104 protein-coding genes, 6 pseudogenes and 1 riboswitch are annotated in these 115,092 nt (G+C 68.9%); of the genes and pseudogenes, 55 read left to right on the forward strand and 55 right to left on the reverse strand.

The genetic code is table 11. From position 1 onward, the window contains the following. Positions 1–1,041, reverse strand: a pseudogene (locus G412_RS35235) (IS1380 family transposase); the annotation flags it as partial. Positions 1,042–1,330: 289 nt separating this feature from the next. After that, complete coding sequence (gene dnaE, locus G412_RS0119705; RefSeq protein ID WP_028813577.1) at positions 1,331–4,864, reverse strand: DNA polymerase III subunit alpha; 3,534 nt, start codon at positions 4,862–4,864, stop codon at positions 1,331–1,333. A 331-nt stretch (positions 4,865–5,195) separates the two neighbouring features. Here dnaE and G412_RS35240 point away from each other — a divergent pair, with 331 nt between their 5' ends. From G412_RS35240 to G412_RS0119735, 6 genes are all read left to right on the forward strand, one after another. Beyond that, entirely contained in the window at positions 5,196–6,449 is a 1,254-nt protein-coding gene (locus tag G412_RS35240; RefSeq protein WP_051338484.1) for an aminotransferase class I/II-fold pyridoxal phosphate-dependent enzyme, read from the forward strand. Positions 6,450–6,816: 367 nt separating this feature from the next. Next, positions 6,817–7,284: a GFA family protein gene (locus G412_RS0119715; RefSeq protein ID WP_037649306.1), complete on the forward strand. Its 468-nt coding sequence runs from the start codon at positions 6,817–6,819 to the stop codon at positions 7,282–7,284. A 246-nt stretch (positions 7,285–7,530) separates the two neighbouring features. After that, positions 7,531–8,154, forward strand: coding sequence for a DUF1579 family protein (locus G412_RS39230; protein ID WP_157839135.1), 624 nt, complete (start codon positions 7,531–7,533; stop codon positions 8,152–8,154). 95 nt (positions 8,155–8,249) lie between these two features. Further along, positions 8,250–9,545, forward strand: coding sequence for a preATP grasp domain-containing protein (locus tag G412_RS0119725; RefSeq protein ID WP_028813580.1), 1,296 nt, complete (start codon positions 8,250–8,252; stop codon positions 9,543–9,545). A 4-nt stretch (positions 9,546–9,549) separates the two neighbouring features. Continuing rightward, a complete protein-coding gene (locus G412_RS0119730) occupies positions 9,550–10,728 on the forward strand; it encodes a MalY/PatB family protein (RefSeq protein ID WP_028813581.1) in 1,179 nt (392 codons plus the stop codon). A gap of 374 nt (positions 10,729–11,102) precedes the next feature. After that, positions 11,103–12,257, forward strand: a complete 1,155-nt coding sequence (locus tag G412_RS0119735) for an acyl-CoA dehydrogenase family protein (protein ID WP_028813582.1) — start codon at positions 11,103–11,105, stop codon at positions 12,255–12,257. 182 nt (positions 12,258–12,439) lie between these two features. Here G412_RS0119735 and G412_RS41045 read toward each other — a convergent pair. The 9 genes and pseudogenes from G412_RS41045 to G412_RS35255 all read right to left on the reverse strand — a co-directional run. After that, a pseudogene (locus G412_RS41045) lies at positions 12,440–13,135 on the reverse strand (IS3 family transposase); the annotation flags it as partial. 28 nt (positions 13,136–13,163) lie between these two features. Then, positions 13,164–14,741 (reverse strand): ISL3 family transposase, encoded by a 1,578-nt coding sequence (locus G412_RS38295; protein ID WP_208857908.1) that lies wholly within the window; start codon positions 14,739–14,741, stop codon positions 13,164–13,166. Between the two features lie 397 nt (positions 14,742–15,138). After that, a complete protein-coding gene (locus G412_RS0119755; protein WP_028813584.1) occupies positions 15,139–15,411 on the reverse strand; it encodes a transposase in 273 nt (90 codons plus the stop codon). A 9-nt stretch (positions 15,412–15,420) separates the two neighbouring features. Then, positions 15,421–16,170: an IS5/IS1182 family transposase gene (locus G412_RS0119760; protein ID WP_028813585.1), complete on the reverse strand. Its 750-nt coding sequence runs from the start codon at positions 16,168–16,170 to the stop codon at positions 15,421–15,423. 432 nt (positions 16,171–16,602) lie between these two features. Continuing rightward, the gene (locus G412_RS38300; protein ID WP_157839137.1) at positions 16,603–17,517 is read right to left on the reverse strand and encodes a 3-oxoacyl-[acyl-carrier-protein] synthase III C-terminal domain-containing protein; all 915 of its coding nucleotides are present in this window, start codon (positions 17,515–17,517) and stop codon (positions 16,603–16,605) included. 23 nt (positions 17,518–17,540) lie between these two features. Beyond that, complete coding sequence (locus G412_RS38305; protein ID WP_078607178.1) at positions 17,541–19,256, reverse strand: non-ribosomal peptide synthetase; 1,716 nt, start codon at positions 19,254–19,256, stop codon at positions 17,541–17,543. A gap of 119 nt (positions 19,257–19,375) precedes the next feature. Beyond that, a complete protein-coding gene (locus G412_RS39755) occupies positions 19,376–19,549 on the reverse strand; it encodes a hypothetical protein (protein WP_157839138.1) in 174 nt (57 codons plus the stop codon). A 27-nt stretch (positions 19,550–19,576) separates the two neighbouring features. After that, positions 19,577–19,732 carry a hypothetical protein gene (locus G412_RS41050; protein ID WP_244283140.1) on the reverse strand — a complete coding sequence of 52 codons (156 nt, stop codon included), beginning with the start codon at positions 19,730–19,732 and terminating at the stop codon, positions 19,577–19,579. A 28-nt stretch (positions 19,733–19,760) separates the two neighbouring features. Continuing rightward, a pseudogene (locus G412_RS35255) lies at positions 19,761–20,735 on the reverse strand (ISAs1 family transposase); the annotation flags it as partial. A 325-nt stretch (positions 20,736–21,060) separates the two neighbouring features. On the opposite strand from G412_RS35255, the gene G412_RS38310 reads away from it, so the two are divergent. The 4 genes from G412_RS38310 (at position 21,061) to G412_RS0119790 (ending at position 25,114) form a co-directional block, all read left to right on the forward strand. Then, the gene (locus tag G412_RS38310) at positions 21,061–21,972 is read left to right on the forward strand and encodes a 2OG-Fe dioxygenase family protein (RefSeq protein WP_208857909.1); all 912 of its coding nucleotides are present in this window, start codon (positions 21,061–21,063) and stop codon (positions 21,970–21,972) included. Between the two features lie 246 nt (positions 21,973–22,218). Next, entirely contained in the window at positions 22,219–22,488 is a 270-nt protein-coding gene (locus G412_RS0119780; protein ID WP_157839139.1) for an acyl carrier protein, read from the forward strand. Beyond that, the gene (locus G412_RS0119785; RefSeq protein ID WP_028813588.1) at positions 22,485–23,642 is read left to right on the forward strand and encodes an acyl-CoA dehydrogenase family protein; all 1,158 of its coding nucleotides are present in this window, start codon (positions 22,485–22,487) and stop codon (positions 23,640–23,642) included. The genes G412_RS0119780 and G412_RS0119785 overlap by 4 nt, the downstream gene beginning before the upstream one ends. Further along, positions 23,642–25,114: an AMP-binding protein gene (locus G412_RS0119790; protein WP_037649308.1), complete on the forward strand. Its 1,473-nt coding sequence runs from the start codon at positions 23,642–23,644 to the stop codon at positions 25,112–25,114. Before G412_RS0119785 ends, G412_RS0119790 begins: the two co-directional genes overlap by 1 nt. Positions 25,115–25,346: 232 nt before the next feature. Here the strand turns inward: G412_RS0119790 and G412_RS0119795 are convergent, their stop codons facing one another. Beyond that, entirely contained in the window at positions 25,347–26,426 is a 1,080-nt protein-coding gene (locus tag G412_RS0119795; protein WP_028813590.1) for a hypothetical protein, read from the reverse strand. Next, the gene (locus G412_RS40235; protein ID WP_028813591.1) at positions 26,414–26,674 is read right to left on the reverse strand and encodes a hypothetical protein; all 261 of its coding nucleotides are present in this window, start codon (positions 26,672–26,674) and stop codon (positions 26,414–26,416) included. The genes G412_RS0119795 and G412_RS40235 overlap by 13 nt, the downstream gene beginning before the upstream one ends. 292 nt (positions 26,675–26,966) lie before the next feature. Here G412_RS40235 and G412_RS37270 point away from each other — a divergent pair, with 292 nt between their 5' ends. Continuing rightward, a complete protein-coding gene (locus G412_RS37270; RefSeq protein WP_028813592.1) occupies positions 26,967–28,334 on the forward strand; it encodes an AlbA family DNA-binding domain-containing protein in 1,368 nt (455 codons plus the stop codon). 189 nt (positions 28,335–28,523) lie between these two features. Beyond that, positions 28,524–28,709, forward strand: coding sequence for a hypothetical protein (locus G412_RS0119810; RefSeq protein WP_028813593.1), 186 nt, complete (start codon positions 28,524–28,526; stop codon positions 28,707–28,709). A 533-nt stretch (positions 28,710–29,242) separates the two neighbouring features. On the opposite strand, the gene G412_RS0119815 is transcribed toward G412_RS0119810, so the two are convergent. Together G412_RS0119815 and G412_RS0119820 are read right to left on the reverse strand one after the other, a co-directional pair. After that, positions 29,243–30,130 (reverse strand): alpha/beta hydrolase, encoded by an 888-nt coding sequence (locus G412_RS0119815; RefSeq protein ID WP_028813594.1) that lies wholly within the window; start codon positions 30,128–30,130, stop codon positions 29,243–29,245. Then, a complete protein-coding gene (locus G412_RS0119820) occupies positions 30,127–30,684 on the reverse strand; it encodes a quercetin 2,3-dioxygenase (RefSeq protein ID WP_028813595.1) in 558 nt (185 codons plus the stop codon). Before G412_RS0119820 ends, G412_RS0119815 begins: the two co-directional genes overlap by 4 nt. 106 nt (positions 30,685–30,790) lie before the next feature. Here G412_RS0119820 and G412_RS0119825 point away from each other — a divergent pair, with 106 nt between their 5' ends. Further along, positions 30,791–31,234 carry a MarR family winged helix-turn-helix transcriptional regulator gene (locus G412_RS0119825; protein WP_028813596.1) on the forward strand — a complete coding sequence of 148 codons (444 nt, stop codon included), beginning with the start codon at positions 30,791–30,793 and terminating at the stop codon, positions 31,232–31,234. Positions 31,235–31,238: 4 nt separating this feature from the next. Here G412_RS0119825 and G412_RS0119830 read toward each other — a convergent pair whose 3' ends face one another. The 9 genes from G412_RS0119830 to G412_RS0119870 form a co-directional block, all read right to left on the reverse strand. After that, positions 31,239–32,198: an amidohydrolase family protein gene (locus tag G412_RS0119830; RefSeq protein WP_028813597.1), complete on the reverse strand. Its 960-nt coding sequence runs from the start codon at positions 32,196–32,198 to the stop codon at positions 31,239–31,241. Positions 32,199–32,299: 101 nt separating this feature from the next. After that, positions 32,300–33,586: an MFS transporter gene (locus G412_RS35265; RefSeq protein WP_244283124.1), complete on the reverse strand. Its 1,287-nt coding sequence runs from the start codon at positions 33,584–33,586 to the stop codon at positions 32,300–32,302. Between the two features lie 161 nt (positions 33,587–33,747). Then, a complete protein-coding gene (locus G412_RS0119840) occupies positions 33,748–34,548 on the reverse strand; it encodes an IclR family transcriptional regulator (RefSeq protein ID WP_028813598.1) in 801 nt (266 codons plus the stop codon). Positions 34,549–34,667: 119 nt separating this feature from the next. Next, positions 34,668–35,489 (reverse strand): beta-keto acid cleavage family enzyme, encoded by an 822-nt coding sequence (locus tag G412_RS0119845; RefSeq protein WP_028813599.1) that lies wholly within the window; start codon positions 35,487–35,489, stop codon positions 34,668–34,670. 1 nt (position 35,490) lies between these two features. After that, positions 35,491–35,847 (reverse strand): beta-D-galactosidase, encoded by a 357-nt coding sequence (locus tag G412_RS0119850; protein ID WP_208857910.1) that lies wholly within the window; start codon positions 35,845–35,847, stop codon positions 35,491–35,493. Further along, positions 35,844–36,704, reverse strand: a complete 861-nt coding sequence (locus G412_RS0119855) for a cyclase family protein (RefSeq protein ID WP_208857911.1) — start codon at positions 36,702–36,704, stop codon at positions 35,844–35,846. Before G412_RS0119855 ends, G412_RS0119850 begins: the two co-directional genes overlap by 4 nt. 13 nt (positions 36,705–36,717) lie before the next feature. After that, positions 36,718–38,187: a sulfatase family protein gene (locus G412_RS0119860; RefSeq protein WP_051338488.1), complete on the reverse strand. Its 1,470-nt coding sequence runs from the start codon at positions 38,185–38,187 to the stop codon at positions 36,718–36,720. A 32-nt stretch (positions 38,188–38,219) separates the two neighbouring features. After that, positions 38,220–39,146 (reverse strand): 3-hydroxyacyl-CoA dehydrogenase family protein, encoded by a 927-nt coding sequence (locus tag G412_RS35270; protein ID WP_078607184.1) that lies wholly within the window; start codon positions 39,144–39,146, stop codon positions 38,220–38,222. Further along, positions 39,140–39,940, reverse strand: a complete 801-nt coding sequence (locus G412_RS0119870) for an SDR family NAD(P)-dependent oxidoreductase (protein WP_028813603.1) — start codon at positions 39,938–39,940, stop codon at positions 39,140–39,142. The genes G412_RS35270 and G412_RS0119870 overlap by 7 nt, the downstream gene beginning before the upstream one ends. Positions 39,941–40,469: 529 nt before the next feature. Here G412_RS0119870 and G412_RS0119875 point away from each other — a divergent pair. From G412_RS0119875 to G412_RS0119895, 5 genes are all read left to right on the forward strand, one after another. Continuing rightward, positions 40,470–41,201: an IclR family transcriptional regulator gene (locus tag G412_RS0119875; protein WP_028813604.1), complete on the forward strand. Its 732-nt coding sequence runs from the start codon at positions 40,470–40,472 to the stop codon at positions 41,199–41,201. 305 nt (positions 41,202–41,506) lie between these two features. Beyond that, the gene (locus G412_RS0119880) at positions 41,507–42,862 is read left to right on the forward strand and encodes an MFS transporter (protein ID WP_037649311.1); all 1,356 of its coding nucleotides are present in this window, start codon (positions 41,507–41,509) and stop codon (positions 42,860–42,862) included. A gap of 25 nt (positions 42,863–42,887) precedes the next feature. Further along, on the forward strand, positions 42,888–43,952 hold the full coding sequence (locus tag G412_RS0119885; RefSeq protein WP_028813606.1) for an aromatic ring-hydroxylating oxygenase subunit alpha: 1,065 nt from the start codon (positions 42,888–42,890) through the stop codon (positions 43,950–43,952). Beyond that, positions 43,949–44,182: a DEAD/DEAH box helicase family protein gene (locus G412_RS0119890; protein WP_028813607.1), complete on the forward strand. Its 234-nt coding sequence runs from the start codon at positions 43,949–43,951 to the stop codon at positions 44,180–44,182. Before G412_RS0119885 ends, G412_RS0119890 begins: the two co-directional genes overlap by 4 nt. A gap of 37 nt (positions 44,183–44,219) precedes the next feature. Next, positions 44,220–45,191: a PDR/VanB family oxidoreductase gene (locus tag G412_RS0119895; protein WP_037649313.1), complete on the forward strand. Its 972-nt coding sequence runs from the start codon at positions 44,220–44,222 to the stop codon at positions 45,189–45,191. A gap of 15 nt (positions 45,192–45,206) precedes the next feature. On the opposite strand, the gene G412_RS35275 is transcribed toward G412_RS0119895, so the two are convergent. The 3 genes from G412_RS35275 to G412_RS0119910 form a co-directional block, all read right to left on the reverse strand. Beyond that, a complete protein-coding gene (locus G412_RS35275) occupies positions 45,207–45,494 on the reverse strand; it encodes a DUF1427 family protein (RefSeq protein WP_037649315.1) in 288 nt (95 codons plus the stop codon). After that, positions 45,491–45,637 carry a DUF1427 family protein gene (locus G412_RS38315; protein ID WP_078607186.1) on the reverse strand — a complete coding sequence of 49 codons (147 nt, stop codon included), beginning with the start codon at positions 45,635–45,637 and terminating at the stop codon, positions 45,491–45,493. Before G412_RS38315 ends, G412_RS35275 begins: the two co-directional genes overlap by 4 nt. 66 nt (positions 45,638–45,703) lie before the next feature. Then, on the reverse strand, positions 45,704–46,327 hold the full coding sequence (locus G412_RS0119910) for a TetR/AcrR family transcriptional regulator (RefSeq protein ID WP_028813609.1): 624 nt from the start codon (positions 46,325–46,327) through the stop codon (positions 45,704–45,706). A 249-nt stretch (positions 46,328–46,576) separates the two neighbouring features. Between G412_RS0119910 and G412_RS0119915 the strand changes: the two genes are divergently transcribed. The 4 genes and pseudogenes from G412_RS0119915 to G412_RS35285 all read left to right on the forward strand — a co-directional run bounded on the left by G412_RS0119915 (position 46,577) and on the right by G412_RS35285 (position 53,369). After that, a complete protein-coding gene (locus G412_RS0119915; protein WP_028813610.1) occupies positions 46,577–48,046 on the forward strand; it encodes an MFS transporter in 1,470 nt (489 codons plus the stop codon). A gap of 48 nt (positions 48,047–48,094) precedes the next feature. Continuing rightward, complete coding sequence (locus G412_RS35280; protein WP_051338489.1) at positions 48,095–50,407, forward strand: glycoside hydrolase family 78 protein; 2,313 nt, start codon at positions 48,095–48,097, stop codon at positions 50,405–50,407. Next, positions 50,404–52,158 carry a glycoside hydrolase family 3 protein gene (locus G412_RS0119925; RefSeq protein WP_028813611.1) on the forward strand — a complete coding sequence of 585 codons (1,755 nt, stop codon included), beginning with the start codon at positions 50,404–50,406 and terminating at the stop codon, positions 52,156–52,158. The genes G412_RS35280 and G412_RS0119925 overlap by 4 nt, the downstream gene beginning before the upstream one ends. Positions 52,159–52,183: 25 nt before the next feature. Further along, a pseudogene (locus G412_RS35285) lies at positions 52,184–53,369 on the forward strand (glycoside hydrolase family 1 protein). A 366-nt stretch (positions 53,370–53,735) separates the two neighbouring features. Here G412_RS35285 and G412_RS41055 read toward each other — a convergent pair. The 4 genes and pseudogenes from G412_RS41055 to G412_RS0119950 all read right to left on the reverse strand — a co-directional run. Next, a pseudogene (locus G412_RS41055) lies at positions 53,736–53,989 on the reverse strand (IS1380 family transposase); the annotation flags it as partial. A 1,394-nt stretch (positions 53,990–55,383) separates the two neighbouring features. Then, complete coding sequence (locus G412_RS0119940; protein ID WP_028813612.1) at positions 55,384–55,800, reverse strand: CBS domain-containing protein; 417 nt, start codon at positions 55,798–55,800, stop codon at positions 55,384–55,386. A gap of 254 nt (positions 55,801–56,054) precedes the next feature. Then, complete coding sequence (locus G412_RS0119945) at positions 56,055–56,315, reverse strand: DUF5133 domain-containing protein (protein ID WP_341860595.1); 261 nt, start codon at positions 56,313–56,315, stop codon at positions 56,055–56,057. A gap of 53 nt (positions 56,316–56,368) precedes the next feature. Continuing rightward, positions 56,369–56,815: a hypothetical protein gene (locus G412_RS0119950; protein WP_028813614.1), complete on the reverse strand. Its 447-nt coding sequence runs from the start codon at positions 56,813–56,815 to the stop codon at positions 56,369–56,371. A 647-nt stretch (positions 56,816–57,462) separates the two neighbouring features. Between G412_RS0119950 and G412_RS41060 the strand changes: the two are divergent. Further along, a pseudogene (locus G412_RS41060) lies at positions 57,463–57,803 on the forward strand (isochorismatase family protein); the annotation flags it as partial. On the opposite strand, the gene G412_RS37275 reads toward G412_RS41060, so the two are convergent. The 3 genes from G412_RS37275 to G412_RS40245 form a co-directional block, all read right to left on the reverse strand. Beyond that, complete coding sequence (locus G412_RS37275; RefSeq protein WP_244283137.1) at positions 57,781–58,377, reverse strand: glycoside hydrolase family 3 protein; 597 nt, start codon at positions 58,375–58,377, stop codon at positions 57,781–57,783. The pseudogene G412_RS41060 and the gene G412_RS37275 sit on opposite strands and share 23 nt — an antisense overlap. 83 nt (positions 58,378–58,460) lie before the next feature. Continuing rightward, a complete protein-coding gene (locus tag G412_RS40240) occupies positions 58,461–58,919 on the reverse strand; it encodes a glycoside hydrolase family 3 protein (protein WP_028813616.1) in 459 nt (152 codons plus the stop codon). A gap of 20 nt (positions 58,920–58,939) precedes the next feature. Next, positions 58,940–59,602 (reverse strand): glycoside hydrolase family 3 protein, encoded by a 663-nt coding sequence (locus tag G412_RS40245; RefSeq protein ID WP_028813617.1) that lies wholly within the window; start codon positions 59,600–59,602, stop codon positions 58,940–58,942. A 76-nt stretch (positions 59,603–59,678) separates the two neighbouring features. Here G412_RS40245 and G412_RS0119970 point away from each other — a divergent pair, with 76 nt between their 5' ends. From G412_RS0119970 to G412_RS0119980, 3 genes are all read left to right on the forward strand, one after another. Further along, positions 59,679–60,305 (forward strand): TetR/AcrR family transcriptional regulator, encoded by a 627-nt coding sequence (locus G412_RS0119970; RefSeq protein ID WP_028813618.1) that lies wholly within the window; start codon positions 59,679–59,681, stop codon positions 60,303–60,305. A gap of 61 nt (positions 60,306–60,366) precedes the next feature. Next, complete coding sequence (locus G412_RS0119975; protein ID WP_028813619.1) at positions 60,367–60,840, forward strand: MarR family winged helix-turn-helix transcriptional regulator; 474 nt, start codon at positions 60,367–60,369, stop codon at positions 60,838–60,840. 70 nt (positions 60,841–60,910) lie between these two features. Then, complete coding sequence (locus G412_RS0119980) at positions 60,911–62,500, forward strand: MFS transporter (RefSeq protein WP_028813620.1); 1,590 nt, start codon at positions 60,911–60,913, stop codon at positions 62,498–62,500. 7 nt (positions 62,501–62,507) lie between these two features. On the opposite strand, the gene G412_RS37290 is transcribed toward G412_RS0119980, so the two are convergent. The 4 genes from G412_RS37290 to G412_RS0119995 form a co-directional block, all read right to left on the reverse strand. Further along, positions 62,508–62,978 carry an MBL fold metallo-hydrolase gene (locus tag G412_RS37290; protein WP_051338490.1) on the reverse strand — a complete coding sequence of 157 codons (471 nt, stop codon included), beginning with the start codon at positions 62,976–62,978 and terminating at the stop codon, positions 62,508–62,510. Beyond that, positions 62,975–63,370: an MBL fold metallo-hydrolase gene (locus G412_RS37295; RefSeq protein ID WP_051338491.1), complete on the reverse strand. Its 396-nt coding sequence runs from the start codon at positions 63,368–63,370 to the stop codon at positions 62,975–62,977. Before G412_RS37295 ends, G412_RS37290 begins: the two co-directional genes overlap by 4 nt. A gap of 159 nt (positions 63,371–63,529) precedes the next feature. Continuing rightward, positions 63,530–64,825: an MFS transporter gene (locus G412_RS0119990; RefSeq protein ID WP_028813621.1), complete on the reverse strand. Its 1,296-nt coding sequence runs from the start codon at positions 64,823–64,825 to the stop codon at positions 63,530–63,532. A gap of 240 nt (positions 64,826–65,065) precedes the next feature. Next, positions 65,066–65,995 carry a LysR family transcriptional regulator gene (locus G412_RS0119995; protein ID WP_028813622.1) on the reverse strand — a complete coding sequence of 310 codons (930 nt, stop codon included), beginning with the start codon at positions 65,993–65,995 and terminating at the stop codon, positions 65,066–65,068. 134 nt (positions 65,996–66,129) lie between these two features. Here G412_RS0119995 and G412_RS0120000 point away from each other — a divergent pair, with 134 nt between their 5' ends. From G412_RS0120000 to G412_RS0120025, 6 genes are all read left to right on the forward strand, one after another. Continuing rightward, complete coding sequence (locus G412_RS0120000) at positions 66,130–67,128, forward strand: fumarylacetoacetate hydrolase family protein (RefSeq protein WP_028813623.1); 999 nt, start codon at positions 66,130–66,132, stop codon at positions 67,126–67,128. Further along, complete coding sequence (locus G412_RS0120005) at positions 67,125–68,087, forward strand: cyclase family protein (RefSeq protein WP_028813624.1); 963 nt, start codon at positions 67,125–67,127, stop codon at positions 68,085–68,087. Before G412_RS0120000 ends, G412_RS0120005 begins: the two co-directional genes overlap by 4 nt. 126 nt (positions 68,088–68,213) lie before the next feature. Then, entirely contained in the window at positions 68,214–69,344 is a 1,131-nt protein-coding gene (locus G412_RS0120010; protein WP_028813625.1) for an FAD-dependent oxidoreductase, read from the forward strand. Further along, a complete protein-coding gene (locus tag G412_RS0120015; protein ID WP_028813626.1) occupies positions 69,341–70,354 on the forward strand; it encodes an amidohydrolase family protein in 1,014 nt (337 codons plus the stop codon). The genes G412_RS0120010 and G412_RS0120015 overlap by 4 nt, the downstream gene beginning before the upstream one ends. Before the next feature lies 1 nt (position 70,355). Next, positions 70,356–71,288, forward strand: a complete 933-nt coding sequence (locus tag G412_RS0120020; RefSeq protein ID WP_028813627.1) for a VOC family protein — start codon at positions 70,356–70,358, stop codon at positions 71,286–71,288. A 93-nt stretch (positions 71,289–71,381) separates the two neighbouring features. After that, complete coding sequence (locus G412_RS0120025; RefSeq protein WP_028813628.1) at positions 71,382–72,341, forward strand: fumarylacetoacetate hydrolase family protein; 960 nt, start codon at positions 71,382–71,384, stop codon at positions 72,339–72,341. Positions 72,342–72,349: 8 nt separating this feature from the next. Here G412_RS0120025 and G412_RS0120030 read toward each other — a convergent pair whose 3' ends face one another. The 5 genes from G412_RS0120030 to G412_RS0120045 form a co-directional block, all read right to left on the reverse strand. Continuing rightward, complete coding sequence (locus G412_RS0120030) at positions 72,350–74,284, reverse strand: ABC transporter permease (RefSeq protein ID WP_028813629.1); 1,935 nt, start codon at positions 74,282–74,284, stop codon at positions 72,350–72,352. Positions 74,285–74,369: 85 nt separating this feature from the next. Then, positions 74,370–75,182: a molybdate ABC transporter substrate-binding protein gene (gene modA / locus G412_RS0120035; protein ID WP_028813630.1), complete on the reverse strand. Its 813-nt coding sequence runs from the start codon at positions 75,180–75,182 to the stop codon at positions 74,370–74,372. A gap of 131 nt (positions 75,183–75,313) precedes the next feature. Further along, the gene (locus G412_RS0120040) at positions 75,314–75,709 is read right to left on the reverse strand and encodes a TOBE domain-containing protein (protein WP_028813631.1); all 396 of its coding nucleotides are present in this window, start codon (positions 75,707–75,709) and stop codon (positions 75,314–75,316) included. A 37-nt stretch (positions 75,710–75,746) separates the two neighbouring features. Continuing rightward, a complete protein-coding gene (locus G412_RS41065; protein WP_244283125.1) occupies positions 75,747–76,145 on the reverse strand; it encodes a MerR family transcriptional regulator in 399 nt (132 codons plus the stop codon). Between the two features lie 49 nt (positions 76,146–76,194). Then, positions 76,195–76,614, reverse strand: a complete 420-nt coding sequence (locus G412_RS0120045) for a TOBE domain-containing protein (protein ID WP_028813632.1) — start codon at positions 76,612–76,614, stop codon at positions 76,195–76,197. 308 nt (positions 76,615–76,922) lie between these two features. Then, positions 76,923–77,045: riboswitch (cobalamin riboswitch) on the forward strand. 140 nt (positions 77,046–77,185) lie between these two features. On the opposite strand from G412_RS0120045, the gene G412_RS0120050 reads away from it, so the two are divergent. The 16 genes from G412_RS0120050 to G412_RS0120125 all read left to right on the forward strand — a co-directional run bounded on the left by G412_RS0120050 (position 77,186) and on the right by G412_RS0120125 (position 97,053). After that, positions 77,186–78,259, forward strand: a complete 1,074-nt coding sequence (locus G412_RS0120050) for a FecCD family ABC transporter permease (RefSeq protein WP_425274495.1) — start codon at positions 77,186–77,188, stop codon at positions 78,257–78,259. After that, entirely contained in the window at positions 78,259–79,044 is a 786-nt protein-coding gene (locus tag G412_RS0120055; RefSeq protein ID WP_028813634.1) for an ABC transporter ATP-binding protein, read from the forward strand. The genes G412_RS0120050 and G412_RS0120055 overlap by 1 nt, the downstream gene beginning before the upstream one ends. Positions 79,045–79,059: 15 nt before the next feature. After that, entirely contained in the window at positions 79,060–80,082 is a 1,023-nt protein-coding gene (locus G412_RS0120060) for an ABC transporter substrate-binding protein (RefSeq protein WP_028813635.1), read from the forward strand. Positions 80,083–80,353: 271 nt separating this feature from the next. Continuing rightward, positions 80,354–82,093, forward strand: a complete 1,740-nt coding sequence (locus G412_RS0120065) for an alpha-glucosidase (protein WP_028813636.1) — start codon at positions 80,354–80,356, stop codon at positions 82,091–82,093. A gap of 235 nt (positions 82,094–82,328) precedes the next feature. Next, complete coding sequence (locus tag G412_RS0120070) at positions 82,329–82,721, forward strand: cell division protein SepF (RefSeq protein ID WP_028813637.1); 393 nt, start codon at positions 82,329–82,331, stop codon at positions 82,719–82,721. 55 nt (positions 82,722–82,776) lie between these two features. Beyond that, positions 82,777–83,943 (forward strand): AAA family ATPase, encoded by a 1,167-nt coding sequence (locus G412_RS0120075; protein ID WP_028813638.1) that lies wholly within the window; start codon positions 82,777–82,779, stop codon positions 83,941–83,943. Continuing rightward, the gene (locus tag G412_RS0120080; RefSeq protein ID WP_028813639.1) at positions 83,940–84,290 is read left to right on the forward strand and encodes a nucleotide pyrophosphohydrolase; all 351 of its coding nucleotides are present in this window, start codon (positions 83,940–83,942) and stop codon (positions 84,288–84,290) included. The genes G412_RS0120075 and G412_RS0120080 overlap by 4 nt, the downstream gene beginning before the upstream one ends. A 140-nt stretch (positions 84,291–84,430) precedes the next feature. Further along, positions 84,431–84,958, forward strand: coding sequence for a DUF6099 family protein (locus tag G412_RS35300; RefSeq protein WP_037649319.1), 528 nt, complete (start codon positions 84,431–84,433; stop codon positions 84,956–84,958). Positions 84,959–85,091: 133 nt separating this feature from the next. Further along, positions 85,092–86,015 carry an LLM class F420-dependent oxidoreductase gene (locus G412_RS0120090; protein ID WP_028813640.1) on the forward strand — a complete coding sequence of 308 codons (924 nt, stop codon included), beginning with the start codon at positions 85,092–85,094 and terminating at the stop codon, positions 86,013–86,015. A 31-nt stretch (positions 86,016–86,046) separates the two neighbouring features. After that, entirely contained in the window at positions 86,047–86,964 is a 918-nt protein-coding gene (gene mmuM / locus G412_RS0120095; protein ID WP_028813641.1) for a homocysteine S-methyltransferase, read from the forward strand. Between the two features lie 42 nt (positions 86,965–87,006). Beyond that, on the forward strand, positions 87,007–88,521 hold the full coding sequence (locus G412_RS0120100; RefSeq protein WP_028813642.1) for a 3' terminal RNA ribose 2'-O-methyltransferase Hen1: 1,515 nt from the start codon (positions 87,007–87,009) through the stop codon (positions 88,519–88,521). Beyond that, complete coding sequence (locus G412_RS0120105) at positions 88,518–91,052, forward strand: polynucleotide kinase-phosphatase (protein ID WP_028813643.1); 2,535 nt, start codon at positions 88,518–88,520, stop codon at positions 91,050–91,052. Before G412_RS0120100 ends, G412_RS0120105 begins: the two co-directional genes overlap by 4 nt. Before the next feature lie 100 nt (positions 91,053–91,152). Further along, complete coding sequence (locus tag G412_RS0120110) at positions 91,153–92,385, forward strand: arginine deiminase (protein ID WP_028813644.1); 1,233 nt, start codon at positions 91,153–91,155, stop codon at positions 92,383–92,385. Between the two features lie 78 nt (positions 92,386–92,463). Then, positions 92,464–93,480 carry an ornithine carbamoyltransferase gene (argF, locus tag G412_RS0120115; RefSeq protein ID WP_028813645.1) on the forward strand — a complete coding sequence of 339 codons (1,017 nt, stop codon included), beginning with the start codon at positions 92,464–92,466 and terminating at the stop codon, positions 93,478–93,480. Positions 93,481–93,694: 214 nt separating this feature from the next. Next, entirely contained in the window at positions 93,695–94,522 is an 828-nt protein-coding gene (locus G412_RS0120120; protein WP_028813646.1) for an enoyl-CoA hydratase family protein, read from the forward strand. 2 nt (positions 94,523–94,524) lie between these two features. Then, on the forward strand, positions 94,525–97,053 hold the full coding sequence (locus G412_RS0120125; protein WP_244283127.1) for a bifunctional salicylyl-CoA 5-hydroxylase/oxidoreductase: 2,529 nt from the start codon (positions 94,525–94,527) through the stop codon (positions 97,051–97,053). A gap of 99 nt (positions 97,054–97,152) precedes the next feature. Here G412_RS0120125 and G412_RS0120130 read toward each other — a convergent pair whose 3' ends face one another. Genes G412_RS0120130 through G412_RS0120140 form a run of 3 tightly spaced genes read right to left on the reverse strand, consistent with a single transcriptional unit; the run spans position 97,153 to position 100,522 of the window. Further along, complete coding sequence (locus G412_RS0120130) at positions 97,153–97,992, reverse strand: GNAT family N-acetyltransferase (RefSeq protein WP_028813648.1); 840 nt, start codon at positions 97,990–97,992, stop codon at positions 97,153–97,155. Positions 97,993–98,023: 31 nt separating this feature from the next. Continuing rightward, positions 98,024–98,887 carry a PaaX family transcriptional regulator gene (locus G412_RS0120135; RefSeq protein WP_028813649.1) on the reverse strand — a complete coding sequence of 288 codons (864 nt, stop codon included), beginning with the start codon at positions 98,885–98,887 and terminating at the stop codon, positions 98,024–98,026. A gap of 18 nt (positions 98,888–98,905) precedes the next feature. Continuing rightward, positions 98,906–100,522, reverse strand: coding sequence for an AMP-binding protein (locus G412_RS0120140; protein WP_028813650.1), 1,617 nt, complete (start codon positions 100,520–100,522; stop codon positions 98,906–98,908). 86 nt (positions 100,523–100,608) lie between these two features. Between G412_RS0120140 and G412_RS0120145 the strand changes: the two genes are divergently transcribed. Both G412_RS0120145 and G412_RS0120150 read left to right on the forward strand, forming a co-directional pair. After that, positions 100,609–101,718: an acyl-CoA dehydrogenase family protein gene (locus G412_RS0120145; protein WP_028813651.1), complete on the forward strand. Its 1,110-nt coding sequence runs from the start codon at positions 100,609–100,611 to the stop codon at positions 101,716–101,718. After that, positions 101,715–102,131: a RidA family protein gene (locus G412_RS0120150; protein WP_028813652.1), complete on the forward strand. Its 417-nt coding sequence runs from the start codon at positions 101,715–101,717 to the stop codon at positions 102,129–102,131. The genes G412_RS0120145 and G412_RS0120150 overlap by 4 nt, the downstream gene beginning before the upstream one ends. Before the next feature lie 170 nt (positions 102,132–102,301). On the opposite strand, the gene G412_RS0120155 is transcribed toward G412_RS0120150, so the two are convergent. Together G412_RS0120155 and G412_RS0120160 are read right to left on the reverse strand one after the other, a co-directional pair. Continuing rightward, a complete protein-coding gene (locus tag G412_RS0120155) occupies positions 102,302–103,201 on the reverse strand; it encodes a hypothetical protein (protein ID WP_028813653.1) in 900 nt (299 codons plus the stop codon). A gap of 17 nt (positions 103,202–103,218) precedes the next feature. After that, positions 103,219–103,746 carry a SigE family RNA polymerase sigma factor gene (locus G412_RS0120160; protein WP_028813654.1) on the reverse strand — a complete coding sequence of 176 codons (528 nt, stop codon included), beginning with the start codon at positions 103,744–103,746 and terminating at the stop codon, positions 103,219–103,221. 462 nt (positions 103,747–104,208) lie between these two features. Between G412_RS0120160 and G412_RS0120165 the strand changes: the two genes are divergently transcribed. Further along, positions 104,209–105,687, forward strand: coding sequence for an MFS transporter (locus G412_RS0120165; RefSeq protein WP_028813655.1), 1,479 nt, complete (start codon positions 104,209–104,211; stop codon positions 105,685–105,687). A gap of 31 nt (positions 105,688–105,718) precedes the next feature. Here G412_RS0120165 and G412_RS0120170 read toward each other — a convergent pair whose 3' ends face one another. The 3 genes from G412_RS0120170 to G412_RS0120180 all read right to left on the reverse strand — a co-directional run bounded on the left by G412_RS0120170 (position 105,719) and on the right by G412_RS0120180 (position 107,881). Then, positions 105,719–106,672: an NmrA/HSCARG family protein gene (locus tag G412_RS0120170; RefSeq protein WP_028813656.1), complete on the reverse strand. Its 954-nt coding sequence runs from the start codon at positions 106,670–106,672 to the stop codon at positions 105,719–105,721. A 116-nt stretch (positions 106,673–106,788) separates the two neighbouring features. Continuing rightward, the gene (locus G412_RS0120175) at positions 106,789–107,013 is read right to left on the reverse strand and encodes a hypothetical protein (RefSeq protein WP_028813657.1); all 225 of its coding nucleotides are present in this window, start codon (positions 107,011–107,013) and stop codon (positions 106,789–106,791) included. Positions 107,014–107,092: 79 nt separating this feature from the next. Further along, positions 107,093–107,881 (reverse strand): VOC family protein, encoded by a 789-nt coding sequence (locus G412_RS0120180; RefSeq protein WP_028813658.1) that lies wholly within the window; start codon positions 107,879–107,881, stop codon positions 107,093–107,095. A 191-nt stretch (positions 107,882–108,072) separates the two neighbouring features. Here G412_RS0120180 and G412_RS35305 point away from each other — a divergent pair, with 191 nt between their 5' ends. The 3 genes from G412_RS35305 to G412_RS0120195 all read left to right on the forward strand — a co-directional run bounded on the left by G412_RS35305 (position 108,073) and on the right by G412_RS0120195 (position 109,334). Beyond that, positions 108,073–108,357 carry a DUF3040 domain-containing protein gene (locus G412_RS35305; RefSeq protein WP_157839141.1) on the forward strand — a complete coding sequence of 95 codons (285 nt, stop codon included), beginning with the start codon at positions 108,073–108,075 and terminating at the stop codon, positions 108,355–108,357. 50 nt (positions 108,358–108,407) lie between these two features. Then, positions 108,408–108,800 (forward strand): DUF2267 domain-containing protein, encoded by a 393-nt coding sequence (locus G412_RS0120190; RefSeq protein WP_028813659.1) that lies wholly within the window; start codon positions 108,408–108,410, stop codon positions 108,798–108,800. 165 nt (positions 108,801–108,965) lie between these two features. Continuing rightward, positions 108,966–109,334 carry a hypothetical protein gene (locus G412_RS0120195; RefSeq protein WP_028813660.1) on the forward strand — a complete coding sequence of 123 codons (369 nt, stop codon included), beginning with the start codon at positions 108,966–108,968 and terminating at the stop codon, positions 109,332–109,334. Between the two features lie 58 nt (positions 109,335–109,392). On the opposite strand, the gene G412_RS0120200 is transcribed toward G412_RS0120195, so the two are convergent. From G412_RS0120200 to G412_RS0120215, 4 genes are all read right to left on the reverse strand, one after another. Next, positions 109,393–110,832 (reverse strand): lipase maturation factor family protein, encoded by a 1,440-nt coding sequence (locus G412_RS0120200; RefSeq protein WP_028813661.1) that lies wholly within the window; start codon positions 110,830–110,832, stop codon positions 109,393–109,395. 45 nt (positions 110,833–110,877) lie between these two features. Further along, complete coding sequence (locus tag G412_RS0120205) at positions 110,878–111,288, reverse strand: alpha/beta fold hydrolase (protein ID WP_028813662.1); 411 nt, start codon at positions 111,286–111,288, stop codon at positions 110,878–110,880. 53 nt (positions 111,289–111,341) lie between these two features. Beyond that, a complete protein-coding gene (locus tag G412_RS0120210; RefSeq protein WP_028813663.1) occupies positions 111,342–112,484 on the reverse strand; it encodes a site-2 protease family protein in 1,143 nt (380 codons plus the stop codon). A 243-nt stretch (positions 112,485–112,727) separates the two neighbouring features. After that, positions 112,728–114,257, reverse strand: coding sequence for a helix-turn-helix domain-containing protein (locus tag G412_RS0120215; protein ID WP_028813664.1), 1,530 nt, complete (start codon positions 114,255–114,257; stop codon positions 112,728–112,730). A 304-nt stretch (positions 114,258–114,561) separates the two neighbouring features. Between G412_RS0120215 and G412_RS0120220 the strand changes: the two genes are divergently transcribed. Next, positions 114,562–114,969 carry a RidA family protein gene (locus G412_RS0120220; RefSeq protein ID WP_028813665.1) on the forward strand — a complete coding sequence of 136 codons (408 nt, stop codon included), beginning with the start codon at positions 114,562–114,564 and terminating at the stop codon, positions 114,967–114,969. The last annotated feature ends 123 nt before the right edge of the window (positions 114,970–115,092 follow it).

A 115,092-nucleotide genomic window follows, 5' to 3' on the forward strand; every position in this document is an offset into this window, starting at 1 on the left:
GAGCTCGAGCTCGGCGATCGGCCGGCCGGGCGTGTTGGTGGCGAAGCAGGTGAGCCTCATGCCGTCCGCGTCCGTGAGCCTCAACTGGGCCCCAGGATGCGGACGCTCTTTCCTCACGATCAGCCGCACGTCCTCGGGCTGGCCGTCCAGGACGTCGCCGGTGAGCTCGGTGACCCAGGCCCCGTCACGGACCTCGCCGTCCGCCCCAACGGCCGGCGTCCAGGCCGACGCGGGAACCTCCAGGACGTGGCTGTGGATGACGTCGGTGATCACCATGCCGACCGAGTAGGACAGCCACCGTCCTCGCTGGGCGAGCCAGGCGACGAAGTCGTGGGTGCCGCCCGCGGAGTCCGTGCGGGCCAGGGTCCGGCGCCCACGCCGGTACTTCTTTGGCAGCTGGGCCAGGGCCAGTTGGGCGGCGATGATGTGGTCGGACGCGGTGTTCGAGCCCGCGTTCCCCGGCCTCAGCAGAGCCGCCACGGGTTCCCCGGTGCCTCCCGGTCCGTGGTCGACGAAACCCATGAGCGGGTGGTGACCATAGGTCCGCTTCTAGGTCGGGGCTGCGTCCTCCTTGTCGGAGTGCGCGATCACCAGTACCCCGTCGAGATCGACGGTCACCATCCCGCCGGTGTCGGGCGCGGCCCGGCCGGCCGTTCGCCAGACGCGCTCGCGTGCTTCGGCCCGCGCGGAACGGATTGCCCGCAGGGCTTTCTTCCCGGAGGCCGCGAGGGAGTCGAGCAGGTGGGAGACCGTTGGGTCGGAGGCGACCGGCCCGAACACCGCTGGCTCGGCCCGCAGCATGCCGACATCCGCGAGACAGTCGCCGCCCAACGCGACCGCCAGGGCGACGTCCAGGAGGACCTTCCCGGGATCGTGAACGGCCCGTGGCTTCCGCCACAGCCCGAGTGCCTCGGATATCGCGGTGTCCAGACCGGCCTTGCGGACCGTCTCCACCAGCAGGACCGAGCCAGCCTGCGAGACCACCTGACGGCCGTCGCCCTGGAAGCGGACAGACGGGTATGACCCGGTAGGCTCTCTCACCTGGAAAGTGCTCTTTTCCTCGCAGCCAACAGGACCCTCAGCAAGTCCTATCGTTGCAGGTCAAGGAGGCGTGCCCGAGGCCGACGGCCTTCGTGTAGCCGAGCCCTCGAGCAGCGCATTGCGGAGCCTGGCAGCTGACGAGACGGGACGCCGCAGCCCGTTCCCGCAGGGGGCCGCTGCCATCACTGGCGCCTCCCCAAGCCAGCGGCCTCATCCGCGGGCCACCGTACAGGAGTTCGTGAAGACAGCGCCTCTGCGGGACACCGCGCAGGGACATGCGTACCGGGTTTCAAACCAAGCAGGAGGATCCCAGCAGTGCTTTGAGGTCGCCGAAAAGCGCCGGGCTCGGTGTGACGCGGTGTCGGTCGAGACGCAGCACCGTTGTCTTCTGTCGGCCTTGGACCTTGATGCGTACTTCGCTGTTGCCGCGATGGTGGCTGAGGATCTCCCCGAGTCGGGTGACCAAAGGCGGGGTCACCCGGTTCTCGAGAATGCTGAGGATCACTGGGGCATCGATGCCTGCGTTCGACAGGTCGGGGACCTGGAGCTCCATGGCGACGAGGCGGGGGACGTCCTCGCGCTTGTCGAGCCGGCCCTTGACGAAGACCACCGTGTCCTCGACGAGCTGGGTGGAGACCAGCTGGTAGGTGGCGGGGAAGAACATGCACTCGATGGAGCCGGCGAGGTCCTCGACGGTGGCGATGGCCCAGGCGTTGCCCTGTTTGGTCATCTTGCGCTGGAGGCCGGAGATGATGCCGCCGACCGTGACGACCGCGCCGTCGCCGTGCTCACCGCCGGTGAGCTGGGCGATGCCGGCGTCGCTCTTGTCGGACAGGACGTGCTCCAGGCCGAAGAGGGGGTGGTCGGAGACGTACAGACCGAGCATCTCGCGCTCCTGGGCGAGCAGGTACGACTTCTCCCACTCGATGTCGGAGAACTCCACGTCGAGACCGAAGCCGGGCTCGCTGCTGTCCTCCTCACCGCCGCCGAACAGGTCGAACTGCCCCTCGGCCTCCTTCCTCTTCACCTGCACCACGTTGTCGATCATCGGCTCGTGGTGGGCGACCAGGCCCTTGCGGGTGTGCCCCATCTCGTCGAAGGCACCGGCCTTGATGAGGGATTCCACGGTGCGCTTGTTGCAGACGACGGCCTCGACCTTGTCGAGGAAGTCGGGGAACGAGCTGTACTTCCCCTTCGCCTTGCGGCACCGGATGATCGAGTCCACGACGTTCTGGCCGACGTTGCGGACGGCGGTGAGGCCGAAGAGGATCACGTCGTCGCCCTGGGCGGCGAAGTTGGACTCCGACTCGTTCACGTTCGGCGGGAGCACCTTGATGCCCATGCGGCGGCACTCGTTGAGGTAGACGGCCGACTTGTCCTTGTCGTCCTTCACCGAGGTCAGCAGGGCCGCCATGTACTCGGCGGGGTAGTTCGCCTTGAGGTAGGCGGTCCAGTACGTGACCAGGCCGTACGCGGAGGAGTGCGCCTTGTTGAACGCGTAACCGGCGAACGGCACCAGCACGTCCCACAGCGCCTGGATGGCCTGGTCGCTGTAGCCGTTCTTCTTCGCGCCCTCCTGGAAGAGGACGAAGTTCTTCGCCAGTTCCTCGGGCTTCTTCTTGCCCATCACGCGGCGCAGGATGTCGGCCTCGCCGAGCGAGTACCCGGCGATGATCTGGGCGGCCTTCTGCACCTGCTCCTGATACACGATGAGGCCGTAGGTCAGGCCGAGCGTCTCCTTCAGGGGCTCTTCGAGCTCCGGGTGGATCGGCGCGATCTCCTGGCGGCCGTTCTTGCGTTCCGCGTAGTTGGTGTGCGAGTTCATGCCCATCGGGCCCGGCCGGTACAGGGCCGAGACGGCGGAAATGTCCTCGAAGTTGTCGGGCTGCATCTGCCGCAGCAGCGAGCGCATGGGACCGCCGTCGAACTGGAAGACGCCGAGCGTGTCGCCCCGGCAGAGCAGTTCGAAGGTCTTCGGGTCGTCCAGCGGCAGGGAGAGCATCTCCAGGTCGATGCCCTTGTTGGCCCGGACCATCTTGACGGCGTCGTCCATGATGGTCAGGTTGCGCAGGCCCAGGAAGTCCATCTTGAGCAGGCCGAGCGACTCGCACTGCGGGTAGTCCCACTGCGTGATGGTGACGCCGTCGGTGTGCCGGGTCCACAACGGGGCGTGCTCGACGATCGGCTCGCTGGACATGATGACGCCGGCCGCGTGCACACCCATCTGACGGACCAGGCCCTCCACACCCTTCGCGGTGTCGATGACCTTCTTGACGTCCGGCTCGTTCTCGTACATCCCCCGGATCTCGCCCGCCTCGCTGTAGCGCGGGTGCTTGGGGTCGGTGATGCCGGAGAGGTCGATGCCCTTGCCGAGGACGTCGGCGGGCATGGCCTTGGTGAGGCGGTCGCCCATCGCGTACGGGTAGCCCAGCACGCGGGCCGAGTCCTTGATGGCGTTCTTCGCCTTGATCTTGCCGTAGGTGCCGATCATGGCGACCTTGTCGGAGCCGTACTTCTCCGTCACGTACCGGATCACCTCGACGCGCCTGCGCTCGTCGAAGTCGATGTCGACGTCGGGCATGGAGATGCGCTCGGGGTTGAGGAAGCGCTCGAAGATCAGGCCGTGGGTGATCGGGTCGAGGTCGGTGATGCCCATGGCGTACGCGACGATCGAACCGGCGGCCGAACCACGGCCGGGCCCCACCGCGATGCCCTGGTTCTTCGCCCACATGATGAAATCGGCGACGACGAGGAAGTAGCCGGGGAAGCCCATCGAGATGATGGTGTCCATCTCGTACTCGGCCTGCTTCTGGCGGTCCTCGGGGACGCCGCCCGGGTAGCGGCGCTCCATGCCGCGCCGCACCTCCTCCTGGAACCAGGTGACCTCGGTGAAGCCCTCGGGGATGTCGAACTTCGGCATGAGGTCACGCTTCTCGAACATGCCGGTGGTGTCGACCATCTCGGCCACCAGCCGGGTGTTGTCGCAGCCTTCACGCCAGACGTCTGAGTTGACCAGGGCGTACATCTCGTCGGTCGACTTCAGGTAATAGCCCCCTCCCGCCAGTCTGAAGCGGTCGGGGTCCGAGAGGTTCTTGCCGGTCTGGATGCACAGCAGGGCGTCGTGGGCGGTCGCCTCGTGGGCGTATGTGTAGTGCGAGTCGTTCGTCACCAGCGGCGGGAGGCCGAGTTTCTTGCCGACCCGGAGCAGGTCGTCGCGGATTCGGTGTTCGAGGTCGAGGTCGTGCTCCATCAGCTCCAGGAAGAAGCGGTCCTTGCCGAAGATGTCCTGGTAGTCAGCGGCTGCCTGGAGCGCCTCGTCGAACTGCCCCAGGCGCAGCCGGGTCTGGACCTCTCCGGAGGGGCACCCGGTGGAGGCCACGATGCCCTCCGACCACTGGGCGAGGACCTCCTTGTCCATCCGGGGCCACTTGGTGAGCCAGCCCTCCGCGTACGCGTCCGAGGAGAGCTTGAACAGGTTGTGCAGACCGGTCTTGTTCGTCGCCCACATGGTCAGGTGGGTGTAGGAGCCACCACCGGACACGTCGTCCCGCTTCTGGTGCGGCTGGCCCCACTTGATCTTCCGCTTGTTGCGGCGGGACTCCGGCGCCACATACGCCTCCATCCCGATGATCGGCGTGACGCCCGCCTTCTGAGCGGAGTGGAAGAAGTCGTACGCCCCGTGGAGGTTGCCGTGGTCGGTCATCGCGATGTGCGTCATGCCCATCTCGTTGCTGACCTTGAACATGTCGTTCAGCCGCGCGGCGCCGTCCAGCATCGAGTACTGGGTGTGGACGTGTAGATGTGTGAATGGCGGCTTTGCCACGGCTTTGGCCTCCAGGCGCGAGGGGGACTATTGAGGGGAGTCCCGATAGGCTAGCTGCAACCGGTGGGCGGGCGCATTGCTGTTGGAGGTGGCGTCCGGGTCACGTCGGGGCCAAGCGCTGGTGCTGACGGCGCAACAGGGAGGCCAGCACGTCGGGCTCTTGGTTGATTTTGTGTCAAACGTCACGCACGGGAACGGCGTTTGAGGCTTTTGTCGCCCTTGGTCTTGGAAGCGGCGACCTGAAGGCGTCATTGCCGCAGGCCTCGGCGCGGTGCACCATGCGGTCACTACTACGAACGATGCAGCTAACAATGAAAGGCACGGGGGCAGGATGCAGACGTTTCACCAGTACGGAAACGTGAAGAAGATGCAGGCGCTCAGCAATCACAACTGGGACTACGCCCTGGAGGAAGGCGTCCACGGATGCGTGCTGGAGCCGAGCAGCGGAGGGCTGCTGCGCACGCCCGACGACAGAAGTATCGTCAATATGTCGTCCTACTCATATCTGGGACTTGACGAACACCCCAAAATCATTGCGGCGGCCGCTGCTGCCGTTCAGCGCACCGGGGTCCTCAACAGCTCGCTGTCGCGCGTGAGGATGACCATGCCGCTCCTCGAGGAGGCCGAAGCCGAGCTGAGCGACCTGTTCGATGCGGATACCGGGACCATCAACTCGTGTGCGGCGGCGGCCTGGGCAACCTTGCCCGTTCTGGCTTCGGGTCTGCTGACAGGGGGGAAGCCTCCCGTTGTCGTCTTCGACAAGAGGGCGCACTTTTGCATGCTGGCGCTGAAGGCGGCCTGTGCTGACGAGACGCAGGTTATGACCGTGCCGCACAACGACATGGAAGCCCTCGAGGAGATATGCCGCGAGCATGAGGCCGTTGCATACATATGTGATTCTGTTTACAGCACCGGTGGGACCGTCGCGCCCATCCGCGAACTCATGCGTCTTCAGGCGGAGTACGGATTGTTCCTGTACTTCGACGAAGCCCACAGCACGTCGGTAGTGGGGGCAAACGGGCGCGGCCACGCCCTGGACGTGATGGGGTCGATCAACGAGCGCACAATGATCATTACCTCGCTGAACAAGGGATTCGGAGCCTCGGGGGGAGCCATTCTGTTCGGGCCACGGGGTGACAAGTCCGTGCGCCATACCGTGCAGCGGACCAGCGGGCCGATGATGTGGTCGCAGCGGATTAACACCGCCGGGCTCGGGGCCATTATCGAGTCGGCACGGTTTCACCGCAGTGTGGAACTGGTCAGCCTGCAGCAGCGGCTGCAGGAGAATCTGCGTCACTTCGACGAACTGGTGGAATCCGACGGACGGGCCAACGCAGTGCCGATCCGTTATATCGTCCTCGGCCTCGAGCGGGACGCCATCGATGCCTCACGGAAGTTGGCGGAAGCCGGCTACTACGTCGAACCGGACTTCTTCCCCATCGTGAAGAGGGGGGCCGCGGGCCTGCGGGTGCGGATCCGGGCCTCTATGAGCCGGGACGACATCTCCGGCTTCGCAGCGGCTCTGAACGCCATCCCGAAGTACCAGCCCGCGAACCGGGCAGATGAGGTTAACAACCTGGGGTAGTCGTCGGCCTGGGCTGCTTGGGGGGCAGAGAAGAGAATTGCGACGCCCTGCCCCCATGCGCCACCGCCATGGATCGCTACTTCCAGGCGGACGCGTCTGCCCGCCGAGGCGATCACCGTGGGAGCCCAACGGGCGTCTCGACAATCCGGCCGACGTTCGACAGCGCGATCATCACGAGCAGCAACAGGGCCTCTCTTCCGAACAGTTGCTGGCGGTTGGCGCGAGACCAAGGGCGATCCGGCGACCGTCGTCACCGCCCCACCGCCCCACCGCCCCACCGCATCCCCGTGTCCCCGTGTCCTTCTACGCGCTTCTGCCGGCCCGCCGAAGCACGTAGGGAATTCATTTAGCAGATTGGAGCGAGACGATGTCAGATCCGGAAGGCGAGAGCTCTACGCCTGAGCTGACATGGATAGATGGGCAGTGCCACTGCGCGAGAGTCAGGTTCCGGGTGGCGCTGGCACCCACGACCACCATCACGCAGTGCAACTGTGGCATCTGTTATATGTCCGGCCACGAAGAGATCATGGTGCCGGAGGAGCGGTTCAGGCTCCTGGAGGGCCGACAATGCCTCAAGGAGTACCGGTTCGGCGTTGCCATCGCAGACCACACCTTCTGCTCTGTGTGCGGGATTATGCCGTTCTACCGGCCGAGATCGCACCCCACCGGATTCTTCAGTGTCAACGCCCGATGTCTGCTGGGCGGAAAAGCCGTTGTCCACCGTGTCGGCGACCGTTTGGACCTGGGGTTCGGCGAGACGATCGAGTACGTCGAGTTCGACGGGCAGAACTGGGAAGCAAGCATCGCAGCCGGCCAACACGTAGTCACGGATTAGGACGTTCTCCAAGTTTTCGTCCTGCTGCCGCCCTCCCGCCGGAGGGCACGCCCGGGTGCTGCGCTCATTGCCCGGGCTTCGGGTTCCGGCCGGCACGCTCCACGGAACATGCACGGCACACCGCTCTCGAGTGCCCATGTCCGCGGCAGCGGGCCGGTCGGCCCGTGTTGGCAGCAGCCGCATCTGCGCCGTGACGACAACACCTTAGAACCACTCTTTCCCACACGAAAGGATGTGCTCCGTAGCATGCAGACAGACCCTCTCCTTGGTAACGCACTCCCGCGCGCGGCATCGGCGCTGGGTGCGCAGGCTTCTAGCACCAGCGCGGAGTCGGACCACCTGAGCCACGCTCAGGGCGGCGAGTTCGTCCCGCGTGAAGAGATGAAACCGCTGGAGGCTTTCCTGGGCAACTGGCACTGTGTCTCGACCGTGTACCCCCGCGGCAGGGAAGACCGCCCCGTTGAAGGTGTCTTCCGCGGTGAGTTGAAGCCGATTCTCAACGGAACCTGGTACGAGTGGGATTACTCGCAGGGCCCGACCGAGTTGCATCCCAAGGGCCAGCAGTGCCGCTACTCCTTCGGCTACAGCCCGCCGATGGAGTGTTTTGTCGCCATCTACTTCGACGACCGGGGAAACCACCTCGTCGAGTACACACCGAGCGCCGACTGGGAAGACGGACACCTGCGCTTCACCGGAACCACTGCCCTCAAGGGGGAGGGCCACGGCGAGGGTGAAGTCGAGTTTCTCGACGATTTCACCTCCGAGGGCCCCGGCCATCTCCACAACCGTGTCTCGATCACAGCGCACGGGGAGACCTGGCTGCACGCAACCCTGGACTTCCGCCGCGTCGACGGCGATGCCGGGCTCTAGCCGATTCAGAGGACTGGACGACGATGCCTAAAATTGTGTTGGCCAATTTTCGCGCCGACTACGCCGAGAACGTTCGATCCGCTTCGGGGTTTCCCGTGGGAACCAAGACGGGAGGGGACACCAGCTGCCGCTTCCTGTGGCACGCGTCCGAGGGCGACGTACTGGTCGTTCCGGACTCCGTGGGCCCTGAACACGTCAAGCACTACAGTGCGCTGGCCGGGGTGGACGGGAGCCGCATCAACGTGGTGCCCGTGGACCATCTGCTGTCGGACAGCGCCCTGACCGACGAGGCATTCGTGTCCCGCCTGCGCCCGTTTGTCGGTACAGACCCGGCACAGTGGTCGCTGTTCCCCTGCGTATTCACGAAGGGCGTGGCCGAACTCGCTGACGCTCTGGGCCTCGCACCGGCCGCCGGGAGCGGATTCGCCGACCAGAACGGCGTGGATATGCTCAACCTGAAGTCCACGTTCCGCAGGCTTGCTGCCGGAGCAGGCGTTCCCCTTCCTCCGGGAAACGTTGTCCGGTCTTCCGGCGAACTCGCCAGGGCGATCACCGCAAACGTGGCCGAGACCGGCATGGCGATCGTGAAGCAGGACCGCAGTGGCGGTGGCCACGGCAACGTCGGTCTTACCACCCTCCAGGGCGCCTCGCTGCCGGGAACCCGGTACTCCCGGTTCATCGGCTCCGCAGACGTCGAAGCTCTCGCCCTCGAGCTGTGGGACGAACTCTCCGACGAATTCAACTCCCTGCTCGTGGTCGAGAGCTACCAGGAAGCACGTAAGCGCTTCTACCTGGAGTTCTTCATATCCGACGAGGACGTCACGTTCCTCAACGGCGGGATGATCCGCTACTCGCCCGAGAGTAGTGGCACGGAGGCGAACGAATCCGCGTCCGAGAGCCCGCGGTGGGTCGGCCTCGACCTGCAGCTGCACCTCGGCAACCGGGCCCACACCGAAGTGGTGGGCCACGCCCGGACCTTCCTCGACCTGGTCCGGCAAATCGGCTATCGGGGACACGTCAACATTGACGGCCTGGTCACCGTGGCCGGTCACATCTACTTCCACGAGATCAACGCCCGCTGGGGCGGAAGCCTCGTCTACCACGAGGTTGGGGACAGGCTGCTCGGCCACGGCTACGCCGACCACAGCCTGGTCTCCTCGGCCCTCGGCACGGATCCTGTCCCCTTCGAACAGCTGGTTTCGCTGATCGACGAGTCGCGCCTGGCGTTCGACCCGGACACCCGGACGGGCGTCGTGCCGCTGGCGGGCAGTTCCGACCTGGGAGGCGGCACTGAGTCCGTGGTCCTCGGGCGCGACGCCGCTGAGGTCCGTGACCTCAAGGGCCGGCTGAGCGCATGTATCGCTGGCCGTGCCCGGACCGAGGGAGCCTGAGCTCATGCCGGTCGAGTTCGACGCGGATTCGTTCAAGCCTGCGGAACTCAAGTGGACTGAACAGGGCCCCGCGAACATTGGCCTCGGGGTCGCCGAGATGGACTTCGGCACCGCGCCTGTCGTCGTCGACGCTGTCCACGACGCGCTGCGGTCCGGTGTGCACGGTTATCTGTCGCCGGCCCGGTCACTGGCTACACGTGTCGCGAGCGCCCAGTGGCAGAAGTCCCGCTACGGGTGGTCGGTGGACCCCGAAATGGTCCGGCTGGTGCCAGACGTCGTCACCGCGTTGTTCCGGATCATGACGGAGTACATCAACCCCGAGTGGCCGGTAATGGTCATGACGCCGGCGTATCCGAAGTTCTTCAAAATCGCCGATGCCCTGGGCCGCCGGAGCATTGGCGTGGAGCTGCTCCGGGACCCCTCTGCCTTCACACTCGACCTGGAGCGTGTAGAGGGCCATCTGAAGACCGAGGGCCCGTGTCTCGTCGTCCTGTGCAACCCGCACAATCCGACAGGGTCCGTTCTGAAGGAGGGCGAGCTAGTACAGCTGGCGGAGCTGGTGCGCAGGCACGGCGGCATGGTGATCAGTGACGAGGTCCATGCCCCGTTGGCCTACCCTTCCGCCACGCACCTACCCTTCGCCTCGCTGCCTGGTGAATCAGCGTCGAGCATCACTTTCACGATCACCTCGGCGTCCAAGGCATGGAACATCTCCGGCATCAAGTGTGCAGAAGTGATCCTGCCGCACCGGAACGCCGTGGCAGCATGGGATGCCTCCGAGATGCTGCGCTCGACGTCGAACTCAACCTCCACCCTGGGGGCTGTCGCGGCGATGGCCGCGTATCTCGACGGCGCAGAGTGGCTGGATTCGGTGATCGACTATCTAGCCGGAAACCGCGACGTCGTCAGCCTCTTCGCCCGCACCGAGCTGCCCGTCATCGGCTACGTCGAGCCAGAGGCTTCGTACCTGTCGTGGCTGGAAATGCCTGAGTGGCTCGGCCAGGGCAACGCAGGCCCCGCGGAGTTCATCTCGCGGGCAGCCAGAGTGTCGGCCATGGAGGGTGCCGACTTCGGGCCGGTCAGCAAGGACTTCGTCCGGCTGGGCTTCGCAACCTCACGGCCCGTTCTCCTCCAGGCGCTCGACCGGATAGCCGACGCGATAAAGGGAGGCCCGGTGAAGTAACCCGACGCCGCGAGCTTCAGGCGCAGCGGCACCCCCGCTACGCACAGGGAACGACCGTCCCTCTCCCGCGTCCACGCCTGCCGCGCCGCGGGCCCGGCGAGGACGCAGCCGGGCGCTCGTGACGGGGGCGGGTCAAAAGAGACCGCTGGGCATCCCGCTAAACGCCCTCAGCCAGGCCGGAACCCCCGCAGTCGCCGAAGACGGCTCTCGTCCGCCGCGATCGCTTCGTGTTCGCGCGACCGGGACCACTCCTCACGACCCTGGTCAGCCAGCTAGACCCCATGATGTCGAGCTGCTGCAGCGGGCCGGCCGACTCCCTCGCATACAGCACTTATGTAGTGACCAAACCTTGCAAGTCGCAAATGAGGAGAAGAATGGACCACCATCTGTCCCCCGAGCACGAGGAACTCCGCAGCACGATCGAGGCGTTCGCGCACGACGTCGTCGCCCCCAAGATCGGCGACTACTACGAGCGCCGCGAGTTCCCATACGAGATCGTCCGCGAGATGGGCCGCATGGGCCTGTTCGGCCTGCCCTTCCCCGAGGAGTACGGCGGCATGGGCGGTGACTATCTCGCGCTCGGCATCGCGCTCGAAGAGCTGGCGCGGGTCGACTCCTCCGTGGCGATCACACTGGAAGCGGGTGTCTCGCTGGGCGCCATGCCGATCCACCTCTTCGGCACGGACGAGCAGAAGCAGGAGTGGCTGCCCCGGCTCTGTTCCGGTGAACTGCTCGGTGCCTTCGGTCTGACCGAGCCGGACGGTGGCTCGGACGCGGGCGGCACCCGCACGACCGCGGTGCGGGACGGCGACGAGTGGGTGATCAACGGCTCCAAGTGCTTCATCACCAACTCCGGTACGGACATCACGGGCCTGGTCACGGTCACCGCCGTCACCGGCCGCAAGCCGGACGGCCGTCCGCTGATCTCCTCGATCATCGTGCCGTCGGGGACGCCCGGGTTCACGGTCGCGGCGCCGTACTCGAAGGTCGGCTGGAACGCCTCGGACACGCGCGAGCTCTCCTTCTCGGACGTGCGGGTCCCGGCGGCGAACCTCCTCGGTGAAGAGGGTCGAGGATATGCCCAGTTCCTCCGGATTCTCGACGAGGGCCGGGTCGCCATCTCCGCGCTAGCAACGGGTCTCGCGCAGGGTTGCGTGGACGAGTCCGTGAAGTACGCCAAGGAGCGGCACGCCTTCGGGAAGCCGATCGGGGCGAACCAAGCGATTCAGTTCAAGATCGCCGACATGGAGATGCGGGCGCACATGGCGCGGGTCGGCTGGCGGGACGCGGCGTCGCGCCTCATCGGCGGGGAGCCCTTCAAGAAGGAAGCGGCGATCGCGAAGCTCTACTCCTCCACGGTCGCCGTCGACAACGCCCGCGAGGCCACGCAGATCCACGGCGGCTACGGCTTCATGAACGAGTATCCGGTGGCCCGGATGTGGCGGGACTCCAAGATCCTGGAGATCGGCGAGGGCACCAGCGAAGTGCAGCGCATGCTGATCGCCAGGGAGCTGGGCTTCGTCGGGTGACGCCGACCCCCGGGGTTCCATTCACGTCGCCTTCGCCAACGGGAGCGGCAACGATCAGTAGTTAGATGGGGGCTTCGGTCCGGGGTTGAGCAGGAGTACTGGAAAGTGCTCCTGTTTCGCCCCTTCCTCGGCAGGCGGACGCCGTCTGCGGACTGTCAATCCCCTCGGACTGTGGAGATCTTCTAAGCGGCCAGCTCCAAGGCGGAGTTGGTCCGGTGGTCGTGCTCGTAGTCGATCGGACTCTGGTAGCCGCACACGCTGTGTAGTCGCCGGGTGTTGTAGAAGCCGGTGATCCAGGTCGCGATCCTCAGCCGGGCCTCGGTGCGGGTGGCGAACGTGTGGCGGTGGACGTACTCGACCTTGAGCACGCTGTTGAACGCCTCGCTGACGGCGTTGTCGAAACACGACCCGACGCGGCCCGTGGACTGGGTCACGCCCAGGCGTCGACAGGCCAACCGGAAGCGCCGGGAGCCGTACTCGCTGCCGCGGTCGCTGTGGAAGATCACGCCCTTCACGTCACCGCCGCGGGTGGCCGCGGCCATGTTCAAGGATGCCACGACCAGCTCGGCGTTATGGCGTGCGCCCATCGCGTAGCCGAGGAGCCGGCGCGAGAACAGGTCGATGACGGTGGCCAGGTAGAGCTTGCCCTCACCGGTGGTGATCTCGGTCATGTCGCCGCACCACACCTGGTCCGGAGCGTCCGCGGTGAAGTCCCGCCGTACGAAGTCCGGGGCAGCCGGCCGCTTGCCGGGCCGGGTCAGCCCGCACCGGCGGCGGACCTTCCTTCCGGCCAGTCCGAGGTCGGCCATCAGACGGGCGACGGTGTTTGTCGGCGTACAAGTGAACGTGGCCCTGGCAAGATTTTCGTGAAGCGGGGGTGTGCCTCCGTGCGCCGGTGACGCTCCGTCACGGGTAGCGGCGTCGGAGGTGGGCCATGAGGATGACGCGCTGGCGGAGGAGGGGAACTCCTGCGCGCCCGGCCATGATTCTTTTCTGGAGCTTCAGGTCTGTGATCCGGCCTTCGTTGACACCGGAGTTGAACGGTGTGGTGATGCCCTGAAGGACTGCGGCCTGGTCCTCGCGGAGGGCCTTGGCCAGGCCGGCCAAGGCCGGGAGATTCGAGTCCGTGAGGTCATCGAGCCAATCGGACAGCCCGGATGCGTCGCAGCCCGCGAGCATGTCCGCGAACTGCCGCACCAGATCGTAGGTGCGCTGCAGCTCCGAGCAGTGCTCGAACAGCCGACCGAGGCCCTCCGTTGCATGCAGGCCGAGCCGGGATGGTGTGGTGGTGATCCAGCGGGCGACCTGGCGAGGTGAGGGTGGCCGCTCGCGCGGAGTGTCGATCGGCAGACCGCGACGCAGCGGCGCGATGGCCATCTTGACCCGTTGGTAGTGGCCCAGGTAGCCCTTGGCGACGATCTCTTGGTGCAGCACCGTCGCGGTGTGCTCACCCTCGTCCCAGCGTTGACGCAGATACTCCAGATACGGGTCAAGTCTCGTGGACCGACGCGGCGGAATGCGTCGTACACAGTCTTGCCAGGAGGCAGCGCGGGCGTACTTGGCAACGGTGCGGCGGTTCAGGCCGAGCTCGCGGGCGATGGCGCTGAGCGAGCGTCCGGAGCCGGAGAAGGCGTGCACCGCCTCGAACAGACGCCTGGCATGACGGTGCGCGGGAGTGTCGGCCGCCGCAAAAGGTTCCAACTCCGGTGATGGTGCGGCCGGTTCAGGCTCGGGTACCGTCTCAGGCAGGCAACCCCGGTGAGCGGCGGCAATGTCAGAGACCCGTTTCGACAGCCCCTGCCAGAGGTGAAAACGGTCGCTGACCTGCACAGCGTCCGGAGCGCCATCGGTGATGCCCTGCCGGTAGACCAGCGAGCCGTCCCGGCACACCACCTCGACGCCGGGGTGCGCGCGAAGCCAGGCGGCCAGCTGTTCGGCATCGCGCCCGGCCCACAACTCGATCGGCAGCCGCGTGCCAGCGTCCACCAGCAGCGTGCCGTAGACGTCCGCGTACAGCGCGAAGTCGTCCACGCCGAGCACCCGCGGTGTCGTGATCGACGGCAGCCGCATGCGCATCAGCTGGAACAGCACACTCGTCCGCGACAGCGGCACCTTCAAGATGTTCAGAAGCCGGGCCCCACCACGGCCGGCGAGCAGTACCCCGGCCACCTCCACCAGATGCTGCAGCAGCGGACTACGGCGCTGATAGCGCACCGTCAGCCCGTCCACTTGCTCGGCAAACGTGCGCCGGCCACAGCCCACACCATCGCAGAACAAGCGCCGTACCTCCAGGGTGATCAGCACCGGGCGTCCACCAGCAGCGACGTCGGACAGTGTGCGGAGATACCGACTGTGCACCCGAGCCGACTCGTGCCCGCAGTCCGGACACTCCACCCTCAACTCTCGTGTCCGAGCGGCGATTCGGACCACTCCGCCCGCCGACCACACTCGCTCCACCCGCACCACGTCCAGGTGCGGAGACATGATCCTTGCAAGGTCATCACACACGTACAGACGGTCCCGCTACCCGTGACGGAGCGTCACCGGCGCACGGAGGCACACCCCGGCTTCACGAAAATCTTGCCAGGGCCACTCACAGGAGTACGCCGACAGTGTTCACCGAGACCCGCCAGCCCGGCGGACCAGGAGGCACCAGACCTTCGGGGAGCCGTAGGTCTGGTGCCGGAGTCCTCGAAGATCTGCCGGATCGTGTCGGTCAGCTGCCCGCGCCGGATCTCACGCCCGGTGGTGGGCTTGTCGCGCCACTTGTAGAACCAGGACTCCGACACCCCAAGGACCTGGCAGGCCAGCCGGTGCGGGATGTGGTGCTCGGTCCTCTGGCTACCGATGAACACGGCCAGGGCGGCCGGATCTGTCCCGGTCACTTCACCCAGAGGACCATGCATCGCTTGAGGACATCACGCTCCATCTCCAGCTCGCGTATCCGCTTGTTCTTTTCCGACAACTCCCGCCGGAGCCGCTCCAGCTCGGCGCGCTCGGCCTCGCGCATCCGCCCGCCCGGCACGGGCTCGGACGGCCGGTCGGACGACGCCGACCCGTTGCGCCGCCACCGCGACACCCAGCTGTGCAGCGTGCCGGAGTGCACGCCGAGCTCCTCGGCGACCTCCGGGATCGGTCTGCCCGTCTCGATCACTGAGCTTCTTCAGCGTTGCAACTCCAGCGTGAGGACGGCCTTGGCGATTGACGTCATGCGGTTGGGGCTGCAGCGGGATCTGCGGAAGATCCGCCAGGACTTCAGGCGGGCGACGCCGCGTTCGACGGGTGCCCTTGCCGCGGCAAGGACACGGTTGCGGGTCTTCTCGGTGGGAGTGAGTTCCTGCAGGGGCCTGCGTTTGATGCCTGTGGTCAGCCACGGACCGGCGCCCTGGTAGGCGAGATCGGCCACGATGGGAACGCCCTGGCGCTCACAGATCCGGATGATCCGGTGGGTGCGGGCGGAGGTCAGGTCGTGGGTGCGGCCCGGCAGGGCGGGCGAGAGCCACAGCAGCCGGCCGCCGGGATCTGTGACGACCTGCACGTTCACGCCATGGCGCCGGTGCTTGTGGGAGTAGTCGGCCCGGCCGTCGCCGACCCGGTCGCACTCGGCGAGCGTCCCGCCGAGCAGGACGAAGTCGGGATCACGCTCGCGCAGCGTCTTCAGCAGGCCCGGTGCGCGGGCGGCGAGAAGGTCGACGACCGTGCTGGTGTAGGCGTGGGCGGCGGACTCGCTGATCCCGAACCCGGCAGCGATCTTCGCCAGGGTGGTGTGTTCGCGCAGGTACACCAGTGCCACCATCGCTCGCTGGGACGGACGGAGCTTGCAGCGCCGGTCGCCCTCACGGGTGACGATCAGCATGGTGACCCACTCCACGAGTGCATGCGGCAGGTCGAGTGCGGCAGGATGGATGACCAACGAGGCCCCCGAGCAACGTGATTGAGACGTCAGACATCTCGATCAACAGCCCGGGGGCCTCGCTCGTTGCGCGTCACCGCCTATCACCCGAACGGTGGCCAACTCGAAGAAGCTCACTATGCGTACAGCACCCTCACGAAACCGTGGCGTGTACGTCCGTTGCTTGGACCCCATGAACCCCAACTTCCCCTGCAATCACGGGCTCCACGCTACGGGGGGGGGGGGGGGGGGGGGGGGGGGGGGGGGGGGGGAGAGAGAGAGAGAGAGAGAGGGACAGCGGCCAGTGCTTCCTCGAACGCACCGGCCGGGCCAGGCAGACCCGACGCCTGGTGAGCCAGCTCAACCAACTCGGCTACCAAGTGACCCTCCAAGCAGAAGGAGCTGCCTGACCAGCGGCTACGGACAAGAGGCGGTGGATTTTCGAATCAGACCTTAGATGATTGAGAATGCCATGCAGGCCCACGAATTGTAGCCCGCCACAATCGCAAGAACCCGATCACCTGGCTCCAAGATGCGTTCCGAAGACATGGTGGCGAAATTAATGAGAGCGTCCGCCGCGAAGCAATGGCCGTAGCCGGCGACGGTGCCCCGATAAGTTCGGTCGAACGACAGCCCAGCCGTGTTCGCGAAAACCTTCAGTGAGGACTCAATGTAATTGTTTGTAACTAGGTAGGAAAAATCCTCCGGCCTGAGCCCTGTTTTCTCATAGAGCGCGGTGACTGCCCGATGCACTCCTCGGGCCGTCGCCATCGCCATCGCCATCGGATCGGAAGCCAGCGTCAGAGCATGCAATCCCGCCTCGACAGCCATAGTTATGCCAAGGAGCTGCAGACCCTGCTCGGGGCGACGGGTAGTTGCAACACACGTGGCAGACCCATCGCTGAGTACCCCGATGCCACCACCAAGAAGGCGTTGCCCCGGTGGGCAAACATCAGTGGTGGCGATCAGCGCCGTCGTAGCATCGCCACCGCGGAGGCATGCCTCCGCAGTGCGCATGGCAACGGCAAAATTCGCACAGCCGGCCAGGCCGACACCGATCAGCGGAGTGCGTTCCAGCCCAGCAGCCTGCAGAAAACGCGCTGCGTCCAGTTCGTGCTCGTCGTTGCCCCAAAAGGTATCGGTTGCATAGACGACCAGATCGACCGCTGCGGTCGCGGACGAATCGAGCGTTAGCCGCGCGCTGTCTGCTGCTAGTTGCCACGCCGGTAGGTCGGATTGCCGAAAGTTCGCCAGTCCGCCTCGCGTCAGCCGGTCCAGTACTTCCGTCGGCTGCGCGATCTCAGGCAATGACGCGATTGGGGCCGCCTCTCCGACCGTGAAACCGATTTGAGTCAGAAATATGCCCACTGAAGATCGACTTCCCCCCATGATTATCGCTCAGTGAAGTAGGGGCGGCATGCAGAGGCGAGCTCCTCGATTGTCTCCGCTCCTATAAATATCTCGAACGGCAGCTCGGTCGCCAATAGACTTTCCAGCCTTCTCGACATGCTGAGCGCGCGCAGCGAATCACCACCGAGGTCCTTGGTGAAGGAGTCCTGGATGCTAATGTCGTCGATATCCAGCACCTCCTGCCAGATCTGACATATCGCCGCTTCCAAGTCGTCTCGCGGTGCGACGATCGGGCGTACCCGCTCAACGGGCGAGTTGCGCGGCTCGGGAAGCGCTTTCCGGTCGACTTTTCCGTTTGCCAACAGCGGGATTTCAGGAAGGTTGATGAACCGAGCAGGAATCATGTACTCGGGGAGCCGGCTTGCGAGGTGCTCGCGCAATTTCAGGCGGTCAACCTGCCCCACGATGTAGGCAACCAGTTGGTGTTGACCATCGGATTCGTGGACCATTGCAATAGCTTGGGGAACACCCGGGTATGAACTGAGAGTGGCCTCCACTTCGCCGAGTTCAATACGGAATCCCCGAACCTTGGCGAGCTGATCGGCCCGTCCGGCAAATGTGAGGAGACCATCTGCGTTCTGACGGACAAGATCTCCAGTACGGAATCCCATCGCGGAAAACCGGTCACCGTTGAGTTCAGGCTGGTCGAGATAGCCCCGCATGACACCGGGTCCGCTAACGTGCAACTCGCCAATTTCGCCGGGGGGCGTAGGAGTGTGGTCAGCGTTTAGCACACGTACGTCGACGACGCCCTTGACCGGGTACCCCAATGGCACGGGACGTTCTTCGCCTGGCTCGCAACGCCAATGCGAGACAAGCGGCACCTCACTGCCCCCGAAAACATTGTGTAGTGCAGTATCTGGGAAAATCTTGAAGAACCGCTGCTGCAAGGCCGGCGACAAGGCTTCGCCGCCACAGAGATTATGGCGCACTGCAGTGCAACTGGCGGCCTCAGGCTGCTCGAGGAAAATTCGCATAGCTGACGGTATGAAGGTCGTGATGGTAACCTGCTTCCGGGCGATCAATCTCGCTAGGTAGCCGAGGTCGGTCTCCCGGCCCGGAGGAACAAGCACTGTGCTACCACCGGTCAGCACCGGCCAAAGTAGGCCATGCAGGAGAGCTACGAAGTTGACCGGCATCTTCATTAGGTGACGATCGCTGGGGCCGGCGCCGAATACATCGCGGATCCACGGAATCTGAGCCGCGCAGGTCTCGTGCGAAAGAATCACCTGTTTCGGCCGGCCGGTCGAGCCCGAGGTGCTGAATATGAAGGCTGCGTCCCCCGGAGCTGTAACAACTTGCGGGGCAGTCATTGATACTCGATCGGGCACCTCAAAGTGCGAGTGCGCGAAGGCGAGCCGCTTGGCTACGGCATCGGGCGCGATAAGCGCTGCGGCGGCCCCGTTCTGCAAGATTGCCTGGATGCGCTCTGGCGGATCCTCTGGACTTAGCGGCAGGCAGACGGCGCCCGCCCTAAGGATGCCCAATATCGCCGCCGCGTACTCGACCGAGCGGTTAAGGCAGACACCTACCACGTCGCCGCGCTCGATGCCGCGCTCGATCAGCGCTTCGGCGACCGCATTGACGCGAGCGTCGAGTTCCGCGTACGTGACGGAAGTCTCGTCAATATGAATTGCGTCGAGGTTTGCATACCTCCTCGCCGCGGCCGTAAAAAGGTCTGCAATCGTTGAAGCCACTAGCTATCCTCTCAGAGCTTCGGACCGAATATGAGTACTTCGACGGCCTGCTGGTCAATCGCGGAGGCTACCATAAGCTTTTCGAGCCCAAATGCACCAGGGTCCCGGAAAAGTCGCGATTATGAGGTCAGGACCAGGTTGATGGGGCGGCCGGTGTCGCGGGCGTGATGGGCCAGGGCGGCTGCGATGTTGCGGTGTCCGTCCTGGCGGAGCAGGGTGCCCAGGTTGAACCCGCGATGTCCGGGCTGTCGTGACGGATCGTGATCCCTGTGGTGCGGCCAGGGCTGATTCATTCTCCGGGTAGGGTGCGTTGTTGCTGGTCAGCTGAGGTCGAGTAGGTCCAGGGGTCGGGTGAAGGGGTAATAGGAGACGTCGCGGAGGCCGTCGGGGATGTAGCGGTAGCCGGCTTCGCGGAGGACGTTGATCGCCAGATCGCGGAGGGTGGCCATGTTCGCCGGCCCGTATCCGCTGCGCACTCGCGACGCATCCTCCCCCGAACGTCATATCCCTCACACAGTGCCCACGGTTCTCAATACCCCAGTGATTGCGAACGAGTTCCCCGAGCCGCTCCGGCGACGCCTGACCCGAGGGCATGTCGGTGATCACGTACACGGTCTCACGGGAGACTTTTCCCGTCGCCTCTGTTCGCCACCACCGGTGGACACGCGCGGCTTGGACCAGGTGGGGAAACCCGAGGCCGAGGTCGGTGACGGTCAACACCCGCACGGTGCGTGTCTCACGGCGGCCGTGCCCGCTGCCACGGGAGACGTGCTCGGCGGTGGCGTCCTGCCACGGCAACCTTCTCAGCGCGTCGAACAGCGTCTTCTGGTTGCGCTTCACGGTCATGACGTAGTGGGCCTTCTTGTCCTCGACCAGAAAGCGGGCCTGGTCGGCGGTGGTGTGCAGGGCGTCACCGGTGACGGTGACGCCGGTGATGTCGAACGGGGCCAGCAGCGCGGGCAGGGCGGTGACCCCTGTGGTCTTCTCCGGCACCCTCGCCTGGCTGACCGTACCTCCAGCCGTGGTAAGCGCGGAGATCAGGCGGGCGGCCGGGCCGGTGGCGGTGCGGGAGCCGCGGGCGGCCTTGCCGTCCACCGCCACTTGGTCGGCGCCTTCCGGGTCGCATCCCAGCAGGTAAACCAGACCACCGGGGCACACACGACACAACAGCCGCTGCACCGTGGACGTGGACGTGGACGTGGACGGCGCCCGGCGGAGGCCGAACGGCCCCTCGGCTCGGGCACCGAGCCGGGCCAGGGCGTCTTGGGACTCGTTTCGGGCCCACTGGCCGATCGCACGGATCGAACGCGCCCCGGTCAACACCGCGCAGCAGCAGGTCAGCAGCACCGTGGCCAGTGGCGGCGTCCCCGACGATCCCGCGGATCCGGCAACCCAGCCAACCGCTCGGCGATGCTCTTCGCGGTCCGCTCCGCAGCGGTAGGCGACTTGACCAGGCAGACGGTGGCAGACTGGCGGCACATCGAGACTCCGGTGGTCCAGGGCGACTTGGGAAGGTCACCCCGACTACCGGAGTCTCGTTGCCTCCAGGCGGCCTTCAGACAGACTGTCACACCCCCGCGGCCTGCAACGACTTGAGGCCACCCGGAGAATGAATCAGGCCTGAAGTCACGCTTGACGTGGGCATCCCGCCCTGCATAGGTTCCTTATGTTGCACGGTGTTGAGTGCCGAGTAGCGGGGAGTCCAAGCGCCCGTCAAGCCAGTAAATGACAAGTGCGGTTGGCTACGCTTTCGATAGCACCATCGAAAGCAATTAATTGAGCAAAGAACGGGGGCCGCAAGATTATGGATCTGCTGGTTGACATACGAAACAAATACCGCACAGATCGGTCAGTATTCGTCGACGGAGCGGATATGGTGGATGCGCTAACCATTCTCGGTGCTTGCGAATCTGACTTTGACGCGATAAAGACCGTAAGTAGTCGACTGTCTCCGGATCCAACGTTGCCGTTTCGTGAATCGAAGAACGGCCGCTTCCACATCGACACCGTCAACTCAAAGGTCCGTCGCCTCGAATCCCAGCCGTTCGTGCTTTCCGCGGAAGAGGACTTTGTGCGGCACGATTCGGGCAAAAAGCGAACATTTGCCGAGATAGGTAATGACCTGCAGCATAACAGCGTCCTGAAGGCTCTTCTGCTATTTAAGGTCTTCGTTGTGCATGGGGCGGTTGTTAACGAACGTCCGGGTCTGGACTATAACAAGCCTGGGTGGATCTGTACTCTTTTCAATTTGAGGACAATTACCCATCCAGGAGCGGTCGGCGAGCCCGCACTGGAAGGCGTTCATAGCGACGGTGTCGATCACACAATGGCTACCTTTCTCGGGAGTCAGAATATGGCACCTACGGGGGCAAAGACTTTTATCCATGATATGCGCGAACAGAACTCAATAAGGTGGCACGAGGCAGATCCGGAGCTTGTGCGTGGCGAGGCGCAACACCGAAATTTCTTGGACACATTGATGGTCGTCGATCATGAGCGGAAGCATAGTGTCTCGCCGCTGGAGCCGCTCGATCCGCAAAAGACGGCTACGCGCGACATGCTCATTTTCTTTACGCGAAAGCCGACAGTCAGTGGGCATATTTCACATAAGCATGACTCAACTGTAGCTCACAGTACAATGCCGATGGTCGTCGACATTCCAGAGTGCTTGGATATGCCGGGCGCCGGGCGTTCGCTCGCGAGTGAACGGGTGTGAGGGCTTAGATGAACTAGACCGGCATCGGAAATAGCTGAGCTGTGTCTGCCAAAGTGCGCTACGCCTGCTTTTCGAACTGAGACACCGGAAGTGGAGCGCAGGTGCACGTGTGGCGGGAACGCCCTGGTCTGCAAACCGAAGGCTGGGGGGAATTCCCCAAGCAGCCACTGGAAAATGTTCAACTTGCCGCCTACGGCGAAGTCTTAGCATCGACGTTACTCGACTACAAGAGAAGGAATGTTGGCGTTGTCTAATGAATCTGCCGCATCGGCCATAGACAGGCACCTCCGTGCGGTCCTGCCGGACATCGGCGACGATGTGGTTATCGACCAGCACGAACCTCTTTCGCAGTTCGGATTGGACTCATTGGGTATGGTCCGGCTGGCAATGCAAATAGAGCAGCAATTCGAGGTGGTATTTCCGGACGGGTTCCTAACTCCTGAGTCCTTCGCTACTCTTGCTACCATCGCCGCGGCTCTCGCAACCTTGCGTCCGGATCTGGAGACCGCGTCATGACCTCCGTTACGGCTCGTGAGCTCTCTGAGGTCGTTGCAGCGGTCGCTGACGTCGCCGCCGCACACGCGGAGCAGGTGGACCGTGAGGCGCAGTTCCCGTTTGCGGCAATGAACGCGCTGCAAAGCGGACGGCTACTGTCCGCTGGCATCCCAGCCGAGTTCGGCGGCGGCGACCAGGACATCGACTTCCTAGCGCGGACGACCACCGCCCTCGCCCGGAAATGCGGATCCACCGGCCTGATCTTTGCGATGCACCAAAGCCAGGTCGTCTCGCTGGTCCGACACTCCGAGGGCGAGGCAGCCCAACGTGCGCTGCGGCGTATCGCCGCAGGTGAACTGTTGGTCGCATCGGCCACTACAGAGGCGAGTAGTGGGGGCGACATTCGTACGAGTTCTTGCTTCGTCGAACGCGACGGCTCCCGTTTCCGGTTGTTGAAGCAGGCCCCCGTCATCTCGTACGGTCGACAAGCCGACATCATTCTGGTGACCGCCCGGCGCGACGCGGCCAGCGCTCCGCAGGAGCAAGTCCTGGTCCTCTGCGATCGCGACGGTGTCACCTTGGAGCAGAATGTCGACTGGGACGTGCTCGGCCTGCGCGGAACGTGCAGCCACGGCTATTTGCTGCAAGCAGAAGGCGACGCCACCGACGCCGTCATGACTACCCCATATGCTGTCATCAGCGCCCAGACAATGCTGCCGGTGTCTCACATCCTCTGGGCGGCAGCGTGGCTGGGTATGGCCGAGGAGGCCATCGATAGAGCACGGCTATTTGTCCAGGCGTCTGCCCGAAGGAACCCGGCGGCGACGCCGCCGGGTGCACTACGACTCGCAGAGGCGACAGCTCAGCTGCATCAGATGCGGGCACTCGTAAGCGCCAGCATCGTTCGCTTTAAGGAACTCGTCGACTTCCCTCAGGGGCTGTCACGCTTTGCGACGGTAGTCGAATTCAACAGCCTTAAGGTTTCCGCATCGGCACTGGTGGTGGATATTGCGGCAGCGGCCATGTCGATCTGTGGAATCGCCGGCTACCGCAGTAATGGCAAATACAGCGTGGCTCGGATTTTGCGCGATGCGTACGGTGCTGCCCTGATGGTCAATAATGATCGAATTCTCGGAAATAATGCGCAACTCGTGCTCGCCGGGAAGACGTTCTGATGCGGCTGGAGGAGCGATTTTTGGCCGCGCTGGCTGACCACCCGGACGAACCGGCTATCGTGGAGCCGGATCGCTCATGGACATTCGCAGAGGTCGACGTGCTCGCGCGACACTGGGCTGGACGATTGCGCTCGAAGGACGGGAGCCGCCCAGCCGCGGTCGCAGTACTCGCGGGACGCAACGCAACAGCCTATATTGGCACCCTCGCGGCGCTGTATGCCGACGCTACGCTTGTACCAATCAGCCCGACATTTCCCGCTGCGCGGAATGCCAGCATGATGGCCGCAACCGGAGTGGGGATGCTTATCGCGGATGTGGAGGTCAGTCGGGATCTGGTTGCTGCGATTCTCGCAGAGTATCAGGTTCCGGTACTATGGGTGGACCGTAGCGCATCTGTACCGGCTAGCGACGCTAAGCTCGATAGACGGCGTTCTGAAGTCGCGTACGTGCTCTTCACGTCCGGCTCGTCGGGGAGCCCGAAGGGCGTGCCGATCTCGCATGCTAACGTGGACGCGTTTCTCAACGCCGCGCTCGTTCGCTATCCAATGGCCCCCCCCGATCGGTCAGTTCAGACCTGCGATCTAACTTTCGACCTTTCTATGGCGTCGTTGTTTCTGGCTTGGGCGCAAGGATGCGCCATCGTACCGGCTTCTGTGTTCGCCATGGGTGATCCTGCAAGGTTCGTGGCCCGCTACGGGATCACCACGTGGATTTCGGTGCCGTCGGCGATCGGCCTTGCGGCGGATGCCGGGAGGCTAGTTCCTGGTTGTCTGCCCGGCTTGCGGATCAGCATGTTCTGCGGCGAAGCCTTGACGGTTGACGCAGCCGATACCTGGTCGCGGGCCGCACCCAATTCTGCCGTCATCAACAATTACGGTCCAACCGAGATGACGATGTTCTGCACGGAGTTCACATTTCACTCTGGCCATTCGGTGGAGGGGCCCACCGTTCCCATCGGACATTCGTTCGAGGAGGTTGAGGTCGCTGTCGTCGATACCGCTGGCCGCCCAGCCGGTACCGGTGAGCTTTTGCTACGGGGCGCGCAGATGTTTAGCGGCTACCTAGACCCTAGCCATAACGAGATGGCATTCACGGAGGTGGACGCCCCGGGCGGTCGCTGGTATAGAACCGGCGATCTAGTCAGGTCGGGCGTTGATGGTCTCACCTACATTGGCAGACTCGACGATCAACTCCAGGTTGGCGGCTATAGGGTAGAGCCAGCCGAGGTGGAGCAGATGATCCGTACTTCGCTCGGTGTGACCACCGCAGTTGCTGTGCAGCGGAGAAATGAGGTTGTCGCGTTCGTGTCGCCGGCGCCGACGACAAGCGAACCGCTCCTCCTGCTCAAGGAGGTGCTACCAGCCTACATGTGTCCAAAGCGTCTGGTCGTCGTCGAGGAGCCACAGCTCAACGCCAATGGCAAGATCGATCGTGGCTACTACAAGAAGCGTGCCACCGAGCTCAGGGCTTGACGAGCTCTGCGTGGTCACGTGGTAGACGTGCTGATCAACGGGATTGTCGGTTTCTTCGCCCTGTCCGTCACGGACAGGGCGAAGTCGTTTTGTGCGGTGCAGTCCCCGTAGGGTCTTCCCCGGCCCGCGCCGGAATGGAGCGCGCGGTACAGGCCCGGTCACCGTGAGGGGGACGCAGTACGGCCGGGGCCGGCCCCATCCGTGGTCCTGAGGGGCAAGTTCGGCTCGTCGACTACTTGAGCTCCTTGTCAGTCAGAAGCAGGAAGTCGACAGCGCAGCTGATGCGGCTGTGGAGGTCGTTGAGGGTGTACCAGGAACTCGGGCTCAGCGCTGAGAGGTCAGGCTGGTCCATCAAGCCGTACTGGACGCGGCGGTGATGGGCGCCGAGTCCCTGGAAGATCAACGGCACCAGCTTGACCATGCGGACGTCCGTCGCCCCTGCGGTGATGAACCACCCATCCTGGATGGGGAAGAAGTGGTCGAAGGCTTCGAGCGCCGTTGGGATCTCGTCGACCGGGATACCGGAGTACTTCGACATCCACTCGAAGTCCTGCTCCTCTCGGTCTTCGAGGTAGAACCCTCCCCATCCCCACAGAAACTGCTGCCAGAAGGTCGCGTAGCGCCGGAAGTTGGGTTGCTTCCGCAGCCACTCCATGCCCGAGTGGAAGCTCGAAGGGAGGGCGTGGTACGTCAGCCCTTGGAAGATGAAGACCCTTCGGTCCTCCGACATGCTGAACTCCGACGCGCCGTCAGGGTGTGCGAGCGCGTAGTCGACGGCGGCCTTCAGGATGGCCAGGCGGGCGCGATGCTCGAGGTAGGTGCATGCCTGGAGTTCCGGATACTTCCCCTTGAGCATTGCCTTGTAGCTCGGGCTGTCAGCGGGCGCCGACTGCGGTTCGAACGTGCCCCCATCGAGTTCGTGCGCGTAGCCGCGAGTCAGCTGAGGATGCCCCTGGTACGCCTCGTACAGCATCGCCACAGACTCTTCGGGAGCCCGCGAGAGGAAGGTGCCGTTGTTGATCTGGCGATGGTAGGTCTTCGCCGCCTTGGCGCCCTCCTCGCCCTTCTTCGCCCGCCCATGGATGAGATTGACGAACCTACGCTCGACACCGTACGAGAACCGCCAGAGGCCGATGAGTTGCGGCTCTATGAAGGCGCCGAAGCCCTTTTCGGAGAAGTGCTCTGGAGCGGCTTGGAAGTCGTCGAAGCAGACGACCTCCAGGCCCAGCGGGCTCATCCGGGTGGGAGCAGTCGTACGGTCGTCCCAACGGGTGTGGAAGAAAGCACCGTGCTGGATCTTCAGGTACTGCATCCAGCCGACGACTTTGAAGAGATCGATCTACCCCCCTTGCCACCTTTGACCTCGATGAGCCGCCGTGAGGCTTGCTCGCCTGCGTAGTCAGTGGTGACGATGTCGAGCTCGAGGAGGTCCGCAGGGTCGGACTCCACGATCTGCTTCTCCACGAAGTGGCCCGATGCTTGAAACAACGCGGCGATGTAGTCCTCAAGCTCCTCGCCGGCCCCGGGGATGTCCGGCAACTTCACGACCCTCTTGCTCATCAACCACCCTCTCTGTGCCGCGCGAATATACCGGCGCGACAACAGGGCGGCTACGCGTTTCCGGAACGCTGCCTATCACTGCGCTAGAGCCCCGGTGCAGTCACCACGCCGAACCTGACGGCGGCCGCCAGCGTGCGAGCGGACAGGTCGTGGACGGCGAAACCCCGAGACCGCCGGGTGAGCGGACCTCTACGATCTTCAGACGATCCATGCGACTGGTCTACCCGGCTGGCGAGCTGGCTTGTCGGTGTGGTCCCGGATGCTTGGAGTTCACCTGGCACGAGGGACAACCATGACTCTGGACTTCAACGCGGACCAACCGGTAGTCGGGCTGGCGCGGCAGCGAGAGCTGATAGGCGCCGTCCTGAACGCCAGCAGCGCGGACGAGACGCGCTGGCTGGAGTGGAAGTCCCAGCACGACGTTTCGAAGGCGGCGGGAGCTTTCGCAGTCTCGAAAGCGATCCTCGGCTTCGCCAACCGGACGCCTGATGTGGCGGAGCAGTGGGTTGGAGGCCACGCCTACCTCTTGGTAGGGGTTGATGAAGACGCGATCCACGGGGTTCCGACGCATGATGTTGAGAAGGTCGACGGCTGGCTGAGGCGCTACCTGGGCGAGTTCAGCCGCTACCAGTTCACGTACGTCCCCATGGACACCGACGAGGGCAAGCGCCACGTCATGCTCGTCGACGTCGCTCCTCCCCGGTGGGGCGACCTTATTCACCCCCTGCACAAGGAATATGAGAGCTACCGCCCGGGCACCGTCTTCCACCGGTACGCCGGCAAGACCGAACCTGCTCGCCCAGCGGAGATCTACGCCCTCACAGAGCGCGCCCGCCGAGCAACGAAGCGCGTGAACGTCGACGTCACCATGACCGACGGCACCGTCGCCCTGCTGGCCCCGACCGAGGACGTCCGTCGAACGATCACCGACTCCCTCGGCGAGGTGATGATGCGACAGGTGGACGCCGCAGAGGAGAAGAAGAAGGCTCCAGCTTCGGACCCGTTCAGGACCTTCCGGTCACTGCAAGTCCTGTGGCCTGACTCCCGCTCCCCGGAGGAATTCCGACAGGAGGTGGACGAGTACCTGAGCGACTTCGATCTCGCGATGCAGCATGTTCTGGCACAGGCGGTGAGCGCCACAGGCACGCCAGTGACCCTCACGTTGACCAACCCCGGCGAAGACAACCTCACCAAGGTCCAGGTGGTGCTGAGCCTCCCCGACACCGTCACGGCCCACGTCACGGCCGACGCTGAGGAAGAGATCGGCTGGCCTCACCAGCCGGCCAAGTACGGAGAGGGCATCATCCCCGGACTCGGCATCCACCAAGGGGTGCTCGGGGTGCAGCCCGCGGCCTACCATCTGCCGTCCCTGCATTCCCCGGACATCGAGCAGCAGGATGGCCGCACGCTCATCCGCTTTGCCCCGGTAGACCTACGCCCCCACGAGACCGTGACCCTCGACGCGATCACGGTTTACAGCAGTCAGGAAGCCGACTCTTTCCCTGCGGAGTGGCGAGCGACTGCGACCAACGTCAGCAGCAACGTGCAGCGGTCTCTGTCGATCCCCGCTCAGCGCCTGGAACTCGACCTGCGGGGCGTACTTCGTCCCATGTTCGGAATCAGCGACGACGCAGAGCAAGAAGAGGGCGGGGGCGGCTAAGGGCTGTCCCGCCGTTCGAGCGGCAAGGCTTATCCGGGGCCTTGCTCCAGTGTGGCCCGGTGCCGCGAGGGCAACGAGTCCGCCCAGCGCCGGTTCCGCCACCAGGTGCCGAAAACCCAGGCGGCCGGCGAAGGCCCCGTGCGAGCCTGGCGCACATGACGACGGAACAGCGCGACATCCCATCACGGCGTGTGGCTGACCAAGGCGAACGGCGAGCCCTTCGTCATGCTCAGCCAGAAGGATTGGCAGGTGAAGCCCCGGCCCATGGCGCCGGAGGAGATCGGCAAGCTCTCCGACGCCTTGCTCGCCCTGTCCAACGACATCTTCGACTGGACTGTGCGGGTGCTCGGCGAGGAGGGGGAGACCGGCTCGTAGGTCGGATGCTTCGGACGCGTCGATCCGTCCGGCGTACCTTCGCCCAGCTCAGTTCGTTGGTCCCTCCCGGGCTCAGAATCCCCGGTTCCCTCAGAGCCCTGTCGGGCTTGTGGAGAGGCTAGACGGGTTGAGCGGACGGCCAAGACGAAGGCCCAGGCTTGGGAGCCGTAGTCTGGCTTTGTGTCCCGCCGAGCGTGGCAGCTGGTGCACAGCCTCCCAGCAGCCCGCCGTGCGGCCTCACCGCTCAGCGGCTCTGACGCTCATTTGACGCTCCGGGCGTCCGGCAGCCTCCTGGCGGGCCCCCTAAACCCGTCCTGACCTGCATGTTCTCTCGTGTTGGCGCAACGTGACATGTTTCCGATGACGCATCATGTGGAGTGCGTGGCGATCCTGGAGCCGGTCGCAAAGGGCGTCTGACCGGCTGGTTCTTCTTTTTCCCAGGTCCTGGACGGGTCCCCCCCGGGGCGGCCGCGGTCACTGATCTGCTGAAGCCGCAGGCCCGGGTGCGGGGCACCCGGGATCGTAGGTTCCGGTTAGGAGACGATGCGACGGGTGAAGGCCAGGGTGAGGGTGAAGATCTCCTCCACCTGGGCTTCGGGAAGCCCGTGCCAGCCGTGGTCGGCGTCGGGCACCGTCCGCAGCTCGACCGGTGCCTGGGCGTCGTCCAGTGCCGCGGCGAGGGATTGGCTGTGTGAGCAGTGCACCATGGTGTCCTCCTCGCCGTGGACGAGGAGGAACGGTGGCGCGCCGGAGTGGACGTGGGCGAGAGGGCTGGCTGCGCGGGCGCGCTCCGGGGCGGCTGACGGGGCCGCGCCGAGCATGAGTGCCTCGGGGGTGGCGGCGTCTTCGGGGGCGAAGCAGCCTCGTGTGGCGATCAGGTCGCTCGGTGCGTACCAGATCGCGGCGCCCGCCAGTGGCGGATCGGCGTGGGTCAGGGCGAGGAGCGAGGCGAGGTGTCCGCCGGCGGACTCTCCCCACGCCACCGTGCGCGCGGTGTCGATACCGAGTTCCGAGGAGCGCAGGGTGAGCCAGCGCAGTGCGGCGCGTAGATCGTCCAGCGGGGCGGGGAAGGCGGCCTCACCGCTGAGTCGGTAGTCGACGCAGGCAACCGCGATACCGGCGGCCGCGATGCGCGCGAAGGGTTTGGGACTCCAGTGGCGCGTGCGCATCCCCATGTCGTCGCGCCGGCCGCGTCGCCAGGCGCCGCCGTGCACGAACAGCACCAGCGGAAGAGGCTCCTCCTGGACTGCCTCCGGCAGCCACAGGTCGAGTTCCAGCGGACGGCTGCCCTCGACATTGGCGTAGGGGACGCCGCGCAGTTCTCGTACACCGGGCTCGCTCGGTGTACCGGGCGGTAGAGGAGCGTGGTCCGGGTGGGGCGCGGCGATCAGTTCCCGCAGCGAGGGACCAGTTGCCGTCATCGGGTCCGCCACTGGTGGTCGGGCAGGAAGCGTACGTCGTACTGCTCGGGGACAGTGGCGAACTTGTGGGGTGCGGGGACGACCGGCTGGTGCGGCAGGCCGAGTTGCTCGGCAGGGGCGCCGAGGTTCTCGAAGAACCGCTCGAAGGTGCCTCCAGGGCCGGCGGCGACGCCGACGACCTGGCTGTGATGGCGCTCCATGCGGTAGGCGTGGCGGCAGTTCTTGGGTACGAAGCCGAAGTCGCCGGGCGTGAGCAGCTTTTCCTGCTGGTTGCCCTCGGTGTCCTCGACGAACAGCCGGACCGCGCCTTGGGTGATGTAGAAGACCTCGTGGGTGTCGGTGTGCAGGTGGGCCGGGATGAGGTCGCCCTTGGGGCCTTCGACGGTGAAGAAGTTGAAGGTGTTCTCGGTCTGCTCGCCGCCGGCGTAGATGGTGATCAGGTCGCCGAACAGATGGGCGCGGTCTCCCTCTCCCTTCTCGATGAAGTAGGGCTTGCCCGGTTCCGCGGGTATCCGTGATGCCTGCCGGTAGCGGGTGGCGTACTCGATGGTCATGTGTTTCTCCAGTGATCGGACTCTTATCGAGGATGTCAGGTAGCCTGACATGAGAGAGTGTCGGTAATCAAGCGCTGATACGAGCCGGCACCCATGTGAGGAACAGATGCAGTCCACCCGCCGCAACCTTCCCCAGTTGCTCGGAGAGGCTCGGCGCTGGTTCGAAGAAGGACTGCTGGCGGGCCTGGAAGCAGCCGGAGCCACGCCGGTGTCCCCGACGCAGGCCCAGCTCTTCGCCGTGCTGGACGACCAGGGCACCACGGTCTCCGAGCTGGCCCGGCGCATGGGCGTCACACGGCAGACCGCGCACCAGGCCGTGCACGGCCTCGTCGCCACCGGGCTGCTCGAACAAGTCCCGGACCCCGCCTCCACCCGACAGCGTTTGATTCGCCGCACCCGTGAAGGAGAACGCGCACACCGTCAGGCCGGCATCATCCTTGACCGGCTGGAAGTGCAGCTCGCCGAGCGGATCGGCCAGGAGGCGGTCGATGCCCTGCGGGCGACGCTGGAAACTCCATGGGGCCGGCCGCCCTCCCCGAGATCGGAGTGAGGCTTCAGAGGCGGAGCAGGCGCTCGGCGTTGAGGTGGCAGATCTTGGCGCGGTCGGGTTCGCTGATCGGGGCGGTCTCGATGAAGTGGACGGCTTCGTGGTTGCTTTCCAGGGGGTAGTCGGTGGAGAACATGATGCGGTCGGCGCCGAGCGCGAGCAGGCTGCCGAGTAGCGGGGCGTGTGCGCAGACCCCGCTGGTGGTGATCATGATGTTGTCGCGGATGTAGTCCGAGGGGCGTGGCCTGGCCAGGCGGATGCCGCGCTTGTTGAGGAAGTCCCATCGGCTGTCGAGGCGCCACAGGTGGCCGGGGAGTCCTTCGCCCATGTGGCCGAGGATGAGGGTGGCGTCGGGGAAGCGGTCGAAGACGCCGCCGAAGATGATGCGCAGGGCGTGGGTCGCGGTCTCCATGCCCCAGCTCCACATCGGCCCGATCAGTTCCTCGTGGCCGCGCAGGTTGTGCCAGACGTCGTAGGAGCTGGCCGGGTGCAGGTAGATCGGTACGCCGAGGGCCTCGGCACGCTCCCACACCGGCCGGAATCTGTCCGCGTCCAGGTACTCGCCCCGCGTGTGGCCGTTGATCAGGGCACCCCGCAGGCCGAGTTGGGTGACGGCGCGCTCCAGCTCGGCCGCGGCGCCTTCCGGGTCCTGCAGGGCCAGCGCGGCGAAGCCGGAGAAGCGGGTGGGGTGCTTACGGGCGATCTCGGCCAGGAAGTCGTTGGCCTCAGCGGCCCGTCTGACCGCCACGGAGGTGTCGGTCTCCGCCTGGATGCCCGGCGCGGTCAGGGACAGCACCTCCATGTCGATGCCGAGCTCGTCCATCTGCGGCAGGCGTACATCGGTGAAGTCCAGCAAGTGCCTCCGAGCGGTGTCCCATTGGGGTGGGTCGAACAGGGCGGCGGCGGGCAGGCTGTAGTGGGCCAGGGCGGCGGTGGTGAAGTGCTCTTCGATCGCGATCTTCTTCATGGCGAGGGTCCTCCGGAGTGAGGGGTGCGGCTGCGAGCGGAGGCGAGACCGGTCGGAATGGGGCCAGAGGGGGAGGTGGAGACGGCGGTGGAGCCAGTAAGTCAGCCGGCTGCGGCGCTGTCGGCCGTGCCGATGGCGGTGGTCGTCCGGCGCGGGGCGGTGTGACCGAGCGGACCCGTGGGCACGGCGATCGCTGCCGTGGCGCCGACGGCGGCGGTGGCGGCGAAGAAGTAAAAGTTCCATTCCAGGCCCAGCCCGGAGTCGAGGATGCGCCCACCGAGCGAGGGACCGACGATCGCGCCGAGCCGTCCGACGGACAACGACCACCCGACGGCCGGGACGCGCAGGTCCGCCGGCACGCAGCCGATCAGGTAAGCGTTGACGAACGCCTGGCAGGCCAGCAGCCCGAAGCCGCACATGAGCAGACACAGGTACAGGACCCAGCCGGCCGGGCCCCGGCTGATCACGAGCAGACCGGCGGCACCGACCAGGAAGGCGCCGGTCACCACGCGCTTGGGGCCGAGCCGGTCGGCGAGCACCCCGCCGGGCACCATGCCGGCGCCCGCGCCGATCCACGACAGGCACGTCATGGTCAGGGCCGAGCCGATGGAGAAGCCGCCGGTCTGCATGAGCGTCGGCAGCCACGTACTGAAGCCGAAGATCAGCAGCAGCCCGCAGAAGGTCATCAGCCAGAACAGCAGCGTGGTGACGACCAGCGGGCTGTGGAGCAGCGGGCCGAGCCCCAGGAACCGGTGCTTGGGTGCCGATGGGGCGGACGGTTGCGGGGCCGGCAGGCCGAATCGGGCGGCGGTCCGGGCGGCTTCGTCGGCCCGGCCGGTGCGCACCAGGTACAGCGGGCTCTCGGGCAGGCGGAGGAAGGCCCACGGCACCACGGTGAGCAAAGCGGCGGCGCCGACGAGATACAGCACCCGGAAGGAGACGTCCGGCAGCAGCCACGAGCCGAGAAGCGGTGCTCCGAGTGAGCCGACGCAGGAGCCGGCCATGGTGATGGCGATGTTGCGGGCGCGTACGTGCGGTGCGGACATGTCACCCACGGCGGCGGTGAGCGTGGGCAGTACCACGCCCAGACCGATCCCGGCGAAGAGGCGGGACGCGGCGAACACGCCGGGCCCGTCGGCCAGGGCGGAGCCGAGCATGCACAGGGAGAAGAACGACAGGCCACTCAGGAGCAGTCGGCGGGTGCCCAGGCGCCGTCCTGCGGCCCCGGCGATGCCTGCGCCGATCAGCATGCCGACGGCGACGAGCGATCCGATGTCGCCTGCTTCCTCCTTGGACAGGTTCCAGCCGGGCTCGTGCAGCAGGGCCGGCACAGTGGCTCCGTACACGGACAGGTCGTAGCCCTCGAACATCGCGATCAGGGCGGCCATGAGGATGAACAGGCGTACGTCCGTAGGGTGTTGTGGGTCAGGGCATCTTGGAGACGGTTTCGCTTTCATGACGGCGATCCCTTTGGGTCTCGGGGCAGGTGCGGGTGCAGGTGCAGGCGGCGGACGCGGGAAGCACGTGCCCGGAGACTGGCGACGCGTCGTCACGGTGTCGGCTTCATGGCGCCGAAGTCCGTTTCGATGCGCTCCTTGGCCTGCAACAGGGCGTCGGTGATCGCCTGTTCGCGCCCCGCGAAGCGTTGCGTCGGGGTGGGCACACTGATGGCCGCGGTGCCCCAGGCCGCGGTGCGGATGGCGACGCCGGCCGCGGATATGCCGAGGGTGTGCTCCTCGCGGTCGAAGGCGACGCCGGCGCGGCGGATGTCGTCGAGCTCGCGGTGCAACGCCGGGCGGGTGGTGAGGGTATGGGGGGTTTCGGCGGTGAGCCGGTTCGGTACGGCGTGCTCCAGGGCGGCCGCCGGGAGAGCGGCGAGCAGTGCCTTGCCGGGGGCGCAGCAGTGCAGAGGGAAACCGGCGCCGACCGCGCTGACCGCGCGCAGCCGGCGGTCGGCGACGACCTGGTCGACGAAGACGACCTGGTGGTCCTCCATGACCGACAGGTCGATGGTTTCCTTGAGTTCGCGGGACAGGTCCTCCAGGTAGGGGCGCAGGTCGACGATCATCGCTGACCGCACGGAGGCGGCCATGCGGGGGATCTCCGGGCCCAGCCGGTACCGCCCGCGGGTGCCGGCCACGGTCACCAGCCCCTCCGCCTCCAGGGCGCCGAGGATGCGGTGGACCGTGGACTTGGCGAGACCGATCCGTTCGACCACCTCGGCCTGGGTAAGGCCGGACGGGGCTGCCTGGAGCAGGCGCAGCACCTCAGCCGCGCGTGCGATGACCTGGATGCCGCTCGCACCGCCGCGCCCCGGCCTGGCTCCAGATTGCTCGTCAACCGCCGTCATGGCATGTGTTCCCTTCTCACGTCGTGTCCCCCGGACAGCCTGCCGTACGGGTGCCGTAACGGTGCGGTCCGGGTGGCACGGCGTCCGTTCGTCTCCTTCCCTCCGGTCTGGCCGGTTTCTTAGGTCTTGCGGTCCGGCAGGGCGAGGAGCTGTGCGGTCTCCTCGATCCCGGCGAGGGGCAGGTCCAGGTCGTGGGCCAGGGCGATCGCCCGGTCGACGAGGGGCCGATTACCGGGGGCGAGCTCGTCCTTGCGCAGGTGCAGGGTGTCCTCCAGGCCCGCGCGGGCGTTGCCGCCGAGCGCCAGGCCCATGGCGGTGAGCGGCAGGTTGTGCCGTCCGATCGCGATGACCTGCCAGATCGCGCCCGGCGGCAGTCGGCGGACCATGGTGAGGAGGTTGTCCGCGGTGGCGGCCATGCCGCCGCGGACGCCGAGGACGAGGGAGAACTGCAGCGGCTCGGCGAGCAGCCCCTCCTTCCACATCCGCAGGCACGCGTCCAGGTGCCCCGTGTCGTAGATCTCCAGCTCCGGTTTGACGCCGAGCTCGCGCATGCGGGCCGCGAGACGGCGTACCTTGTCCGGCGGATTGCGGAACTCGCCGTCGCCGAAGCTCATCGAGCAGGGATTGAGGGTGGCCATGCGGGGCCGCAGCTCCACCAGCCGCGCCCGCTCCTCGAAGGGCACGCTGAGTCCCACTCCGGTGGAGAGCTGGATCAGGATCGGGCAGCGTGCCGTGATCAGGTCCATGGTCCGGCGCGCGATGTCCAGGTCGGCGGTCGGCCGCTGGTGCTCGTCGCGCAGATGGATGTGGGCGACCGACGCGCCGGCCCGGTAGGCGTCGGTGACGGCTTCGGCGATCTCCTCCGGGGAGGTCGGCAGGTGGGGGTTGTCGGCCTTGGTGGCGATCGGTCCGGTGGGCGCGACGGTGATGACGACGCCCACGTCAGGTCTCCTCGTGTGGCAGGGCGACGGTGACGAGCAGAGTGGCGGGTCGCCTGGACCGGTTCTCCACCGAGCGGATCTGGTCCTTGGCCAGATGTACGGAGTCGTAAGGCCGCAGGGTTTCCGCATCGCCGTCGGCGGTGACCACAACCTCGCCGTCCAGGACGACGTACACCGTCTCCTCCACCGTGGGCGCCGCGTCCGCCGCTCCGCCGGGCAGGTAGTACGACAGTCCGGTCCAGAAGCGTGCGGTCGGACCGGCTTCGTGGCCCTGCAGCCGCAGTGCGCCGACGCCGTGGTGCGACGGCGGCTGGTACGGCGGGGCCTGCTGGAGCCGGGTGACGCGCATCGGACTCATCCGCGCTCACCCTTCTCGATCCGGTACGCGCCGGTGGGGTCGACGATGGCGACCAGACGCACGATGCATCCGTCACCTCCGGTCCAGCGCCACGGGAACGCGGCGAAGGTGACGCGCTTGCCGGTGACCTTGTCCAGGTCACCGCCGACGTTCTCGAAGCCGATGATGCCCTTGGAGAGGATGGCGCGGTGGCACGGCTCCCACTCGGGAAAGTCGTCGAGGACCTTGCGGCCGGTCTCGGCCTCGTACTCCTCGCAGGCCCACGGCAGCAGGCCGTTCGGGCTGCCGGGACCGTGCGGGCCGATGGCGGTGGCCAGCGGGTGGTCCAGCGCCTGGGTGTCGGTTCCGACGGCCTTGACGCCCTTGGCGGCGAACCATTCACCGGCCTCCTTGTAGAAGCCGGGGGAGTAGGCGTAGTAGTCGCTGTTGTCGCCGTAGGTGTGGTGCCAGCCGGTGTTGACGATGACGATGTCACCGGGGCGGATCTCGGGGGTGGCCGCCTCCAGGTCGGCGGCGGTGACGACCTCCCACTTCTTCTTGGGGATCGACACGACGACGCCCGTGCCGAAGAAGGAGCTGAGCGGTATCTCGTCGAGCAGCGGGGTGTTCTCCACGACGTGGCCGGGGGCGTCGATGTGGGTGCCCGAGTGCATGACCGTGGTGACCTTCTGGGTGAGCACGCGGGACTTGGACATGCTGTGCAGGCGCTCGATCTTCACGTCCTCGAAGTAGGGCCAGCACGGCGTTCCGTGCCCCCACGGGTGGGAGAGGTCGTAGAACTCCAAGCCCTGCTCGTTGGGGCCGAGGGGCCAGGTGAAGGGGGTGTTGGACATGGTGTTCTGCCTTTCGTTCTTCATCGGTGTCCGGACGTCAGTCGGGGTAGGGCAGCAGGGTCGCCGCGGTCTTCTCCCAGGCCGCCTTGAGCTCCTTGAGCAGCCGGGGCTTGTCACCGGCGCGATCGGCCTGCTCCCTGGCGTCCTCAGCCAGGTCGTACAGATGGTCGGCGCCGGAGGAGTCCTGGTGGTACTTCCAGTCGCCGCGCCGCAGCGCGCGGTTGGCCCGGACCCGCCAGAACAGGTCGCGCTCCGGCAGGTTCTCGCCGCGCAGGAGGTAGCCCGCCAGGCTCGTACCGTCGAGCGGATAGTCGCGATCCGGCCGGGCGCCGGCCACCTCCAGGAGCGTGGCGGTCCAGTCGATGGTGTGGTTCGGCTCGTGGCTCACCTGGCGGGCGCCGATCCGCGCGGGCCAGCGGAGGATCGTGGGGACCCGGATGCCGCCTTCCCGCAGGTCTCCCTTGCCCCCGGTGAGCGGCCAGCTGTAGGAGAAGCGCTCCCCGCCGTTGTCGCTGGCGAACAGCACCAGGGTGTCCTCCTCCTGGCCGGATCTGCGGAGCGCGTCCAGCACCTCGCCGACGGCGTTGTCCAGGCTCTCCACCATCGCGGCGTACTTCTCCACCGAGCCGCCGTCGAAGTGCATCAGGGCCCGGAGCGCTTCGGCACCGCCCCCTGCCTCCTCGATCTTGGCGGCGATCTCCGCCCCGGTCTCCGCGTCGTCCTCGGTCAGCCACGGCCAGTGCGGGGTGGTGAAGTTGAGGTTGAGCAGCCACGGTGCGTCGTGGCCGCGGCCTACGTACTCCATGGCCCGCTCGGTGAGGACGGTGGTGTAGTAGCGCAGGTCCTGGTAGGTCGCGTCGCCCTCGTACAGGTCGTACTCACCCAGCGGTCCGAGCTTGGAGAAGTACTCCAGTCCGCCACTCAGATTGCCGAAGAACTCGTCCCAGCCGGACTTGGTGGGGCTGTAGTCGGGCAGAAAGCCGCAATGCCACTTGCCGATGAGCGCGGTGGAATAGCCGGCGGCCTTCAGCAGGGAGGCCAGTGTGGGGTGGGTGGGGTCCAGCCCGTCGGAATGGTCGGCGATCGGCTCGGCCAGCCCGCCGTGGGTACGGCCCGGGTAGCGCCCGGTGTAGAGGCCGAACCGGGTCGGGGAGCAGGAAGAGGAGGCGGAGTAGCCGTGGGTGAAGCGCACGCCCTGGCGGGCGAGCCGGTCCAGGTTCGGGGTCTTGATGTGCGGTGCGCCGTAGCAGGACAGGTCGGCCCAGCCCAGATCGTCGGCGAGGATCACCAGCAGGTTGGGGCGCCGCGTGTTCTTACCATTGGTCCGGGCGCGGAACGGCTGTTTCGTCCGCGGGGCACTGCCGCTACCGGATGCGGCAGAGGCGGAGGCCGGGGTGGCCAGTTCGGTGACGGCGGCAAGTGCGCTTCCGCCGAACAGCCCGCCCAGGGTACGGCGGGATATGCCGGCGGCGGCGGTGGTGTTGGGCGGGTGGGAGCTGTCGGTCATGGGGCTTCCGCATCTCGATGGGGGGTGGGGATTCACGCCGCGGGCAGGTCGTTGTCCGCCGTGGCCGTGGCCGTGGCCGTGGTCGTGGCCGTCGCCGTCGCCGCGAGCTGCCGGGCGATGTGCCGGGCCAGGCGTGCGCCTGCCTGTTCGCGGCTGCCCTCGGGCCAGGTGAGGAAGCCGCGGCCGCTCTTCGCACCCAGGTCGCCCGCCGCCACCAGCTCACTCAGCAGCGGAGAGGGGCTCGGGGAGCGGTTCAGGTCGGGCAGGACGGCTTCGTGGATGGCCAGGGTGAGGTCGAGCCCGACGTAGTCGGCGTTCTCCAAGGGGCCCATGGCGGCCAGACGCAGGCCGATGGTGTTGCGTACCACCGTCTCGACCGTCTCCGCGGTGCACACTCCGTCCGCGACCAGCGCGATCGCCTCGCGCCACAGGGCGTGCTGGAGACGGTTTCCGACGAATCCCGGTACGTCGCGCTCGACGCGCACCGGCAGTTTGCCGAGGGACGTCAGAAGAGCGGTGGTGCGCTCCATCGCCTCCTCGCTGGTGTGCTTCCCGCGGACGACCTCGACCACAGGGATCAGGCCGGGCGGGTTCCACCAGTGGGTGCCGACCACTCGCTCGGGGCGGGTGGTGCGTTCGGCGATGCTGCTCACCGGCAGTACGGAGGTGTTGCTGGCCAGCAGCGCGTCGGGCAACAGGCGGCCCAGGCGGGCGAACAGATCCCGTTTGGCCTCCAGGCTCTCGGCGACGGCCTCGACGACGAGGCTGGCTCCCGTGACGGTTTCGGCCAGGTCGGTGCTGCCGTCGACGGCCCCGTCGACGTCCCGCAGGCTGTCCACCGCGCCGCGCAGGGCGTCGGCATCGACGTCATGCAGACGTACCGGATGACCCGCGCCCGCGAACACCTCCGCTATACCGCGGCCCATCAGACCCGCGCCGACGACGGCGACGGTCAGCATGCGGTGTACCCCCCGTCGAGGTACAGGACCTGGCCGGTGACGAACGAGGAGGCGTCGCTCAGCAGGTAGATCAACGCCCCGGCGAAGTCCTCCGGTTCGGCCAGCCGGCCAAGCGGGATGCGGGCGAGCATGGCCTCGCGGGTCGCGGTGGCCTTCTCGTCCTCCTCGTACATCCAGGCAGTCAACTCCGAGCGGAACACGGTGGGAGCCAGCACGTTCACCCGGACTCCGGCGCTGCCCCACTCGGCGGCGAGGCTGCGGCCGAGCAGGTCGACCGCGGCCTTGGACGGGCAGTACGCGGAGTACCCGGCGGGGTGACCCAACCGGCCGCGGGTGGAGGACACGAGTACGACGCTGCCCCCGCCGCCCTGGCCGAGCATGTGCCGCCCGGCGGCCTGGCACATCAGCCAGGAGCCGCGGACGTTTGCCGACTGCACGGCGTCGAAGTCCTCGACCTTCATCTCGGTGATCGGCGCGACGTGGTTCATGCCGGAGGCGACGAGCAGACCGTGCACGTCACCGTACGTCTTCACGGCGGCGGAGAGGATCGCCTCGGCGTCGTCCGGGGTGTCCGGCCGGTGCCGGACGGTCTCGACCGGTCCGGGTCCGTCCAGTTCCGCGGCCAGCGCGTCGAGCTTGCCGGCGTTGCCACCGGCAAGGGTGAGTCGAGCGCCCAGGGCGTTCAGGGCGCGCGCCGCCGCACTGCCGAGGGCGCCGGTGGCGCCGGTGATGACAATCGAACGCCCGTCAAGGGTGAAGCGGGAGAGGGGAGAAACAGCAGGAGCGAGTGCCACGAGAACCCCCTAGGTTCCGTGATGCGAATCAATCGTGCCGGAATGCGGTTCAACGTAGAGGCGGCTCGGCGCATGGTCAATGGGTCGTGCGCAATCCGCTGTTCACCTGGTCCGAAACTCTTGGCCCCGTACGGACATGCGGATGCCGAGGGGCGGGGCCGTCCCTGGGAACGACAGGTGCGTTTGAAGGCCACTGGTTTTGACGCTCCGTCACCCTCCAGGCCGGGCTCCGCGCTGCCCGCGTTCTGTGGCGAGGCCGCGACAGAGGCGTTTCGACGTCTCGACGTGGCCGCGACCTTCTTGCACACTGACCGCCACGGCGTTGGACGAGTCGCCCCCGGGTCGTCAGGCCGCCGCGGGCGGCCGCGCGACGGCCGACCGGAACGCACAGTCGGGAATCGGTGAGGGCGCCTTGGAAGACTCGCTCGTACATGAGCCGCAGCATGCCGATGAGGAGCCTTCACCAGCGGCGGACGAAAGAGGCGCCCCGACGACCCGCCGCCGCAGCTCCGAGTCGGCCACCGGGCCCGTGCTGGGCCGGGCGCTCCAGATCCTCGGGGCGTTCAGCGCGAACTGCCCGGAGATGACGTTGAGCGAGCTGTCCCGGCGGTCCGGGCTGCCGGTGTCGACCGTGCACCGGATGCTCGGTGAGCTCATCGCCTGGGGAGCGCTGGAGCGTGGTGACAAGGGGTGCTACCGCGTCGGCCTGCGGCTGTGGGAAGTCGCCTCCCTCGCGCCGCGCGGACAGGGCCTGCGCGAGCGGGCGCTGCCGTTCCTGGAGGATCTCTCCCAGATCACCCGCGAGAACGTTCAGCTCGCGGTGCGCGAGGGTACAGAGGTGGTCTTCGTCGAGCGCATCGCGGGGTCCGGTGCGGTGCCCGTGCTGACGCGCGTGGGCGGGCGTTTCGCCCTCACGGCCACCGGCGTCGGGCTGGTACTGCTCGCGCACGCCCCTACCGAGGTACAGGAGCAGGCGCTCGCCGGTCCCCTCGAACGCTTCACGCCATGCACGGTCACCGATCCGCGCGAGCTGCGGCGCATGCTCGCCGAGACGCGGACCCATAGCTACGCGGTGAGCGACCGTCAGGTCACGATGGACGCCCTGTCGGTCGCCGCCCCGGTGCACGGCAGCGACGGTACGGTGATCGCTGCGGTCTCGCTGGTGGTACGCCACGGCAGCACCTCCGCGCACGCGCTGGCCCGGCTCGTCTGTACCAGCGCCCGGGCGATCTCCCGCGCCATGATCACGCCGCAGGTCTGAACCGCGCCGTCCTGCGCCCGAACTTCAGCACCCGCCCATGCCGCGTCGCGAGCCAAGCCTCCGCGGCCAGGTCCTGATGTACCTGATGTCCGTCTGCCCACGGCAGCGCGGCCAGCATTTCGCAGACGTTTCCCGGTATCCGGAAAGACCCCTGGTGACCCGAGGGCGCCGACCCCACGATGGTCCGCACCGGTCGACGCCCGGGACCCGGTCCGCCGCGGAGGGTGTCGACGACCATCACGCAGTCGACAACGGAGTGCTGCCATGGTTCTGCCACCCTCTTCCCCCCGTCCCGGATCCGTCCGGTGACCGGCCCCTCCCTGCGCGCCGCCCTCGACGAGGGGCCGATGAGCCGCTTCCAATGGGGCGCGATCGCGGTGTGCGTCCTGCTCAACATGCTCGACGGCTTCGACGTACTCGTCATGGCCTTCACCGGCAAAGCCGTGTCGGCGGAGTGGGAACTCAGTTCTTCCGAGCTCGGGCTGCTGCTCAGCGCGGGCCTCGTCGGCATGGCACTGGGCGCGATGTTCGTCGCCCCGTGGGCCGACCGGATCGGCCGCCGACCGGTCATCCTCGGCTGCCTGGCGGTGGCCGCCGTCGGGATGCTGCTCTCCTCGGTCAGCCAGTCGCCCGTCCAGCTGGGCGCGTTGCGCGTGCTCACCGGAGTCGGCATCGGAGGTGTCCTGGCGTGCAGCAACGTCATCGCCGGCGAGTACGCCTCCCGCCGCTGGCGCGGGCTCGCTGTCAGCCTCAATTCCACCGGCTACGCGGTCGGCGCCACCGTGGGCGGGCTGCTCGCGGTCGGCATGATCGGGCAGTTCGGCTGGCGCTCCGTCTTCCTGACCGGCGGCCTGGCCACCGCTGTCGCCGTCCCGTTGGCCTACTTCTGCCTGCCCGAGTCCGTGGACTTCCTGGCCTCCCGCAGGCCGAAGGGCGCTCTGGAGCGGATGAACGCCCTGGCGCGGCGCATGGGCCAACCGCCGCTGGAGAGCCTGCCCGAGCCCACCGCCCGACCGTCCGGAGTCGGGGCCGGATTCCGCGAGCTGCTCTCACCCGCGCTGCGCCGCTCGACGCTGCTGCTGTGGTCCGCCTTCTTCCTCGTCATGGCCGGCTTCTACTTCGTGACGAGCTGGACGCCGACCTTGCTGGTCGAGGCCGGCCTGTCCGGCACCCAGGGCCTCACCGGCGGGACACTGCTCAACCTCGGCGGCATCTTCGGCGCGGCCGCGCTCGGGGTCCTCGCCGCCCGCTTCGTGCTCCGCTCCGTACTCATCGCCTACCTGATCACCACGGCCGTGATGCTGTCGGCCTTCATCGCCTCGACCTCCTCGCTGGGGGCGGCCTTCGCCCTCGGCGCCGTGATCGGCCTGTTCGCGAACGGCTGCGTGGCCGGCCTGTACGCCCTCACCCCGGCCACGTACGGCCCGGGGATCCGGGCCACCGGACTCGGCACCGCCCTCGCGGTTGGCCGCATCGGCGCGATCCTCGCCCCTACCGTCGCGGGCGGCATGCTCGACGCCGGCTGGAGCCCGCAGAACCTCTACCTGGCCGTCAGCCTGATCTTCATCGCCACCGCGGCCCTCCTCCTGCTGCTGCGCCCCGCCACGGCAGGAGGCACGGAGCCCGCCGCCGCGGCCCCGGTCGCCGGCACCACGCACTGAACGCCCCACTCCGAAGGGAACGATCATGACTGCTTTCGTACGCGATCAGTGGTACGTCGCCGCCTACGGCCGTGAGGTCGGCCGCGAGCTGCTCGGACGCACCGTACTGGGCGAGCCGATCCTGCTGTACCGCACGGAGGACGGCCGTGCGGTGGCGATGTCGGAGCGCTGTGTGCACCGGCGCTTCCCGCTGTCGCAGGCGCCGAGCCGGCTGGACGGCGACCGGGTGGTGTGCGGGTACCACGGCTTCACCTACGGCACCGACGGCGGCTGCGTCTCCGTGCCCGGCCAGCAGCGCATCCCGCGCACCGCACGGCTGAAGACCTACCCGGTCGTCGAGCAGGACTCCTTCGTGTGGGTCTGGATCGGTAACCGTGAGCCGGGGGACACCCTGCCGCCCCGCGCCACGTGGATGGACTCGCCCGACTACACCGTCGTGTCGGGCATGGAGCCGATCGACGGCGACTACGGTCTGCTCGTCGACAACCTCATGGACCTCTCCCACGAGACATACCTGCACGGCGGTTACATCGGCACTCCCGAGGTGGCCGAGACGCCCATCACCACTGAGGTCGACGACACGGCTGGCATCGTCCACGTCAGCCGCCACATGGACGACGCCGAATGCCCGCCGTTCTACGCGAAGTCCACGGGCATCGAGGGCCGGATCACCCGCTGGCAGGACATCGAGTACCACGCGCCCTGTCTCTACCTGCTCCACTCGCGCATCGCGCCCGTCGGCGCACCCGGCCCGAATCCGGACGGCAGCGACCCGCACGCCTTCCACGTCGAAGTCGTCTACGGCATCACCCCGTCGACGGAGAAGACGACGTACGACTTCTGGGCCGTGGCCCGCGACTTCGCCCTCGACGACCAGGACGTCACCGAATTCCTGCGCGGCAACAACCACACGGTGGTCATGCAGGACGTCGTTGCCCTCAACGTGCTGCAGAAGTCCCTGGACACCGAGCCGGCCGGCTACCAGGAGCTGAGCATCAACATCGACACCGGCGGACTCGCCGCCCGCCGCATCCTCGCCCGCCTGGCACAGGAGGGGGCCGCGAAGCAGGCCCGGACGGTGGCCCGATGACCCCGCTCCACCCACCCGCCCTCTCCGGTGAGGATGTCCACCGCATCCACTGGGTGCTCGGTACCGACCGGCTGCTGGCCGTCTGCCACTGCGGTGCGCAGCGGGAGTTCGAGGACCCGGTGGAGCTGTGGGACTGGCTCCTGGGCCACCCCGAGGACCACCGCCCCGGCCCTGCCTCGGAGTCCGCTCCCGCATCCACCCCCCAGCCTCGGCACGCGGCCTTCGCCTGAAGCCGCCCCCCGGTCCCGGCCCCGAAAGAGAACCACCATGACCATCACAAGCCCTCAAAGCACCGAGGTCGAACTCGACCTGACCCTGGTGTGCAAGGAGACCCTCGCCGAGGGCGTCGTCCGGCTCAGCCTGGCCCACCCCTTCGGCGAGCGTCTGCCCGCGTGGAGCCCGGGCGCCCACATCGACCTGGTGCTGGGCCCGGACCTCGTACGGCAGTACTCGCTGTGCGGCGACCCGTGGGACACCTCCCTCCTCCAGGTGGCCGTGCTGCGCGAGCCGCAGAGCCGGGGCGGCTCCCGCTACGTGCACGACACGCTGGCCGAGGGCGACACGGTGCGGGTGCGCGGCCCCCGCAACCACTTCCAACTGGTCGACTCCCCCCGCTACCTGTTCATCGCCGGCGGCATCGGCATCACCCCGGTCCTGCCGATGATCGCCGCCGCCGAGCGGCGGGGCGCCGACTGGCGGTTGGTGTACGGCGGCCGCAGCCGCGCCACCATGGCCTTCGCCGGGCAGCTTGTCAAGGACCACCCCCACCGGGTGGCACTGCGCCCCCAGGACGAGACCGGCCTTCTCGATCTGGAGGGGCTGCTCGGCAGCCCTGCCCCCGGCACCCTCATCTACTGCTGCGGTCCCGAGCCCCTGCTCAACGCGGTGGAACGGCGGTGTGCCTCCTGGCCGGAAGGCACGCTGCACATCGAGCGGTTCACGCCGAAGTCGCGGGAGGACGACGCCCCTTCGACCTCCTTCGAGGTGGAACTCTCCCGGAGCGGCATCACAGTCACCGTCCCACCGGACAAGACCGTCCTCCAGACGGTCGAGGAGGCCGGCGTGCAGATCCTGTCCTCGTGCCAGGAGGGCACCTGTGGCACCTGCGAGACCGCGGTGCTCGACGGGGTGGTGGACCACCGCGACTCCCTCCTCACCCCCGTCGAGCAGGCCCGCAACGACACGATGTTCATCTGCGTCTCGCGCGCCGCGTGCCCGCGCCTCGTCCTGGATCTGTGACCCACCGGCTGCCCGCTACCAGGTAGTCACGTGTGGCGCGCTCTCGGGACGGGTGCCTCCGGAGGGTGTGGGGATCACCGGGGCGGCGGGTCGGCGGCGCCGTGATGACCACCGCGCGCGGAGGGCCGTGGCGACCCGCTCGCCGAGGAGGATGCCCGCCAGTCCGCACAGGCTCAGCAGCGGCGGCGCGGGTGCGGCGACGTCCAGGGCCCAGAAGACCGCGCCCATCACGGTTCCGGCGAGGAGGGAGACCCCCGCCCGCCGCGCGAATGCCGCCGCACGGGCCTTGCGTGGGGCGGTCACAGGGCCTCCAGGGCGGCCTGGCTCAGCAGCATGCCGAGCAGGCCGCACAGCGCGACGGGCGGGGGGGCGGGGGCTTTCACTCGCAGTGCCACGTACAGAGCGCCGACCACCATCCCGGCCAGCAGCACCTTCACGTATGCCATCAGGACCCAGCTCCCTACGAGAAAGCGACTTACGTCAGGCTACCTGACATCACGTGCGGCGCGGCGCTACAGCCCCTCGCCGTCCGCCGAGATCGTCGTCATCAGGCGGTCCAGGTGTGAGCGCATCACGGCGATCAGGTCGAATGAGCGCCCGCCGGCCAGCCACTGGAGCCGTAGTCCGGCGTCGAGCGCCGCGCACTGCCGGGCGATGTTCTCGTGGTCCAGGCCAGCTTTGAGTTCACCGGACTCGGCGCCGGCGCGCAGGCGGTCCGCGAGTTCGCGTACGCCCTTTTCCTGCCAGTGGGAGAAGAAGTCGTGCGCGGGGTGGTCCGGTGCGGTGGCCTCGGCGCCGATCACGACGGCGAGTTCGAGGACCCCCGGCATGTTCAGCGATTCGGCGGTGTCTTCCAGGTGGCAGCGGAAGGCCTCCCGTACGGAGTCGGGCACGCGTACCCATTGCTCGTCGAGCCGCTCGTGCCAGTACTGCACCACGGCCAGTAGCAGTTGCTGCTTGTCGCGGAAGTGGTGGAGCAGCCCGGCGTCGGTGATGTCGGCGTCGCGGGCGACGCGAGCCAGTGAGGTCTTGCGGTAACCGTCCTGGCCGAAGCGCAGAAGCGCGGCCTCCAGGATCTGGTTGCGCCTGGCCAGCCCTGTTGTGTAGCCGCCGCGCGGCCCGCGTGGTGTCCCCATGCGTACCACCGTACCGATCGCCGTCGTCGGCTCCCACGAGAGTGTCGCTGCCGCATGGCAGGGGACGCCTCACCTCCAGCCATGTGACGTGCGTCACTCTCTCAATGCCTAGCGTGCACTAAGTATTGGTCTCATCATCATCCGAAAGCGAGCGAGCATTTCGCGCCTGTGGCCAGATATGAGCCCTGCTGACGGCCTGCCGTTCCACGCACGAACCCCACCCTCCCTGTTCGCGAAAGGAGCGGCTTCATGACACCGACGTCTGCCAGCCCCTCGCTCGACACAGCTTCGTCCGACGACACCGCGAGATGGACCCCGCGACTGGTCGCCGTACTCATCGCGCTCATCTGGCCGACCCAGCTCCTGGCCGCCGCCGGCATCCTGGGCGCCAACGCCACCGCCAGCGTGGCGCAGAGCTTCCACACCACGCACGTGGCCTGGTTCGGGTTGACCGTCGTCCTCGTCTCGACGCTGCTGACGCCGTTCGTGATGAAACTGGGTGACCGCTACGGCAGGAAGCGGCTCATGCTCGTGATGGCCGGCCTGGGGGTCGTCGGAGACGTCATCGCCGCGATGGCGGGCAGTTTCTGGCTTCTGCTGGCCGGGCGGGCGATCGCCGGCTGTTACGGCCCGTTCGGCGCCCTGTCCTTCCCGGCCGTACGGGACATCTTCCCCGCCCGGCTGGTGAAGCCGGCCAGCGCCATCCTGGGCAGCAGCGTCGGACTGGTCGCCCTGGCCGCGCCGTTCCTCGCCGGCTGGCTGGTCGACGGCTGGGGCTACCAGGGCGTGATGTGGTTCCTCGCCGCGGCCTCCGCCGCCGGCTTCGCGCTGATCGCCTTCCTGGTGCCCCAGACCCCACGGCACGACTTCCGGCCCGGCTTCGACTGGCTCGGCGGCCTGGTCCTCGGCGGGGGCCTGACCGCGGTCGTCTACGCAGTCGGCCAGGGACAGAGCTGGGGCTGGGCCGACGCCAAAACCCTCGGCTGGCTCGCCGCTGGCCTGGTCGCACTGGTCGTCTTCTTCTTCGTGGAGCGCTCCAGCGCCCACCCGATCCTGGACTTGAAGGTACTCAGCCGACGCCCGGTCGCCCTGGTCCTCCTCAGCGGCGGGCTCGCTCAGGCCGTCGCGTACACCATGCCGGGTATGGCGATCCTGCTCGCCCTCTACCCGCACATCCCAGGCGTCTCCGCCGGTCTCGGGTGGACCGCACAGCACAACGCCGCCGTCAGCGTGACCTGGCACGTGGTGATGTTCGGTACCGGAATCGTCGCCAGCCGCCTCTTGCGCACGATCGACGCCCGCCTGCTCTGGTGGACGGGGCTGGCTCTGATGGCGGTCGGCTACGGCCTGGTGGGCTTCTTCCACGCCAATGAGACCGAACTCATCCTCACTTCGTGCCTGGCCAACCTCGGCTCCGGCCTCGTCGTCGCGGGAGCTCCGGCGCTGGTCGTCGGCGTGGTGTCCAAGGACGAGCAGGGGCTGGGCAGCGGCATGCTCAACATGGGCATCAACTTCTTCGGCGCCATCGTCACCGCCCTCTCGTTCGCCGCCCTCGCGACCCACAGCACCGTCGTGGACGGCACCGCCTTCTACCAGGACGGCGGCTACGCCTGGCTCTTCTGGACCGGAGCGCTGCTCACGGCGCTGACCCTGGCGATATCGCTGTTCATCCCGCCACTGCGGGACCCGGCGGAAACCGACGCCGTCCCCGCCGTCTGAACGGCCCCCCGGAGGGACCACTAACCGCCAACACCGAGAAAGGCTGACATGTCACACGCCTGGACCGCTCAGGTCATCACCCCCGCCTGGCCGGAAGAGCCACTGGGTACGGCGGGCCGCCCGGCCACGCTGCTGCGTGAGGTGTTCACCGTGAGCGGCCAGTTGAGACGGGCGGAGCTGAGGGTCACCGCCCTGGGGGTGTACGAGACGTATCTCAACGGCGCCGTGGTCGGGGACCACGTCCTGGCGCCCGGCTGGACCAGCTACCACCACCGCCACCGCTACCAGTCCTTCGACGTGACCCGGATGCTGTGCCCCGGTCCCAACGCCTGGGGCGCGCACCTGGCTGACGGCTGGTACCGGGGCCTGCTCGGCTTCAACGGCGGCAACCGCGACATCTACGGACCGCATACCGGACTGCTCGCTGAGCTGAGCATCGAGTACGTCGACGGCAGCGTCCAGACGATCACGACCGGTCCGGGCTGGCGCGCGGCGGCCGGTCCGGTCACCGCCGCCGGCCTGTACGAGGGAGAGGTCTACGACGCCCGCCGGGAGCTGCCCGGCTGGAGCGAACCGGGCTTCGACGACACGCACTGGCATCCGGTGCGCGTGGTGGACTTCGACACCTCGGTGCTGTTCCCGGCCGACAGCCCTCCCGTACGGCGCATCGAGCGCCTCGCCCCGGTGGCCGTGACCACCTCCCCCAGCGGGCGCGCCCTGGTCGACTTCGGCCAGAACCTGGTCGGCAGGCTGCGCATCCGCGTCCGCGGTGAGGCGGGTCGCACCGTGACGCTGCGGCATGCGGAGGTGTTGGAGGACGGCGAGTTGTGCGTACGTCCGCTGCGCGGCGCCATGGCCACCGACCGCTACACGGTGCGCGGCGACGCCGACGGCGAGCAGTGGGAGCCCCGCTTCACCTTCCACGGCTTCCGCTACGCCGACATCGACAACTGGCCCGGCGAACTGGCCCCCGGTGACGTCACCGCTGTGGTCCTGCACAGCGACCTCCGCCGGACCGGTTGGTTCGAGTCCTCCGATCCGTCGCTGAACCGGCTGCACGAGAACGTGGTGTGGGGGATGCGGGGCAACTTCCTGGATGTTCCCACCGACTGCCCCCAGCGCGACGAACGCCTCGGCTGGAGCGGCGACATCCAGGTCTTCGCCCCCACCGCCACGTTCCTCTACGACACCCAGGACTTCCTGCGCTCCTGGCTGCGCGACCTCGCCGCCGACCAGAGCGAGGACCCCGACGGCATCCCACCGGTGATCAGCCCTGCCATCCCCTTGAACATCCCCGTACCGATGCCTCCCGGCAACCCCCCGATGGCCGGCTGGTGCGACGCCGCCGTCATCGTCCCGTGGGTCCTGCACGAGCGCTACGGCGACACCGAGGTGCTGCGCACCCAGTACCCGTCCACGCGCGCCTGGGTCGACGCCGTCGACCGGATCGCCGGGCCCACGCACGTGTGGGGCGAGGGCTTCCAGTTCGGCGACTGGCTCGACCCCACCGCGTCCCCCGACGACCCCGGCGGGGCGACGACCTCTTCTCAACTCGTCGCGACCGCCTACTTCGCGCACTCGTCCCGACTGCTGGCCCGCACCGCCGACGTACTGGGGAAGAAGGACGACGCCGAGCACTATCACGCACTCTCCGATGCCGTACGGCAAGCCTTCCGAGCCCGCTTCCACACCGGCGAGGGCCGCCTGGCGCAAGAGACCCAGACCGCGTACGCCCTCGCCCTCGGCTTCGACCTGCTCCAGGACGACGCCGAGCGGACCGAGGCCGGGAACCGGCTGGCCGCTCTGGTGGCAGAGCGCGGCCACCGGATCGGGACCGGCTTCCTCGGCACCCCTCTCGTATGCGACGCGCTCACCGCCACCGGCCACACCGATACCGCGTACCGGTTGCTGCTGGAGCGCTCCTGCCCGTCGTGGCTCTACCAGGTGGATATGGGGGCCACCACGATCTGGGAGCGCTGGGACAGCCTGCTGCCCGACGGCACCGTCAACCCCGGAGAGATGACCTCCTTCAACCACTACGCGCTCGGCGCGATCGCCGACTGGCTGCACCGCACCGTCGCCGGTCTCGCCCCGGCCGCCCCCGGCTACCGCCGCCTGCTCGTCCGGCCCCGCCCCGGCGGCGGCCTCACCTGGGCCAAGGCCGCGCACGAGACACCGTACGGACGGGCCGAGGTGGCGTGGCGCCTGACCGACGGCCGGCTGACGGTCACCGTGACCGTCCCCCAGGGCACCGAGGCCACCGTCGACCTGCCGGGCGCCGAACCAACCCGGGCCGGGCCCGGCATCCACACCTTCCACACCTTCCACGCCCCCCACCGCACCACCGAGGAGCAGCAGTGACCCACCCGTACCAGGACCCCAGCCGCAGCGTCGAAGAACGGGTGGCGGACCTGCTGCCCCGTATGACGCTGGAAGAGAAGGCCGGGCTGCTCTTCCACCACGCGATAGGCATCGGAGCGAACCCCGCACCAGTCGGCCTCACCGCCGAGCAGATGATGTCCGACCACCTCATGTCGCACTTCAACCTGCTGGGCGCGGGCACCCCACGCGAGATGGCGGAGTTCCACAACCGCCTTCAGGAGCAGGCCGCCGCCACCCGGCTGGGCATCCCGGTGACGCTGTCCACCGATCCGCGCCACGCGTTCACCGACAACCCGGGCACCGCGATGATGGCCGGCCCTTTCTCCCAGTGGCCCGAAACCCTGGGCCTGGCCGCCATTGATGACGTCGCACTGGCACGCCAGTACGGCGACATCGTGCGCCGCGAGTACCTGGCCGTCGGTCTGCGGGTCGCCCTGCACCCGCAGATCGACCTGGCCACCGAACCGCGTTGGGCCCGTATCTCGGGCACGTTCGGCGAGGACGCCGACCTGACCTCGCGCCTGGCGGCCGCGTACATCGAGGGCCTGCGGGGTCCGGGCGAGCAGCTCGGCCAGGACAGCGTGGCAGCGATGGTCAAGCACTTCCCCGGCGGTGGCCCGCAGAAGGACGGCGAGGACCCGCACTTCCCCTACGGCAGGGAACAGGTCTACCCAGGCGGCCTCTTCGACTACCACCTGGCGCCGTTCAAGGCGGCCATCGCAGCCGGGGCCACGCAGGTGATGCCGTACTACGGCATGCCGGTCGGCACCGGGCACGAAGAGGTCGGCTTCGGCTTCAACAAGGGGATCATCACCGGGTTGTTGCGCGAGAAGCTGGGCTTCGACGGCATCGTCTGCACCGATTGGGGATTGCTCAACGACGGTCCGATCATGGGCGAGATGCACGCCGCCCGCGCCTGGGGCGTGGAACACCTCACGCCCGAGGAGCGGGCACTGAAGGTGCTGCACGCGGGCGCCGATCAGATCGGTGGCGAGGCATGCCCCGAGCTGATCGTGGAACTGGTCCGCGACGGACGGCTGACGGAATCCCGCCTCGACGCCTCCGTCACTCGCCTGCTCGCCGAGAAATTCCGCCTCGGGCTGTTCGACGACCGCCGCTACGTCGACCCGGACGCCGCCGAAGAGATCGTCGGCCGCGCCGACTTCCGCACCGCCGGCGAGGCCGCCCAGCGCCGCTCGCTGACCCTGCTCGAAGACCGTGCCGGCGTACTGCCGCTGACCGGTCGTCCTCGGCTGTACGTGGAAGGCGTCGACGTGGCCGTGGCCGCCGAGTACACCGACATCGTCACCGACCCGGCTCAGGCCGACCTCGCGGTGCTGCGCCTGAACACCCCCTACGAGCCCCGCCCGGGCCTGTTCGAGTCCTTCTTCCACGCCGGCCGGCTCGACTTCGACCGAGAACGCCTCAAGCAGATCCTCACCCTGCTCGACACGGTGCCCACCATCGTCACCATCCACCTCGAACGACCCGCCGTCATCCCCGAAATCGCCAACCGTGCCGCCGTGTTGCTCGCCGCCTACGGCGCCGGCGACCGGGCGCTGCTCGACGTCCTGTTCGGCCGTGCCGCCCCGCAGGGCAGGCTGCCGTTCCAACTCCCTCGTTCCATGGCCGAGGTAGCGGCCGGCCGTCCGGACGTCCCGCAGGAGAGCACCGATCCGCTCTACCCCTTCGGCCACGGGCTGCGCTATGCCGCCGACTCCACAGCGTGAACGACAAGGAGCCTCGGAGCCTCGTATGAACAGCACCTTCCCCAACGGCTTCCTGTGGGGCGCCGCGACCGCTGCCCACCAGGTCGAGGGTGGCAACGTCAACAACGACTTCTGGGAGATGGAACACCGCTCCGGCACCTTCTTCACCGAGCCCAGCGGGGACGCCTGTGACAGCTGGCACCGCTGGGAGGAGGACCTGGACATCGCCGCCGGTCTCGGGCCTGAACACGTACCGGTTCTCCCTGGAGTGGAGCCGCATCGAGCCGGAACCCGGTGAAGTCTCCCGCGTCGCGCTGGACCACTACCGCCGCATGATCACCGGCTGCTGCGAACGCAATCTGAACCCGGTCGTCACCCTGCAGCACTTCACCGTGCCGCGTTGGATGACCGCCGCCGGCGGGTGGGCCGCCCCCGGCTCGGCCGACCGCTTCGCCCGCTATTGCGAGACCGTCCTGCCCATCCTGGCCGAGGGCGTCTCGTACGTCTGCACCATCAACGAGCCCAACCTCGCCGCCATGACCGCCCCACTCCACCTGCCGTCCGCCGAACGGCCCGCGTTTACCGGCGTCATGCCCGCCCCGCACCGCCCGACCGCCGACGCTCTGGTCGCCGCCCACGCCCGCGCCGTGGACATCCTGCGCGGCCAGTCCGGGATCGCGGCCGGCTGGACGATCGCCAGCCAGGCCGTCCAGGCGGCACCCGGCGGTGAGGAGGCGGCCGCCGCCTGGTCACACGAGCGTGAGGACTTCTTCCTCGAAGCCGCCAAGGGCGACGACTTCATCGGCGTACAGGCATACACCCGCACCGTCATCGGCCCCGACGGCCCCCTGCCCGTCCCGGAGTCCGCCGAGCAGACCCTGACGGACTGGGAGTACTACCCGCAGGCCCTGGAACAGGCCGTACGCCACACCTGGCAGACGACCGGCGGCGTACCGATCCTGGTGACCGAGCACGGCATCGCCACCGCCGACGACACCCGCCGCATCGACTACACCCGCACCGCCCTGCACGGACTGCGCGCCGCCATGGACGACGGTATCGACGTACGCGGGTACATCCACTGGTCGCTGCTCGACAACTTCGAATGGGTCGCCGGCTACAAGCCCACCTTCGGCCTGGTCGCCGTCGACCGCCAGACCTTCGCCCGCACCCCCAAGCCCAGCGCCCACTGGCTCGGCACCATCGCCCGCACCGGTCACCTCCCCGAGTGACGGTCGGCCCGCTGCCCGCCTTTCACGTACTGCCGTCAGCGCAAGGCCGATCCAAGTGCACCGTCCGCGCCGCCGTCGGCGCTTCCGGCGGCAGCGGTGGACTGGCCCTGCGCATGGATGACCGCCGCCTGTACGCGCTCGTCATCGAACCAGCAGGTCCACGCCGAAGTCCACATCGGCCCACTCATTCACGCCCGTACAGTGTCCCCTGCCCCACAGACAGCGCCGTCCTGTAAATCCAGGTGAACCGCCACACCACCCATGAGTCTCGAAGCCGACGACGACACCACAGATGGCATCGCCTCCATACGGGCGGAAGCGATCGCAGCCATCACCTCCAGCGGCCCGGGCCGCGTCCGGCCGCTTCCAGACGCGGTCACGCACTTCGGCCCGCGCGTCCCGTATCGCGTGAAGGAGCCTCGGGCCAGCCGTGGCGGGGGTGTCGATGAGGCGGGAGACCGTCGGGCCTGAGGCGACCGGCCCGAACCACGGCCGGACCGGGCCCGCAGCATCCCGACATCCGCGAGGCAGTCTCCACCGAGCCCGACCGCGAGGGCCACTTCCACCTGGTCCGGCCCAGCCTTGCGAACCGTCTCGACTTCAACCAACAGCGGCGCCTGCCCGGCTCATGACGCTCATTTGACGCTCGCCCTGATGGGCCGTCACACCCCCCGACGGACTGGACGCTGAAGCGGCCGTCCCCAGGATTGTCCGGGCATGGTGCGGAGTGGGCAAGACCGAGCGCTACTGGTCTCCCGTCGGCTCCGCGTGGAAGTTGTGGCCGGCCAGCCCCCTGCCGCCTCCACCTTCCCCCAGGCCGACCGCCCCCGCAGTTTTTCGGCGTCGAAGACGTCGTCGAATCGTAGCGGCGGCTTCGTCCAGAGCCGCGCAGAAGACTTTGATCTCCCCTGCGGCCCGCCACTGTTCCAAGGCCGTGCCGAAGCGCTCGCCCCGCACCGCGTCCACCGCCCTGATAGACGCGACGCTGACGGCCGCCTCCCACTCCCGACGCGCACGCTCCTGCTCCTCCGCTTCCCGGCGGCGGCGCTCGTCCTGTCGTACGTACGCCGCCCCGGCTGCTTGGGCACGTACCGGACCCGCTTCTGCCGCTCGCGGAAGTCGATCTCGTACGTTCTGCCGTGGATGGTGAGCAGGGTCTTGGCTGCTTGCGCTTCTTGGACACCGCGATTTCGCCATAGCGGACGACGGCCTGTTCGGCGAGGAGCCGGAGTAGCGAGAGCACCTGGGGGCAGGACCTCCCTGGGAGATCTCAAAGGCGCTGTGGTCCGCGGTGACTGCGGCGATCACGTCCTCAACGTTGGTGATCACATGGCTGCGTGCCAGGTGGATCCGGTTCCACTCGGTGTCGCCCTCGCCGGTCGCCCAGAGCAGGCCGAGGAAGAAGTGCCCCTTCGCCCGCCCGCTGTACTTGAGGTCGTAGGCCCTCAGGAGCACACCGCCGCGCCGCTCCTACTTCCGCCGGTAAGGGGCGCGGGGGCTTCGTAGCACGCTGCGGGGGCCGGCTTTGTCCCGGATGAGGACGCGGTCTGCCGACGAGGGGGAGGCGCAAATAGGCCCCGCGCTTTTAGGGCGCGAGTGGTGACAGCAAGTTCGGGGCCGTCTGAGGTAACAGGCTTCGTCCTGTCCCCGAAGCGGGTGAGCAGCGTCAGCTGGCGATCATTGAGTGGCGTCCGACGGTGCATGGTCCGGCAGTTGCTGTTCCGACACAAGCCCGTGGGGGGCGGTGAAACAGTTGCTGGGGCTGGTCTCAGGTCACCTGTCGTCCGTTGCGTTCGGCCAGTCCGTTGAGGGGTTCAGGCGTTGCACATGGCCGACGGCCAATGCGATCCGTGTCTGGCTCCGGCCCCCTCCTGTCCGGTCGGCAGGGCCTCCGTGCGGAGGTGGAGGGCGGCGCTGACGGCTTTCGTGCCGGCGAGCTCGGCTGGAGGGGTCTCGTGCCGCAGGGCGGCGCCAGGAGGCCCCGGCTTTGAGCCGGGGCCTCCTGCGTTGCGGTTCAGTCGGTGGACAGTGCCTGGAGCAGGTCGCCAACGTTGGGATCAGGGAGGGCTCGGGCCACGTCGGCCTGGGCGACCATGCCCACGAGGTCGTGCCCGTCGATGACCGGCAGGCGGCGCACCTTGTGCTGGGTCATGGTGCGCAGAATCTCTTCGGCGTCGTCGTCAGCGCCGATGGTCACCGCCTCGCCCTGGGCCAGTTCGCCCGCTGCGCAATCGGCAGGGCTCTTGCCGACGCCGAGCACCTTCACGACGATGTCGCGGTCGGTCAGCATGCCCTTGAGCTTCTTGTCCGTGCCGCAGATCGGCAACGCGCCGACCCCCAGCTCGGCCATCTTCTGCGCGGCGAGCAGTACGGTCTCTTCCGCGCCGATGCACTCCGTGCCTTCGGTCATGATCTCTCGTGCGGTCGTCATGCGAGATCCTTCCTGGTGTACTGCGGGTGCCTGGGCATGAGGTCTTGTACGCGGGCGTCAAGCCGTCGGCAAGTTCGCTGAGTGTGGACTCTGCGGTCGTCTTGGAGACTCGCCTATTTCCGTCCCGGCCAAGCGCGGCGGTGAACCTCGGGCGCCGGGGCCCACTCGTGGATGTGCTGGTGAGCGCTCGCGCCCTTGGCCACGGTTCTCCATCGCCGTCGTACGGCCCGACGTCCGGGCGGTGCACGGCGGTCTTAGGCGGCGAGGGTCGTGTCCGCTGCGAGTGATGTCCGACGGGGTACTTCGGGTCGCCTGGCTGTCGCCAGGATCTCGTCAGCAGCCGCGATCGCATCGGTGATGGAGCGGGTGCCGGTCACCACACACAGCGTGTAGGTGACGTCTGCCAGCTCTCGTTGCCATGTCGGCTCGGCCTTCTCCGCGAGCGCGATGCGTGCGCTCGCATAGCGGGCGAGCAAGGACCTCACACGGCGCGGCTCCGGCCTTAACACCACCACAAGTCCCTCCCAGGCATCCTTCGGTGCCGTACGTGTTCCCGCACAACGCGCCCTCATGCCGAGCCGGCCGTCCTGAAGAACGCGTCGCGCGGAAGTAGTACTTGTTCGAGCTGAAGCTGGTGGGGGTCCGGGATCTCCACGGTCGGTGCCGGCCGCAGTTCATCCGCGTGCGCGGCGATGTCCCGTAGGGCCGAGGCATGGGTCTGTGCGGTGTGTTCGTCGTCGGCGTGGCCCAGTTGGGCGCTGACGCGGCGGTGGTCGGACAGATGGAGGTTGATCTGGTGGTGTTCACGCAGCCAGTCGGCCGCTCCGGTAGCCGGTCGTGCCGAGCCAGGTGACGTCGATGATGACCCGGAGGGCGTCCATGTCGGCTGTGAGGCCGCGCCCGCAGAAGTCGTCCCGCCCGTGTACGTGCATGCCGTCGATGCCGGCGATCGGGCCCGTACGGACGCGGCCAGGGCGAGCGTGTCGTCGTAGAGGGCGTGGCCGTGCTCGACCATCTGGCGGCGCCATCCGTCCAGGCTGTCCAGGTCCGTGGGATGCTGGAAGTGTGGTCGTCCCTTTCGGCTTCCCCGCAGGGCAGGACGGCCGTGACGCTGGAGAGTCCGTTCGGGCTTGGACTTCCGTAGCCCCTGGCGACGCCGCCGACGCCGACAGCAGGCGACTCCCTGGACGGGTTCCCCGACGGGCTCGTCGAGCTCGCCCTGCGAGCGACATGGCCACCAGACCCAAGAGGCAACGACGTCCAGGTGGCACCCGGGCGCCGCGCATTGCCTGAGCTGGTTAACCACGACCCTGGTGTGCCATGCGCCACGATTACCCCGCAGTCGGCGATCACACGCCTGGACTCACCCAGTAGGACCCAGTTGCCTGTCCCCACGTGACTGAGGCGGATGGCCGGTGGTTTGGCCGTGAATGGCCCCGGATCCTGGTGCCACCCGGGGCGGTCATTGCACGGCCGGTCGGCGTGCGCACGTGGTGGGACGGCGGACCGGGCCGTGGTCCCGGTCGTGGGCGGGGAGTGCGCTGTCGTGCCAACTCCTGGGCGCGGGGAGAAAAGTCGGTCGGTCGGGCCGGTCGTAATCTCGGGGTGTGCCGAGCCGCGAACGCGGCGGACGCGATACCGATTGCTTCGAAAGGACCCCTCATGTTCGACATCACCAAGGTGCAGGCCGCCCCGAGCGCAAACCTCCTCACGCCCGACAACGGGGTTATGCTCTTCGTGGACCACCAGCCGCAGATGTTCTTCGGCGCAGGGAGCGGCGATCGCGCCGCGATAATCAACAGCACCGTGGGTCTCGCCAAAGCGGCTCAGGCGTTTGATGTGCCGGCCGTCCTGACCACGGTCGCCGCCGAGTCGTTCTCCGGGCCCCTGCTGCCTCAGCTCGCCGAGGTGTTTCCCAAGCACGAGGTCATCGACCGCACGACCATGAACGCCTGGGAGGACGATGGCTCGTGGCGGCGGTCAAGGCGACCGGACGCAAGAAGCGTCCGACGGGACGAAGCCGCCGGACAGGTACTCCCAAGTCGTGTAACCGAGGCCGTGGCCGAACCAGTAGCGGGGTTCGGCGCCGGTCTTCTCCCAGGCGCGGTATCCGACGAAGATGCTCTCCTCGTACGCGAGCGCGCCGTCGGTCGGCGTGACCCGCAGCACGGGGGAGTTCTCCTTGCGGGCCGGCCAGGTCGTGGGCAGCCGGCCGCCCGGCTCGTGCGCGCCGAGCAGTACGTCGGCCAGGGCCGCGCCGCACTCCTGGCCGGGGAACCAGGTGAGCAGGACGGCGGCCACGTCCTCCGCCCACGGCAGCTCCACCGGCGAACCGGCGTTGACCACGACCACCGTGTGCGGATTGACGGCGGCGAGTTCGTTCTGGCGGCCCGGCAGTTCGAGGGTCTTGCGGTCGAAGCCCTCGCTCTCCACGTCCTCGGTCGTGGCGACCACGACGATGGCGATGTCCGCTTCGGCCGCGGTGGCCACCGCCTGGTCGAACTCGGCGTCGGGAGAGTCGCTGGGCTCCGCGTGGCCGAGGCCGAACTGGACCCAGACCATGGGGCCGTCGAACATCTTGAGGGGTACGTGCCGTACGTGCACCTCGACCTGTTCGCCGGCGTTCAGCTCGATGTCGAAGCGCAACTCCTCGGCGCCGCTCAGGGCCACGAAGGGATCGTCACCGGCGGCACGTTCTTGCCCCGGAACAGGGTGGTACCGCCCACGGTCAGTTCGAAGTCGCCGACGCCGGTGAGGGAGAAGGCGTGCGTACCGGTGACTGGCGGGGTGTAGACGCCGGTCAACTCGACGTGGTCCAGCTTCGACGAGGCAACCCCGTCGGGGAGTTCGCCTACCCACTGGACCTGCGCCTCGGTGAGCGGGTACGTGCCGAGCACCTCGTCGTCCATCCCGACGATGGTGGCGCGCGGGGAGAAGTTCCCGGTGGCCGGGTGCAGCTTGGTGCTAGGGTCGGCCCCGCGTGCGTGGACGAGTTCGACGTTCTCGGGCAGTGTCGCCCGCAGCCCCTCCACTGGGGAGATGACGTACTCGGGGCAGACGGTGGCGCTGCCGCCGCCGAGGACCCGCGCCTTGTCGGCGGCGGCGCCGATCAGCGCCACCTTGCGCAGGGCGCGGGAGTTCAGCGGCAGGGCCGGCGTGCGTCCGGGCCCGGTTCGTTGCGCAGCAGGACGCAGGAGTGGCGGGCGATCGTACGGGAGACGGCGGCCCCGTCGAGCCGGTCCGGCAGGTGGTCGCCGGGCACAGCGGGCGGCGCGCCGTCGAGGATGCCGACGCGGGCGGCGAGCAGCAGGACGCGGCGGACCATGGCGTCCACGGTCTCCTCGGCCACGAGGCCCTCGCGTACGGCTGCCGCCAGCTTCTCGCCGTAGACGGTGTTCGGGCCGGGCATGGCCACATCGGTGCCGCCGTTCGCGCAGCCGGCGGTGTCCCGGGCGGCGGTCCAGTCGGAGACGATGTATTCGTCGAAGCCCCATTCGCCGCGCAGCACGCCGTTCTGGTACGCGTCGCCGCCGATGCCCAGCACCAGGCCGAGGCTCTTCTCCTTGTCGGCGGGGTCGGCCTCGCCGATACGCAGGGCCATGGTCACCACGACGGGCGTCATGACCGCAGCATGCAGGCCCAGAGCGCCCAGCGTCAGGCGGACCGCGAACCCACGGGGTGCCGGGGCGGAGTCATCTCCTGCTGTCTTCTCACCCAGGGCTGCCGAACTCGGCCAGTTCAGCCATGGCTGCATCTCTTCCGTACGAGCGTGCGGTTGCTGCACGCGGTTGGGGAGCAGCATGGGGTCAGTCACCTCTCTCGGGCCTGCGACTAGGCTTCTGGCCGATCGCAGACACACACAGGGGGCTGAGCGAGCGATGACTGAACCCGCGCGGCGACATCGACCGAGCGCACGTGGTGACGGCCGGCGGGAGGAGATCCTCCGGGCCGCCTTCGAGCTCTTCTCCGAACGTGGCTACCGGGGCACGTCGATCGCCGCGATCGCCGAGCGGATCGGTCTCACCCAGCAGGGCCTGATGCACTACTTCCCCACCAAGAACGACCTGCTGACCGCAGTGCTCGAACTACGCGACCGATGGGACGTCGCGCAGGTGCTGCGGACCGGGGACAGTGCGCCGACGCGCCTGGACCTGCTGGCCGACCTCGTGGAATACAACGCGGACCGGCCCGCCATCGTGCAGGCGTTCACCGTGCTCGCGGCGGACAGTGTGACGGAGAAGCACCCGGCGAAGCCCTACTTCCAGGAACGCTACGGCCACGTACGGGACGGAGTCGCGGCGTCGCTGCGCCAGGAATTCGGCGAGCGGCTCCCCGGCGGGCTGTCCCCCGAGCACCTCGCCCCGCTCGTGGTCGCCGCCATGGACGGACTCCAGCTCCAATGGCTGCTCAACCCGGAAGAGGTCGACATGCCCGCCCGGTTCCGGGATCTGCTGACCCTGCTCCGGGCCGCGGCGGGGTCGCAGGAGGTCATCCCCGAGCGGTAAGCGGTCAAAGGCGGCAGTAGCTATGTTGACATAGGTATGTCGGCATACTTAGCATGCCTGTATGCCCACCTCCAGCGCGTCCGAGCAGGACACCCGTCGCATCGCCTCCGGGCTCGCGGCTGTCCTGCCCGCGCTGCACCGGGCGCTCGACCGTCGCCTCACCCAGGAATTTCCGCACCCCAACCTGCCCGAAGGCCAGCTGTCGCTGCTGCGGCTCGTCGGGGAACGTGACGGCATCACCGTGCGCAAGGCCGCCGACGTACTGCTCATGAAGCCGAACAATGTGAGCGCGCTGGTCACCCAGTTGGCCGGCCTGGGGCTGCTGGAACGCCGGCCGGATCCCGCCGACAAGCGGGTGGCACACCTGCACGTCACGGCCGAGGCCCGGCACCGGCTCACAGCGGTCGGGGACCTCATCGACGGGTACGTCGTCGAGGCGCTGCACGCCCTTACCGACGGGGAGCTCGACGCCATCGGCTCCGCCCTCGGCGCCCTCCAGGGGCTGGCGCGGCACATCCACCCCGCCGCCGACTGACGGCGTTCGCGCGGTCGTCCGCGCATCCGTAGCCGCATGCCCCAGTTCTCCGAGGAAGCAAGGCACTTCCATGCCCCCCACCGTCGTGGATCACTCACCCCTGCCCGCACACTCCCCACCGGCAGCCGCGCGCGGCCGGCGAGGCAATCCCTGGCTGACGCTCATCGCGGTCGCGTTCGGCCTGTTCATGGTCGGTCTGGACGGCTCCGTCGTCTCGATCGCCAATCCCGAGATCGGCCGGGACCTGAACGCGTCCACCGCCGACCTGCAATGGGTCACCAACTCCTACCTGCTGGCCCTGGCCGCCGCGCTGATCCTTGGAGGCAAGCTGGGCGACCGCTTCGGCAGGCGCACGTACTACCTGATCGGTCTGGTGGGCTTCACGGCCGCCTCCGTCGCCATCGGCCTCGCGGGCTCGATCGAGGGCGTCATCGCCTTCCGTGCTCTGCAGGGCCTGTTCGGCGCGCTGCTGATGCCGAACACGCTCGGTCTGCTTCGCGCGGTGTTCCCGCCGAAGAAGTTCGGTATGGCAGTGGGTATCTGGGCGATGGTGTCGTCGGTGTCCACGGCGCTCGGCCCCATCGTCGGCGGGCTGCTCGTCGAGCACGTCAACTGGGAGTCCGTCTTCTACATCAACGCTCCGATCGGCGTCATCGCGCTCGTCTTCAGCGCGCTGGTGCTGCCGCAGAGCAAGAACACCGCCGGCCGGCACCGCTTCGACGTTCCCGGCGTCATCCTGCTCGCGGCCGGCCTGCTCGTCGTGGTCTTCGGTGTGGTCAAGGGCGAGACGTGGGGCTGGAGTTCCGGCTCGACGCTGGGCGCGCTCGCCGTCGGCGTCGTGATCCTGCTGGTGTTCGGCTGGTACGAGACGCGGGTCGAGCACTCTCTCCTCCCGATGCGGCTGTTCCGCAGCCCCGCGCTGACCATCGGCACCGTCATCACCGCGGTCAACTTCTTCGTCCTCCTCGGTGTGATCTTCTTCGTGATGCTGTACCTCCAGAACGTACGAGGCTTCACCCCCGTCGAGGCCGGCGTGCGCACCCTGCCGCTCAGCCTCGCCTCCGTCGTCGCCTCGCCGCTGGGCGCCAAGCTCACCGAGAAGGTCGGCGCCCGGCTGACCATGCCGCTCGGCATGGTCCTCCAGGCCGCCGCCTCCTTCGCGATGCTCGGCTGGGGCGTGCACTCCTCGTACGCCGCGATGTGGCCGCCGTTCATCGCCCTCGGCCTCGGCGTCGGCATGGTGATGGCCGCCTCCTCCGACGCCATCGTCGGCAACGCGCCCGTCAAGGACGCAGGCGTGGCGGGCGGCCTCCAGGCCACGGCACTCCAGGTAGGCGGGGCGCTCGGCACGTCCGTACTCGTCTCCCTGATCAGCAGCCGGGTCGGCTCCACCCTGACCGGCGAGCTGGCGGGCGCCGGAGTGCCCGCGCCCATGGCCGAGCAGCTGCACGAGGCCAAGGACGCGGTGGCGATGGGCGTCGCGCCGGTCAGCGGTGACATGCCCGCGCAGCTCAAGGCCGCGGTGATCGAGGGCAGCGGCCAGGCGTTCATCAACGGCGTACACACCGCTGCCCTCGTCACCGGCGTGCTGTGCGTGGCCGGTGCGGTCCTCGCCGCGGCCGGCGTACGACGGAACCCGCAGACCACTGGGCATCGCTGAGGGTGGGTCAGGACCTGCCGACGGGGAGCTGGAGCAGGTCCTCGCCGACGACGAGCAGGTGTTCCCGCAGCGGATCGCCGATCTCCGCCGGCAGGGTCGCGACGAGCTGGTCGACGAACACGGGGTCGATGACCTCGTGGACCAGGTAGTCGGCGTCCTGCGCCAGGTCGATGAGGTTGTCACTGACCCCGGTGTCCCCGGAGAACACGACCGAGCCGTCCGGGGTGTCGAACCGGTAGGCGAAGGCGGGTGCTGTGGGGTGGTGGTCGACCAGCGTGGCGGTGACCTGGACGTCGGCGTCCTCCCACACCGGGACGGGAGAGGCGAGCCTCGGCGGCTTGCCCTGCGGGTCGATGGTCCATGTACCGGACAGGTCGATGTCGTGTACGGAGAACAGGGCGTCCGGGCTGGTGAAGTTGCTGTCCCGCGCCCGGTCGTTGAAATCGTTCGCGAACGTCTGCCGCAGGTAGCCGGTCATGGCGGAGATCCCCGGTGTGGGGTCGTCCGGGTTGAACACCGGTGCGCGGGCCTGCCCGGCGGGAAGACCCGAGGCAGGGTGCCGCGGTCTCCCGGCCCGAACACCTCGATCGCGGGCAGGGTACGCCCCACGGTGTTCATCGGTCCGGTCGCGTAGAGAGCGGGCCAGTCGGTGACGTGATCGCTGTGCAGGTGGGTCAGGAAGACGGCCCGTACAGCCGACAGGGAGGAGCCGAGGCCGCTGCGCCCGCCGAGACCGCTCTGGACAAGTCGCTGCTGCGCGCCCGCCCCCAGGTCCACGAGGTGGACTCGCCCCCGGTGGACCACGGCGCTGGAGACACCGCACCGCGCTCCGTCGATCCAGGCCGGCCCGCCCGCCGTCCCCAGGAGCACAAGACGTGTCCGGTGCCCGTCGGCTCCGGGACGGCGCCGCACGGATCGTGCGGCGGCCGGGCTCGGGAAGGGAGTCCCCTTGGCTGAGGACCCGCGCGACGACATCACACACAGTGGACACACTCCTTGCTCGCTGGACATGACATGAAGAGGGACCGGCTACTTCTGGGGGGCACTCCCCGCAGCGCCGGCCGCCGCCCCGCGACGGAGGAAGAGCAGCAGTACGCCGCCCACCGCCGCCGAGGTGAGTCCGAGGACGCCGACGGCCGCGGCCAGGCTGCCTGCGAGGCCGTCCAGGGCCAGCAGTGCGAGCGGGCACACGAACTCGCCGCCGAAGAACGCGGCCAGCCACAGTCCGGTGCCCCGGCCGCGGTCCGCGTAGTCGAGCTTGGACATGGCCAGGGTGAGGAGCGAGGGCAGGAGGACGCCCGTTCCGAAGCAGTTGAGGACGGCTCCGACGATCAGAACAATGGGGTTGCCGGCGAGGGCCATCACGACGAATCCGGCCGCGCACAGTGCGAATACGGCGGGGAGCCTGCGCGCCGGCGTGCCGGAGAACTTGGTGAAGGCGATGGAGCCGGTCACGGTCGCGGCGCTCGCGATCGCGGTGGCCGCCCCGATGGCGCCCGTGGATTCCACCCCCAAGTCGTCCATCAGGTACGCCATTTCGACCGGAACGGTGTAGAAGACCATGGCGCCGAACACGGTCAGCCCGCAGATCCCCGCCAGCCGCCGCACCGGAAACGGACTCGGCCGTTGCGACGCACCCGACGCACCGGCGGAAGCTGCCTCACCGCCGGACTGCCGCTTGGGAAGGAAGGCGGCCATGACGGGAGCGATCAGCAGGCTGACGGCGTAGATCCAGAACGGGGCCCGCCAGCCCGCCGAACCCACCACTCCGCCGAGTACGAAGAAGGCCGTCGCGGAGGCGGAGGCGCACATCGTCTGCAGAGCGAGGTAGCGGTCCCGCACGCGCCCGCTGTAGTAGTCGCCGATCAGCGTGGTGCAGCAGGTCATGATCGCCGCCTCGACGACACCGACCAGTGCCCGACTCGCGACGATCGGCCCGAGGGAATCGAGCCACAGCGGGGCGGTGCCGAAGACGGCGTACAGCACGGTCGCGACGACCAACAGCCGTTTGCGGCCCAGCCGGTCCACGATCACGCCGGCGAATGGGGCGAGCAGGGCGAGCGCGAGGGCCGGAATCGTCAGTGCGACGGGAACCAGCGCTTTCGCGCCGGCCACACCTTCGAAGTGGTCCTGCATCCTCGGCAGCACCGGAGCGATGAGGACCGCGCCCAGAATCGGCAGACAGCTGCCGGCCATCAGCAGCGTTACGCGCAGCCGATGCGCCGCACCGGAAGGCGCCGCGGCGCCCGGCGTACCGGCGTCCACGACGGGGGACGGGGCGGGGATCGGGGTGGCGGGCGGGGAGGGGGAAACCGGTTCGGGCATACGAGGCTCCACATGGCGGCAACAGGAGGGAAGACGGCCTCCCCGCGACCCAGGACACGCGACCAGTACGCGCGACCACGACGCGCGATCACGACGCGCGACCAGGACACCCAACGCCCCGGACCTCGTCGCACCTGCGGGGAAACGGCCCGGCAGGAGCGGGCCTCGGCAACTGTCACGACTATGCGCGAGGCCGTCAGTGCCGCCCAGCCCCTGATCCATCGATATCCCGGATGCACGTCATTCGGGCCGTGGATTCACCGGGCGCGAAGACGCGGCGACAGCGACTCGCCCCGCCGTCTCGCGAAGCCAGATATGGGCGGCGTCGTGCGTGTGCACGGGATGCCACCACAGGGCCTCCTGGACGGGTACCGCTTCGTAAGGGCACTCCATGACGCGTACGGGAGCCACTCCCCGCAGCCGGTCGGCGAGGAGCTCCTGGATGAGGGCGATGCGGCGGGTCCCGGCGACGAGCCAGGGCAGCGCCTGAAAGCTGTCGACGGAGACCTCCGTCCTGGGTTCGATGCCCAGCATGCCGAGCTGCCGGACCGCGGGTGCGTCGTACGTGCGCTGGTAGGTCACCCACGGCAGGCGGCGCAGGTCGTCGAGTGTGAGGCGTTCGCCCACGTCGGGATGGTCGTCGGAGACGAGGAAGACCCAGCGGTCGCGGTACAGCTCGACCGTGGGGAAGCCACTGATGACGCCGTGCGGCATGAGCAGTCCGTCGGCCGTGCTCAGCAGCGTCCCGGTGTGCTCGGTGACGTCCGTGGGCGTCTGCCGGAAGCGCAGCCGGATGCCCGGAGCCTCGGCGTGGACCGTGCGGGCCAGCTCGGCGCCGAAGACCGCCACGGCGTAGTCGGAGGCGACGAGAGTGAACGTGTGGGTTTCATGGGCCGGATCGAAGTCGGCCTGACTGGTGAAGACGCGTTCCAGCAGATCGCAGGCGGTGGCCGTCCGGGCGAGGAGGACCTGCCCCAGGGCGGTCAGTTCGTACCGGCTGCCGACGCGGGAGAGCAGGTCGTCGTCGAAGTGACGGCGCAACCGGGCCAGTGCGGCGCTCATGGCGGGCTGGCTGAGTCCGACGCGCTGCCCGGCACGCGTGACGCTGCGCTCCTCCAGGAGGGCTCTGAGAGCAGTGACGAGGTTCAGGTCCAGGCTGGCCAGGTTCATGGTGCTTCCCCAGGTGCGATGGCTGCGCCGCCGCTTCATTCACGGCGTGGATGGAATGCATCCAACGAATCGACTTCCCTTATCCGTGGTGCGCGGGCCAGATTAGTCCCATCGCCATTCGGGAGGACATCTTCGTGAAACCCGCAGCATCTTCCGCACTTTTCTCCGGGCCTTTCGCGCTCGGTACGTTCTCCGTCCGTGGATCCGGCACCCCCGCCTACCCCGGCCTGGTAACACCCGAGAGTGAGGTACTCGACCTGCGCGCGGCGCTGGACGACCCGGAGTTGACCGTACGGACGCTCCTGGAGCGCTGGGACACCCTGCTGCCACGCCTGCGCGACCTCGCCGCCTCCCGGACAGGGGACCGGCGACCGCTCGACGAGCTGAACGTGCACGCCCCGGTCGAGCCGCGGCAGGTCTTCCAGTCCGGCGCCAACTACCGGCAGCACGTCATCGATCTGGAGATGGCGCACCGTTCGCCCGACGACCCGCGCACGGAGGGCGAGGCACGGGCCGAGATCGCGGAGATCATGGACCGGCGCGCCGCGGAGGACCTTCCGTACGTGTTCATCGGCCTGCCCAGCGCGATCACCGGCCCGTACGACGACGTGGTCCTGCCCGACTGGTGCGAGAAGCCGGACTGGGAACTGGAGCTGGCCGTGGTCATCGGCAAGCCGGCCCACCGGGTGCCGGTCGAGGACGCCCTGTCGTACGTCGCCGGCTACACCATCGCCAACGACCTGACCGACCGCGCTTCCGTCTTCCGCCGGGACATGCCCGCCATCGGCACCGACTGGCTGCGCTGCAAGAACGCCCCCGGCTTCACCCCGCTCGGCCCCTACCTGGTCCCGGCCGAGTCCCTCGCCGACCCGTCCGACCTCCAGGTCACGCTGAAGCTGAACGGCGAGACCATGCAGGACGAGTCCACCAAGGACATGATCTTCGGCGTCGCGCGCCTGATTTCGTACGTCTCCCAGACGGCCCGGCTCCTGCCCGGCGACCTGGTGCTGACGGGCAGCCCGGCCGGCAACGGCATCCACTGGGGCCGGCTGCTGCGCGACGGTGACGTCATGGAGGGCTCGATCACCGGACTCGGTACGCAGCGCACACGCTGTATCGCGGAGCAGGCATGAACCTCGACCGTACGGATCCAGAGGGCGCGATAGCCGAGTCCGCCAAGGCGTGCTCCAACTGGGGGCGTTGGGGCGCGGACGACGTGCTCGGCACGCTCAACTTCCTGGACGCCGCCAAGCGGCGCGAGGGCGCCGCGCTCGTCCGCAGGGGTGTGAGCTTCTCGCTGTCGCAGCGCTTCGACATGAACGGACCGCAGAAGGGCTGGCGCAGGCGCACCAACCCGGTCCACACCATGCTGGACACGGGCACCGACGCGGCCCTGGGCAACCAGGGCTTCCCGCACGGCATCGGCGGCGCCGACGACGTGATCGCCATGCCGTTGCAGTGCTCCACCCAGTGGGACGGGCTCGGGCACATCTTCGACCACGGCAAGGCGTGGAACGGACGCCCCGCCGAGAAAGTCGTCACCTCCGACGGCGACCGGGTCACCGGCATCGAGCACATGGCCCCGTACGTCGCCGGGCGCGGCGTACTCCTGGACGTCGGCCGGGTCATCGGCGGGGACGGTGAACTGCCCGACGGCTTCGCCGTCACCGAGGATCACCTCACCGCCACGGCCGAGGCGCACGGCGTCACCGTCGGCCGAGGCGACATCGTCGTCGTACGCACCGGGCAGCTCGCCCGTGCCCGGCGGGAGGGATGGGGCGACTACGCGGGCGGGCCCGCGCCCGGTCTGTCCTTCACCACGGCCGGCTGGCTGCACCGCACCGAAATCGCCGCGATCGCCACCGACACCTGGGGCTTCGAGGTCCGGCCCAACGAGTTCGACCACGCCTTCCAGCCGCTGCACCAGGTCGCCATCCCCAACATGGGCCTGCTGATCGGTGAGATGTGGGACCCGGACGCCCTCGCCAGGGACTGCGCGGACGACGGGGTGTACGAGTTCTGGCTCACCGCCGCGCCCTTGCCCATCACCGGAGCCGTCGGCTCCCCGGTCAGCCCGATCGCCGTGAAGTAGCCCGAAGCGGGCCAGGTGCGGCGCGTTCTCGACAGCCGTACCGCCACCTGGCCTTTGACAGCACCGAGCCGGCCTCCAGTCGCCGCCCGGGGACGCGCGGCCCCTCACACGGGAGGAACCCCGAACATGACCCACACCCGTACCGCCCTGGTAGTCGGCGGAGGCACCGCCGGCAGCGCGCTCGCCGTCCTGCTCCGCAGGGCCGGTATCGCCGTCGACCTCGTCGAGGCCAAGGCCGACTGGAACGCCACGACCGGCTCCGGCATCACCCTTCAGGGCAACGCCCTGCGCGTCCTGCGCGAGATCGGCGTCCTGGAGCAGGTGAGCGCGCACGGCTTCAGCAGCGACGGTGTCACCATCGTCGCACCCGACGGCACCGAGATCTTCACGCAGCAGGACGTGCGCACCGGCGGCGACGACCTCCCGTCCACCGTCGGCATGCAGCGTCCCGCGTTGCAGAGGATCCTCATCGAGGCCGTACGGGCATCGGGCACCCGGGTCCGGCTCGGCTGCACCATCGACAGGCTGACGCAGGACGCCAGGGGTGTCGACGTCTCCCTCACGGACGGCACGGCCGGCCGGTACGACCTGGTGGTCGCCGCCGACGGTCTGAACTCCCGCACGCGCGAACTCATCGGTGTCACCGACAAGCCCGCCCCGACCGGCATGGCGATCTGGCGCACCCCCGCGCCCCTGCCGGCCGGCGTCACCCGCACCCATCTCGCGTACGGCGGCCCCGCCTACATCGCCGGGTTCTGCCCCACCAGCGACACCACCGTCTACGCCTACCTCGTCGAACCGAACCGCGACCGGGCATCCATCGACCCGGCGTCGTACGCCGAGGAGATGCGGCGCGCCGCCGAAGGCTACGGCGGGTTCTGGGACGAGATCCGGGCATCCATCACCGACCCGGCGCAGGTCAACTACACCTGGTTCGACCGGCATCTGGTCGAAGGCGCCTGGCACCGCGGCCGCGTGGTGCTCGTCGGTGACGCGGCCCATGCCTGCCCGCCCACCCTCGCCCAAGGCGCCGCCATGTCGCTGGAGGGCGTGTCCGTTCTCGCCGAACTGCTGAGCGCGCACGAGGCCTGGGACGACGAACTGCTGACCGCCTACCGCGACCGCCGCATGCCGCGCGTGCGGATGGTCGTCGACGCCTCCGTGCAGATCGGCCAGTGGCAGCTCGACGGCGTACGCGACGCGGGCGTACCCGGATTGATGGGCCGCACCCTCAACGCCCTGAAGGAACTCCCGTGAACGCGCTCACGACGACCGCCCCCACGGTGGACGTCCACGCCCACCTCCTGCTTCCCCAGGTGGAAGAGGCGGTGGCCGGACACCCCGCACTGGCCGAGGCCCGCAACCTCGACGCCCGCCGCAACGGGCCCGAGGCACTGGCCGTCAACGGCCCGATGGTGCGCGACCGCATCCCACTGCTGACGGACGTCGACGAGCGACTCACCGCCATGGACGCGGCGGGCGTCGACGTACAGTTGGTGTCCCCCTCGCCGTCCCACTACCACTACTGGGCCGACGAGGAACTCGCCCGTACGCTATCTGAGTTGGCCAACACCGCCACCGCCGCCCACTGCGCCCAGGCCCCTGACCGGCTGTACGGCCTCGGCCTGGCGCCGCTCCAGCATCCCGAACTCGCCGTCGAAGCACTCGACCACGCCCTGGAGCAGGGCCTGCTGGGTGTCGAGATCTCCTCGCACGCGCCGGGCCGGGAGCTGTCCCATCCGGCGTACGAGCCGCTGTGGGAACGCGCCGCCGACACGGGAGCGGTCATCTTCCTGCACCCCTTCGGCTGCACCCTCGACGAGCGCCTCGACCGCTGGTACCTGTCCAACACCGTCGGCCAGCCCACCGAGAACGCCGTCGCGCTCTCCCACCTGATCTTCTCGGGCGTCCTGGACCGGCACCCGGACCTGAAGCTGCTAGCCGCGCACGGGGGCGGCTATCTCCCCACCCACATCGGCCGCTCCGACCACGCGTGGCGGGCCCGCGCCGACGCCCGTGGCTGCGCCCACGAGCCGAGCAGTTATCTGAAGCGCCTGTACTTCGACTCCCTGGTCCACGACCCGTACGTACTGCGGGAGTTGATCCGCGCCGCCGGACCGGACCGCGTCCTGCTCGGCTCCGACTACCCCTTTGACATGGGCACCGACGACCCGCTGGCCGCCCTGCGCGCCGCCGGCCTGCCCGATGCCGACTTCCACGCCGTACGCGGAGCCAACGCGGCGGCTCTCCTCCTCCGGAAGGACTGACATGCGTCTGCTCACCCACCTGCGGCACGTCGACCTCGCCGTACCCGACTACGACAAGCAGCTCGACTTCTACGCGGGCGTCTGGGGCCTGACCAAGGTCGCCGAGGACTCCGGCATCTCCTTCCTGGCCGCCGAGGGCTCGCCCGAGCAGTACGTGGTCCGGCTGCGCAAGGCCGACGAAAAGCGCCTCGACCTCGTCTCGTACGGCGCCGCCACCCCGGCCGACGTGGACACCCTCGCCGAACGGCTCCTCGCCGACGGCGTCCGGCTGATCTCCCGGCCGGGACGAGTCGACACCCCCGGCGGCGGCTACGGCTTCCGCTTCTTCGACGTCGACGGCCGCACCATCGAGGTCTCCGCCGATGTCGGGGCCCGGCAGCACCGCCGGATCGAGGTGAAGGAAGCGATCCCGGTCCGCCTCTCGCACGTCGTGCTCAACTCCCCGGACCTGAACCGGACGAGGGCCTGGTACGAGCAGTTCCTCGGCTTCGCACTGAGCGACACCCTCAGCTCCCCGCACATGGGGGAGGTCATGCACTTCATGCGGATCAGCAGCCAGCACCACTCCATGGCCATCGCCCAGGGCCCGCACACCGCCCTGCACCACGTCTCCTTCGAGATGCGCGGCCTGGACGAGTACATGCGCGGGTCGGGCCGTGTGATGCGCGCGGGTTTCCGCAAGATCTGGGGGCCGGGCCGCCACATGGCGGGCGACAACACCTTCACGTACTTCCTCGACCCGCACGGCAACACCGTCGAGTACACCACCGAACTGGAGGAGCTCGACGAAGACACCTGGCACCCCCACGTCTACGACTTCTCCCAGCCCGAGGTCACCGACCAGTGGGGGACCGCCAACCCGATGAACGAACTGGTGGCGAAGGAGTCCTTCAACGACGTCGACCGCGGCGTGTTCGTCGCCCCGCCGGTCTGACCCTCCCTGAACGCCGGGGGCACGGCGCTTTTATGTCAACGCCGTGACTGCCTGCCTGCCGTGCCCCCGGTTTCCCCACCCCTGGAGTCCCTCATGCGCTTCGCCAGCTACGAGCATCTCGGCCGCCGGCGCCTCGGCGTCGTCGAGGACGACGGCCGCCTGTACCCCGTCCCCGGCCACGACTCGCTCCTCGACCTGCTGCGCACCGGCCGTCTCCATGAGGCGGGCGCCGCGACTCTCGACGTACCCGCGGGGCCGCATCTGAGGGACGTGACGCTGCTGCCGCCTCTCCAGCCGCCGACTGTGCGGGACTTCGTCACCTTCGAGGAGCACGTGGAGGGCGTACGCCGCTCCGTCGACGGCACCGCCGGCGTGCCGGACCAGTGGTACGAGGCTCCGACCTTCTACTTCACCAACCCGTACGCGGTCATCGGCCCGTACGACGACGTGCCGATGCCGCCCGGCTCCTCGGTCCTCGACTTCGAGCTCGAAGTGGCCGCCGTCATCGGCCGCGAGGGCCGCGATCTTACCCCCGAGCAGGCCCGCGACCACATCATCGGCTACACGGTCTTCAACGACTGGTCGGCCCGCGACCTCCAGTCCGCCGAGATGCGGGCCGGCCTCGGCCCCTGCAAGGGCAAGGACACCGCGACCACACTCGGCCCGTACCTCGTCACCGCCGACGCATTGGAGCCGTACCGCGACACCGACGGCTTCCTGCGCCTCGCGCTGACCGCCGAGGTCAACGGCGAGGTCGTCGGCAAGGACCTGCTGTCCAACATGAGCTGGACCTTCGAGGAGATGGTCGCGTACGCCTCGCGGGGTACGTACGTCATGCCGGGCGACGTCCTGGGCTCGGGCACCTGCGGCAACGGCGGCTGCCTCGCCGAACTCTGGGGCGTACGAGGTGAACAGTCACCGCCGTCGCTGAAACCCGGTGACGCCGTCACCCTCACCGTCGAAGGCATCGGCACGGTGTCCAACACCGTGGTGCCCGGGGCGCAAACCGTGCCGCTGCCCACCGCCCGCAAACGCCCCAGGCTGCGTCCTTGAACCGCACGTCAGAGAATCACGGCCGTTGTCTCGGTGGCTTTGACGCTGGTCCAGACGGGGATTCCGTCGGCGAGGCCAAGTTCGGCTGCCGCCTGCGGGGTGATCTCGGCGACGAGGTCGGGCGCCTCGTCGGAGGTGATGAGCACGCGCAGTCGGCTGCCGCTCGCGGTGATCTCCCGTACCGTGCCGGGCCAGACGTTGCGGGGGCTGCCGCCGGGCTTCTCGCGGTGGACGGAGACGGCTTCGGGCGCGATGACGGCGAGCGCTTCCGTACCGGGCGGGAGCGGGTCGGCGACGACCAGGGTGCCGCCGGCAGTGAGCGCGAGGCCGTCGGCGGTGGCCGTGCCGGGCCAGGCGTTGCGGCCGAGCAGGCGGGCGACCCAGGGGGAACGGGGGTGGCGGGTCACCTCCGCCGGGGTGTCGTCCTGGAGGGCGCGGCCCTCGTCGAGGACGAGGACACGGTCGGCGAGGGAGACGGCCTCGACGGGGTCGTGGGTGACGATCAGGCAGACGCCGCCGAAGCCGGCGAGGTGGGTGCGCAGGGTGTGGCGTACGTGGGCGCGGGTCGTCTGGTCGAGCGCGGCGAGCGGCTCGTCGAGTACCAGGAGCCGGGGGCGCGCCGCGAGCGCGCGGGCGAGCGCGACGCGCTGCGCCTGGCCACCGGAGAGCTGCGCGGGGCGGCGGTGGGCGAGATGCCCGACGCCGAGCCGGTCGAGCCACTGCTGGGCGGCGCGCCGGGCCTCGCCTCGGGGGACGCCCTGGACGCGTTGCCCGTACGCGGTGTTGGACAACGCCGTCAGATGAGGGAAGAGGGCGCCGTCCTGGGGGACCCAGGCGACGTGGCGGCGGTGCGGGGGAAGGGCCGTGACGTCGGTGTCGCCGAGGCGGAGTTCGGCGTGGGCGCGGGGGGTGAGGCCGAGGAGGGCGCGCAGGAGGGTGGTTTTCCCGGCGCCGTTGGGTCCGACGACGGCGATGGTGGTGCCGGGCTCGGCGGCCAGGGTGAGCCGGGTGAAGCCCGTGACCTCGGCGTGCAGTGACCATTCCTCCCGAGGGACCGGGGGCTGTGCGACGGTGGGGGCGGGGGCCTCGTCCGGAAGAGCCTGTTCCACCGGGGGCGGAGGCCGGTGAGTGCGCTTGGCCGGGGGGCCGGTCCAGCGCCCGCGCAACGCGATGAGCACGGCCATGGCGATGACGAGCAGCAGCAGGGAGACGGAGGTCGCCGCCTCGGGCTCGTCCTGGAGCAGCAGGTACACCTGGAGCGGCAGCGTCTGGGTGGTGCCGGGCAGGTTACCGGCGAAGGTGATGGTGGCGCCGAACTCGCCGAGCGCCCGCGCCCAGGTGAGGGCGGCTCCGGCGATCAGCCCGGGCGCGACCATCGGCAGGGTGACGGTGAAGAAGACCCGTACGGGCGAGGCACCGAGCGAGGCCGCCGTCTCCTCGTACCGTGGCCGCAGTCCGCCCAGCGCGCCTTCCAGGCTGATGACGAGGAAGGGCATGGCGACGAAGGTCGCGGCGAGGACGGCCCCGGAGGTTTGGAAGGGGAGCGTGATGCCGAAGGTGGACTCCAGCCAGGGGCCGAGCAGCCCGCGTCGGCCGAACGCGAGGAGCAGAGCCACGCCGCCCACCGTGGGCGGCAGCACCATCGGCAGCAACACGAGAGAACGGACGACGGCCTTGCCGGGGAAGGGAACGCGGGCGAGGAACCAGGCCAGCGGTACGCCGAGGACCAGGGACAGACCGAGCGACCAGAACGACACCACGAGGGAGAGCCGCAGAGCCTCGACCGTACCGGGTGAGCCGAGATGGTCCGCAAGTTGGCCCCACTGCGTCCGCACGAGGACGCCGATCAGCGGCAGCACCAGGAAGGCCACGGCGACCAGCGCGGGAATCGCCAAGGCGAGGGGAGCGCTGGGGCCCGGCGTGCGGCTGCCGGTTCGATTCATCAGTGGTCCCTGCGGTTTCGTGCGGAATGGGGAAGGGCTGTCCGTTCCCCCGGAACGGACAGCCCCTCGTGGGTGTCTGCTCCGGTTACGGCTTCTGGAAGCCGGCGTCCTGGAGGATCTTCTGGGCCTCCGGCGTGGACAGCCAGGTCACGAACGCGGCGGCGGCCTCGGCGTTCTTGGACTCCTTGAGGGTGGCGGCCGGGTACGAGGCGATCGCGTTCTGGGCGTCGGGGATCTCGATGGCGTCGACCTTGTCCGGGGCCGTCGCGGCGTCGGTCTCGTAGACGAGTCCGGCGTCGGCCTCGCCGAGTTCGACCTTGCTCAGGACGGCGCGGACGTTCGGCTCCTGGGAGACCGGCTTCACCGTGATCTTCTGGGCGTCGAGAATCTGCTTGCTGTACTTGCCGGCCGGGACCTCGGGGGCGGCGAGGACGACCTTGAGCTTGCTGTCCGAGAGGTCCTTCAGCTCGTCGACCTTGTGCGGGTTGCCCTCGCCGGTGGCGATCACGAGCCGGTTCCTGGCGATGACGACCGGGGTGCCGGTGTCCGCCTTCACCTTGTCCATGCTCTTGGTGTCGGCGGTGACCAGCGCGTCGGCCGGGGAGCCCTGGGCGACCTGAGCTATCAGCTCCTGCGATCCCGCGAAGGAGAAGGTGATCTTGGTGCCGGGGTTCTTCTTCTCGTACGCGGCGCCGGCGGTCTTGAACACGTCGGTCAGCGACGCGGCGGCCAGGACCGTGAGGCCGGCCTTGGGAGCTGCCGACCCGGACGGGGAGCCGGCGGAGGCGCCGCCGGTGCCCTTGTTTGTGTCGTTGTTGCCGCAGGCGGCGAGGGGGACGAGCAGAGCGGCTGTCAGCACGGCAGTGGCGGCGCGGCGTCTGGTGAAGGTGAGGGACACGGACATCAGGGCTGGGACTCCTTGGGAATGGGGTGGTCGGCAGCATGCCGTCCGTCGCGGGTGGTGACGAGCCGCGCCGGTGACCGGCCGCGCCGGTGGCTGGCGTCGCCGCTCGGAATTGCGTGAGGGGGTCAGGTGCGGTCGATGTGCACGCTGGTCGACTTCACGCGGGCGGTGGCCTGCATGCCGACTTCCAGTCCCAGCTCTTCCACGGCCTCACGGGTGAGGAGCGAGACGAGCCGGTGCGGGCCCGCCTGGATCTCGACCTGAGCCGCGATGTCACCGAGCTTGATCGCGGTGACGATGCCGGGGAAGGCGTTACGCGCCGAGGTGTAGGACGCGTCCTCCTCGCCGGTGCCGCTCTGGGCGATCTCCACGGAGAAGGCGGCCAGGGCGCGACCGTCGATCAGGCGACGGCCACTCTCGTCGCGGTGGGTCGCGACGCGCCCGGCATCGGCCCAGCGTCGCGCGGTGTCGGGGCTGACGCCGAGCAGACGGGCCGCCTGCCCGATGGTGTAGGACTGCATGTGCGACACCGTAGGGCGCTGAGGCTGGCATCTGCAACTACTCTGTAGGACTGTCCATGGCGAATGCGAGGTCGTATGGAGGAAACGATGAAGGGCGGGCGTGCGCACGGGACGTGACCTGACCCGCCTCGACCACAAGCTGGACCTGCGGGCGGCGCTGCTCTGCTGCTGAGGGCCGGATCGTCAGCGCAGGTCGATATGGACGTTCGTCGACTTCACCTGTGCTGTCACCGTGACCCCGACCGGCAGTCACGATCCCCACGAACGAATTGCGTACGGGTGCCGGCAGATCGTCCTCCGGCACCGCGTACGTTCCGGCGCCTCGCTCCTTGGCGAAGGCCAGGCCGATCCCGTCGATGACCCGGTTTCCTGAACCGTCACGGCTCACGCGCAGCCGACCACCATCGGCCAGCCGGCGGACGGTCTCCGAGCTCACTCCCAGCAGCTGCGCTCCCTGCGCAATGCCGTACGACGGCACACCTCGATCAGGCGGCGGCGAGAGCGATCTCGGTCGACTTGATCAGCGCGACGACGGAGGAGCCTGCGGCCAGGTCCAGGTCGGCGACGGCGTCCTTGGTGATCGCGGCGGTCAGCTCGCCTCCCTCGACGGCGACCTTGACGGAGGCCATGGCGCCTCCGGTGGCGACGGCGGCGACGGTTCCGGGGATCTGGTTGCGGATGGACAGCCCCTCGACGGGGCCGGTGGCGAGCGCTACCTCGGTGGACTTCACGAGGGTCTTGACCGCGGCTCCTTCGGCGAGCCCGAGATCCTTGACGGCCTCCAGGGTGATCGCGGCGGTCACGTCCTGGCCGCCGGCGAGGCGGACCTTGACAGTCGCCATGACCTCGCCCGGCGTGATGGCGACGACGGTTCCGGCGATCTGGTTGCGGATGGACAGGCTCATGAAGACACGCCTCACAGGGAAGTTGGAGCAGTTTCAACAGGCGAAATACCTGATGTGCTTCACACGCTAATCCGCGAAACCGGATCAGAGCAGGCGGCGTCACATCCGCGAGTCTCTGGGTGTATTGCGCCTGGCAGATCGACGGAGCCGGGGGGCGCACCGGCTTGTGGAGTACTCGGCCGGTGCCGCGCCCGTTGAACCGGCCCCGCCCGATGTACGACCTGTGAAACGCCTTTGACCTGGCGTTTCTCCCGATCTCTCTCAGGGGTGACATCTCTTCGATGTCGAAGGGGGGCTGTGTCTTACGCGCTATGCTGCATGCGCCCCGCGGGGGAAGTCCGGTCGAATTCCGGCGCTGACCCGCAACGGTAGGCGGAGCCCAACACGCGGCTCCGTGAGCCCGATTACCCGCGGTGGTGAAGGCTCCTGTCAATTCGCCGTGGACTGCGAGAGGGTGCTGCGCAGGGCGCCCCGCGTCCCTGGGCCGCTCCTTTGGTCACGTAGGTGCACGGCCCGAGGCGAAAGCGATCCGCCCGTGGCCACACCGCTCGAACGTAAACCTGCCGCGCCATTGGTCGCGGTCCCTATCGGTGTCGGCCCCGCGCCGCCCAAGCGCGTATCACTGCCCCTTCTCTTCGCCAGCCTGTGCGCGGGGCTTGTGCTCTCCATCGTCTGTGGGGCCGGCATCGGGGCGTCGGGGCTGTCCTGGGGCGAGGTGCTGCGTTTCCTGTGGGCCGGGCTGACCGGCGGATCCATATCCCCCGGAGAAGTTTCGGCGTACACCATCGTGTGGGAACTGCGCTTTCCACGAGCCGTGCTGGCCGCGGTCGTCGGAGCCGGCCTGTCGGCCATCGGTGTCGCCGTGCAGGCCATGGTGCGCAACGCCCTCGCCGACCCGTTCGTCCTGGGCATTTCGTCGGGCGCGGCCGTCGGTGCCAATGCCGTGCTCCTGTTCGGGGCCTTCGGCGTTCTCGGTCTGTGGGCGCTGTCCACGGCGGCCTTCCTCTCCGCGCTTCTCGCGATGACGCTGGTGTACGCGATCGCCCGCACCGCTGATGGTCTGACCCCGCTGCGGCTCGTCCTGACGGGTACCGCGATGTACTACGGCTTCTCGGCCGTCACCACGTTCATGGTGTTCGCGGCCGAACGCGGCGAGGCGGCCCGCTCCGCGATGATGTGGCTGCTCGGCAGCCTCGGCGGAGCCAGTTGGGCCTCCGTGCCGATCGCCGCGGGAGCCGTGCTCATCGGCCTCGCCCACCTCACGGTGTCAGCGCGTCGCCTGAACGCCCTGGCGATGGGTGACGAGACCGCGGCCGCCCTGGGGGTGGACGCGGGGAGGCTGCGCAAGGAGCTGTTCCTCGTCTGTGCCGCCGTCACGGGGGCCGTGGTCGCGGTGAGCGGTGCGATCGGTTTCGTCGGCCTGATGGTTCCGCACGCCGCACGGATGCTGGTCGGCGCGGACCACCGCCGGCTGCTGGCCGTCGCGCCACTCGCGGGCGCCGTCCTGCTGATCTGGGTCGACATCCTGTCGCGCGTGGTGCTCGCGCCCGTCGAACTGCCGGTGGGCGTGCTGACGGCCGTCATCGGCGTGCCGTGCTTCGTCCTGCTGATGCGCCGCCGCTCCTACACCTTCGGAGGCGCGTGATGCGGATCGACATCGATGCGCTGACGGTCGAGGTCGCCGGCGCGCGGCTGGTGCGTGAGGCCACGCTGCGCGCGGACGGCGGGCAGGTCGTCGGGCTCGTCGGGCCCAACGGCAGCGGCAAGTCCACCCTGTTGCGCTGCGTCTACCGAGCCCTGCGCCCCACGGCGGGTACGGTCAGGCTCGGCGGTGAGGACCTGCACTCCCTGAGCGCGCGCGAAGGCGCCCGCCGGCTGGCCGCCCTGCCCCAGGAAGCGGTCACCGAGTTCGGCTTCACGGTGGCCGAGGTCGTGGCGATGGGGCGGCTGCCGCATCAGCGGTCGGTGGCCCGGACCACCAACGAAGACCACGAGGCGTGCGAGGCCGCGCTGGTGCGGGTCGGCGCCGACCACCTCGCCGACCGCGGCTTCCTCACCCTCTCCGGCGGCGAGAAGCAGCGGGTCCTGATCGCCCGCGCGCTCGCACAGCAGCCGCGCGTACTCGTGCTCGACGAGCCCACCAACCACCTCGACATCGCACAGCAGTTGGAAGTGCTGGCTCTGGTGCGCGGGAGTGGGCTGACGGTGCTCACCGCGCTGCACGACCTCAACCTCGCCGCGCTCCACTGCGACCTGCTCTACGTCATCGACAGCGGCCAAATCGTCGCCTCCGGCGCGCCGCACGACGTGCTCACACCCGAGTTGCTGGCCGAGGTTTTCGGCGTACGGGCGCACCGTGTGCCGCATCCGGAGTCCGGCGCCGTACAGCTGCTCTTCGACCGTCTCCCGCCCACTCGTCCCGCTTCCTGAGGAGTCATCGCCATCATGCCGAACCTCGTACGCCCCGCCGCTCTCGCACTCGCCGCCGCCCTGGTACTCACCGGTTGTGGCGCGGAGGTCACCTCTCGGGACGCGGAGGGTGGTGATGCCAAGGCACGCGGCGGCCATTATCCGGTGACCGTCGAGAACTGCGGCCAGAAGAAGAGTTACGACAAGGCGCCGCGGCGCGTGGTCACCAATGACGTCGGCATCACCGAGATCATGTTCGCGCTCGGGCTCGAAGAGCACATGGCGGGCTATGTGATGCCCGACGACAGGGGCGACCTCACCTCCGTTCCCTGGAAGGACGCTTACCAGAAGACGAAGTGGCTCTCGAAGAAGACGATCAACAAGGAGCTGGTCCTCGACGCCCGCGCCGATCTCGTGTTCGCGGGCTGGAACTACGGCTTCAACGAGGGGGAGGGCTTCAGCCCCACCGAGCTGGAGAAGGTGGGCATCGACTCGTACCTGCTGAGCGAATCGTGCCGCAACGGGCAGGGAAAGGCACGCGGGGTGATGCCGCCCCTCGAAGCGCTGTACGCCGATCTGCGGAACCTGGGAAAGATCTTCGACGTCGAGGACCGTGCGCAGGCCCTCGTCGCGGACTTCGAGAAGCAGGTGGCCGCAGCACAGGCGAAGGCCCTGAAGGGCGCCGACCGCCCGCGCGTCTTCCTCTATGACGACGGGCAGGACAAGCCGCTGACCTCGGGGCTGTACGCCGGGCCGCACGACATCATCACCAGGGCGGGCGGCGACCACGTCATGAAGGACCTCAAGGACAGCTGGGCGACGGTCGGCTGGGAGACCGTGGTCGAACGTGACCCCGAGGTGATCGTGATCAACGATTACGGTGACACCACCGCGGAGCAGAAGCGGAAGTTCCTGAAGTCCTATCCGCCGCTCGCCGGCGTCTCGGCCGTCAAGAACGACCGGATCGTCGTCCTCGACTACGCGGAGCTGGTGGAAAGCCCGCGCAATCCCGCGGCCATCGCCTCACTTGCCGCGGACCTGAGGAAATTCGCATCGTGACCTCGTGACCTGACCTGACCGGGGCTTGCAGAAGGCATGGGGGCGACTGAAGCTCGACTGAGCTTCAGCCGCCCCTCTTGGTGGTGTGTCTTCCTGTGCGCTCAGGCCGCCGCGGGGCTGAGGGCCCTTTCCCGCTGGGCCGGACAGCTCGAGTCCGGCCGCGCGGAGCGGCACGGGTACGGTCTCCGCGCGGGCTGATACGGCGATGGGCGGCGCCCTTGAAGGAGGGGGCGGAACTCGGCACGATCCCACCATCATGATGAGCTCTGACGTGCCCTTGAACGATTTCAGCCCTGCCGGCTCCTGGTGGAGCGATGCGGTCGTCTACCAGATCTACCCGCGCAGCTTCGCCGACTCCAACGCGGACGGCATCGGGGATCTGCGAGGCATCATCCAGCGCCTCGACTACCTTGCCCGGCTCGGCGTCGACGTGCTGTGGCTCTCGCCCGTCTGTCCCTCCCCCCACGACGACAACGGCTACGACATCAGCGACTACCAGGACATCGACCCGCTCTTCGGCTCCCTGGACGACTTCGACCGGCTGCTCGCCGCCGTCCACGAGCGCGGCATGAAGCTCGTCATGGACCTCGTGGTCAACCACACCTCCGACGAACACCCCTGGTTCACCGGCTCACGCGACGCAGGACCGGGCGGGCCCAAGAGGGACTGGTACATCTGGCGTCCGGCCCGCCCGGGCATGGAGCCCGGCACTCCCGGCGCCGAGCCCAACAACTGGCAGTCCTTCTTCTCCGGACCGAGCTGGACGTACGACGAGGCAAGCGGCGAGTACTACCTGCACCTGTTTTCCCGCAAGCAGCCCGACCTCAACTGGGAGAACCCGGAGGTCCGGCAGGCCGTCCACACGATGATGCGCTGGTGGCTGGAGCGTGGTGTCGACGGCTTCCGCATGGATGTCATCAACCTCATCTCCAAGGACCCGGCCCTGCCGGACGGACACATGGCCGAAGGGTCCCGGTACGGAGACGGCAGCCCGTACTACATCTGCGGCCCGCGCGTTCACGAGTACCTGGCCGAGATGCACCGCGAGGTCTTCGCCGGTCATCCCCGCCGGCTGCTGACCGTCGGCGAGATGCCCGGCGTGACCATCGAAGAGGCCAAGCTGTTCACCGACCCACAGCGCCGCGAACTCGACATGGTCTTCCAGTTCGAACACGTCGGTCTCGACCAGGGCCCCGGCGGCAAGTTCGACGTACGCCCGCTGAGGCTCACCGACCTCAAGGCGAGCCTCGGCCGCTGGCAGACGGGCCTGGCGCAGACCGGCTGGAACAGCCTGTACTGGAACAACCACGACCAGCCGCGCGTGGTGTCCCGCTTCGGCGACGACAGCCCCGCCTACCGCAACCGTTCCGCCAAGCTCCTGGCCACCGTGCTGCACCTGCACCGGGGTACCCCGTACATCTACCAGGGCGAAGAACTGGCCATGGCCAACACCGCGTTCACCACCATCGACGACTTCCGCGACATCGAATCGCTGAACCACTACCGCGACCGGATCGCCATGGGCGCCGACGAGGAGCAGGTCCTGGCCGGCCTGCGCCACCGCGGCCGCGACAACGCCCGCACCCCCATGCAGTGGGACGCCACCGAGCACGCCGGGTTCACCGCGGGCACACCGTGGATCGCAGTGAACCCCGACCACACCACGGTCAACGCCAAGGCCCAGCTCGCCGACCCGGACTCCGTCTTCCACTACTACCGGCGCCTGATCGCCCTGCGGCACACCGAACCCGCCCTCACCGACGGCGACTTCCGGATGCTGTACCCCGAGGACGAGCAGGTCTATGCCTTCACCCGACACGACCGGGCCCGCGGCACCGACCTGCTCGTCCTGGCCAACTTCAGCGGCGACGACCGTACTGTCACCCTGCCCGAGGGCTGGGCGAACACCGAGACGCTCATCACCAATGTCCCGGACACAGCCCCTCTCGCGGCCTCGCCCACCCTGCGGCCGTGGGAAGCCCGCGTCCACCGCCGCCGCCGCGCCGCCTGACGCGGCCACCAAGCATTGGGGCGGTTGTCGAAGCGGCCGACGTCGGCCGTCCCCGGACAGGGCTTTGACCTGCTGCTTTGCGTGTACGATTTCCGCCTGATGTGCGCGGACGCCGCCCCCCAGGACCGTGACCGGACATTTCGCGGACCATCCGGTCCGTGTCGCTGTTGGGCCGAACGGGTGAGGCGCGGGAAGATGGCCGGATGCAGACACAGCACGTGAGCGGGGTGGTCCGGTGAGCAGGTACGACGTCACCGACGAACAGTGGGCCGGGCTCGCTCAAGTGGTGCCACTGCGCAGCAGGAACGAGTGGCCCTCCAGAGTCGATCACCGCACCATGCCCCAGGAAGAGGCGGCCGCCGAGCAGCGGCGGATGATCGTGCTGCGCGTGCAGGTCTTCTCCGACGCGCGTGAGGTCGCGGAGTACCTGATCGCGCACGTACCGGTGCTCCTGGACCTGACGGCGGCGGACGCCGATGTGGCCAAACGCATCCTCGACTTCAGCAGCGGTGTCGTCTTCGGTCTCGGCAGCGGCATGCACCGGGTCGACCGGAACGTCTTCCTGCTGTCGCCCGCCGGCATGGAGGTCGAGGGAGCCGAGGCGGCCGCCGTCGTCCCCCAAACGTAGGAAGGTTCCTCCGGTGTAACGGTTTGTCAGCGGAAGTGCCACATACCGTCCGGGCATGACTGTGCTTACTCCGGGGACGAGCCCCGGACCTCCCGCCGGTGACCGTGGCGTCCCCACGGTCACCGAGCTGAGGATCTCGGCCTTCAGATCGCACCGCGGCGCGGTCGTCCCGCTCGGTCCGGTGACGCTGTTCGCGGGCCCCAGCGGCAGCGGCAAGACGAGCGTCCTGGAGGTGTACGACGCGCTGTCCCGCCTGGCCGGTGGCGCCGAACTGGGTGCGGTGTTCCGGGACCCCGTCGGATGCGTGCCGGAGCGGGCTGGGCCGGACGCCGAGGGCCGGCGGGGCTTCAGGATCGGCTGCACCGTCGAAGGGCCCGCCGGGCCCGTGCGCCTCGATCTCGCCGTACAGGCGGAACCCGAACTGCGCATCGTCGGCGAGCGGCTGACCTGCGACGGGCAGACGCTGCTGACCACGGCGCTGCGTGATCCGGGGCGCAGCACGGTCCAGGCGGCCTGGTACACGGCGGGCACCGCTCCGGTGACGCGGGCGCCGCTGCCCGACGACCTGCTGGGTACGGCGCTGCTGCCGCTGCGCGTGGCGGGCAAGACGGCGGGGCAGCTGCGGGTACTGGCGGCCGCGGAACAGGTGGTGGTCGCGCTGCGTTCGGTGTTCGCGTGCGATCCGCTGCCTGCGCGCATGCGGGAGCCGGTGGCGCTGGGCGACGCCCGGCTGCGGCGCGGCTGCGACAACCTGGCGGGGGTGCTGTGGCGTACGCAGCATCAGTGCGCGAAGCGTCACGCGCGGCTGGCGGCGATGGTGCGGGCGGGGTGCGCCGGCCCGGTGGAGGCGCTGACCGCTGAGGAGCTCGCGGACGGGAGAGTACGGGCGGTGGTGGGCCGGGGCGGCCCGTCGGCCACGCCGCTCGGGCGGCTCGGGGACGGTGAGCTGAGGTATCTGGCCCTTGCGCTGGTGCTGCTGACCGGGCCGGGGGTGCTGGCCATGGACCCGGTTGCCGAGGTGCCTGCCGCGATGCAGGCGCTGACGGTTCTCGCGGACGGCTTGGACCGGTCCATGGACGGGCGCCAGACGCGGGAGCTCCTGGCGCTGGCCGCCTCGGTCTGCGCCGAGCGGCACATCAGCCTGGTCGGAACGGTCACGGACACCTCCGCTTCGTACGCCCGTGGGGTGGACGGGGTGGCGGTGGTAGACCTGGGCCCGTGACTGAACTGGATGTAGCGGGACTTCAGCGTCGGCTGGCCGAATTCGCGGCGGCGCGGGGGTGGGAGCCGTACCACACGCCGAAGAACCTGGCGGTGGCGCTGAGCGTGGAGGCGTCCGAGCTGGTGGAGATCTTCCAGTGGCTGACGCCCGAGGAATCGGCACGGGTGATGGAGGATCCGAACACCGCGCACCGGGTGACGGACGAGGTCGCTGATGTCCTCGCGTACTTGCTGCAGTTCAGTGAGGTGCTCGGGATCGATGTGCTGGCGGCGCTGGCCGCCAAGATCGACCGGAACGAGCTGCGTTTCCCGGTGCCGAAAAACAAGGATCGTCACTCTCCGGAGTGACGAATTTATCTGAAACCGCTTTTCTGTCCACAGATTTCGCCATAGCCCTGGCTTTCCGGGCCCCATGCCCTCACTCTGGGTAGTGGACGGGTGAACGGTGCGCGAAAGAAGCGGGCCATCGTGAGGACGGGGGGCGGCGCATGGACGCGGTGAGGCTTATCGGGCAGAGCCGGCACGCACTCGCGCGGAGCCGAGCGGCACGGGACATTCTGGCGGAGGCCTGGCAGGCACAGGCCCTGACCCAGGCGATCGGCGGGCACTTGGTGCTGACCGGTCCGGCGGAGCTGAGAGGTGAGGCGCGCGGGCTGAGCGAGACGGGCGGGCGGGGCTGCGGAGTGCTCGACATCCCGGCGCTGTGGGCGGGCGGGGCGGACGACGTGGGCGGGCCGCCTCCGGACGCCCGGCCGCGAGCGGCGCAGCTCTCCCAGGTGGCGGACGCGCGGGCGGCGTTGACCGGGCTGGGCGCGCTTCTCGGAGAGGTGGGAATCGCGCTCGTCGGGGTCGCGTGCGCCACCGACGAGGAGGCCCTCTACTGGCAGTGCATCGAGGGCATAGACGCCGCCGACGAGTCGAGCGACCGGGTGCGCGGGATATTACGCCGGCTCACGGTGCGGGAGCAGGACAGGCAGCGCAGCGCCGCTCGCGACTCGGCGGCGGAGCCGTCATGAGGCCATCAGCCGCTGGTGCCTGCGGCGCCGTCGCCCGTGGCGGCCGGCGGGTCCCTCTGCGGGGGCGGACCGTCGGCGTGGGCCGGATGTGCGAGGTGGGGTTGAGGGCACTCCGGCGGTGCAGGATGGAGGTATGGATCTTCGAATCTTCACCGAGCCCCAGCAAGGGGCGAGCTACGACACCCTGCTCACCGTAGCCAAGGCCACCGAGGACCTCGGCTTCGATGCCTTCTACCGCTCGGACCACTATCTGCGCATGGGTTCGGGTGACGGCCTTCCCGGACCGACCGACGCCTGGATCACGCTGGCCGGGCTCGCCCGCGAGACCAAGCGGATCCGGCTCGGCACGCTGATGACCGCGGGCACCTTCCGGCTGCCGGGCGTGCTGGCCATTCAGGTCGCGCAGGTCGACCAGATGTCGGGTGGGCGGGTCGAACTGGGCCTGGGGGCGGGCTGGTTCGAGGAGGAGCACCGGGCGTACGGGATCCCCTTCCCTAAGGAGAGGTTCGGCCGGCTCGAGGAGCAGCTGGCCATCGTCACCGGGCTGTGGGCGACGGAGACCGGCAGGACGTTCAGCTACGACGGGACGTACTACCAGCTGACGGACTCACCCGCGCTGCCCAAGCCCGCGCAGGCCAAGGTGCCGGTGCTGGTCGGCGGGCACGGCGCGGTCCGTACGCCCCGGCTGGCCGCGCAGTACGCCGACGAGTTCAACATCCCGTTCGCCTCGCTGGAGGACAGCGAGCGGCAGTTCGGGCGGGTCAGGGCGGCGGCGGAGAAGGTGGGCCGCAAGGCGGACGACCTGGTGTACTCCAACGCTCTGGTGGCGTGCGTCGGGAAGGACGACGCGGAGGTGGCCCGCCGGGCGGCGGCCATCGGGCGGGACGTGGAGGAGCTCAAGGCGAACGGGCTGGCGGGCTCGCCCGCCGAGGTGGTCGACAAGATCGGCCAGTACGCCGCGATCGGTGCCTCGCGGATCTATCTCCAGATGCTGGACCTGGACGATCTCGAACACCTGGAGCTGATCTCCTCGCAGGTCCAGTCCCAGCTGACCTGAGAAGTGCTGACGTGAGTGAAGGAGGTTCGCCGTGAAACCCGCCCGCCCGCTTGCCACCGCACTCGGGGCCGACGCTCCGGGGCCCGTCGTCCTTGACGGCGGTCTGTCCAATCAGCTGGAGGCGCAGGGCTGTGACCTGCCCGACGCGCTCTGGTCGGCGCGCCTGCTGGCCGACGGTCCGCAGCAGATCGCGGCGGCGCACGCGGCGTATGTGCGGGCGGGCGCACAGGTGTTGATCACCGCCAGCTACCAGGCGACGTTCGAAGGCTTCGCGCGGCGGGGTCTGGGCCCCGGCAAGGCCGCGGAGCTGCTGGGACGCAGCGTCGGACTGGCGCGCGCGGCGGGGGAGTCCGTGGACCGGGAGGTCTGGGTGGCGGCCTCGGTCGGGCCGTACGGGGCGATGCTCGCCGACGGCAGCGAGTACCGGGGGAGGTACGGGCTCTCGGTGCGGGAGCTGGAGCACTTCCACCGGCCGCGCGTCGAAGCGCTCGTCGCCGCCGCGCCCGATGTGCTGGCGCTGGAGACGGTGCCCGACACCGACGAGGCCGAGGCGCTGCTGCGGGCCGTCGAGGGCACCGGGATGCCGGTCTGGCTCTCGTACAGCATCGCGGGCGGACGGACCCGGGCCGGCCAGCCGCTGGAGGCGGCCTTCGCTCTCGCCGCGGGCAACGACCAGGTGATCGCCGTGGGCGTCAACTGCTGCGAGCCGCGCGACGCGGACGCGGCGGTGGAGCTCGCCGCCTCGGTGTCCGGGAAACCGGTCGTCGTCTATCCGAACAGCGGTGAGCGGTGGGACGCGGAGGCGAGGCGGTGGAGCGGCGGAGGGACGTACGACCCGGAGCGGGTGCGCGAGTGGCGGGCGTCGGGGGCCCGGCTGGTGGGTGGCTGCTGCCGGGTCGGGCCCGGCGAGATCGCCGAGCTGGCCCGGCTGGCCGGACCGGTTGCTTAAACCCCTGGTCCGCGACGGGCCGGGCCGACGATACTCGGACGTGTGTTCCTGACGATCAGTACTACCGGCAATCAGGAGCGTCCCGCGACCGACCTCGGCTTTCTGCTGCACAAGCACCCCGACAAGGCGCAGACGTTCTCCACTTCCCACGGCACGGCGCACGTCCTCTACCCCGAGGCGTCCGTCGAGCGGTGCACCGCCGCGCTCCTGCTGGAGGTGGATCCGGTGGCGCTCGTGCGGCGCGGCAAAGGCAAGGGGCGCGGCGGCTCGCCCGATTCCGCGCTCGCGCAGTACGTCAACGACCGGCCGTACGCCGCGTCGTCGCTGCTGGCCGTCGCCCTGAGCGCGGTGTTCAAGAGTGCCCTGCAGGGCGTGTGCAACGCGCGCCCCGAGCGCGCCGCGGCGCCCCTGCCGCTGCGTATCGAGGTGCCCGCGCTGCCCGCCCGCGGCGGCGCCGAGCTGGTGACGAAGCTGTTCGCGCCGCTGGGCTGGACGACGGTGCGGGCCGAACCGGTGCCGCTGGACGAGCAGTTCCCGGAGTGGGGCGACTCGCGGTACGTACAACTCGTGCTGGAGGGCGAGCTGCGGCTCTCCGACGCCCTGCGCCAGCTCTACGTCCTGCTGCCGGTCCTGGACGACGCGAAGCACTACTGGGTCGCGCCCGACGAGGTGGACAAGCTGCTGCGGGCCGGCGAGGGCTGGCTGGCCGAGCACCCCGAGCAGAAGCTGATCACCAGCCGCTACCTGTCGCGCCGCTGGAGCCTCACCCGGCAGGCCATGGAGCGCCTCGAACTGGTACGTCTGGCCGAGGCCGACGACCTGGAGGTCGAGGAGATCGACAACGCCGTCGACGAGACGACGGACACCGACGAGCGGCCCCTGCCGCTCGCCGCGCAGCGCCGGGACGCGATCCTCCGGGCGCTCGGCGCAGCCGGGGCGAGCCGGGTGCTCGACCTGGGCTGCGGGCAGGGCCAGTTGGTGCAGGCGCTGCTCAAGGACGTGAAGTTCACCGAGATCGTGGGTGTGGACGTGTCCATGCGCGCGCTCACCATCGCCTCGCGGCGGCTCAAGCTCGACCGGATGGGCGAGCGGCAGGCCGAACGCGTGAAGCTGATGCAGGGCTCGCTCACGTACACGGACAAACGGCTCACGGGGTACGACGCCGCCGTGCTCAGCGAGGTCATCGAGCACCTCGACCTGCCGAGGCTCCCGGCCCTGGAGTACGCCGTGTTCGGGTCGGCGCGCCCGCGGACCGTCCTCGTGACGACGCCGAACGTCGAATACAACGTGCGCTGGGAGACCCTGCCCGCAGGGCATGTGCGGCACGGTGACCACCGCTTCGAGTGGACGCGCGAGGAGTTCCACGGCTGGGCGGAACAGGTGGCCGAACGGCACGGTTACGGCGTCGAGTTCGTGGCCGTCGGCCCCGAGGACCCCGAAGTGGGCCCGCCCACCCAGATGGCTGTGTTCACCATGATCGCCCAGGACAAGCAGGGCAAGCAGGACAAGCAGGCCGGGCACGCCGGGCAGGACAAGAAGGAGGCGAAAGCCGCATGAGCACCACCACCCGCACGCTTCCCGTCACCGACCTGTCCCTCGTGGTCCTGGTCGGTGCCACCGGTTCCGGCAAGTCCACTTTCGCCCGCCGGCACTTCAGGCCCACCGAGGTCATCTCCTCCGACTTCTGCCGAGGCCTCGTCGCCGACGACGAGAACGACCAGAGCGCGAGCCGCGACGCCTTCGACGTCCTGCACTACATCGCGGGCAAGCGGCTCGAGGCAGGGCGGCTCACCGTCGTCGACGCGACCAATGTGCAGCCGGAGAGCAGGAAGCAGCTCGTCCAGCTGGCCAGGAAGTACGACGTACTGCCGATCGCCATCGTGCTCGACCTGCCGGAAGAGGTGTGCGCGGAGTGCAACGCCGTACGCCCCGACCGGGCCGGGATGCCGCGCCACGTCATCCAGCGGCACCGGCGCGAGCTGCGCCGTTCACTGCGGAGCCTGGAGCGCGAGGGCTTCCGCAAGGTGCACATCCTGCGCAGCGTCGAGGAGGTCGACGCCGCCGAAGTGGTGCTGGAACGCCGCTACAACGACCTCACCCACCTCACCGGCCCCTTCGACATCATCGGTGACATCCACGGCTGCCGTTCCGAGCTGGAGACCCTGCTCGGCAAGCTGGGTTACGTCGACGGTTCGCACCCCGAGGGGCGTACGGCCGTCTTCGTCGGCGACCTCGTCGACCGCGGCCCGGACAGCCCCGGCGTACTGCGCCGGGTGATGGGCATGGTCGCCTCCGGCGACGCGCTGTGCGTGCCCGGGAACCACGAGAACAAGCTCGGCCGTTACCTCAAGGGCAGGAACGTCCAGCACACGCACGGACTCGCCGAGACGATCGAGCAGTTGGAGAAGGAGGACGACACCTTCAAGGAGCAGGTGCGGGAGTTCATCGACGGCCTCGTCAGCCACTACGTCCTCGACGGCGGCAACCTCGTCGTGTGCCACGCGGGTCTGCCCGAGAAGTATCACGGCCGCACCTCGGGCCGGGTCCGCTCGCACGCGCTGTACGGCGAGACCACCGGCGAGACCGACGAGTTCGGCCTGCCCGTGCGCTACCCGTGGGCCGAGGACTACCGCGGCCGCGCCGCCGTCGTCTACGGCCACACACCCGTGCCCAACACCTCCTGGATCAACAACACCATCTGCCTCGACACCGGCGCGGTCTTCGGCGGCAGGATGACGGCGCTGCGCTGGCCGGAGCGTGAGCTCGTCGACGTACCGGCCGAGAAGGTCTGGTACGAGCCGGTGAAGCCGCTCACCACTGAGGCGCCCGGCGGACACGACGGCCGTCCGCTGGACCTCGCCGACGTGCACGGTCGCCGCGTCGTCGAGACGCGGCACATGGGCCGGGTCGCCGTACGCGAGGAGAACGCGGCGGCGGCGCTCGAAGTGATGAGCCGCTTCGCCGTGGACCCGCGTCTGCTCGCCTACCTGCCGCCGACGATGTCCCCGACCGGTACGTCGCACGTCGACGGCTACCTGGAGCACCCCGCCGAGGCCTTCGCGACGTACAAGGCCGACGGTGTGGGGAGAGTCGTGTGCGAGGAGAAGCACATGGGCTCGCGGGCGGTGGCGCTGGTCTGCCGGGACGCGGACGTGGCGCGTGAGCGGTTCGGCGTGGACGGTCCCACCGGCGTCATCCACACCCGCACCGGCCGCCCCTTCTTCGACGAAGAGAGCATCACCGAGCTGATCATCGGCCGGCTGCGCACCGCCGTCACGGAGGCCGGCCTCTGGGACGAGCTCCAGACGGACTGGCTGCTTCTCGACGCGGAGCTGATGCCCTGGTCGCTCAAGGCGTCGGGCCTGCTGCGTCATCAGTACGCCGCCGTGGGCGCCGCAGCGCGCTCGGTGTTCCCCGGCGCCCTGGCGGCGCTCGAAGGGGCGGCAGCGCGCGGTGTCGACGTGAACGGGCTGCTGGCGACGCAGCGCGAACGGGCCGCCGACGCCGAGGCGTTCACCGACGCCTACCGGCGCTACTGCTGGCCGACCCAGGGGCTGGAGGGGGTGCGGCTGGCACCGTTCCAGTTGCTCGCCGTCCAGGGGCGTTCGCTCGCGGGCGTACCGCACGACGAACAGCTGGCCTGGCTGGACCGGCTGGTCGAGCACGACCCGACCGCGCTTCTCCAGACCACCCGCAGGCTGATCGTCGACACCGGCGACCCGGCTTCCGTCCAGTCGGGCATCGACTGGTGGCTGGAGATGACCAGCAGGGGCGGCGAGGGCATGGTCGTCAAGCCGGTCGAGGCGCTCGCACGGGACGGGAAGAACCGGCTCGTGCAGCCGGGCATCAAGGTGCGCGGCCGTGAGTACCTGCGGATCATCTACGGTCCCGAGTACACGCGCCCCGAGCAGCTCGAAAAGCTGCGGAACCGATTCCTGGGCCACAAGCGCTCGCTCGCCCTGCGCGAGTACGCGCTGGGTCTTGAGGCGCTGGACCGGCTGGCCGAGGGGGAGCCGCTGTGGCGGATCCACGAGGCCGTCTTCGCGGTGCTGGCACTGGAGTCGGAGCCGGTCGACCCCCGGCTGTGATCCCGTCGGCGTATGCGGCCCCCGGTGCGAAAAGTGATCGCTTCGTACCGGGGAGCGCCATACCGACGCGTGTGCGGCCGCGCTCGGCCAGGATGGAGCCATGGGATTCCATGTCGATTCCGAGACCGGGCGGCTGCGCCGCGTCATACTCCACCGACCGGATCTGGAGCTGAAGCGCCTCACTCCCGGCAACAAGGACGCGCTGCTCTTCGACGACGTGCTGTGGGTGCGCCGCGCGCGCCAGGAGCACGACGGATTCGCCGACGTCCTGCGCGACCGGGGCGTCGAGGTGCACCTCTTCGGTGATCTGCTGCGCGAGTCGCTGGAGATCACGACGGCCAGGAACCTCGTGCTGGACCGGGTCTTCAACGAGAAGGAGTACGGGCCGCTCGCCACCGATCACCTGCGTGAGGCCTTCGACGAGCTGCCCGTGGCGGATCTGGTCGAGGCGCTGGTCGGGGGCATGACGAAGCGCGAGTTCCTGGAGTGCCACTCCGAGCCGACGTCCGTCCGCTTCCACGTCATGGACCTGGACGACTTCTTGATCGAGCCGCTGCCGAACCATCTCTTCACGCGGGACACCTCGGCCTGGATCTACGACGGTGTGTCCATCAACGCGATGCGCTGGCCGGCCCGGCAGCGCGAGACCATTCACTTCGAGGCGATCTACAAGCACCATCCGCTCTTCAAGAGCCCGCAGGCGGGTGCCTTCCACCACTGGTCGGAGGGCCAGCACGACTACCCCTCCACCATCGAGGGCGGCGATGTCCTGGTCATCGGGAATGGCGCCGTCCTGATCGGGATGAGCGAGCGCACCACCCCGCAGGCCGTGGAGATGCTCGCCCGCGGGCTCTTCGAGGCGGGCTCGGCCACCACCATCGTGGCACTCGACATGCCCAAGCACCGGGCGTTCATGCACCTCGACACCGTGATGACCATGGTCGACGGCGAGACGTTCACGCAGTACGCCGGGCTCGGCATGCTCCGCTCGTACACCATCGAACCGGGCGTCGGTGAGCGCGAGTTGAAGGTCACCGACCACCCTCCGGAGCACATGCACCGGGCCATAGCGGCAGCGCTGGGCCTCGACGGCATCCGGGTGCTGACTGCCGTCCAGGACGTGCACGCGGCGCAGCGCGAGCAGTGGGACGACGGCTGCAATGTGCTGGCGGTCGAGCCCGGCGTCGTCGTCGCCTACGAGCGCAACGTCACCACCAACACCCACCTGCGCAAGGAGGGCATCGAGGTCATCGAGATCAAGGGCAGTGAACTGGGCAGGGGACGGGGTGGCCCCCGGTGCATGAGCTGCCCGGTCGAACGCGACGCTGTATAGTGATGCGTTCATTCGCATATACTTCCACCACTCGCCCCGCATACGCGCACACAAGCGACCGACCCAGGAGCAGCCACCATGGCGACAGACCTCGCAGGCCGCCACCTCCTCAAGGAGCTGGACTTCACCGCCGAGGAGTTCCGCGGCCTGATCGACCTCGCCGCCGAGCTCAAGGCCGCCAAGAAGGCCGGCACCGAGGTGCCGCGGTTGCGCGGCAAGAACATCGCGCTGATCTTCGAGAAGACCTCCACCCGCACGCGCTGCTCGTTCGAGGTCGCCGCCGCCGATCAGGGTGCGTCGACGACGTACCTCGACCCCTCCGGCTCGCAGATGGGGCACAAGGAGTCGGTGAAGGACACGGCGCGGGTGCTGGGCCGGATGTTCGACGGGATCGAGTACCGCGGGGACAGTCAGGCCGCCGTCGAGGAGCTGGCCGCGTACGCCGGTGTCCCGGTCTTCAACGGGCTCACCGACGACTGGCACCCCACCCAGATGCTCGCCGACGTACTCACCATGACCGAGCACTGCGCCAAGCCCCTGGAGCGGATGGCATTCGCCTATCTGGGTGACGCCCGCTTCAACATGGGCAACTCCTACCTGGTCACCGGCGCCCTGCTCGGCATGGACGTGCGCATCGTCGCGCCGAAGGCGTACTGGCCGGCCGAGGAGATCGTCGCGCAGGCCCGCAAGGCCGCCGAACTGAGCGGTGCGCGCGTCACTCTCACCGAGGACGTCGCCGAAGGCGTCCTGGGCGCCGACTTCGTCGCCACCGACGTGTGGGTGTCCATGGGGGAGCCCAAGGAGGTCTGGGCCGAGCGCATCGAGGCCCTCGCTCCGTACGCCGTGACCATGGACGTACTGCGCGCCACCGGGAACGCGGACGTGAAGTTCCTGCACTGCCTGCCGGCCTTCCACGACCTCGGCACCAAGGTCGGCCGCGAGATCCACGAGCGGTACGGCCTCACGGAACTGGAAGTCACCGACGAGGTCTTCGAATCGGCGCACTCGGTCGTCTTCGACGAGGCCGAGAACCGCATGCACACGATCAAGGCGGTGCTGGTCGCCACCATGGCGGGAGGCGACGGCGCCGCGTAGCCGGGACGCGGTCGCCGGATGCCTCGTGGCTCGTCATGGCGCTGCCCGCGATGGTGTGCGGCAAAGGTGACGCGCCACGAGCGGGGGACACCGCATCCTGCGGCGTAATGCGAGCCCTGGACGCGGTATCGCGTCCTCATGACGACAGTCACATAGGGGTGATACCTTCGAGTGGCAGGCACCTGCCGCACGGCTGAAGGAGGCCCCGCCCCCCATGAGCCCCTTTCCCAGCTCCGCACCGCGCACGCAGCAGTGGCACCACCTGCGGCTGACCATCGAGGACGGCGTCGCCACCGTCACTCTCGCCCGGCCGGAGAAACTCAACGCCCTCACCTTCGGCGCGTACGCCGATCTGCGCGACCTGCTCGCCGAGCTGGCCCGCGAGCGCACCGTGCGCGCCCTGGTCCTCGGCGGTGAGGGCCGCGGGTTCTGCTCGGGCGGCGACGTCGACGACATCATCGGCGCCACACTCGCCATGGACACCGCCCAGCTCCTCGACTTCAACCGGATGACCGGGCAGGTCGTACGGGCGCTGCGCGAATGCCCCTTCCCCGTGATCGCCGCCGTGCACGGGGTGGCCGCGGGCGCGGGCGCCGTGCTGGCCCTCGCCGCCGACTTCCGGATCGCCGACCCCTCCGCCCGCTTCGCCTTCCTCTTCACCAAGGTCGGCCTGTCGGGCGGCGACATGGGCGCGGCGTATCTGCTGCCGCGCGTCGTCGGGCTCGGGCACGCGACGAGGCTGCTGATGCTCGGCGAGCCGGTACGGGCTTCCGAGGCGGAGCGGATCGGCCTGATCAGCGAGATGACGGACGAGGGGCTGGCCGACGTTCGCGCCGCCGAGCTGGCCCGCCGCCTGGCCGACGGCCCGGCCCTGGCGTACGCCCAGACGAAAGCGCTGCTCACCGCCGAGCTCGACATGCCGCTCGCCGCGGCCGTCGAACTGGACGCCGCCACGCAGGCGCTACTGATGAACGGCGACGACTACGCGGAATTTCACGCGGCGTTCACCGAGAAGCGCGTCCCGAAGTGGCGGGGGCGTTAGCGATGCCGCGCACGCACGAACAGGACCCCGAACCCGGCCCCGATCAGGACACCGGACGGGGCGAGGTCCGTGAGGTCGGCGAGGTCCGCGAGGCCGGTGACGTCGGCGAGGTCCGTGAGGCCAGTGAGGCCAGTGAGGCCCCAGAGGTTCCGGCGGCCCCGGAGGCCTCGGCGGCCCCGGAGCTTCGCCAGGCGCAGCAAGCGTCCCCGCCGTTGCGGGTCGCCGTTGTCGGTGGTGGGCCCGGTGGGCTCTACGCCGCTGCCCTTCTCAAACGGCTCGATCCCGCACGCGAGATAACCGTCTGGGAGCGGGGCGCCCCCGACGACACCTTCGGCTTCGGGGTCGTCCTCTCCGACGAGACCCTCGGCGGGATCGAGCATGCCGACCCCGTCGTCTACCGCGCGCTCCAGGAGGAGTTCGTGCGGTGGGACGACATCGACATCGTCCATCGCGGCCTGACCCTGACCTCCGGCGGCCACGGTTTCGCCGCCCTCGGCCGCCGCCGGCTCCTGGAGATCCTGCACGAGCGCTGCCGCTCGCTCGGCGTCGGCCTGCGCGTCCGCGAGGAGGCGCCGCCCGCCGCCGAACTCTCCGCGGCGTACGACCTCGTCATCGCCGCCGACGGCGTGCACAGCCTCACCCGCGCGGCGTACGCCGATGTCTTCCGCCCCCGCGTCACCACCCACCGCTGCCGCTACATCTGGCTCGCCGCCGACTTCGCCTTCGACGCCTTCCGGTTCGAGATCGCGGAGACCGAACACGGCGTCATGCAACTGCACGGCTACCCCTACGCAAAGGACGCGTCGACCGTCATCGTCGAGATGCGCGAGGAGGTCTGGCGGGCCGCCGGTCTCGACCGCTGCGACGAGGCCGAATCGACCGAGCGCTGCGCCAGGATCTTCGCCGACGCGCTGGGCGGGCGGGCCCTGCGCGGGAGCGCTGGGAGCGCTGGGAGCGCTGTGTCTTCTGGGGGAATGCCCCCCAGGCCCCCCTCGTCCTGGATCGCGTTCCGTACCGTCGTCAACGACCGCTGGAGTTACGGCAACACGGTCCTGCTCGGCGACGCCGCCCACACCGCCCACTTCTCCATCGGCTCGGGAACCAAGCTCGCCGTCGAGGACGCCCTGGCGCTGGCCGCGTGCATCGAGGAGCAGCCCGGCCTGCCGGCCGCCCTCGCCGCGTACGAGAGTGAGCGCCGCCCCGTCGTCGCGTCCACGCAGCGCGCGGCCGCCGCCAGCCTGCGCTGGTTCGAGGAACTCGCCACGTATCTCGACCAGCCGCCACGGCAGTTCGCCTTCAACCTGCTCACCCGGAGCCGACGCGTCACCCACGACAACCTGCGACTGCGCGACCCCGCTTTCACCGGCGCCGTCGAGGAGGACTTCGGCTGCCCGCCCGGTACGCCCCCGATGTTCACCCCCTTCCGGCTGCGCGGTCTGACCCTGCGCAACCGGGTCGTTGTCTCACCCATGGACATGTACTCGGCGGTCGACGGCGTACCCGGCGACTTCCACCTCGTCCACCTGGGCGCGCGCGCCCTCGGGGGAGCGGGGCTGGTCATGACCGAGATGGTGTGCGTCAGCCCGGAGGGCCGCATCACCCCCGGCTGCGCGGGCCTGTACACCGCCGAACAGGCCGCCGCCTGGCGCCGGGTCACTGACTTCGTGCACCGCCAGTCACCCGGAACGGCCGTCGGCGTGCAGCTCGGCCACTCGGGGCGCAAGGGCTCGACGCGGCTGATGTGGGACGGCATCGACCAGCCGCTGGACGACGGCAACTGGCCCGTCGCGGCCGCGTCTCCGCTGCCGTACCGGCCGGGCGTCAACCAGATCCCGCGCGAGCTCGACGTGGACGGACTCGCCCGTATCCGCGAACAGTTCGTCTCGGCGGCGAGGCGCGCGGCCGACTGCGGCTTCGACCTCCTCGAACTGCACTGCGCCCACGGCTACTTGCTCTCCGGTTTCCTCTCCCCTCTCACCAACCAACGAACGGACGCGTACGGCGGTTCCCTCGCCGGGCGGCTGCGGTTCCCGCTGGAGGTCTTCGACGCGGTACGCGACGTCTGGCCCGGCGACAGACCGATGACCGTCCGGATCTCCGCCACGGACTGGGCGCAGGGCGGTACGACGGCCGAGGACGCGGTCGAGATCGCGCGCGCGTTCGCCGCGCGCGGGGCCGACGCGATCGACGTGTCGACCGGGCAGGTCGTGCCGGACGAGGCGCCGGAGTACGGGCGTTCGTACCAGACGCCGTACGCCGACCGCATCCGCAACGCGCTGGGGGTGCCGGTGATAGCCGTCGGCGCGATTTCGTCCTGGGACGACGTGAACTCGCTGCTGCTGGCGGGGCGTGCGGACCTGTGCGCGCTCGCCCGGCCGCACCTGTACGACCCGCACTGGACGCTGCACGCGGCGGCCGAGCAGGGCTACTCGGGCCCCGGCGCGCCCTGGCCCCTCCCGTACCGCGCGGGCAGCCGTACGCCGCCGACGGGGCGGACGGACGCGCCGAAGCCGAGGCTGAGTTTGGGGTGAGGACGGCGGGCGGGTGGCGCGCAGGGAGCGCCGGACGGCCCGGATTCGCCGCACAGCGGCGACCCGCCGCAGCGAGACGCATGGCGCGCCGTCACCGCGCTACCCCGCCGGCGCGATCTCCACCCGGTCCGCCACCGGGCGGTAGCCGATGCGCTGGTACACCCCGTTGCTCGTGGGGTTCGCGAGGTCCGTGAAGAGCAGCACCTCACCCGCCCCCGCACCCCGCGCATCCGCGCTCACCGCCGCCGTGACCGCCGCCGCGTACCCGCGCCTCCGCCATCGCGGCGGCGTGTAGACCGGCGCCACCCGCACCGTCCCCGCGGCAGGCCGCGAGACGCCCGCCATCGCCACCGGGACGCCGTCGTCCTCCCACAGGGACAGGTCGCCGTACGTGAGACGGTCGTCCACCGCACGTCCGGCGCCGGGGCCGGGGTGACCGGCTTCCCGGCGGAAGGCCTCCACCCACTCGACCAGCAGCTCCCGGTCGGCCGCGGCCGCCACCCGCGCGCGCCCCGGCGGTGCGGGGTCCGGCGGGGTCAGCTCCCCGAGCCGGTACAGGCGCTGCTCCAGCACGGTGGTGACCTCCGCGCCCGCCCGCCGCCACCGCGACGCCAGCGCCCGTGCCGTCTCCCGCTCCGCGCTGACCGCCGGGCCGCCCAGCTCCGTGCACGCCTGCGCCAGCGGCGCCACCGCCTCCGCGGGCACGGTCCCGACCAGCACCGCGTGCGGCGGTGTCCACAGCAGCGCGCCGTCCACGCGGCCGTCCGCGCCGCGCCACCATCCGTACCGGGGGGTGCCTTCGCCGTACGCGTCGTCACCACGCCGCCGCAGGGTTTCGGCGACGGTCAGCAGCAGCGTGTTCTCCACGGGCCGCGCGGCGACGGCGGCGCCCGCGACGGCCAGGTACTCGTCCAGGTCTTCGGTGAAGGTCCAGGTCATGTCACATGCTGCCCGGCGGCCCCCGGCTCCGTCACGCGGTTTTCGGGTCGTCCCCGCGGTGTACGAACTCCGCCCCCGCGTCCCGCAGCCGCTCGTGCAGGCCGGCGAACACCGCCGCCGAGCGCGCGCCCGGCCAGTCCGCCGGCAGCAGTTCGGCGGGCAGGCCGGGATCGGCGTACGGCAGGCGGCGCCAGGAGTCGAGCGCCAGCAGGTAGTCCCGGTAGGCCTGCTCCGGGTCCGGCGGCGGTGGGCCGCCGGGACCCGCCGCCTTCTCCCGCGCCACCCACCCGCGCAGCACCGGCTCGTGCAGGTCGAGGAACTGCTCGTGCTGCTTGGCGATCGCCGTCAGGTCCCACCAGCGCGCCACCGCCTCCTGCGTCGCCGCGAAGCCGAGGTGCTCCCCGCGGAAGAGATCGACGTACGGGGAGAGCTGGAGGCGCTCCATCGTGTGGCGGGTCTCCTCGTACAGCCGCGCGGGCGCGATCCACACGCCCGGCGCGGCCGACCCGAAGCCGAGGCGGGCGAGGCGGGAGCGCAGTACGTGCCGCTTGGCGCGCTCCGACTCGGGGACCGAGAAGACCGCCAGCACCCAGCCTTCGGAAAGCCGCGGCGCGGGGTGCTCGTAGATGCGGCGGTCGCCGTCGTTGAGAAGCTGCTGGGCGTCGTCGGACAGCGCGTACCCGGCGGCGCCCTCCGGTGTACGGGCGGCGACGAGCAGGCCGCGGCGTTTGAGCCGGGACACCGACGAGCGCACCGACGGCGCGTCGACCCCGACGGCGGCCAGCAGCCGGATGAGCTCGGCCACCGGCATGGGCTCCCCGCCTCCGCCGGGAGTGCGTCCGTACGCGCCGTAGAGGGAGACGATCAGGGAACGGGGGGTGTGCTGCTCGGCCACCTGATCACTCTACGGCTGTCACTCCGCGGCCGCCCGCAGCCGGAAGCGCTGGAGCTTGCCGGTCGGCGTGCGGGGGAGGGCGTCGAGGAAGACGATGTCGCGCGGGCACTTGTACGGTGCCAGCTCGGCCCTGACGAAGTCGCGCAGCAGGGCGGTGGTCGCCTCGCCGCGCGCCACCCCGTCGCGCAGCACGGCGTACGCCACGACGACCTGGCCACGCAGTTCGTCGGCCCGGCCCACGACCGCCGCCTCCACCACGTCCGGATGGCGCAGCAGCGCCTCCTCGACCTCGGGGCCCGCGATGTTGTACCCCGCCGAGATGATCATGTCGTCGGCGCGGGCGACATAGCGGAAGTACCCGTCCGGATCGCGCACGTACGTGTCGCCGGTGAGGTTCCAGCCGCCGCGCGCGTACTGCCTCTGGCGGTCGTCCGCGAGGTAGCGGCAGCCCACCGGACCGCGCACCGCCAGCAGCCCGGGCTCGCCGTCGGGCACCGGCCGGCCCGACGCGTCGACCACCCGAGCCTCCCAGCCCGGCACCGGCACGCCCGTGGTCCCCGGCCTGATCGCCTCGTCCGCCGCCGAGATGAAGATGTGCAGCAGCTCGGTCGCGCCGATGCCGTTGATGAGGCGTAACCCGGTGCGCTCGTACCAGGCATGCCAGGTCGCGGCGGGCAGATTCTCACCCGCCGAGACGCAGCGGCGCAGGGCGCTCAGGTCGTACCCGCCCAGGTCGTCCAGCATCGCGCGGTACGCCGTCGGCGCGGTGAAGAGCACCGACACCCGGTGCCGGGCCAGGGCGGGCAGCAACTGCTTGGGGCCGGCCTGTTCGAGCAGCAGCGCCGACGCGCCCGCCCGCATCGGGAAGATCACCAGACCGCCCAGCCCGAAGGTGAAACCCAGCGGTGGACTGCCCGCGAAGACGTCGCCGGGCTCCGGTTTGAGCACATGGCGCGAGAAGGTGTCGGCTATGGCCAGCACGTCCCGGTGGAAGTGCATGCAGCCCTTGGGGCGCCCCGTCGTCCCCGAGGTGAAGGCGATCAGCGCGACATCGTCGGCGGACGTCTCCACGGCGGCGTACCGCGACGGCTTGCCGGCCGCCGCCCGCAGCAGGTCGTCGGGTCCGTCGCCGCCGTACGCCGTGATGCGCAGCCCCGGCACCTCCGCCTTCACGAGGTCGTCGACGGCCCGTACGTCGCACAGGGCGTGGCGGACCCGCGCGATCTCGCACATGGTCGCCAGCTCGGACGCCCGCTGCTGCGCCAGCACCGTCACCGCCACCGCGCCCGCCTTCATCACCGCGAGCCAGCAGGCCGCCAGCCACGGTGTGGTGGGCCCGCGCAGCAGGACGCGGTTGCCGGGCACGACACCCAGGTCGGAGGTGAGGACGTGCGCGATGCGGTCGGCGCGGCCGAGCAGTTCGCCGTACGTCCAGACCGCACCGGCAGCGGTACGGAAGACGGGCCGGCCGGGGCCGAAGCGTTCGACCGTACGGTCCAAGAGCTCCGCCCCGCAGTTGAGCCGGTCGGGATAGCGCAGCTCCGGACGGTCCAAGAGCAGCTGCGGCCACTGATGAGCGGGCGGAAGCTGGTCGCGGGGAAAGGTATCGATGTGCGCTGAGGTCTTCAGCTCCATGACGGGATCGCCCCCTTGTCGCCTGTTGAGCGTATCGTTTGGGTGACGACAGTCAACGGTTCGCGATAAGAGCGGGGTGCGAGGACATGACGGGATTCGCGCTGGACCCTCGACAGCAGGCGTGGTGCGAGCGACTGCGCACCCTGGCTGCGACCCATTTGCGCCCTCTCGCCGACAAGGGGGAACGGGGCAGGGTGAACCGCCCGTTGGTCGCCGCCCTCGGCGAACACGGGCTGACTGCCCGTCTCTTCGACTCGGGGGCCATGGACCTGTGCCTGATGCGTGAATCGCTCGCCCGTGCCTGCACCGAGGCCGAGACCGCCCTCGCCCTGCAAGGGCTCGGAGCCAGTCCCGTCGCCAGGGCGGGCACCGCCGAACAGCGGGCGCGGTGGCTGCCCGAGGTGACTGCGGGGCGTGCGATCGCCGCCTTCGCGCTCAGTGAGCCGGGCGCGGGATCGGACGCCGCGGCGCTGTCGCTCAAGACCGTACCGGAGGGGGACGGATGGCGCCTGTCCGGTGAGAAGCTGTGGATCTCCAACGCGCCGGAAGCCGACTTCTACACCGTGTTCGCCCTGACCACCGAGGGCGCCGGGGCCCGCGGCGTCACCGCGTTCCTGGTCCCCGCAGGCCGCCCCGGCCTGACCGGCACACCGCTCGACATGCTCTCGCCGCACCCCATCGGCGCGCTGGCCTTCGACGGCGTACCCGTCACCCGCGCCGATGTGATCGGCGAGGTGGACCGCGGCTTCCGCATCGCGATGGACACCCTCAACCTTTTCCGCCCCAGCGTCGGCGCCTTCGCCGTCGGCATGGCGCAGGCCGCCCTCGACGCGGCCCTCGACCACACCGCGAACCGCACCGCCTTCGGCGGGCTGCTCAAGGACCTCCAGTCGGTGGCCCACCAGGTCGCCGAGATGGCGACCCGCACGGAGGCCGCGCGCCTGCTCGTGTACGCCGCCGCCTGCGCCTACGACGCCGGAGCACCCGGTGTCCCGCGCCGCGCGGCGATGGCCAAACTCTTCGCCACCGAGACCGCCCAGTACGTCGTCGACGCCGCGGTCCAGCTGCACGGCGCCCGCGCCCTCCAGCGCGGCCACCTGCTCGAACACCTCTACCGTGAGGTGCGGGCGCCCCGTATCTACGAAGGCGCCACCGAGGTCCAGCGCACGATCATCGCGAAGGAGCTGTACCGATGAGCACGCACCGACCGCACCATCTGCACCGCGTCAACCCGGCCGAGCTCTCCCCGCCCAGCGGCTTCTCGCACGCCGTCACCGCCACCGGGTCCCAACTGGTCTTCCTTGCGGGGCAGACCGCGCTCGACACGGACGGCAAGGTCGTCGGCGACACGCTCCCCGCCCAGTTCGAGAAGGCGCTCAGCAACCTCCTCACGGCGCTTCACGCCGCCGGGGGCGCCCCCGCCGACCTGGCCCGCGTCACCGTCTACGCCACCGATGTCGCCGAGTACCGCGCCCACGCCCCCGAACTCGGCCGCATCTGGAGCCGGCTGGCGGGCCGCGACTACCCCGCCATGGCGGTGATCGGCGCGGTCCGCCTCTGGGACGAACAGGCCATGGTCGAGCTGGACGGCGTGGCCGTGCTGCCCTGATTCGCCTTGCTCGGGCGGGCTGCATCGGCGTGCCGCTCCGACCGGCTGCTCCGGTGCTGCGCCGACGTGCCGCTCCGCCGTGTTGACCCGGCGTGCTGCCCCGGCGTGCCGCCCCCGCGCACTGCCCCGGCGTGCCGCCCCGCCGTGTTGACCCGGTGCACGCCCCCCGGCTACGACCGGTCGTCGTACGGCTTCAGCTCCTTCGCCCTCTCGTTCACCGCCGGGTCCACAAAGACGCTCCAGCGCGGACTGGTCACGATCGTCCGCAACTCGCCCAGCGTCAGCGGAGGTTCGAGGCCGAGGACGGGACCGTCCGCGACGTCCTTTCCGTTCGCCGTTCCCGCCACGATCCTCGTCCCGTCCGGCCGCAGCAGATCCGCGTGCCGCCTGACCAGGAGCCCGGAGCGGTCCTCGTACACCATCAGCACCGACCCGTCAGCCAGGTTGACCGTCCCGCAGGAGGCCATGCTCCCGTCCGGCTCGCGGTGCTCGCAGGAGTAGAAGTCCGCCAGCTTCTCGCCCTTCTGAGCGCTCATGTCCCGCCCGAACCCCGGCTGCACATTGACCTGCACCTCCGACCCGGCCAGGGGACCGTCCACCGAGAGCCGCCCGAACGTCTCGTACGCCTCCGGTGGCGTGCCCTGCCCCATGTATCCCGAGGTGCCCGGCTCGCCGGGCAGCAGCTCCTTCAGCGTCTGTACGGTGGCCCGGCCCGTGAGCCGTTCCTTGCCGGCCGGCGGGGACGGGGACATCGGCTGCCGGGAGAAGTCGGGGATCACCACCTTGGCCGTGCCACCGCCCGGCGCGGCCGGCAGCGCCTGCTCGACGCTCCCCGTGTACGACGGCAGGTACGCGCCGAACAGCGACATCCCCGCCATCACCCCCGTGACCGCGCACACCCCGAGGCCGGCGGCGATCCGGCGGCGCCTGCGCACTTTGCGGCCGTACCGCGTGGCCCCTTCGACCAGCGCGGGCCCCGGAGACCGTACCCCTGCGACGGCGTTCTCCATGGCCCGGCTGAGATCCCGCTCGCCAAATCCGTCAAGCCCGTTCAGCTCGTCCAGCTTCATGTTCCGTCCGCCCCTCGTCAGATGGTGATGAGCGATTCGCGCTCGCTGCCGAGCAGCTCACGGAGTTTGCCGAGCGCGCTCATGCTGCGGTTGCGTACCGTCCCCGCCCGCAGCCCGAGTTCCGCCGCGGTCTGTTCGACGCTGCGGTCCTCCCAGTAGCGCAGTACGAGCACGGCCCGGTCCTTGACCGGCAGCCGCGCCAGGGCCGCGAGCAGCGCGACACGCAACGCCGGGTCGCCCTCGCCGTACCCTGCGCCGGGCACCGCGGGGTCCGGCACGGTCGCGACCGGGCGCTCGCCGCTGCGGCGCAGGCGCTGCTGGGAGAGGTGGGTGCGTATCAGGACCGTACGGACGTACGCGTCCCGGTTGTCGGCGCGCCGTACCCGGCTCCACGAGGCGAAGGCCTTGCCGAGCGCCGTCTGCACCAGATCCTCGGCCTGGTGCCAGTCGCCGCCGGTCAGCAGCAGTGCCGTCCGGAAGAGGCGCGTGCCGCATGTGCTGGCGAACTCCTGGAACTCCTCCAGTCGTTGCTCGGATCTCCGCACTCCGTGTCCTTCCGTCCCGCTGCCGTGAACCGCTCTGTCGTTCTCCCGTACAGACGCTTCGGCGGGCTCACCTTGTCACTGGCCGCCCGGCAGTCGAGGACAGTTGCACGCTGATCGCCGAGGACCAGCCGCAGGCGCTGTGCGCGATCCTGCGGGACTTTATCGCCGGAACGACGCTGAATCCTTCCCTCCGCCGGGCACGGCGGGGTGCCACGAGCGCTCGCAGCGGGCCATCGAACGCCTCGGCGCACAGCGCGAGGGCGTACTGCGATGCCAGCGGGGACTGTGGGGGACGCGGTCAGGTCTTGATCGACTGGTGGGGGGCGTACCCCCGTTTTACGGTCGTCTAGTGGGCGATACCGTCCACGAGACCGTCTTGCGGGGGCGCGGTGCGCCATGACGACTTCGCAACCGAGTTCCAATGCGCGAGCCACCGCCGGGGACAAGCGCGGCGGCAACGGCATGGCGCTTTTCGTCATCGCCTCGTGCCAGCTGATGGTGGTCCTCGACATCACCATCGTGAACATCGCTCTCCCCCAGATCCAGAGTTCGCTGGACTTCTCCACCACCGGCCTCTCCTGGGTCGTCAACGCCTACACACTCACCTTCGGCGGCCTGCTGCTCCTCGGCGGCCGCTTCGGCGACATCCTCGGCCGCCGCCGGGTCTTCGTCTTCGGCGTACTGCTCTTCGTCCTGGCCTCGCTGCTCGGCGGTCTGGCCCAGAACTCCGGCCAGCTCCTCGCGGCACGCGCCCTCCAGGGCGTCGGCGGTGCCATAGCCTCACCGACCGCCCTCGCCCTGATCACCACCACCTTCACCGAAGGCCCGGCCCGCAACCGGGCCTTCGGCGTCTTCGCCGCGGTCTCCGCGGGCGGCGGCGCGATCGGCCTGCTGGCGGGCGGCATGCTCGTCGAATGGCTCGACTGGCGCTGGGTCTTCTACGTGAACGTGCCGATCGGACTGCTGATCGTCCTCGCCACACCCCGCTACATCAAGGAGTCCGAGCGCCATCCCGGCCACTTCGACCTGACCGGTGCGCTGACCTCGACCCTCGGCATGGTGGCTCTGGTCTACGGCTTCATCCGCGCCGCACAGGAAGGCTGGAGCGACGCGCTCACCCTCGCGTCGTTCGGCGCCGCGGTGCTGCTCCTCGCCGCCTTCATCCTCACCGAGCGGCGCTCGAAGCAGCCGATCACCCCGCTGCACATGTTCGCGGACCGCAACCGCGCGGGCACGTACGGCGTCATGCTGAGCCTGGCCGCCGCGATCTTCGGCATGTTCTTCTTCCTCACCCTCTTCGTGCAGAACGTGCTGGACTTCAGTCCGCTCCAAGCGGGTCTCGCCTTCCTGCCGGTCAGCGCGGTCATCGCGGTGGGCGCGGGCATAGCCTCCCAGTTGCTGCCCAGATACGGCCCGAAGCCCTTCATCGTGACCGGCGCGCTCCTCGCCGCGGTGGGCCTGTCCTGGCTGACCCTGACCGACGTCCACTCGACGTACCTGGGCAGCATTCTGGGACCGATGCTGGTCTTCAGCCTCGGCATGGGCATGCAGTTCGTCTCGCTTACGCTGATGGCGGTCTCCGGGGTCGCCACGCACGAGACCGGCGCCGCGTCGGGGCTGCTCAACGCCACGCAGCAGGTGGGCGGTTCGCTCGGGCTCTCCATCCTGGTCACCGTCTTCGGTACGGCCAGCCGCCACGAGGCCGAGGATCAGATTCCGGGCTTCATGGCGCGGGCCACCCCGGCGGAACGGCTGGTCTTCGAACGGAGCGGCCAACTCCCGCCGCCCTGGGGCGACGAGGTACTCACCTCCGGAATCTCGGCCGCGTTCATCGTGGCGGCCGTCTTCACGGTGATCGCGGCGGTGATCGCCCTCCTCGCCATCCAGGTACGCCCGTCCGACCTCGAACGTCTCCAGGGCGGAGGCATTCCGGGCCACTGAGCCGTGGAACCCGTACACCTGTCCGGCAACGTCACTTCCAGGCGGCCCTGAGCTCCTCCCGGTGCCCGGCAACCCAGGTGGCGAAGTCCTGCAGTTCGGGATTGAGGGCGCGCAGGGCCGCCAGATCCCTGGCCGCTGTGATGCGGCTCTCGCAGTCGGCGTAGAACTGGAACATGTTGCCTGATTCGTCGGCGCCGGGGAATCCGAGTGCGCGGAAGGCGTCCGGAGTCAGCGGGCGGTACGCCACCGGTTCGCCGACGGCCTCCGTGAGGATCTCGGCCATGTGGGCGATGGGCAGGTGCTCGCCGGCGATGCTGACAGTGGCACTGACCATGTCGCCGCCGTGCTTGAGGACGGCCAGCGCGATCTTGCCGATGTCGTCCACGGCAATACCGGCCAGCCTGCGGTCCCCCATCGGCAGGGACAGTTGGAGGACACCGTCCTCGCCACGCTGCGGGGCGAACGTGGTGAGAAGGTTCTCCCAGTAGAACGTGGTCTTCAAAATGGTGGTGGGTACGCCCGCATCGCTGAAGTAGCTGTCCGCCTCAGCCTTTGCGTCGAAGTGCGGGACTTTGTAGGTCCCCTGGAGCGTGGGCATACGGTCGTCGCTCAGCGGGATGCATTCGCGAGTGTCGTCCAGGCTGGACCAGATCGCGTGCTGCACTCCGACATGCCCGGCAGCGCGGGCCGCCGCGGCCGCCTGAGCCTTCTCCCTTTCTCCGGACAGGTGCTCCCAGAAGTTCGTCACCACGAAGGCGCCGTACGCACCCTCCAGCGCCGGCCCCAGGCTCGACTCGTCGTCGAGGTCGGCCCGCACCACCTCCGCCCCGAGCCGCTCCAGTTCCCTGGCCGCGTCCGAAGCGGGGTTACGGGTCAGGGCTCGTACGGCGAAATCACCGTCCCGCTCGGACAGAACTGCCCGCACCAGTGCGCCGCCCTGCGATCCGGTCGCACCGAACACCGCAATGATCTTCTTCTCGGCCATGACACCTCTTCCGCCGCGCTAAGTGATCCGTTGCGCACGTACTGCTGCCGACCTTGCCGACCCTACGGTGGGCCGTTCGACCGCACAGGCGGTGAGCAGCCACACGGGTGTCAGCGTCAACCGGCTCCGCCGCCTACAGGTGGGTCATGAGCGAGGAACCCGATCCTGCCCGCAGCTCGCAGCCAGTCGCGGGCCTCGATCAGGGCCGCCATCTTCGCGGCCTCGGTGAGACCCTCCCAGGGCGGTGCGGTGCCCCGGTGCCACACGGACTCATGGATGACCTCTTGGTGGGCTTTCGCGAGTGCGAGTACGCGCGGGTCCTCAAGTGCGACATCCTCCATTGCCCTGCTCCTCTCAGTGGGCGCGGATGCGGATGCGGATGCAGTGAGGCGAGGTGAGGCGAGGCGAGGGACCAGTTCATCAGGCACCGTCAGGCGCCTGATCGAGGGTGAACAGACCTCCCTCGGGATCGCACAGGGTGATCTGCCGCCGGTGGCCGCCCCATTCGGCTCCCGGCGCGATGCTCGCGCCGTGCTCAAGGGCCGCGGCCTTCGCTGCTTCCAGGTCGGGAACCTTGAAGTGGACCAGCCACCGCGGCCTCAGCTGCGGCCTTCTCGCCGCTGCCTCGACCGGTCCGCTGTTCAGCCGGGCCACAGGCTGCCCGCCCTGCCGCAGGACGACCTGATCGTCCTCGTACCAGACCTCACGGTCCCCGGCGCCCGCGTTCACCCAGTCCAGGACCTCCCCGTAGAACAAAGCCGCGTCGAACGCGTTCCTCGTGTGCAGCTCCACCCACGCCGGAGCCATGCCCTCGCCGACACGCCACCCGGAAAGGACCTCGCCTTGCCAGACACCGAAGGAGGCACCTTCCAGGTCCGCGACCAGAGCAGCCCGTCCGCGCGGCGGGAAGGCGACCGGTCCGACCCCGACCGTGCCCCCGCGCTCCCGGACGCGGGCGACAGCCACATCGGCATCGGCGACCGAGAAATACACCGTCCACGCCACAGGCAGGCCAAGCTCCCCGGCCATCGCTCCGATGCCGGCCACGGCGACGCCATCCACCTCGGCCACGGAAAACGCCCGCCCGAGACCCCCCGGGCGAAACGTCCACCCCATCACGGTGCCGTAGAAGCGCTCGGCGGTCTTCAGATCGCGTGCCGTCAGGCTCAGCCAGCACGGCCCGCCGGGGGTGTCCTCCGCCAGCACCACGGCCGTACTCCTCTCCTGTCCGCCCCACACGTCCCAGCATCGAGTACCCCTCTGAACGGGGCAAACGGGGGCGGAAAGGATGAGCGGCCAGAGGACGAAGGGAAGCCATTAGGGGAGAATGTCTACGTGTAGGGATGTAGGGAAACGGCTTTTCCAGCGCGTGAGCATTCTCCATGAAGCGGGTGGCTGCCATGGGACACGAGTCGGAAGAGCGCGTGTTCGCGCAGATAGAGCGTCGGCTCACCAGTGACGACCCTGAGCTGGCTGCCCGCATGAGCGACCTCAACGAGCAGTTCCCCGAGGGGCGTCCAAGTGAGCGGTCGCGGCGGAACTGGCGGAAGCGGACCGTACTGGCTGTGATCATCCTTGCCGTTGTGGGACTCCTCCTGACCGTGGCCCTCAGCACATCGCCTGCTGAAGCCCCGCCGCCGCCCAGTGGCCTCACCCATCCGGTGCTCACGCGAGCACCCACGTGAAAAGGTCGCCGCTCGCCACGGCCGGCCCCTACGGCTCGAGGGAGAGATCAATGAGGCACGACGAATTCCTGGCTCGCGTCCGTGAGCGCGGAGAGTACGCCAATCAGGAGGAGGCAGCGCAGGTCACGAAGGCGGTACTGGATGTTCTGGCCCATCGCATCACGCCCGGCGAAGTTAAGGATCTGGCGGCCCAGCTGCCCGCACCGCTCAAGGCGGCGCTTCAGGCCAACGGGGACCAGCGAGTCAAGTCCTACGGCGTCGAGGAGTTCTGCCGACGGGTGGCGGAGCGGACCGGGGCCCGTCCGCGCACCGCGCAGTGGGACGCCAGTGCCGTGCTGAGCACACTCGCCGAGGCCGTTTCGCCCGGCGAGCTGAACCAGATCATCAGCCAGCTTCCCTCCGGGTACGCCGTCCTGTTCGGGAAGCCCGACCTGAGCGACTAGACCGCTCTCACGGCCGCATGCACGAGGCAGCCGAGGCAGCCGCGGGCCCTGCGGCCTGACGTCCGCACGGCCTGCACCACGCGCATCCCAGGGCGTCGGAGCGACTTCGATCCAGGCTGAACGCAAGCCGCCGGCCCGGCCGTGAATGTGGTCGAAGGAGACGCCATGGCACGGATCGTGCTGGATGACAGCAATATCCTCATCCGCCTGCCTTGGTGGGAGCAACTGGCCGCGCGCCGCCGTGAGGTGCGGGTCCCGGTCTCCGCGCTGCGCGAGGTGCACATTGAGCCCGACTGGTGGAGGGCGCTACGCGGTGTGGCAGGCAAGGGCGCCTGGATTCCGGCGCGGCGATGCGTGGGTGTCCGGCACCTTCAGGACGGGAACGATTTCGTGTCGATCCGGGCGGACGGGCCGGTGCTGTGTGTTGAGCTGCGCCGCTGGGCGCCCTTCCGCAGGCTGGCCGTCTCCGACCCCCACCCCGAGGAAGCCATGCGCAAGCTGCAACCCTTCATTCCGCGCGACCGCCTGGGCTGAATGAACCCGAGGGCCCGCATCTCCTCGCATGTGGACGGCCAAGCAGACCGTCAGGGCGTCAGGGCGCCTTCATGACCGGCGGGACGTACTCCGCCGCGAGCGTGCGCTCCCACCAGGCGCCGGTACGCCGCAGCCCGTGGCGGTCGGTGAAGCGGTAGCGGTAGAGCCGGGCGCGCAGGAATGTGGGCGGGGAAGTGGGCGGGGAAGTGGGGAACGGGTTGCCGCGCAGCAGCTTGAGCACGACCGGGTCGTTGTCGAGCAGCTTGACCAGGAAGGCTCCGAACCAAGGCATCGCGTAGACGGGCGAGATCGCGGCGAACCACATTTGCCAGTCGAGTCGCAGGTGGTACGGAGCAACCTGCGGCGGCAGGCGGCGCACATCGCCCGGCTTACCTCTGAACCGGTACTCCTTCCATTCCGTCCCGTCGGTGATTTCCGGTTCGTCGGTGCCTTCGACGACCACCTCGTGGCGGATCCGGTCGATGCTGCCGAAGGCTCCGTACGTGTTGACCACGTGCAGGGAGTTGAACGAGAAGTTCATTAGCTGGTGCCGGGAGAGCATGTTGCGCACCGGCCAGTAACTGAGAACGGCCACCAGCACCGTGACGGCGAGCACCACGACTTCGTACCAGCCCGGTGTGGCAGCGAACGCCGGCGGCTCGGGCAGCGGGAGCACCTCGGCGGCCCAGGCCCCGTCGATCGCCGTCACCGCGAGCAGGATGACCAGCCAGTTGAGCCACGTGAAGTTGCCCGATGCCACGAGCCAGAGCTGCGTGACGACGATGAATCCCGCGGCCACGCTCGCGACCGGCTGCGGGGCGAACAGCAGCACAGGGGCGCCGAGCTGCGCCACGTGGTTGGCGGCGGTCTCCACCCGGTGCAGCGGTTTGGGCAGGTGGTGGAAGAACCAGCTCAGCGGGCCCGGCATCGGCTGTGTCTCATGGTGGTAGTACAGGCAGGTCAGGTCGCGCCAGCAGGGGTCACCGCGCAGTTTGATCAGCCCGGCGCCGAACTCCAGGCGGAACAGCAGCCAGCGCAGCAGGAACAGCACCAGGACCGGCGGCGCCGTGTCGTCGTTGCCGAGGAAGATCGCCAGGAAGCCGGCTTCCAGCAGCAGCGACTCCCACATGTACGCATACCAGGTCTGCCCGACGTTGACGATCGACAGATACAGCACCCAGAGGACCGCCCACATGAGCATCGACGCCCACAGCGGCACGCTGTCCGCCGCTCCCGCCGCGATGGCGGCGGAGAGCGCCACACCCGTCCATGCCACGCTCGCGAAGAAGCGGTCGGAGTAATGGAGGTGGAAGATGCTGGGGGACTGCCGGAAGGGTACGGACGCCACGAAGCGCGGCACCGGGAGCAGCCCGCGCTCACCGATGAGCCCCCGGAACTGATTGACCGTACTCAAGAAGGCGACCAGATACAGCAGGGCCAGTCCTCGCTGGAACACCAGCCTGCCCAGCCAGTAGTCGCCTTCCGTGAACCACTCCACAGCTCCTCCCGGGGCGGTGTCGTGCGCATTGCGGATCTCGCGTTGTTATGCGGGATGCCCCGAAGCCGCCGGCCACGCCCGGGCGGTGAGTTCGGCCCCTGCCGTGCTCCGGACCGGTTGCGAGCGGTTCTCGGTACGGGTCGCGTCCCGCAGGACGCGAGCGACCAGCTCGGGCGCTTCCGCCATGGGTACGTGGCCACAGCCGGGCATGGCCACGAGCCTCGCGCCAGGAATCATGGCCTCGGCACGCGCCGCCTGCCTGGGCGGCAGGAGGCGCTCGCCGTACCCCTGCCGCTCGTAGGCCACCGTCACGGGTGCGAGGTCCGCGGCGCGGGCTTCGACGAACGACGTGGGAAGCCCAGCGGGAAGCTCCGCTCCTTCCGCCTGCCCGGCAGTCCAGGCAGCGCCGAATGCACGGTGTGCCGCCGAGGCAAGCGCAGACGCTACAGAGATCATCCGACACCTCCACTTGCTACGGGGCGAGGCAATTCCCAGCGAGGTCGGTCACGTCACCGTGGCGTGCGTGTGGCGGCGAGCCACGTGAGGGCTCGGTTGATGTTGGAGTCGGAGACGATGCCGACGAGCGCTCGGCGGTCCGGGTCCAGGACGAGCACACGGCGTTCCCCGGACGACTCAAGGCGTGGCACCAGGTCGCTGACAGGCTCATCGGGAGACGCGGTCGCGACCTCACCAACGGGACACATGACATCACCCAGCGTGGTGGCGTTCCGTTCTTGCCGCGGCGTCCGGTCGATTCTCGCCGCTGTCACCAGCCCCACAAGTGTCCCGTCGGTCGTGACCACGGGGAACGCCGTATGGCGGTGGTGCCCGTACGGGGCTGCCGCGAGAAACTGCTCGATGGACATCTCGGCGGGTACGGTCACCGGGTCCGGCGTCATGATGTGGCGCACCGACACTCCCGCGAGTGTGCTGCGCAGTTGCGCCTGCTGGCCCTCCACCGTGGCTGCGGCGATCATGAAGCCACCGAGGAGTGCCATCCACAGCTCCGACAGGTTGCCGGTGGCCAGCATCGAGACGAAGCCGTAGATCACCAGTAGCCAGCCCAGCCCCCGCCCCGCGGCCGCGGCGACCACAGCGGCCCGCATCGGGTCTCCGGTGCGCTTCCAGAGGTAGGCGCGCAGCAACCTGCCTCCGTCGAGGGGCGCGGCGGGGATGCTGTTGAACAGAGCCAGCGTGATGTTGATGCCGGCCAGCCAGGCGACGGCCTCCACCATGAGCCCGGGCACCCCCAGCATCCCCAGTACAGCCGCCAGGAAGGCGAAAAGGATGCCGAGCAGGGCACTGGTCAGCGGGCCCACGCCGGCGATCCGTACCTCCACTCCGGGCGTGGGTGCTTCGCTCTTGAGCCGCGCGACACCACCGAGCATCCACAAGGTCATGTCCTCGACCTCGATGCCATGGCGCCGCGCCACGACCGCGTGGGCCACTTCGTGGGCGAGCACGGACGCCACGAAGACGACAGCGGTTGCCAGCCCCAGGCTCCAGTAGGCCACCGCCGGATAACCCGGATACGTGAGGCGAAGCCGCCCCTGGGCCAGAGTGACGGCCACGAGCAGGAAGACAACGATGATGCTCCAGTTGACCGCGACCCGTACCCCTGCGATCCGCCCCAGAGTGAACGTCTCCTTCACCGCACGCCTCCACTACCCTGCGGCGCGGTCTGCTCCTCGCGAGCGAACGAGGGCGGCCCGGATCCGCAGAATTCCGCCCAACCGGTCCGAACGACCGGTCCACGAACCAGCAAGCCGTCTTTGCTTCAATCGTAGAATCCCCCCGGCTCCGGACCCAGAGCCCGAGCCCCCACACGATCCGGTGCAGGAGCCCGAGCCGGGCGCGAAGCCGCTGGCCAGGCAGGGTGCGGCGGCATTCGCCGATCAGATGTCGCGGAAGATCTCGATCTGGGCGCCCACCGAGTTGAGGCGCTCCGCCAGGTCCTCGTAACCCCGGTTGATGACGTAGACGTTGCGGAGTACGGACGTGCCTTCGGCCGCCATCATCGCCAGCAGGACGACCACGGCCGGCCGCAGCGCCGGCGGGCACATCATCTCGGCGGCGCGCCACCGGGTCGGTCCCTCCACCAGGACGCGGTGCGGGTCCAGGAGCTGGAGGCGGCCGCCGAGCCGGTTGAGGTCCGTCAGGTAGATCGCGCGGTTGTCGTACACCCAGTCGTGGATCAGGGTCTGGCCCTGGGCCACCGCCGCGATAGCCGCGAAGAACGGCACGTTGTCGATGTTCAGGCCGGGGAAGGGCATCGGGTGGATCTTGTCGATCGGCGCCTCCAGCTTGGAGGGCCGTACGGTCAGGTCCACCAGCCGGGTACGCCCGTTGTCCGCCTCGTACTCGCCGGTGCGGTCGTGGTCGAGACCCATCTCCTCCAGCACCGCGAGCTCGATCTCCAGGAACTCGATCGGGACCCGGCGGATCGTCAGTTCGGAACCGGTCACGACGGCGGCCGCGAGCAGGCTCATCGCCTCGACCGGGTCCTCGGACGGCGAGTAGTCGACGTCCACGTCGATGTTCGGTACGCCGTGCACGGTCAGCGTGGTCGTGCCGACACCGTCGACCCGTACGCCCAGCGCCTCCAGGAAGAAGCACAGGTCCTGGACCATGTAGTTGGACGAGGCGTTACGGATCACGCTCACGCCGTCGTGGCGGGCCGCCGCGAGCAGCGCGTTCTCGGTCACCGTGTCGCCGCGTTCGGTCAGCACGATCGGGCGGCCGGGCCCAGCCGAAGGCTCCACCACCGCGTGGTAGATGCCCTCGGTCGCGGTGATGTCCAGACCGAAGCGACGCAGCGCGATCATGTGCGGCTCGATGGTGCGCGTACCGAGGTCACAGCCGCCCGCGTACGGGAGTTTGAAGTGGTCCATGCGGTGCAGCAGCGGGCCGAGGAACATGATGATGCTCCGCGTCCGGCGCGCCGCCTCCGCGTCCATCGAATCCATGTCGAGCTGTGCGGGCGGGACGATCTCCAGGTCCTTCCCGTCGTTGACCCAACGGGTGCGTACGCCGATCGAGTTGAGCACCTCCAGCAGGCGGTAGACCTCCTCGATGCGGGCGACGCGCCTGAGCATGGTGCGGCCCTTGTTGAGCAGTGAGGCGCAAAGCAGCGCCACGCAGGCGTTCTTGCTCGTCTTCACGTCGATCGAGCCGGAAAGGCGCCGCCCACCGACGACACGTAGATGCATTGGTCCCGCGTACCCCAGCGAGACGATTTCACTGTCGAGCGCCTCGCCGATGCGCGCGATCATCTCAAGGCTGATGTTCTGGTTCCCGCGCTCGATGCGGTTTACGGCACTCTGGCTGGTGCCCAGCGCTTCGGCGAGCTGTGTCTGCGTCCAGCCCCGGTGCTGACGGGCGTCACGGATGAGCTTGCCGATGCGTACGAGGTAGTCGTCTGCCATAGCGGCAGGTTATCTCAGATATGAGATGTTGCATTCCGGGGGGCGGGTGTGGTGGAAGTTGCGGTGGTGGCAGGCGGTTTGGGGAGCGGCTGGGAAGCGGGTGGGAAGCGCGTGTTCTTCTCCGCCGGTCCGGGGAGAGCTGGTGAACTGCTTGGTCACCGTAAGGTTCCCCAGTCACCGAAAAGTGCGTTCTTCCATGTCAGCGGCCACTCTCCTACGGTTCCTGAGTAACCACAAGAAACCAAGAGCGTCTTGGTTCGGTGGCAGCGAGCCCACGGGCTCGCACGACGAGGGGGCAAGCAGCATGGCTATCACCCTGGTAAACCCCAGCGGATTGCCGGAAATCGACGCGTACCGGCAGGTGTCGGTCGCGACCGGGTCGAAGCTAATCTTCATCGCCGGGCAGGTCGCCTGGGATGCCGACGGCGTCACGGTCGGCGAAGGTGACCTCGCCGCTCAGGTCGAGCAGTGCTACCTCAACATCGGCACCGCCCTGGCCGAGGTCGGTGGTTCCTTCGACGACGTGGCGAAGCTGACCGTGTACGTCGTCGACTGGACCTTCGACAAGATGCCCCTGTTCCTGGAGGGAGTCACTCGGGCGGCCGCGAAGCTGGGGATCACGCCGGTACCGCCGGGCACGCTGCTCGGCGTCGCGGCACTGGCCGTACCCGACCATCTGGTTGAGATCGAAGCCACCGCGGTCATCGACTGAGCCCGCGATCTGGCTCTGGCTTCGTTCATGACACCGCCGGACAGAACCTGGCGGTGAGGTGCTCGAAAACCAGTGGAACAGCGCCGCTGTGCGCAACTACCGTGCTGCCGAACCAAGTCGTCC

Source organism: Streptomyces flavidovirens DSM 40150 (genome assembly GCF_000429085.1).
Classification (GTDB): domain Bacteria; phylum Actinomycetota; class Actinomycetes; order Streptomycetales; family Streptomycetaceae; genus Streptomyces; species Streptomyces flavidovirens.

Bases quoted from the DNA above. Each gene is read 5' to 3' on its own strand.
- G412_RS40245 (WP_028813617.1), bottom strand. From the start codon at position 59,602: ATGCTGCTCCCCAACCGCGTGCAGCAACCGCACGCTCGTACGGAAGAG.
- G412_RS0119830 (WP_028813597.1), bottom strand. From the start codon at position 32,198: ATGAAGAAGATCGCGATCGAAGAGCACTTCACCACCGCCGCCCTGGCC.
- G412_RS0119850 (WP_208857910.1), bottom strand. From the start codon at position 35,847: ATGAGTCCGATGCGCGTCACCCGGCTCCAGCAGGCCCCGCCGTACCAG.
- G412_RS0119820 (WP_028813595.1), bottom strand. From the start codon at position 30,684: ATGACCATCGAGTACGCCACCCGCTACCGGCAGGCATCACGGATACCC.
- G412_RS0119910 (WP_028813609.1), bottom strand. From the start codon at position 46,327: ATGGGGACACCACGCGGGCCGCGCGGCGGCTACACAACAGGGCTGGCC.
- G412_RS0120060 (WP_028813635.1), top strand. From the start codon at position 79,060: ATGCCGAACCTCGTACGCCCCGCCGCTCTCGCACTCGCCGCCGCCCTG.
- G412_RS0119970 (WP_028813618.1), top strand. From the start codon at position 59,679: ATGACTGAACCCGCGCGGCGACATCGACCGAGCGCACGTGGTGACGGC.
- G412_RS0119790 (WP_037649308.1), top strand. From the start codon at position 23,642: ATGCGGCTGGAGGAGCGATTTTTGGCCGCGCTGGCTGACCACCCGGAC.
- G412_RS38315 (WP_078607186.1), bottom strand. From the start codon at position 45,637: ATGGCATACGTGAAGGTGCTGCTGGCCGGGATGGTGGTCGGCGCTCTG.
- G412_RS37275 (WP_244283137.1), bottom strand. From the start codon at position 58,377: ATGTTCGACGGCCCCATGGTCTGGGTCCAGTTCGGCCTCGGCCACGCG.
- G412_RS0120175 (WP_028813657.1), bottom strand. From the start codon at position 107,013: ATGGAGGATGTCGCACTTGAGGACCCGCGCGTACTCGCACTCGCGAAA.
- G412_RS0120120 (WP_028813646.1), top strand. From the start codon at position 93,695: ATGAGCCCCTTTCCCAGCTCCGCACCGCGCACGCAGCAGTGGCACCAC.
- G412_RS0120025 (WP_028813628.1), top strand. From the start codon at position 71,382: ATGCGCTTCGCCAGCTACGAGCATCTCGGCCGCCGGCGCCTCGGCGTC.
- G412_RS37270 (WP_028813592.1), top strand. From the start codon at position 26,967: ATGACTCTGGACTTCAACGCGGACCAACCGGTAGTCGGGCTGGCGCGG.
- G412_RS0119730 (WP_028813581.1), top strand. From the start codon at position 9,550: ATGCCGGTCGAGTTCGACGCGGATTCGTTCAAGCCTGCGGAACTCAAG.
- G412_RS0120075 (WP_028813638.1), top strand. From the start codon at position 82,777: ATGACTGTGCTTACTCCGGGGACGAGCCCCGGACCTCCCGCCGGTGAC.
- G412_RS0119785 (WP_028813588.1), top strand. From the start codon at position 22,485: ATGACCTCCGTTACGGCTCGTGAGCTCTCTGAGGTCGTTGCAGCGGTC.
- G412_RS0120205 (WP_028813662.1), bottom strand. From the start codon at position 111,288: ATGATCTCTGTAGCGTCTGCGCTTGCCTCGGCGGCACACCGTGCATTC.
- G412_RS0119855 (WP_208857911.1), bottom strand. From the start codon at position 36,704: ATGAAGAACGAAAGGCAGAACACCATGTCCAACACCCCCTTCACCTGG.
- G412_RS38295 (WP_208857908.1), bottom strand. From the start codon at position 14,741: ATGTCTCCGCACCTGGACGTGGTGCGGGTGGAGCGAGTGTGGTCGGCG.
- G412_RS0120220 (WP_028813665.1), top strand. From the start codon at position 114,562: ATGGCTATCACCCTGGTAAACCCCAGCGGATTGCCGGAAATCGACGCG.
- G412_RS35280 (WP_051338489.1), top strand. From the start codon at position 48,095: ATGTCACACGCCTGGACCGCTCAGGTCATCACCCCCGCCTGGCCGGAA.
- G412_RS0119860 (WP_051338488.1), bottom strand. From the start codon at position 38,187: ATGACCGACAGCTCCCACCCGCCCAACACCACCGCCGCCGCCGGCATA.
- G412_RS0120170 (WP_028813656.1), bottom strand. From the start codon at position 106,672: ATGGCCGAGAAGAAGATCATTGCGGTGTTCGGTGCGACCGGATCGCAG.
- G412_RS0120130 (WP_028813648.1), bottom strand. From the start codon at position 97,992: ATGACCTGGACCTTCACCGAAGACCTGGACGAGTACCTGGCCGTCGCG.
- G412_RS0120195 (WP_028813660.1), top strand. From the start codon at position 108,966: ATGGCACGGATCGTGCTGGATGACAGCAATATCCTCATCCGCCTGCCT.
- G412_RS0119940 (WP_028813612.1), bottom strand. From the start codon at position 55,800: ATGACGACCGCACGAGAGATCATGACCGAAGGCACGGAGTGCATCGGC.
- G412_RS0120110 (WP_028813644.1), top strand. From the start codon at position 91,153: ATGGGATTCCATGTCGATTCCGAGACCGGGCGGCTGCGCCGCGTCATA.
- G412_RS0120020 (WP_028813627.1), top strand. From the start codon at position 70,356: ATGCGTCTGCTCACCCACCTGCGGCACGTCGACCTCGCCGTACCCGAC.
- G412_RS0120040 (WP_028813631.1), bottom strand. From the start codon at position 75,709: ATGCAGTCCTACACCATCGGGCAGGCGGCCCGTCTGCTCGGCGTCAGC.
- G412_RS0120215 (WP_028813664.1), bottom strand. From the start codon at position 114,257: ATGGCAGACGACTACCTCGTACGCATCGGCAAGCTCATCCGTGACGCC.
- argF (WP_028813645.1), top strand. From the start codon at position 92,464: ATGGCGACAGACCTCGCAGGCCGCCACCTCCTCAAGGAGCTGGACTTC.
- G412_RS38310 (WP_208857909.1), top strand. From the start codon at position 21,061: ATGGATCTGCTGGTTGACATACGAAACAAATACCGCACAGATCGGTCA.
- G412_RS0119815 (WP_028813594.1), bottom strand. From the start codon at position 30,130: ATGACGGCAACTGGTCCCTCGCTGCGGGAACTGATCGCCGCGCCCCAC.
- G412_RS0120030 (WP_028813629.1), bottom strand. From the start codon at position 74,284: ATGAATCGAACCGGCAGCCGCACGCCGGGCCCCAGCGCTCCCCTCGCC.
- G412_RS0119840 (WP_028813598.1), bottom strand. From the start codon at position 34,548: ATGACGGCGGTTGACGAGCAATCTGGAGCCAGGCCGGGGCGCGGCGGT.
- G412_RS0120190 (WP_028813659.1), top strand. From the start codon at position 108,408: ATGAGGCACGACGAATTCCTGGCTCGCGTCCGTGAGCGCGGAGAGTAC.
- G412_RS0119795 (WP_028813590.1), bottom strand. From the start codon at position 26,426: ATGCAGTACCTGAAGATCCAGCACGGTGCTTTCTTCCACACCCGTTGG.
- G412_RS35270 (WP_078607184.1), bottom strand. From the start codon at position 39,146: ATGCTGACCGTCGCCGTCGTCGGCGCGGGTCTGATGGGCCGCGGTATA.
- G412_RS0119885 (WP_028813606.1), top strand. From the start codon at position 42,888: ATGACTGCTTTCGTACGCGATCAGTGGTACGTCGCCGCCTACGGCCGT.
- G412_RS0120045 (WP_028813632.1), bottom strand. From the start codon at position 76,614: ATGAGCCTGTCCATCCGCAACCAGATCGCCGGAACCGTCGTCGCCATC.
- G412_RS0119895 (WP_037649313.1), top strand. From the start codon at position 44,220: ATGACCATCACAAGCCCTCAAAGCACCGAGGTCGAACTCGACCTGACC.
- G412_RS39230 (WP_157839135.1), top strand. From the start codon at position 7,531: ATGCAGACAGACCCTCTCCTTGGTAACGCACTCCCGCGCGCGGCATCG.
- G412_RS39755 (WP_157839138.1), bottom strand. From the start codon at position 19,549: ATGAATCAGCCCTGGCCGCACCACAGGGATCACGATCCGTCACGACAG.
- G412_RS0119980 (WP_028813620.1), top strand. From the start codon at position 60,911: ATGCCCCCCACCGTCGTGGATCACTCACCCCTGCCCGCACACTCCCCA.
- G412_RS0120010 (WP_028813625.1), top strand. From the start codon at position 68,214: ATGACCCACACCCGTACCGCCCTGGTAGTCGGCGGAGGCACCGCCGGC.
- G412_RS0119990 (WP_028813621.1), bottom strand. From the start codon at position 64,825: ATGCCCGAACCGGTTTCCCCCTCCCCGCCCGCCACCCCGATCCCCGCC.
- G412_RS0120140 (WP_028813650.1), bottom strand. From the start codon at position 100,522: ATGGAGCTGAAGACCTCAGCGCACATCGATACCTTTCCCCGCGACCAG.
- G412_RS0119995 (WP_028813622.1), bottom strand. From the start codon at position 65,995: ATGAACCTGGCCAGCCTGGACCTGAACCTCGTCACTGCTCTCAGAGCC.
- G412_RS0119825 (WP_028813596.1), top strand. From the start codon at position 30,791: ATGCAGTCCACCCGCCGCAACCTTCCCCAGTTGCTCGGAGAGGCTCGG.
- G412_RS0119915 (WP_028813610.1), top strand. From the start codon at position 46,577: ATGACACCGACGTCTGCCAGCCCCTCGCTCGACACAGCTTCGTCCGAC.
- G412_RS0120155 (WP_028813653.1), bottom strand. From the start codon at position 103,201: ATGAAGCTGGACGAGCTGAACGGGCTTGACGGATTTGGCGAGCGGGAT.
- G412_RS0119715 (WP_037649306.1), top strand. From the start codon at position 6,817: ATGTCAGATCCGGAAGGCGAGAGCTCTACGCCTGAGCTGACATGGATA.
- G412_RS0120090 (WP_028813640.1), top strand. From the start codon at position 85,092: ATGGATCTTCGAATCTTCACCGAGCCCCAGCAAGGGGCGAGCTACGAC.
- G412_RS0119975 (WP_028813619.1), top strand. From the start codon at position 60,367: ATGCCCACCTCCAGCGCGTCCGAGCAGGACACCCGTCGCATCGCCTCC.
- G412_RS35300 (WP_037649319.1), top strand. From the start codon at position 84,431: ATGGACGCGGTGAGGCTTATCGGGCAGAGCCGGCACGCACTCGCGCGG.
- G412_RS35305 (WP_157839141.1), top strand. From the start codon at position 108,073: ATGGGACACGAGTCGGAAGAGCGCGTGTTCGCGCAGATAGAGCGTCGG.
- G412_RS0120150 (WP_028813652.1), top strand. From the start codon at position 101,715: ATGAGCACGCACCGACCGCACCATCTGCACCGCGTCAACCCGGCCGAG.
- G412_RS0119950 (WP_028813614.1), bottom strand. From the start codon at position 56,815: ATGGTCGAGCACGGCCACGCCCTCTACGACGACACGCTCGCCCTGGCC.
- G412_RS0120165 (WP_028813655.1), top strand. From the start codon at position 104,209: ATGGCGCTTTTCGTCATCGCCTCGTGCCAGCTGATGGTGGTCCTCGAC.
- G412_RS35240 (WP_051338484.1), top strand. From the start codon at position 5,196: ATGCAGACGTTTCACCAGTACGGAAACGTGAAGAAGATGCAGGCGCTC.
- G412_RS40235 (WP_028813591.1), bottom strand. From the start codon at position 26,674: ATGAGCAAGAGGGTCGTGAAGTTGCCGGACATCCCCGGGGCCGGCGAG.
- G412_RS0120125 (WP_244283127.1), top strand. From the start codon at position 94,525: ATGCCGCGCACGCACGAACAGGACCCCGAACCCGGCCCCGATCAGGAC.
- G412_RS0120145 (WP_028813651.1), top strand. From the start codon at position 100,609: ATGACGGGATTCGCGCTGGACCCTCGACAGCAGGCGTGGTGCGAGCGA.
- G412_RS35265 (WP_244283124.1), bottom strand. From the start codon at position 33,586: ATGGCCGCCCTGATCGCGATGTTCGAGGGCTACGACCTGTCCGTGTAC.
- G412_RS0120055 (WP_028813634.1), top strand. From the start codon at position 78,259: ATGCGGATCGACATCGATGCGCTGACGGTCGAGGTCGCCGGCGCGCGG.
- G412_RS0120105 (WP_028813643.1), top strand. From the start codon at position 88,518: ATGAGCACCACCACCCGCACGCTTCCCGTCACCGACCTGTCCCTCGTG.
- G412_RS0119735 (WP_028813582.1), top strand. From the start codon at position 11,103: ATGGACCACCATCTGTCCCCCGAGCACGAGGAACTCCGCAGCACGATC.
- G412_RS0120005 (WP_028813624.1), top strand. From the start codon at position 67,125: ATGAACCTCGACCGTACGGATCCAGAGGGCGCGATAGCCGAGTCCGCC.
- G412_RS37290 (WP_051338490.1), bottom strand. From the start codon at position 62,978: ATGACCGGCTACCTGCGGCAGACGTTCGCGAACGATTTCAACGACCGG.
- G412_RS0119890 (WP_028813607.1), top strand. From the start codon at position 43,949: ATGACCCCGCTCCACCCACCCGCCCTCTCCGGTGAGGATGTCCACCGC.